The following is a 115,343-nucleotide window of genomic DNA, read 5'->3' on the forward strand; positions in this document are numbered from 1 at the left end:
CGTCACCCGCTGCGGCTCCCGGCCCGAGCCTCGCGGCCGCGCGGAGCAGCCCTGACGACGCACGGCACCCCTTCTGATCACCGCACGGAACACGGCACTGGCCCGCGCGTCGCCGAGGCGCGTTGAGGCGCGCAGAGGCGCGCCGAGCCTCCCGGCTACGACTCCTCTGACGCCTCGATCAGTTCGGGGTGCCGCTGCAGGTAGCCGTCGATGAACCAGCACGAGGCCACGATGCGTCGCTCGCCGACGGCTTCGCCGGTCACCGCACGCTGCGCGAGCAGGCCCGAGAGCCCGGTGCCGCGCAAGGCCGGCTCGACGACGGTGTGATCGAAGTCGATGACGTCCTCGCCCCGCAGCGAGTAGTGCGCTTCGCCGACAATGCGCGAACCGTCGGCGCCGCTCGCAGTGATCACGTAGCGGCTGCGGTCGGGCTCGTGGGAGATGGTGAATCCGTCCGCAGCGGCCCCAGCTTCATTCAGATATCTCGCCATGCAGCCACCCTATCCCGCGACCGTGCTGAAGGGGAGGTCGGTCACCGGCCGCGAGCAGCGGTATTGTCGGAGAATGCGCCGAGCCCGCCGAACCCTCGCTCTGCTGGGAACGACCGCGCTCATGGTCAGCGCTGCGGGATGTGCGGAACCGGAGCCCGAGCCGGAGGCCCTCTCGCTCACTCGCGCCGCGGAGGTGTATCTCGAAGCGGTGTGCCCCGTGAACGAGGCGTGGGATATCGCCGACGTCGAGCTCGACCGACTGAGACTCGCTGCCCAGCGCGGCGGCGAGACCAGCACGTCTGCATTCGCCGACGCCATGACGAACGTGGCGGATCGGAGTGGAGCTGCAGCGTCCTCGCTCACGTCGAGTGAGCGCACCTGGCCCGACGCCGCGAGAGACCCCGTGGCCGACGTCGCCGAAACACTCGTCACAGATCGTGAACAAGCGGAACAGGTCGCGAAACTCCCGGTAGAGCAGATCGTGGAGTACCAGTGGGAGGGTGCGGACGGCATCGGGACCGCTGCGGCCGAGGCTCGCGCGGCCCTCGATCTGCCGGCTGACGCGGACGCGGCGTGCGAGGCGTGGAAGACGAGCGGTGAGCGCGAAACCACCGACGAGGCAGAGGGAGCAGAGCAGTGATCGGAGCTGCAGAATCGGCATGTGCGAGGGAGTCGCAGCATCACGCGGGAGCGCCGCGGGGCGATGGAACTCCGAGTCTCGCTGTGGAACGCGCGATCCGGGCTGCCGCGCGCGCGGGCAATCGGCTCATCACCGGGTCCACGGCATCCGTCGATGTCACCGACGCTGACGCCCGCGCGCTGTTGACGACGGCGCTGCGACGCATGGGTGCGCGACTCCGGCACCGCGATGACGGCGTGGACTTCGCCTTCGTGGACCGAGCGGGCGAAGCGGCGGATCGCACGGGCGGAACCGGGCTGGAGCCGGCACGCGGGCTCGCGGGTCTCACGGTGGGGCTCGACGGGAGCATGCACTCGCACAGGGGCATCAGCGCGGACTCGCGGATCGCCTGGGCCGCGGCAGGGATGCCTGCGACCGCGCGACTTGCCGAACAGCTCGGCGCCGGTGCGACGCGTCGAGGGGTGCGCATCGGAGTGAGCCTGGTGCTCGAGCCGAAGACGGCCGCCTTCGCCCGCCTGCTAGCGGACGCCGGATGCTCTGTCGCGGTGTTCAGCGCGGTCTCCGAGACCGACCCCGAGATCGCCGAGGAACTCGCGCGCGATGAACGCATCGCGGTGTTCGCTCCTCGGAAGGCGGATCACGGGCGACCCGCCTCGATCGTGGACGCGGAGCACGCTGCCGCGATCCTCGACTGGGGGCCCGAATACCTCATCGACGACGGCGCGCATCTCATCAGGCTCGCGCACAGCGAGCGCCCGGCTGCGCTCTCCCGACTGCACGGGGCGGCGGAGGAGACGACGAGCGGCGTGCGACCCGTGCGCGAGATGGAAGCGCTCGGAGATCTGCGGATCCCCGTGATCGCCGTGAACGACGCGCGAACGAAGACCGACTTCGACAATCTCATCGGTACGGGGCAGTCGTGCGTCTTCGCGATCGCGGATGTGCTCGACGACGCGAACGAGGTGCTTCCGTATTCGGGCATTGCCGGCGCGCGGTGGGCGGTCGTGGGCTACGGGCCCGTCGGCCAGGGGGTCGCCAGGTTCGCCGCAGCGCTCGGGGCCGAGGTAGTCGTCGTGGAGCAGGACCCGGTACGAGCCCTGACCGCCCTGCACGACGGTCACGAAGCGGCTCCGCGGGAGACAGCGCTCGCGCGGGCCGACGTCGTGGTCAGCGCCACCGGCGTGTGGCACACGGTGGATGCGCACGCGATGTCGATGCTGCGCGACGGCGCCGTCATCGCGGTCGCGGGTGGAATCGACGACGAGATCGCGATCGACGAGATGCGTGCAACGGGGTGGGCCGAGCGCGAGATCGCACCGAGCGTTTCGGAGTGGCGTGCTCCGGCGCCGCACGACGATCGCGCGGTGCTCGTGCTCGCCCAGGGCGGCGGCGTCAACTACACCGCTGGCGAGGGCAACCCCATCGAGGTGATGGATCTCTCGTTCGCCACGCAGGTCGCCGCGCTCGTACGACTTATGAAGCCGGGCGCTGCAGCGGGTGTGCATCGGCTCTCCGAATCCGACGAGCGTCGCGTCGCGGCTGCGGCACTCGAGGCGCGCGGCGGCGGAGTCGACCCCGAGCCCCGGATGAAACGGGCCGGGGGAGCCGCTCAGCCCTGGGCGGTGCACCGCTACCGGTCGCACGCGCAGCGGGACGGCACGGCGATCGACCGGACTCCGACGCTCTAGACTCTTGCGAGTGAACCCCGCAGCTCCCGTCGTCGTCTACAGCGCCGCGCTCGTCTTCCCCGTCACCAGCCCGCGAATCGTCGACGGCGCCGTCGCGGTGCAGGGAGAGCACATCCTGCACGTCGGCGATCGGCGCTGGGTGCTCGAAGTGCTCGCGCAACGCGGCAAGAAGTTCCGCGAGGAGCACTGGGACGGCGTGCTGGCGCCCGGTCTCGTGAACGCGCATACGCACCTGCAGTACACCGGCATGCGCGAGGTCGCAGCGCGGAACTACTCGGGCTTCGACCATTGGGGCGACGCCTTCGACGAGGTCTACGCCCGAGACTCGCACGACTGGCGCTCGGCGGCCGCGGAGGGGGCGCAGCTGTCGCTCGCAGCGGGCGTGACCGCAGCAGCCGACGTCGTCACCGACCGCGAGGCGCTCGGCGCGCTTCACGACGCCGGAATGCACGGCATCGCCTACTGGGAGGTGTACGGAGCGAGCAACACCGACTGGACGCCGGAGGCCAAGGCCGCCGTGCGAGAGCAGATCCGCCAGATTCCGACGCCCCCCGGAGCCGGCGTCTCACCGCACGCCCCGTACTCGCTCGAGGTGCAGCCGCTCCTCGAACTTCCCGACATCGTGCGCGAGGAGGGACTGCGCCTGCACATCCACCTGGCCGAGGCCCATATGGAGCGGGAGTTCGACGGCATCGACGGCTACGTCGGAGCGGGCCCGGGGGGCCACGGCGCGTGGCCGGAGCTCGGCGCCGACAGCTTCCGGGCGCTCCGCTCGCACGGCATCGGGGTCTCCTCGACCCAGTTCGTCGACCACCTCGGCGTGCTCGGCCCCGACTGCCACATCGCGCACGGCGTGTACGTCAGCGCGGAGGATCGGGCGCTGCTGCGGGCGCGCGGCACGAGCGTCGCGCTCTGCCCGCGCTCGAACGAGGTCATCGGGCTCGACATGCCTCCGGTCGCAGCGTATCTGCGCGAGGGCAACGCGATCGCCGTCGGCACCGACTCGCTCTCGTCGTCGCCTTCGCTCGACCTGCTCGCGGATGTGGCCAAGCTGTACCGCGTGGCCCGCGAGCAGGGGTACCGAGCCGACGATCTGCATCAGCGCCTGCTCGGCGCCGCGACTCTCGGAGGCGCCACGGCGCTGGGGTTGAACGTGGGGAAGCGTCGGATCGGACAGCTCGGAGTCGGTGCCATGGCCGATCTCGCGTTCTTCGATCTCCCCGTGCACGATCCGGACGCGTCGCTCGCGGAACTCGTGGAGGCCGGTGCCGGCCGTGCGCGTCGCACGATCGTGGGCGGTATCGAGAAGTTCCGCTGCTGACGCGGGCCCGGGCGCGCGTGGCGAATCGCGCCCCGCAATGTCTCATATAATGAACGTCGTTCGACGGTGCACGACCCTGCGCCCTCACCTGAAAGCCAAGGAGTCTCCATGTCCCGTCAGTCCCGTTTCGCTGCTGCCGTCGCCATCGGCGCCGCCACCGTTCTCGCGCTCTCGGCGTGCACGAGCGGAGGAGGCGACGCCGGCGAGGAGGCCGGAGCCGCTCCCGTCACCGAGGGCAAGCTCACCATCGCAACGGGCGAGCCCGCCTACGCCCCCTGGGTCATCGATGACGCGCCGGAGAGCGGCGAGGGCTTCGAGGCCGCCGTTGCGTACGCGGTCGCCGAGGAACTCGGGTTCGCGAAGGGCGACGTGGAGTGGGTGCGCACGAGCTTCGATGCGGCGATCGCGCCCGGACCGAAGGACTTCGACCTCAACATCCAGCAGTTCTCGGTGAGCGAGGAACGAGAGCGCGCCGTCGACTTCTCGACCCCGTACTACGAGACCACGCAGGCCGTCGTGGCGGCAGGCGGCACCGAGGCGGCCGAGGCCACGAGCATCGCCGACCTCAAGGATGCGGCGCTCGGAGTCGCATCGGGCACGACCTCGCTCACCGTCGCCGAAGACGTGATCGCGCCGAACACCGACCTGCAGGTCTTCAACAGCGTCGATGACGCGGTCGCTGCGCTGCAGAACGGCACCATCGACGCGCTCGTCACCGACCTGCCCGGAGCCTTCTACGTGCGCGATGCCCAGCTCGACGACGGCGTCATCGTCGGCCAGCTCGATTCCGCCGAGGGCGGGGACGAGTTCGCGTTCGTGCTGCCGAAGGACTCGTCGCTCACCGCCGACGTCTCCGAGGCCGTCGACACCCTGCGCGAGAACGGCACCCTCGACGATCTCGCCGCCGAGTGGATCGCCGATCAGGGCGCCCCGGTACTGAAGTAGTCGCGGCGTGAGCGAAGCCCGGCAGTCCGCAAGGCTCCAGCATTCGGGGCAGGAGTTCGCGCCCAGCCCCATCGAGCTCGAACGGCGCGGATATCGGCGCGCTCGAAAGCGCCAGTCGATCCTCGTCAGCATCGCGAGCACACTGGTGTTCGCGGCGGCTCTCGTGCTGGTGCTGGTCAACAGCCCCGGCTGGGATGCGGTGCGCGAGACGTTCTTCGACCCCGCCATCGCGATCGAGGCGTTCCCGCGCGTGATCACGGGCCTCTGGCTGAACATCCAGGTGCTCTTCGTCGCCGCGATCGGCGTCGCGATTCTCGGCACGCTGCTCGCGATCGCGCGCACGCTGAAGGGGCCGGTCTTCACGCCCCTGCGGCTGATCGCTGCGGGCTACACCGATCTCTTCCGCGGCATCCCCGTGCTGCTCGTGCTCTACCTCGTCGGCTTCGGCATTCCGGGGCTCGAACTCACCGGCCGCCTCCCCGCGCAGTTCTGGGGAACGGTCGCGCTGATCCTCTGCTACTCCGCGTACGTCTCCGAGGTGCTGCGGGCGGGCATCGATGCCGTGCACCCGTCTCAGCGGCTCGCGGCCCGATCGCTCGGGCTCAGCCACGCGAAGACCTTGAGGCTCGTCGTGATGCCGCAGGCGGTGCGCAAGGTGACCCCCGCGCTCATGAACGATTTCGTGTCGATGCAGAAGGACGTCGGACTGATCTCGGTGCTCGGCGCCGTCGACGCGATCCGGGCTGCCCAGATCGAAGTCGCGTCGAGCTACAACTTCACACCGTACGTGCTCGCCGGTCTCCTCTTCGTGCTGCTGTCGCTGCCCTTCATCAGACTGACCGACTGGCTGACGGCTCGCGCGCAGCGCCGCGAGCAGATCGGAGGCGTCGTATGAGCGCGCAGGATCCGGGCACCCGCGGCGTGCTCGACGTGCAGGGCGTGCACAAGCGCTTCGGCGACCAGCACGTGCTGCGCGGCATCGATCTCACCGTGCAGCAGCACGAGGCGGTCGTGCTCATCGGGGCGTCCGGATCCGGCAAATCGACGCTGCTGAAGACCATCAATCTGCTGGAGCAGGTCGACGACGGGCGCATCATGCTCGCGGGCGACGACATCACGGACCCGCGCATGAACGTCGATGCGGTGCGGGCGAGGATCGGCGTCGTGTTCCAGCACTACAACCTGTTCCCGCACATGACGGTGCTCGCGAACGTCGTGCTCGCCATGCGCAAGGTGTTCGGCACCTCGCGGGCCGAGGCCGAGCGGCGCGGTCTCGAGCTGCTCGCGCGCATCGGGCTCGGCGACAAGGCCGGGGAGTACCCCGACCGTCTCTCGGGCGGTCAGCAGCAGCGCGTCGCCATCGTCCGTGCCATCGCCACGAATCCCGAGCTGCTTCTGCTCGACGAGATCACCAGTGCTCTCGACCCGCAGCTCGTGGGCGAAGTGCTCGACCTCGTCAGCGAGCTGAAGACCTCCGGTTCGACCATCGTCATGGCGACGCACGAGATGTCGTTCGCGCGTCGGGTCGCCGACCGCGTCGTGTATCTCAAGGACGGCGTGATCATCGAATCCGGCACCCCCGAGCAGATCTTCGAGAATCCGCAGCGGCCCGAGACGCGGGAGTTCCTCGCGCGCGTCGGCGATCCGTTCAGCGCGTGAACAATCTCAGAACGGGGGAATGGAAGCGGCGCGCACCCGGTTAGACTGATACGTCTGCCTACGAGGAGCTGCGCGCGCTCCTGGCCCGGGGCAGCTCCGTCCTCTCGAGGAGTCTTCACTCTTGACATCCGACACCGCTTCCATTCGGCTGCCGAAACCCGCAGACGACCAGATCGACCCCGCAGGCATGCGGGTGATCTGGTTGCTGCTCGTCGCCGCGTTCGTCGCCATTCTCAATGAGACGACGATGGCGATCGCCATCCCCGAACTCAACCGGACGTTGGACATCCCGCCGGAGCTCGGCCAGTGGCTGACCAGCGCGTTCATGCTCACCATGGCCGTCGTGATTCCCACCACCGGGTTCCTGCTGCAGCGCTTCACGACCCGTCAGGTGTTCCTCGCGGCCATCGGCACCTTCGTGCTCGGCACCGCGATCTGCCTCGTGGCGCCCGGCTTCCCGGCGCTCCTCGCCGGGCGCGTCGTGCAGGCGGCGGGCACGGGCATCATGATGCCCCTGCTCATGACGACCGTCATGAACGTCGTCCCCGCGCGCTCGCGCGGGCGCATGATGGGGCGCGTCGGTCTCGTCATCAGTCTCGCCCCCGCGCTCGGCCCGACCCTTTCGGGCGTCGTGCTCGACACGCTCGGGTGGCGCTGGCTCTTCGGAATCATCCTGCCGATCGCGGTCATCGCGCTGCTGCTCGGCGCGAAGTGGATGACGAACCTCGGTGAGACGACGCACGCGCCGATCGACGTGCTCTCCATCGTGCTGTCGGCGTTCGCCTTCGGCGGCGTCGTCTTCGGGCTCAGCCAGCTCGGCGGCCACGGTGCGTCCACGTCCGTCGCCGTGCCGCCGGCGCTCATCATCGCGGTCGGCGTTCTCTTCCTGGCCGTCTTCGTCTGGCGCCAGCTCGCGCTGCAGAAGAAGAACGACGCGCTGCTCGATCTCCGCGTCTTCGCCTCCCGCAACTACGTTCTCGCCGTCATCATCATGGCGATCATCTCCCTCGCGATGTTCGGCACGTTCTCGCTGCTGCCCCTGTACCTGCAGAACGTCGCCGGGCTCGACCCGACCGCGGCCGGCCTGGTGCTGCTCCCCGGCTCCGTGCTGATGGGCGTGCTCGGGCCCGTCATGGGCCGCCTCTACGATGCTCGCGGGCCGCGCACGCTGCTCATTCCGGGCACGATGCTCATCGCCGCGGCGATGTTCGTCTACTCGACGGTCGGAACGCACACGCCGATGTGGTTCCTCATGCTCGTGCAGATCGCGATGTCGCTCGGCCTCGCGGGATCCTTCACGCCGTTGTTCTCGGCGTCGCTCGGGTCCCTCGATCGTTCGCTCTACTCCCACGGCTCCGCCGTGCTGAACACGCTGCAGCAGGTCGGCGGAGCAGCGGGCACCGCGGTGCTGATCTCGATCTACTCGAGCGCACTGCACGCGGGCGAGGCCGAGGGGTTGTCGGTCGCCGATGCGGGGGCACCGGGAGCGAACATGGCGTTCTTCACGGCTGCGTGCATCGCGCTCGTGCCGGTCGCGCTGTCGTTCTTCGTGACGAAGCCCGTCGAGGGCGACGCGCCGGTGCACGCCGGTCACTGATCCCGCGGGCTCACCCGAGCGCGCCGATCGACCGCCGCACGGCCTCGGCGAGTTGTCGTACCGCCGCGGAGGGGCCTCCGGGCCCCGCCGGGGCGGCGAGCAGTAGTTCGCGTGCGAACAGCGGGTCGTCGATCGGCCGCAGGGCCACGCCGTCGGGCGGGTTGAAGCTCACGAGGCTCGGCACCAGTGCCACGGCCATGCCTGCCGCGATGAGTCCCAGCACGACCGAGTAGTCATCGGTGCGGATCGCCACATTCACCTGCATGCCCTCCGACTCGAAGACCTCGCGCACCAGATCGTCGAGCGTGTCGCCGGGCGTCGAACCCATGACCCAGCTGTCTCCGGCGAGAGCGAGCAGACTGCGGCGATCGAACGACGGCTGCGCGGCCGCCGGGTGCGAGGCCGGCAGCGCGAGCAGCATGGGGTCGGTGAACAGGTGCGTCGTGTGCACTTCCGACCGGAACGGCAGGCGATAGCCGCCCGCCGCGTAGACGAGCGCTGCGTCGAGCGTGTGCTGATTGATTCGGGTGATGAGCGGAGCGAGCTCCTCGAGCGTGGCATCGAGCTCGATGCCGAGTTCGGCGACGCGCGATGCGATGCCCGGCAGGAGCCGCGACGCGGCGGTCGGGAAGGTGCCGAAGCGCAAGCGGATCTTGCCCAGCTGAGCCAGATCTCGCACGTCCGTCAACGCCCGATCGGCCAGACTCAGCATCTCACCGCCGCGTTCGAGCATGAGGCTGCCGGCCGTCGTGAGCTTGCTGCCGCGCGTGCTGCGCGTCGTGAGATCGGTTCCGACGAGCCGGTCGAGGTTGCGGAGGTGGTAGTCGACGGTCGGCTGACTCCACCCGAGCCGCTTGGCTGCGCGAGCGACGGATCCTTCCGAGGCGACCGCACTGAGCGCCTGCAACTGTCGGAAATCGAGCACTGAGCACCTCGGATCTTCTGGATCGACCAGGGGAGTCACCCCGCTGTGATCCATACAGTATATGACTCCCGAAAGCCGAATGCGGGTTTCTGGGAGCACCCATGAGCGGCCAATCTGGAGGAATGCTGGATCAGGAAACGCGGATCGACCCCCGCCACTCGCCTCTGGGCAACGAAGCCGCGAGCGCCATCGTGTCGGGAGGCGCGGCCGCGGAAGTCGACTCGAATCGCACCGTGGCGAGTATCGCAGAGGCGCAGCGGAGCGCACCGTACGCCGAGGCGCTGCAGCGCTTCGCCGATTCGCGGCCCATGTCGCTCATGGTGCCCGGCCACGGCACCGGCGCGGAGCACGGCGGCGAGCACCTCTTCGATCTGCTCGGCGCACGAGCCGCGGCCGTCGACATCCCGCTCATGCTCGAGGGCATCGACCTCGGCGATCAGTCGCCGCTCGCGAGGGCGCAGCAGCTCGCCGCCGAGGCCTGGGGCGCACGCCGCACCTGGTTCTTGACGAATGGGGCGTCGCAGGCGAACCGCACCGCCGCCATCGCAGTGCGCAGCCTCGGCGAACACGTGCTCGTGCAGCGCAGCATGCACTCGAGCTTCACCGATGGGGTGCTGCTCGCAGGGCTCACCCCCGCGTTCGTAAAGCCCGAGATCGATGCTCGTCACGGCATCGCGCACGGACTGACGCCGGCCGCGCTCGACGCTGCGCTCACTCGAGAATCGAAGGCGGGGCGCCCCGCGGCGAGCGTATATGTCGTGTCTCCGAGCTACTTCGGGTCGACGGCGGATGTCGCAGCACTCGCGGGGGTCGCCCACTCCCACGACGCGGCGCTCATCGTCGACGGTGCATGGGGCGCTCACTTCGGATTCCACCCGGGGCTGCCGGGGTCGCCGGCGCGCCTCGGCGCCGATCTCGTCGTCTCGAGCACGCACAAACTCGCCGGTTCGCTCACCCAGTCCGCGATGCTCCATCTCGGACAGGGGCCGTTCGCCGAGCGCCTCGAGCCGCTCGTGGAGCGGGCGTATTCGATGACGGCCTCGACGTCGATGAGCAGTCTCCTCATGGGGTCCCTCGATGAGACGAGGCGCGCGCTCGTGCTCGGCGAGGAGCGCATCGGCGATGCGCTCGCGGCTGCGGGCGCCCTGCGAGACCGCCTGCGCGCCGACACCCGCTTCGCCGTGATCAGCGACGGTTTCGATGCGTTCCCCGACATCGTCGACACCGATCGCCTCCGAGTCCCGATCGACGTCTCCGCGCTGGGGCGGAGCGGACACTGGGTCCGGGCTCGGTTGAGCGCTCAACACGGCATCTACTTCGAGATGTCGACGGCGACGAGCATCGTCGCCGTCATCGGCGCGCTGACCGTTCCCGATGTGGAGCGGGTGATGATCGCGCTCGACGAGGTGGCGAGCGCGGCGCTCGCGGATCCGGATCCGATCGCTGCATCCGCTTCATTCCCCGAGCTCCCCGCGCCGGGGGCGCTCCGCGTTCTACCGCGGGACGCCTACTTCGGAGACAGCGAGGTCGTTGCAGCGGACGAGGCCGTGGGCCGGGTCTCCGCGGACACACTCGCCGCCTACCCTCCCGGTATCCCGAATCTGCTGCCGGGGGAGGAGATCACCGCTGAAACTGTCGCATTCCTGCGAGCGGTCGCGGCATCGCCGACGGGATACGTGCGGGGAGCCGTCGATGCCGAGGTCTCAGGCATCCGCGTCGTCACTGAGCCGGCGAGCATCGACTGAGGCCACGCGGCCCGGATGCCCGAAGCGTCGCCGATCGGGACTTGCGAGCCGCGTTACTTCTTCTCGAAGAGGTCGCCGACGAGCTTCGAGCTGACGAGCACGATGAGCAGCAGGACGATGCCGACTGCTGCGATGCCCGCATAGTTCAACGGATCGCCGGCGCTCGACAGCGCCTGATCCGAGCTGTCGCCGCCGGCGCTCGCGAACGCGGGAGCGGCGAAGAAGACCGAGGCGAGCGCGACGGTCACGGCGGTGGCGATGCGGGTGCGGATCTTCACGAGAACTCCTCAGTCGTGCGGGCGCAGGGCTGCGCGGGTGTTACGACCAGTCTAGCCTGGCGTCCGGCGCATTCTCGCGCGCCCGTCGCGTCGCACGGGGCGAGCCGAGGTTGACGCCGTAGCGTAGGAGCATGATGCAACAGCGCGAGCAGACTGCGATCGACCGTATCGCGGAGGCGTGGGTGGACACCCTCGTCGAGCACGATCCGACGATCGGCACGTACATCGGCCGCACGAGCGACGGCCTGCCAGATCTCTCTCCGGCGGGGCACGACGCCCTGGCGGCGGATCAGCGACGCACGCTCGCCGAGCTCGTCGCCGTCGCGCCCATCGACGACGTCGACGCCGTGACACGTGCCGACCTCGAGGCCGAACTGCGCCTTTCGCTGACCCGGCACGATGCGGGCGAGCACCTGCGCGACCTCAACGTGATCGCGTCTCCGTCGCAGAGCATTCGCGACATCTTCGACCTCATGCCGACCGAATCGGAAGGGGACTGGTCGCACGTGGCGAACCGGTTGCGCGCGGTGCCCGCCGCGCTCGCCGGCTACCGGGAGACGCTCGCGGACGGCGTGCGCGAGGGGCTCGTCCCGGCGATCCGCCAGGTCGAAGAGGTTGCGGCTCAGGCGCGGCGCACCGCGGGCACACCGGAGGATCTCGGGTTCTTCGGTCGGCTCGCTGGCTCCTCGGGCATCCCCGCCGAATCCGCGATCGAGCTCGCCGCCGCGGCCGCCGGCGCGTCGAGCGCCTACGCGGAGCTCGCGGAGTTCCTGCTGAGGGACATCGCGCCGCACGCGCCCGAGACCGACGCGTTCGGCCGTGACCGGTACGCACTCGCATCCGAGGCGTTCCTCGGTGCGAGGATCGACCTCGACGAGACCTATGAATGGGGTCTCGACGAGCTGGCGCGCATGGTCGCCGAGCAGGAGCGCACGGCGGCTGAGATCGTCGGCGGGTCGCCGCGCCCGGGCATCGTCGCCGAGGCGATCGCGAAGCTCGATCAGGATGCGTCGCGCAAGCTGCACGGCACCGATGCGCTGCAGCGCTGGATGCAGAAGACGAGCGATCGCGCTGTCGCGGAGCTCGCGGGTGCGCAGTTCGAGATCCCGGAGGAGATCCGCGCCCTCGAGTGCCGCATCGCCCCCACGCAGGAGGGCGGCATCTACTACACGGGACCGAGCGACGACTTCTCGCGCCCCGGCCGCATGTGGTGGTCGGTGCCGGAGGGGGTCACGGAATTCGATACCTGGCGCGAGTTGACGACGGTGTATCACGAGGGTGTGCCCGGCCACCACCTGCAGATCGGGCAGGCGGTCGTCAACCGCGGCTCGCTCAACGAATGGCGTCGCCAGCTCGCGGGAACGTCGGGGCACGCCGAGGGCTGGGCGCTGTACGCCGAACGGCTCATGGAGCAGCTGGGGTACCTGGAAGACCCGGCGGATCGCCTGGGCATGCTCGACGGTCAGCGCATGCGGGCCGCTCGCGTCGTGCTCGACATCGGCGTGCACCTGGGGAAGCGGCGGCCCGACGGCGGCGTGTGGGACGGCGCCTACGCGTTCCAGTTCCTCGACGAAAATGTGAACATGAACGACGGCTTCGTGCGGTTCGAAGTGCTGCGGTACCTCGGCTGGGCCGGGCAGGCGCCAGCGTACAAGGTCGGACAGCGCATCTGGGAGGGGCTCCGGGATCAGGCCGCTGCGCGCGCATCCGCTGCGGGAGACGCCTTCGACATCCGCACCTTCCATCGCGATGCCCTCGCACTCGGCGGCGTGCGGCTCGACACGCTCGAGCGCGCGCTGCGCGGCGAGCTCGGAGCGTGAGCGACGAGCTCTGCCCCTGCGGGCGGGGGATCGGCTTCGCCGCCTGCTGCGGGCCGTTGCACGCGGGGGCAGCGGCGCCGTCCGCAGAACGACTCATGCGCACGCGCTACAGCGCGTTCGCGGTCGGCGACGCCGCCTATCTGCTCGCGACCTGGGATCCCACGACGCGACCGGAGTCGCTCGAACTCGACGACGCGACGGAATGGCGGCGTCTGTTCATCGAGGGTTCGGTCGCGGGCGGTCCCTTCGACGACGCCGGTTCCGTGACGTTCACGGCGATCGCCCGCGGCCCGGGCGGCCGGGTCGAGCTGCGGGAGCGCAGCCGGTTCCGCAGATCGGGCCCGGAACGCCGCTGGGTGTACGTCGACGGCGAAACGCCGGACTAGAGTGCGCGCGCGAATCGACGCCGTTACTCGATGTAGACGTCGAGATGCGTGCCGAACGTGCCGCGATCGTAGATCTTCCCCCGGTACCCGAAGGGCGTCTCGAAGACTGCGCCCTTCGGGGCGTCTCCCGCCAGCACGATGAAACCGTCGGCGTCGCTGACGTACCCGTCCTCGTTGACGTGCCGCCCGGGGATCGCGAGCCCTGCGCCGGGGAGCACCTTCTGGCTGTAGTAGGTGAAACGGTACCCGCCCCAGTGGACAACGCCGCTGAAGAGGAACTGCTCCAGCGTGTAGAGGGCCGTTCGAGGAGCCTTCCCGGACTGCTTCGGCCGGTCCTGATCGAGCCCGCTCTCCACGATGGGCACCTCGACGCCCGCGGCGAGTGCGGTGGATGGTCCGCCCGCCGCCGCCAGCGTCTGATGCGGTGCGCCGCCCGACGCGCTCGCCGAGCCCGATGAGCCGGCTTCGGCGAAGGCCGCCGTCATCGAGAGCGGGGCCAGGGCGGTCGTGCCGAGCAGCAGCGCAGCGGTTGCGGTCGCGCCGGCCGCACGAGCGAGCGGACGCCGGTCGTCAGTCCCGGGCGCCATGCACCCAGGCCTCGACATCGCTCGCGGTGCGCGGGATATCCGCCGACAGGTTGACGCACCCGGTCTCGGTGACCACGATGTCGTCCTCGATGCGCACCCCGATGCCGCGATACTCCTCGGGTACGGTGAGATCATCGGGCTGGAAGTAGAGGCCGGGTTCGATGGTGAACACCATGCCCGGCTCTACGATCCCGTCCATGTACATGTCGCGGCGCGCCTGGGCGCAATCGTGCACGTCCATGCCGAGATGATGACTGGTGCCGTGCACCATGTACCGGCGGTAGTACGCGGTGCCGTCGTCCTCGGGGAGGAAGCCCCATTCCCGGGTGCGGCGCTCGATGACCTCCATCGCCGCGGCGTGCACGTCGCGGAAGCGGATCCCCGGTCGCACGATCGCGTGCGCGGCGTCCGCTGCCTCGAGCACGGCGTCGTACACCCGGCGCTGCACCTCGGTGAAGGTGCCCGAAACAGGTACGGTGCGTGTGATGTCGGCCGTGTACAGACTGTCGAGCTCGATCCCGGCGTCGAGCAGCAGGAGGTCTCCCTCGCGCACGGCGCCGTCGTTCTGGATCCAGTGCAGCGTGCACGCGTGGGGGCCGGAAGCGGCGATCGTCTCGTATCCGACCGTGTTGCCCTCGAGGCGCGCCCGCTGATTGAAGACGCCCTCGACGATCCGTTCGCCGCGAGGATGCGCGCTCGCCCGGGGAAGCGCGGCGAGCACATCGTCGAATCCCTGTGCTGTCGCGTCGACTGCGGACCGCATCTCCGCCAACTCGTACGCGTCCTTGACCAGCCGCAGCTCCGAGGCGACGCGCGCCACCTCCGGGTCGTCGAGCGTGCGGTCGTCCTCCGTCGCGACGAATGCGCCGAGCGGGGCGGTGGCCACGCCGAGCGCCGCCGCCACCTGCTCCAAGGACGGCCTCGGGCCGATCCAGAACTCGCCGATCTCGGGGTTCGCGAAGAACTCGTCGCTGTCGCGGCCCGCGCGTTCGCGGAAGTAGACCGTGGCGTCGTGCCCGCCGTCGCGCGGCTCGAACACGAGCACCGCTCCCGGCTCGCTCGCCGAGCCCCACCCCGTGAGGTGCGCGAAGGCGCTGTGCGCGCGGTACTGGTAGAACGTGTCGTTGGAGCGCTGCTTCATGGCGCCCGCAGCGACGACGACCCGCTCGCCGGGGAAGTTCGATGAGAAGGCGCGCCGACGCGCCTCCGCGTACGGGGCGACCGCCCACGGCTCGGGCAGCATCTCCGGGCGGTCGGCCCACTGCGTCGAGAGATACTCCACGAACGCATCCGTCTGCGGGGTCGTGCTCCGGTTGCTGTTGTCGATCTCCACCTCGTGAGTGGACTGGCTGCTGTCGGTCATGCGTCCATCCTCTCATCCTGGACTCCGGCCCAGCTCTAAGATGGCAGGATGACGGAATCCGCGGAGACGCCGGCCGGCTTCGACCTGCACACGCACTCGGTCTTCTCCGACGGCACGACGCGACCGGGCGACATCGCCCGTGAAGCGGCCGCACTCGGGCTCGCGGGTTTCGCGCTCACCGACCACGACACGATCGACGGCTGGGACGAGGCGCGCACTGCCGCGAGGAAGGTGGGCATCGACTTCCTGCCCGGCATCGAGATCACGACGAAGCACCGGGGCAAGTCGAGGCATCTGCTCGGATACGGCATCGCCCCGCTCGCCGGCGAGCTGTTCGAAGCCCTCGCCTCCGTGCGCCGGTCGCGGCTGACCCGAGCACGCGAGATGGTGCGTCTCGTCTCCGCCGACTACGCGATCACCTGGGAATCGGTGCTGGGCGATGAGGATGCGCGCACGGTGGGTCGCCCGCACATCGCCGATGCGCTGGTGGCAGCCGGGTATTTTCCGGATCGCAGCACGGTGTTCGCAGAACTCCTGCATCCGCGGTCGCCGTACTACCTCGGCACCGAGGCCATCGAGACCGTCGACGCGATTCGGATGGTGCGGTCCGCGGGCGGCGCTGCGGTGCTCGCCCATCCCGCCGCGTTCCGGCAGCGCACCCCCGTATCGCCGGGTGAACTCGCGGAGCTCGCGCGGGCAGGCCTGTTCGGAGTCGAACTGCGCCACCCCGAGCACCGCGAGGACTGGCTGCCGCCCATCATCGCCGCCGCGTCGAGACTCGGCCTCGTGGCGACGGGGTCGAGCGACTATCACGGCGCGGGGAAGCCGAACCTGCTCGGGCAGCAGGTGACCGACCGGGCTACCGTCGCACGCCTGCGAGACGGGCTCGCCGAACCGCGCTGACGCGTCGTGCAGACGCTGTGGGTGTGGCGCTGCCTACTCTGCGGTCGCCCCGGCCGCGCTGTCCGCACCACCGGATGCTCCCGAGCCTCCGCGACGCCGACGCCGACGGCGCTTCGGGGGAGCCGTCTCCCCCGAAGCGGCCAGCGCATCGGCGGGAGTCAGCGGGGCACCGGGCTCGCCACCGCCCTCGGCGTCGTGACCGTGCTGCTCGTGACCGTGCGATTCGTGGCGGCCCTGACCCAGGGGATTCGCGCTGCGCGTGCGGCGTCGGGTGCGCTTCCGAGCGCGTTCGCCGTCGCCGGTCTCGCCCGATCCGGGGCCGCCCGCGCTGTTCGACGAACCGGATCGGCCGGCACGCGCGTCCGATCGGTCGCGGGGGGCGCGCTCCTTCACCGGGGTGGCCTTCAGCCGCCCCTTCGTCCCCTCAGCGATCTTCAGGTCGGCGAAGAGGTGCGGCGATGAGGAGTACGTCTCGACGGGCTCGGGGATGCCGAAGTCGAGCGCCTTGTTGATCAGCGCCCACTTGTGCAGGTCGTCCCAGTCGACGAACGTCACGGCGATGCCGGTGCGCCCTGCGCGCCCGGTGCGCCCGACACGGTGCAGGTAGGTCTTCTCGTCGTCGGGCACGGTGTGATTGATGACGTGGGTGACGTCGTCGACGTCGATGCCGCGCGCCGCCACGTCGGTCGCGATCAGGATGTCCTTCTTGCCCGTCTTGAAAGTCACCATGGCGCGCTCGCGCTGCTCCTGGTTCAGATCGCCGTGCACGGACACGGCGGCGAAGCCGCGATCCACGAGCTCCTCCTGCAGCTTCGCAGCGGCGCGCTTGGTGCGCATGAAGATGACGGTCTTCCCGCGGCCCTCGGCCTGCAGGATCCGCCCGATCACCTCGTCCTTGTCGAGGGAGTGCGCGCGGTACACGATGTGCTCGATGTTCGCCTGTGCGGCGCCCTCGTCGGGGTCGGTCGCGCGGATGTGGATCGGATTCGACATGAATCGTCGCGCGAGTGTCACGATCGTGCCCGGCATCGTCGCGGAGAAGAGCATGGTGTGGCGCACCGGGGGTGTCAGCGAGAACAGCTTCTCGATGTCTGCGAGGAAGCCGAGATCGAGCATCTTGTCGGCCTCGTCGAGCACCATCTCGCGGACCTTGCTGAGGTCGAGCAGGCGCTGATTCGCGAGGTCGAGCAGGCGACCCGGGGTGCCGACGACGACCTGCGCGCCGGACTTGAGCTGCTCGATCTGCCCCTCGTACGCCTTACCGCCGTAGATCGGCACGACCGTCGCAGCTCGGTTCTTCGCCGCGAGCTCGAGATCTTCGTAGACCTGCACGGCGAGCTCGCGGGTCGGCACGACTACGAGGGCCTGCACGCCATCCACAGGCTGCGCACCGACGCGCTGCAGCAGCGGCAGGCCGAAGCCGAAGGTCTTTCCCGTGCCGGTCTTCGCCTGGCCGATGATGTCCTGCCCCGACAACGCGAGCGGAATCGTCTGCTCCTGAATCGGGAAGGCGTCGACGATGCCCCGGTCCTTCAGGGAGTCGACCATGTCCTGATCGACGCCGAGCTCGAGGAATGTGGTCATAGTGCGTCCTTTTCGATGAGTGCGGGTGCTGCGCGCGCGTGTCGAAAGGCGCAGCGGCCGGCGCTCCGATGGCTCCGGCGGTGAAGTACGTTCGTCGCCAGTCTATTCCAAGGCGGCGGCGGCACGGCGGTAAGCTGTCAGGGTGTTCGAGTGGATCAAAGGCCTGCGCCGGAAGAACGCGCCCGCGCGCAAGATGCGCTCGCGCGGAGACGCCGGTGAGGCGGAGCGGGTCGAGCTCGCCGAATTCGCTCCCGGGATCATGCCGTTCCTCGGACTCACCGCATACCTGCAGCTCGAACTCTACGAAGCGGCCACCCGGGCCGTCTCGGGAGCTCCGTCGCTCGAGGCGAAGGACGTGCTGGCTCGCGTCGCCGGCCAGACACTCGCCAAGCACCAGCAGCTCACCGGGCAGATCCGGTCGCGCGGCCACGAGCCGCACGTCGTCATGGAGCCGTTCTCGCCCGTGATCGACTCGTACGTCGAACGCATCGACACGGGTGACTGGCACCAACACGTGTTGTCGCTCTATCTCGTCGGCGGCCTCTTCGACGACTTCTTCGCCAGTCTCGCGAGCGGCCTGAAAGACGGCTACCGCGGCGAGGCGATCGCGATCCTGCGCAACGACACGGGTCGCCCGGAGCTCAAGACGCTGCTGCAAGACGCGCTCGAGGCCGACGAACTGCTCTCGAGCTGGCTCGCCGTGTGGGGCAGGCGCCTCGTCGGCGACACCCTGCTCGTCTCCCGGGCCGTGCTCTCTCTCAGCGAGCACCGCGAGTTCGATGCGAGCGAGGTCGAGCCGGTGTTCACGGAGCTCATCGCCGACCACATCCGGCGGATGGACGGGCTGGGGCTGACGGCCTGAGGCCTCCGATGTCTACTCTCCCGCACTGCGCGTACTTCGAAGCTGGGCGCTGCCGGTCGTGCGCCCTGCTCGAGACGCCGTACCCGACCCAGCTCAGCGACAAGGAGCGGCGGTGCCGCGAACTGCTGCCGCAGGTGCCCGAGGCGCTCTGGCTGCCGAGCGTGCGGGGCGGTACCGCGGACTTCCGGAACAAGGCGAAACTCGTGGTCGGCGGTCGCGCCCGTGCCGTGACGCTCGGCATACTCGGACGGGACGGTACCGGGATCGACCTGCGCGACTGCGTGATTCAGGAGCCGGGCATCCGCGACGCGATCCCGCACCTGGTGGCGTTCATCGAGTCGACGGGCCTGGAGCCCTACGACGTTCCGCGGCGACGCGGGGAGCTCAAGTTCGTGCACGCCACGCTCGCGCCCTCCGGCGAGCTGATGCTGCGCTTCGTGACGCGCTCGGAGCAGGGGCTGCACGTGCTGCGGAAGGCGCTGCCCGCACTGCTCGAGCGCGTGCCGAGAGCGGTCGTCGTGTCGGTGAACCTGCTGCCCGAGCACAAGGCGGTGCTCGAGGGCGAGCGCGAGGAGCTGCTGCTCGGCGACTCGCTCGAGATGGGACTCGGAGAGGTCTCGCTGCATCTGCGGCCCCAGAGCTTCTTCCAGACGAACACCGCCGTGGCGCGTGCGCTGTACGCGCAGGCCGCCGAGTGGGTCGCCGCCGAGCGCCCCGACTCCATCTGGGACCTGTACTGCGGCGTGGGCGGGTTCGCTCTGCACTGCGCCGCCGCCGTGCGCGCCGCCCCGCCCCGCGTGCTCGGCGTCGAGATCAGCGAAGCGGCAGTCGAGTCGGCGCGCCGCAGTGCAGCCGAAGCCGGGATAGCAGCCGAGTTCGTCGCCGCCGATGCGACGAGGTACGCGGTCGGTGCGCCCACGGCGGACGCCCCGCACACGGTCATCGTGAACCCGCCCCGCCGGGGCATCGGCGCCGAGCTCTCGGAGTGGATCGAGCGAGCACCCGCCCGGCGCGTGATCTACTCGAGCTGCAACCCCGAGAGCCTCGCGATCGATCTCGCCGCGATGCCGTCGTGGGGCGTGCGGAGTGCGCGCGTGTTCGACATGTTCCCCCATACGCGTCACCTCGAGGTCATGGTGCTGCTCGAACGCCGCGTCTGATCGAACGCCGCGTCTGATCGGACGCCGCGTCTGACCGGACGCCGCAACGCAGGCGCGCGCGGATCGCGCGCCGGGGTGGGAGGATGTCCTCATGAACATCGTGCTCGGAGTGACCGGCGGCATCGCCGCGTACAAAGTCGTGCAGCTCGCCCGCACCCTGGTCGAGGACGGTCACGACGTGCACGTCGTGCCGACCGCGGAGGCTCTGCGATTCGTCGGCAAGCCGACCTGGGAGGCGATCAGTCGCAACCCCGTCACGACCTCCGTGCACGAGGACGTGCCCGAGGTGCGGCACGTCGGGCTCGGGCAGCGCGCCGACCTCGTGGTCGTGGCTCCCGCGACGGCGCACACGCTCGCGCGCATGAGCGCGGGCCTCGCCGACGATCTGCTCGGCACGACACTGCTCGCGACCCGCGCGCCGGTGCTCGTCGCTCCCGCGATGCATACGGAGATGTGGCAGCACCCGGCGACGCAGGACAACGTCGCGATCCTCCGGTCGCGCGGCGTGCAGTTCGTCGGCCCGGAATCCGGCAGGCTGACTGGAGCCGACACCGGCCCCGGACGCATGAGCGAGCCGGAGACCATCGCGGAGCGGGTGCGCGCGCTGCTCGCGGCCGGCGATGAGCGCGAGGCGAGCGCGGACCTCGAGACGGACGCCGCAGCCGCAGCCGACGATGTGCCGCTGGAGACTGCCGCCGCGGAGGCACTCGACTCGGTGCAGGCCGACGCGGCGGGGTCCGGCCGCTCCGCCGACCTCGCAGGCCTGCGAATCATGGTGACGGCCGGCGGCACGCGCGAGCCGATCGATCCGGTACGTTTTCTCGGCAACCGGTCGAGCGGGCGTCAGGGAGTCGCCATCGCGGCGGCGGCGGCGGATCGCGGTGCCAAGATCGTGCTCTTCGCCGCGAACGTCGATTCCGCTGTGCTCTCGGAGGTGCAGGATCGCCCGGCCGTGCGCGTGGTGCCGGTGGGTACCGCGGCCGAGCTCGAGCGCGCCGCGCGCGCTGCAGCGGCGGGTGCGGAGGTCGTGATCATGGCGGCGGCCGTCGCCGACTATCGCGTGGCCGACGTGGCCGAGCGGAAGATCCGCAAGGAGGACGGGGCCGGCCGGGCGCCGGTACTGGAACTCGTCGAGAACCCCGACATCCTCGTCGGTCTCGTGCAGCAGCGTCGACCCGGTCAGGTGATCGTCGGTTTCGCCGCGGAGACGGTCGAGAACGAGGACGAGCTCGTGCAGCGAGGCCGGAGGAAGCTGGCTCGCAAGGGTGCTGATCTGCTCGCGGTGAACGCGGTGAGCTGGTCGGAGGGGTTCGAAGCGGGGGAGAACACGCTGCACATCCTCGCCGCCGACGAACGTCCGGTCACCGTCGCGAGCGGTTCGAAGCGGGCAGTGGCCGACGCGCTCCTCGACGTGGTCCGGGACTCGCTCGGATCGTAGGGAACGACACGGCCCCGCGATCCTGCTCGGATGCGGGGCCGTGCGCGAGGGCGGCGATCAGCTGATGAAGCCGACCTTGCGGCCGCCTTCTCCGCCGAGCTCGATGTACAGGAGCGCCTCGGTGTTGACGAGGTACTGATGCCCCTTCACATCCGACAGGGTGACGAGTGCGGCATCGTTCGAGATGGCCTCTTCGACGACGCGTCGCACGTCTGCGGCGCTCGAGTCGGTGTCGAACGCGAGCTCGCGGGGCGAATGCTTGATACCGATGCGGATTTCCACGGGGCCTCCTGAAGTCAGTGGCACGGGGCCACGGGTCGAGTCTGTGTCGAGTCTACGGCTGCGGCTCGTCCCGACGCCCGATGGAGACGCGACGTTCGCCAGAAGCGCACGACGGCCGGCGAGGGCGATTGCGGAACCAGCAGTGTCGGCGGTCGTCAGTAGGCTGACGACATGATCCCATTCGACCCGTCTCAACTGCGGGCGCTCGCCCTCGACGTCGACGCGCACGCCCGGGTGCTGGGGGCGCCGGGGAGCGGGAAGACCACCGTGCTCGTCGAGACGTATCGGCGCGCCGTCGGCATCGGCGGGTGGGATGAACAGGATGTGATCGCGCTCGCCCCGAATCGTCTCGCCGCCGCCGACCTCCGCGCGCGCGTCGAGCGGGCGGTCGGGCGGGCGATCGGCGGGACGCCGGTGCGCACCGCGGCGTCGCTCGGCTTCGCGGTGCTCTCGCGGGAGCACGCGCTGATCGGCGCGGACGCTCCGCGCCTCCTCACGGGTACTGTTCAAGACGAGCTCCTCGCCGAGGTGATCTCCGAGGGAAGCGCGACGGCGCTCGCCCGCTCGATCGGCATCGTGCCGGAGGTGCTCGCGACACCCGCCTTCCGCGCCGAGCTCCGTGATCTCTGGCGCGTGCTCGACGACTTCGGTCGCTCACCCCGCGAACTCGCGCAGGAGGTCGAAGCCGCTCGCGCCGCCCGGGCCGCGCGGGCGCAGTCGGAAGGGCCGGGCGCGGAGCTCGTGGAGCGATGGACCGCGGCGCTCGCGCTCGTCGAGGCGGCCGCGGCGCGAGCCTCGACCGAACGGCCGGGGGAGCTGAGTCCGAGCGCGATCCTGCGCGCTGCAAGCGATGCCGTTCGCGAGCACGGTGTGCGCTCCGACGCGCGAGCGGGCGACGGGTTCCCGGTGCCGAGGCTCATTCTCATCGATGATGCTCAGGAGCTGGGCGAGGGGGCTCTGGCGCTGCTGGCCGCGTGCGCTGCGGCCGGGAGCCGGATCCGGGTATTCGGCGACCCCGATATCGCCACCGGGGCCTTCCAGGGTGAGCGCACGGGCATGCTCTCCGGCGTCGTGCGCGAGCTGGCCCGACGCGAACCCGCAACGGCTGCGGCGCTCGCCGAGGTCGCGGGCGAGGGGATCGTCACGCTGGAGGAGGTGCATCGCCACGGCGTCGAGGTCCGCGAGCTCGTGCGCGGTCTGACGCGACGCATCGGCGCTTCGGGGGCGGGCCGGCAGCGCGAGGCGGGGGCCTCGGCGGAGCCGGGGGCGCGGGCTCACGGCGGAGCGCCCGTGCAGTTCGCGCGCGTCGGGTCTTCGGCGGAGCAGCTGGGTGTCATCGCCCACCGCTTCCGCGCCCGGAAACTCGGTCTCGGCGACCGGCGACCGGTCGCGTGGGATCAGATGGCCGTGATCTGCCGCAGCAGGGGAGAAGCCGTGCGCGTCGCTCGAGCCCTCGCCGTGCATCAGGTGCCCACGAACCTCGCCGCCGGGGGAATCGTGCTGCGCGAGCACCGGATCGTGCGGGAACTGGTCCGCATGCTCCAGCACGCGCTGGGAATCCTGCGCCTCACGGCGCAGGACCTCTTGGACCTCGTCGGCGGAGCGACCGGCGGGCTCGACCCCGTGGCGGTCCGACGTCTCCGCGGTGCGCTCGTGCTGCACGAGCGGAGAGCGGCTGCCGCCTCGGAGCGAGACCCGGCGACCGTCGATGACCTCGTACTCGAGGCCGTCGCGTTCCCCGGCGCGACACCGATGATCGACAGTGCCGGAGGGAGAGCGCTTCGCCGGATCGGAATGGTGCTGCAGGCCGCAGAGCGCGTGCACGAGGCCGGAGGCACCCCGCGCGAAACGCTCTGGGCGATCTGGGATGGCACGCGACTCGCTTCGAAGTGGCAGGAGGACGCGCTCTCGGCGAGAGGCGCGCGCGCCGACGAGGCGAGTCGCTCGCTCGACGCCGTGATGGCGCTGTTCTTCGCGCTGCAGCGCCACGAGGAGCAGGACAGCGCTCAGGCGATCGACGAGCTGCTCTGCGATCTGCTCGAGAGCGCGGTACCCGAGGATTCGCTCGCCCGCCGCAGCCAGCGCTCCACGGTCACGGTGACGACGCCCCAGGGCGCCATCGGGCGGGAATTCGACGTTGTGGCGGTGATCGGGGTGCAGGACGGCGCCTGGCCGAATCTGCGTTCGCGCGGGTCGCTCGTCGGTGCGGCGGCCCTCGAGCGCTGGTTGCGCGGAGGAGCGGCGGAGCCGCCGTCCCGACGCGACACCATGCACGACGAGTTGCGGCTCTTCGCGCACAGCTGCGCACGCGCCCGGCATGAACTGCTGGTGGTGGCGGTGGCCGATGAGAACCAGCATCCGAGCGCGTTCTTCGGCCTCGGCCGCGACTACGCTGTTCAGTCGCTCCCGAGCACACGGCTCACGCTGCGCGGGCAGGTCGCCGCAATGCGGCGTCGGGCGGTGCGCGACCCCGCAGACGCAGACGCGATCGGCGCACTCGTGGCGCTCGCGCAGGCGCAGGTGCCCGGAGCCCATCCCGACGAGTGGTACGGCGTCATGCCCCCGAGCACCACGGCGCCCCTCACCGACCTCGACGGCGACGCGGATGCGCGGGTCAGCGTGAGCCCGTCGCAACTCGAACGGGCCGAGAACTGCCCGCTCGACTGGGTCGTCTCGAGCCTCGGAGGCGGTTCGGGCAGTGTGCAGGCGAGCCTCGGAACGCTGCTCCACCACGCTTTCGAAACCGCGACCAGCGCAGACCCCGAGCAGCTCTTCGAGATCGTCAGCGAGGAATGGGGCAAGCTGCCGTTCGCCGCGGAGTGGGAGGCCGAGCGAACGCGGCGACTCGCTCAGGCGATGACGGCGGGGCTCGCGGAGTACCTTCGAGAATTCGAGGGCTCGGATCGCACACTGATCGGCCGGGAAGCGGTGTTCTCGGCGACCATCGACCGCGCCGAGCTGCGGGGGGTCGCAGATCGCCTGGAACAGCGAACGAACCGCGAAGGAGAACGCGAGGTGACCGTACTGGATCTGAAGACGGGGCGCACTCCTCCGAGTCGAACCGCAGCCGAGGAGCACGCGCAATTGCAGGCGTATCAGATCGGCGTGACGCTCGGCGCGTTCGAGGGCCTCGCACCCGCGCCCTCCGAGGAGCTGCCGTCCGAGGTGCTGCCCTCCGCACCACGCGACGAACGGGAAGGGTCGAGGCCGGTCAGCGGCGGAGCGCGACTGCTCTACGTGCATCCCGACGCGGTGAAGGACGCCGCCTTCATCGAGCGGGTGCAGCAGCCGCTCTCGGATGAGATGCGCGAGGCGTTCATAGCCCGGGTGTCGAACATCGCCGGGGTGATGGCGGCCGGAGCCTTCACAGCGCGTGTCGAGCACCACTGCTCCGACCCGCATCAGCCGGGAGCGTGCCGGTTGCACGTCATTCCCGCGGTGAGCCGAGCATGAGCTCGGTGCACGCGGAGTTGGAGCCGAATCGGGTCTTATTCTCGGCGGCGCGCATCGCCGAGATCCTCGCGGTACCGCCCGCGACGCCGCTCACGCCGACGGCGGAGCAGCGAGCGGTGATCGAGCACCCGCTCGGGGGAACGGCGCTCGTCGTCGCGGGCGCCGGGAGCGGGAAGACCGAGACGATGGCGAACCGCGTGGTGTGGCTCGTCGCGAACGGATGGGCCGCGCCGGACGAGGTGCTCGGTCTCACCTTCACGCGCAAGGCCGCCGGCGAGCTGCGCGAACGCATCTCCGGGAGACTCTCCGCGTTCGCCGAACGACTCGGCGATGCCGCTGAGCGCGGCGCGCTCAGCGCGGAGGAGCTGGAGCGCGCGGAGCTCCTGCGAGAGATGCTCTCGGACGGCCTCGAGATTCCCGACGTGAGCACGTACAACGCGTTCGCGGCCGGCGTGCTTCAGGAGTTCGGCATCGCCGCCGGCGTGGCGCCGGGGGCAGCGGTCATCGACACGGCGACAGCATGGCGCATCGCCCGCGAGGTGCTCCTCACGAGCGATGACGCGGGGCTCGTCGAGAGCGCACTGCGCGTACCCGAACTCATCCGGTACGTGCTCGGGCTCGACCACGCGGTCTCCGACCATCTCACCTCCCTCGATCGCGTCGACCGCATCGTCGAGGAGTTCTCCCGGGTGCAGCAGCTGCCCTACAACGAGAAGGAGCTCGGTCGAACTCCGAGCGGCAAGCAGTACGCGCCGGTGCGCGACGCGGTGGCGAGTCTCGCGGAGACGCCGCTCATCACCCGGCTCGCACGAGCGTACGCGCAGGAGAAGCAGCGCCGCGGGGTGATCGAGTTCCCCGACCAGCTCGCCCTGGCGACAGCGGCGCTCGACGCCTCGCCCAGTGCGCGTCGGGTGCTGCGCCAACGCCACCGCGTCGTGCTGCTCGACGAAGTGCAGGACACGTCGGTGGGGCAGACCCGTTTTCTCTCGCGCATCTTCGCCGGTGGCTCGGTGATGGCGGTGGGGGATCCGCATCAGTCGATCTACGGGTGGCGGGGCGCCTCGGCTGAAGGGTTGCAATCGTTCCACGCCGACTTCGCAGCAGTTCGGCAGGCAGGCGCTGGTGAGACACGGGCGCTCGATGCGTCCGGCCGCAGTGCGCGCCGGTCGGACGCATCGGCGGCGACGCTGACGCTGTCGACGAGCTGGCGCAACCCGAGCACCGTTCTGCACGCGGCCAACACGATTGCGGCTCCGCTCACGGCGGAGTCGGCGATCGATGTTCCGCGGCTGTCGCCGCGTCCCGGTGCGCCTGCCGGGAGTGTGGACTGGTGCTATCCCGAGACGGTGCACGAGGAGCGCCTCGCCGTCGCCGAGTGGATGCGCTCCGCCCGCGAGCAGTACCTCGAGGAGCACGACGAGCTCCCCACCGCCGCTGTGATCTTCCGCACCAGGGGCCCCATGGCCGCGTTCGCGGCGGCGCTCGCCGACGCCGGAGTGCCCGTCCGCATCATCGGCCTCGGCGGGCTGCTGACCACGCCGGAGGTGACCGATGTCGTCAGTGCGCTGCGGTGCCTGTGGTACGCCGACGCGGGAGGCGATCTCATCCGCCTGCTCGCCGGCCCGCGCTTCCGCATCGGCGTCGCGGATATCTCGGGACTGCGCGATGCCGCTCGCTGGTTCGGCCAGCGCGATATCGCCCAGCGCCCGCTCTCGCCAGAGGATCGGGCGCCCGACCAGGTGCTCCCGGACCCCGACCGGCAGACCACGTTGATCGACGCGCTCGATCAGATCGCGGGAATGCGCGATCTCGACCACCGCGCTCTGGCGACGATCTCGGCGGTCGGCCGAGAACGCCTGCGTGAGGCCGGACGCATGCTGGCGGGTTTGCGGCGGGGAGTGGGCGGCAGCATCCCCGAGCTCATCGGTGCGACCGTGCAGGCCCTGCGAATCGATATCGAACTCGACGCCAACGAGGCACGTGATCTCGCCGGAAGCTCGGCGGCGCACGCGAACCTCGACGCGTTCACGGACATGGTCGAGGACTACCTGGCCGTCGACACCGACGGTTCGCTGCCCTCGCTGCTCGAATGGATCGAGCGCGCCATGGAGGCGGACGAAGCGGCGGAGCATGTGGCCGAGCCCGCCCCCGGAACGGTGCAGTTGATCACGGCGCACGGCTCGAAGGGGCTCGAATGGGACCTGGTCGCCGTGCCGCGACTCGTGGCCGGAGAATTCCCCGGTCACGCGCGCGCCGGAGCCGGATGGCTGCGTACGGGCCAGCTTCCCGACGAGCTCCGTGGAGACGCAGCCTCCCGTCCGGCCCTGAACTGGCGCATCGCGGAGACGCAGCAGGAACTCCGCGACCGCATCGCCGAGTACCGCGCCGCACTGCAGACACGGCACCAGGAGGAGGAACGGCGCCTGGCCTACGTCGCGATCACGCGGTCGGCCGGACGCCTGCTGCTCAGCGGTTCGTTCTGGGGAGGCCAGACGCGGGCTCGGGTGCCCTCCGTGTTCTTGACCGAGCTCCAGGAAGCCGGAGTGATCGCCGGGCTGCCCGACACGAGCGCGCACGATGCCGACCCGTCGGAGCGGGAGGAACTCACACTCGAATGGCCGCTCGACCCGCTGGGCACTCGATCCGCGGCGGTGCTGCGCGCCGCGGACGAGGTGCGTCGCGCGATCGTCGAGCAGGGATCGGACGAGCAGGGATCGGACGAGCCGCCGACCGAAGCGCCAGGCGCCGAGTCGCTCGACGAGGCCGTGCGCCTGCTGCTCGCAGAGCGCAGTGCCGTTCTGCATGCGGGCGACGAGTCGGGCGAGGACGCAGATCTGCCCGACCGGCTCACCGCTTCGACGTTCCACGAGTTCATCGAGGATCCGGTCGCCGCTGAACGCGCACGCCTGCGGCCCGTGCCGCAACGGCCATTCCGCAGAACGCGGGTGGGCAATCGGTTCCACGAGTGGGTGGAGCGGCGTGCGACGACGGCCCGCGGCACGGAGCTGCCGCTCGCCGGACTCGAGGACGCTCTCCGGGAGAGTGTTTCAGACTCGGCGGAGTCGTCGCGCGAGGATGACGCCTCGGCGGATGCGAGGGAGCTCGCGCCACTGATCGAGCGCTTCGAGCGCTCGAGGTGGGCCGATCTGCAGCCGATCGCCGTCGAGCAGGAGGTGACGCTGCCGTTCGCCGGGCGCACTCTCGTCTGCAAACTCGACGCGGTGTATCGCGTCGGTGATGAGCGGTTCGAGATCGTCGACTGGAAATCCGGTCGCGCGCCCCGGAACGACGCGGAACGGGAATCGAGATTCTTCCAGCTCGACCTCTACCGTCTCGCCTATGCGCAGTGGGCGGGCGTCGAGCCGGATCGCATCGACGTCTCCCTGTTCTACGTCGCCGAGGGCGTGGAACTCTCCGGAGGAACTCCACGCGGTCTCGACGAGCTCGAGGCGATATGGCGGTCGGCCGCAGCGATGCTCAAGGTCGGGGACGGCCCGGCAGGTCCTCGTCGGAGAGCGGTTCCGTGAGCTGCTCGGTGAGATGCTCGGCATCGGCGTCCTCCCCGTCGCTGCCGTTCGCGGCGGCATCCTCCCCGTCCTCGTGCAACGGCTCGATGAAGTCGGTGTCGACACCGAACATGCGATCCTCGTCGAGGGCTTCGAAGGCGGCCGTGTCTGACAGGGCATCGTCGATCTGAGGTGTGCGCTCGAGCAGTGCGATCACCTCCTCGGAGCTGAGCGGGGCGGCGGCCACCGCCTCCGTGAACGCGGATCCGAGCGCGCCGCCGGTTCCCACCATGCGATCGAGCATCGCGACCGCATCATCGATGACGGCCTGGTCGTGCGTCTCGGTGCCGTGGAGCAGCCATCGCGCGACCTCGAGCTCGTGGTAGAGCGCGGCCCGCGCGCGCAGGTGCGAGAGAGACTCGCTGTTCCGAGCCCGAGCGTATCTCGCGATCACGCCGTCGAGCACCTCCGTACCCGCCGCGAGGAGCCAGGCCAGATCGGATGCCGGATCGCCGATGCCGCACTCGGACCATCCGAGCACGGCGGTGATCGAGCCGTCCTCGACCCTGATCGATTCGGCGTCGAGCGAACCGTGCACCATGGTGGGCGCGAAGTCCCAGAGGTCGGGGGTCTCGAGCACATGGGTCCAGCGGCGTCGCACGGTCTCGGGGAGCAGCCGCGTCGCGTCGGCCCGGTCGACGAGCCGCGTCGCCAGCACTCGCAGATCCTGCGCGGAGCGCACGGGAAGGCCGCCGTGCTGGGCGACGGTCAGCGGAAGGTCGTGAATCGCCGCGATCGCCTCGGCGAGGGGTTGGAGCAGGATCGCATCGTCCGTGAGATCGGTCGCCGCGAACCGAGCTCCATCCAGGAACGTGGTGACCACGGCGCGGGTGTCTCCGGCGCGCGTCATCCCGAGGGCGGTCGGAGCGGTGAAGGGGAGTCGGCTTCTCGGGCCCTCCGTGAGCGCGGCGAGACCGAGAAGTTCAGCCGATTGCTGCACCTCGGCCTGCTGCGTGCGTGGCACGCGGACGAGCAGGTCGTCGTCCTCCGTGACGATGACCGCTGACAGGAACCCGTCATCGCTCTCGTGTTCGCGGACTCCGAACACGACCAGCCCCGGCACCGCTGAGGTCGAGAGCGCGGCTAAGGTGAGAGGAATGCTGGCCATGTACTCAGCGTATGCACGCGCGTCGACTCGGTCGATCCGCCACGCGCACCGAGTCGCAGCCCGCCGGCAACTCCAAGCAGCGCCGCGTCCGGGCGCACGCCTCGGTCGCGATTGAACAGGGGAGCGCATGACCTCGAACTCGGCCCGACCACCACTCGCGCGCGGCGCCCTCGACCGCGATGCGGCGACCCGTGCGGACCAGGAGCTGCTGGCCGCAGCGTGGAGCGATCCCGCGACGCGCCTGCTCCGATTGCGGGGCGTCGAGATCCCGGTGATCGCAGATGACGACGGCGTGCGGCTCTCATGGCGACCGGCCCCCGGCGACCCCGATGCGGGAGACGTCTTCCTCGGTCGAATCGACGGCGCTCCCGTTTTCGCGCGGCTTGAGCCGGAGTCGGCGGGCGAGACCCGCGCGCCCCTCGAAACCTGGACGCATCCGTTTCAGGTGGGAGCCCGCCTCACCGAGGCTGAGCGGGAGGCGGTCGGCGTCGCCTCGGCGTTGCTGAGATGGCACGAGGCCGCCGGCTTCTCGTCGCGGGATGGCGAACGCACCGAGCCCATTCTGGGAGGCTGGGCTCGGATCGATGCGCACGGAGCGGAGCACTTCCCGCGCACCGACCCGGCCGTGATCGTGTTGATCGAGCACGAGGACCGCGTGCTCCTCGGCTCCAATGCGCTCTGGGAACCGGGTCGCTTCTCCCTGCTCGCCGGCTTCGTCGAGGCGGGAGAATCGCTCGAGCAGGCGGTGCAGCGAGAAGTGTTCGAGGAGTCCGGGGTGAAGCTGGGGGAGATCACGTACGTGACGTCGCAGCCCTGGCCCTTTCCCCGATCGCTGATGCTCGGCTTCCGGGCGCGCCTTGCGACCGGCGTCGACCCCGAGGCGCTCGTTCCCGACCCGACGGAGATCTCGGAGCTCCGGTGGTTCACGCGAGAGGAACTCCGCGACCCCGATGACGGACTGACTCTTCCCATGCCGCTGTCGATCGCGCGGTGGATGATCGACTGTTGGGTAGCGGAGGGCGGCTCCCGCACGGACGACACGCGCGGGGCGTCGTGAGCGAGCGCGTCGACACGATTCTCGATGCGCTCGACCCGGAACAGCGGGAGATCGCGGAGAGCCTGCGCGGGCCGGTCGCGGTGCTCGCAGGTGCCGGAACGGGGAAGACCCGCGCCATCACGCATCGAATCGCGTACGGTGTGCGGACCGGGGTGTACGACCCGGGTCGCGTACTCGCGGTGACCTTCACGCGGAAGGCCGCGGGTGAGCTGCAGGGGCGCTTGCGGGCGCTCGGCGCTGACGGCGTTCGCGCGCAGACGTTTCACGGGTCGGCGCTTGCGCAGCTGAACCATTTCTGGCCGCACGTGGTGGGCGGCCCGGCGCCCAAGATGCTCCCCGGCAAGGTCGCGGCGCTCTCGCAGGCCGTCGAGTCGCTCGGGCTGCGCCTCGGAGGCGAGGCGCTGCGCGATGCGGCAGCGGAGATCGAATGGCGCAAGACGCGCATGCTGAGCATCGACGCCTACGCGGCTCAGGTGGCGACGCGTCCCGTTCCGCAGGGCCTCACCCCGGAGCGTTTGATCGACCTGCACCGTGCCTACACCGCGCTGCTCGAGGAACGACGCCAGATCGATTTCGAGGACGTGCTCGTGCTGATGACGGGCATGCTGGAGACCGAGCCCAGCGTTGCGCTCCAGGTGCGCGAGCGCTACCGGTTCTTCACCGTCGACGAGTACCAGGACGTCTCGCCGTTGCAGCATGCGCTGCTGCGCATGTGGCTGGGGGATCGCGATGATCTCTGCGTGGTCGGAGATGCGAGCCAGACGATCTACTCGTTCGCCGGCGCGTCGAGTTCGTACTTGCTGCGATTCGGTGCCGAGTATCCGCGCGCACGCGAGATTCGGTTGGAGCGCAATTACCGTTCCAAGGAGCCGGTGGTGCGCATCTCCAACCGGCTCATGCGGGATCGGCCCGGCGCCCTGACGCTTCGAGCGGCGCGCGAGGACTCGAGTGCGGCGTCGGAGTCGGCGCCGACGTTCGAGTGGTTCGCGTCCGACCACGATGAGGCGACTGCCGTCGCGGACTCGGTCGCGGCCGCCGTCCGCGCCGGCACTCCGGCATCGGAGATCGCGATCCTGTACCGCACGAATGCGCAATCGGCGCGGTTCGAGGAGGCGCTTCGGCAGCGCGGTGTCAGCGCCCGCGTGCATGGCGCTCAGCGGTTCTTCGAACGCGCCGACGTGCGGCAGGCGGTGATGCTCATTCGCGGTGAGGCGAAGGTCGCCGATACCCGTCCGCTCTTCCAGATCGTCAGCGACGTGCTGCGAGCCGGAGGATGGTCGGCGAAGGCGCCGGAGGGCGCCGCTCAGCGCGAGAAATGGGAGGCGCTCGGCGCGCTGCTCGGCCTCGTCGACGAGATGCCGCCGGGAACGGGGATCCGGGAGTTCAGCGAGGAGCTCCTGGCGCGCCAGCGCATGCAGCACGAACCCACGCTCGAGGCGGTGACGCTGAGCGCGATTCACGCGGCGAAGGGTCTCGAGTGGTCGATGGTGCACGTCGTGGGCCTGAGCGAGGGCCTGCTGCCGATCATGCACGCCACCGACGAGGCGGCCATCGACGAAGAGCGTCGTCTGTGCTACGTGGCGTTCACCCGGGCGAAGGACACCCTCAGGTTGTCGGGGGTGTCCGGTGGCGGTCGCTCCGCGCGCCAACCCTCGCGGTTCATCAGTGAAGCGGGAATGGTCGCCGCCGGGCGCTGATCATTCCGGGTCGGCGGGTCCGCTTCCGCAGCAGCACTCCTCGTGCGGCTCGACGAGTTCGACGCGCGGAGCTTCAACGGCGAGAGCAGGGGAATCGGGGAGCACGATGCGGGTGCGGTGCGCGTCGGGGTCGCCGGCGCGCCACGCGCTGATGAATCTGGCGGCGTGGGCCGCAGCGAGTACCGCGGTCTCCGGCCGTTCGCTCGCAACCGTCGCGCCTGCGAGCTGAGCCGCGAGCGCCGCGGTCGCGCCGTCCTGCTGGATGCGTACGAGCGACACGCAGGTGTGGCAGGGCCGCCCGTGCCGCGCAACGATCGGTCCTACGTGCACCGCGCCGTCGGTGAACCTGATGAGCAGGTGCGGCAGCCCGTCGATCAACCAGCGCTGCGCGCGTTCCAGTGGCTCCCAGTACCGTTCGACGTACACGACGAGGTCGATCTCAGCCGGGCCGTCGGTCGCTCCCTCGCCGATGAACCGGCAGTGCCCGGTCGTGCGGAGTGCGTGCATCAATGCCGGGACCGGCCGACCGCCGTCGCAGATCGTCGCGGTGAGCATCGATGTCTCCCCAGGGGGCCCTGCGGTGGTCGCCGCGAGCAGCGCCGGCCGGAGCTGTGCGAACGTCTCGCGCGCTTCGGTGAGCGTCGCACCCACTCGGCGTGCTTCATGGAGGAGACGTTCGGCGTCCACTCCCCGCCGGAGCGCGCCGACGAACCGCTGCATCCCCGCGGTCGGGTCGACGACTCGGGCGATGGGGCGCTCGAACCCGACCCGCAGTGTGTCGGGATCCTCCCAGCAGATCGGGAACGCAGGGTCGAGTCGGGTCAGTACTGGGTCCATAGCAGCAGTGTGGGCGCACTGCGGCTCTGATCCGCGCATTTCACAGGAGTTCGCTCGAGCGCGGCTTGCCCGTGCGGTTCGAGTGGGTGTGAGCGGAGCTATCGCTGGAGGCGACGCCGATCACGCGCCGGCGCGCACGTCAGTCGCGTCCGTCGCCGCGATCCTCATCGTGCGGCGGCAACTCTCCGTCGAGCAACTGGGCGAGCGCCACATCGAACTCGTCGCTCTCGGCGTCCGCCGCGACACCCGCCAGCCCCAAGCGCTCGAGCAGGCGGGCGGGGTGATCCAGTTCCTCCGAGGACGGCAGCAGATCCGGATGGCCCCAGAGTCCATCGCGAGTCGTCGTGTCGCTCCGCTCTCCGACGAGTCGCCACAGAGCGGCCGCTTCACGGAGACGGCGCGGTCGGAGTTCGAGGCCCGCGAGTGCTGCGAACGCGTGCTCCGCGGGGCCCCCGGTCGCGCGTCGTCGCCGCACCATCTCGGCGACCGCGTCGGCGCCGGGAATGCGCTTGGCCGCGTCCGCGGTCACGACATCCACCCACCCCTCGATCAGTGCGAGCATCGTCTCGAGTCGCCCGTGAGCGGCCTCCTGCGCCTCCGTCTTCGGAGGGATCAGTGCTCCGTTCGAGATGATCTCCTGGATCTGCTCCGGGTGCTGCGGATCGATGTCCCTGGCGAGCTCCTCAATGCGCCCGGTATCGATGCTGATGCCCCGCGCGTAGTCTCCGATCGCGGTCAGGAGGTGCAGGCGGAGCCACTTGGAGTGCCGGAAGAGTCGCGCGTGCGCGAGCTCCCTGATGGCGAGATAGAGGGTCACGGTCTCGGGATCCTGGTCGAGGCCCTCGGCGAAGGCCGCGACGCCCGCCGGGAGCAGCGCCCCGCCCTCGCGGCCCGCGCCCGACAGCAGCGGGATTCCGATATCGCCGGCCGAGACCACCTCGCCGGAGAGGCGCCCGACGATGGTCCCGAGCTGCACCGCGAAGAGCGCGCCCCCGACGCTCCGCAGCATCGGGGTGGCTCCCTGGAGCGCCGAACCGAGCTCCTCGGGCATCTGGCTCTCCAGTGCGTTCATGAGTGCGCGCGTGATGGATTCCGCGACGGGCTCCGCGAGTCCGACCCAGGTGTCGATCGACTGCTGCACCCATTCGATCCGCGAGAGCGTTCGCGGTGCGTCTGGAGTCGGGCCGAGCTCGGTGGCCTCGTCGAGCCACAGTGCAGCCACGGGGAAGGCCCTGAGTGCAGCGGCCGGATCACCCGAGCCGGAGTCTCCGCTCGCGACCTCGATCGCGGTCTTCCGAGCGACCGACCAGTCGATCTCGGCGGAAGGATTCTGCATGGCCCCCTGGAGGGTGCCGAACAGGGCGTGGAGCGCCTGCGGGTCGACGTTGATGCCGGCAGCCTTCGCGAACTGCTCGGGATCGAATCCGTTGGCCGGGGCGCCGCCATTGCCCGACAGCATGTCGCGCAGGATGCGCTGCAGCTCTTCGAAATCGCCGCCGGAATCGGGGCGCTCAGCGCCGTCGTGGTCGTTCGCGCTCATTGCCGCTCCTTCGTCATCGCTTCATCGACAACGCTACGGCACGGTGCTCAGATGCGCCTGCTAGATTGACCGACGCTCGGCGATTCCCATTGCGCCGACTGCGAACAGACGCGGGGCGCACGAGGAGTGAATTGGGTCAGCACATCGGCGGTACCGGACCATTCGGCGAACTGCCCGAGGAAGGGCGCCCGGCGAACCGGCGCAGGCTCTGGATCGCCGGCGCCATCGCGGTCCCCGTGCTGCTCGCCGGCGCGATCCCGTCGCCCTACGTCGTCGAACGCCCGGGGCCCGTCGTCGACGCGCTCGGCGAGGTGACGGTCGACGATCAGGCCGAGCCGGTGGTCTCCTTCCCGGAAGCGAAGACGTACCCGACGAGCGGCACGCTGAATCTGCTCACGGTGCAGATCCTGGGAAGCCCCGACCAGCGCAGGAGCTGGCTCTCGCTCCTTCCCGCCATCTTCGACCCCTCGCAGCGCATCGCTCCGCTGACCGACTTCTTCCGCGAGGGGGAGACGTCGGACGACCGCGACGCCCAGAACACCGCGCTCATGGCCAGCTCTCAGACGACTGCGGCCGCAGCCGCGTTCCGCCAGATCGGCGCCGATGTCGGCGTCGTGCTCACAGTGGCCGAGGTCGCGGACGGAAGCGCGGCCGATGGAGTTCTGCAGCCGGGCGATCGATTGGTCACCCTCGACGGCGACGCGATCGAGAGCTTCGCGATGCTCCGGGAGGGCACGATCGCCGCCGGCGAGAGCGGTCAGCTGCGGCTCGGGATCGAACGCGACGGCGAAGCGCGCGACGTGGAGCTCTCCCCGACGATCCCCGAAGGGGGCGACGAGCCCCTGATCGGCGCGACCGTCGCCACCGACTTCGAGCTTCCGAGCGAGGTCGATTTCTCACTCGAGGACATCGGCGGTCCGAGCGCGGGCATGGTCTTCTCGCTCGCGATGTACGACCGGCTCACCCCGGGGGAGCTGCTCGACGGAATCACGGTCAGCGGCACGGGGACGATGACGGATACGGGCGAGGTGGGGCCCATCGGCGGGCTCGAGCAGAAGATGTGGGCCGCATCGCGCGCGGAGAGCGATCTCTTCCTGATGCCTCTCGGCAACTGCGCGGATGTGCCCGACCGGGTTCCCGACGGATTGCGCGTCGCTCCGGTGGCATCGCTCGCCGAGGCGATCGATGCGGTCTCGGCAGCCGCCTCGGGGAGCTCCCCGGCAGGGCTGGAGCGCTGCGGCGCCGAGGTGGCGGCGCGAACCGGAACGCCGTAACCGGATACGACCCCCGGGTTTTACCAGCGCGGCCCGGTAGGGTGAAGTGACCCACCCCGCCCAGCACCCCCGCGTGCCCACTGGACAGGAAAGTGAACGAAGACGTGACCGACCCGAACCCCCCGGCTCAGGCCACCCGTCAGCGCCGGCTCTCGCCGCTTGCAATCACCATCGTGCTGGTGGTGATCCTGATCCTCGGCTTCCTCGCCGTCGCAGCCGTGCTGACCGAGGTGCTGTGGTACCGCCAGACCGGTTATCTGCCGGTGCTCACCACGCAGTGGCTCGCCGCGGGTGCGATGTTCCTGATCGGATTCGTGGGCATCGCCGTGCCCGTGTTCTTCGCGATCGACATCGCGTACCGCAAGCGCCCCGTCTACGCCCGCCTCACGGCGCAGCTCGATCGCTATCAGGAGCTCTTCGAGCCGCTGCGCCGACTGGTCAAATGGGGGCTTCCCACTGTCGTCGGGCTCTTCGGCGGTTTCAGCACCGCCGCGCAGTGGCAGAACGTGCTGCTCTGGATCAACGGGGAGCGCACAGGGGAGACCGACGCTCAGTTCGGCCTCGACATCTCGTTCTTCCTGTTCGACCTGCCCATGCTGCAGGGCATCGTGGCGTACGCGTCGGCCGCGACGCTCCTGGCGCTCATCGCCGGCGTCGCCACCAGCTACCTCTACGGCGGCATCGCCTTCTCGGGGCGCGACGTGCGCGTGTCGAAGTCGACGCGCATCCAAGCCGCCGTGCTGGCCACGCTGTATCTCGTGCTGCAGGCTGCGAGCCTCTGGCTCGATCAGTACCGCACGCTGACCGGCACCTCCGGCATCCGCACGGGTGCCATGTTCTCCGACGTCAACGCGGTGATTCCGGGCAAGCAGATTCTCGCCGGAATCGCGATCATCGTCGCCGTCCTCTTCATCGTGACGGCCTTCACCGGCAAGTGGCGCCTACCGGTGATCGGCACAGCGCTCCTCATCGCGTCGAGCCTCGTTCTGGGCGTTGGATATCCCTGGGCGATTCAGCAGTTCCAGGTCGGTCCCGATGAGAAGAGCCTGGAGGCCGAGTACATCGAGCGGAACATCGCCGCGACGCGCGCCGCATACGGCATCGAGGACGTCGAGAAGGAGCAGTACGACGCGGCCACCGATGCCGAGCCGGGCGCTCTGCGCAACGACGCGACGACCACGGCGAACATCCGCATCATCGATCCCGAGATCGTGTCGCCGACGTTCGCGCAGCTCGAGCAGATCCGTCAGTACTACCAGTTCCCGGGCTCGTTGAACGTCGACCGGTACGAGATCGACGGACAGGTCGAGGACACCGTGTCGGCGGTGCGCGACATCAACATCGAGGAGCAGACCGGCTGGTACAACCGCACGCTCGTGTACACGCACGGCTACGGCCTCGTGGCCGCATTCGGCAACCAGCGCTCGCCCGGCGGGGAGCCCGTCTTCCTGGAGAACGGCATCCCGACGAGCGGCAAGCTCGGCACCTTCGAACCGCGGATCTACTTCGGCATGGATTCGCCCGAGTACTCCATCGTCGGCGGCGAGCGCTCCAAGGCGATCGAACTCGACTTCCCCGCGGATGCCGAGAGCACCGCGGAGGCCTCCGCTGAGAACGCGGACGACGCTCAGCCCGCTGAGCCCGAGACTGAAGCACCCGCCGATGGCGAGGAGTCGGAGACCGAGCAGGCCGTCGAGGGCGAGGAGACCGCCGAAGACGGCGGTCGTCAGAACATGACGACGTTCTCGGGCGACGGGGGGCCGGTGCTCGACAACATCTTCACGAAGCTCATCTACGCCCTGAAGTTCCAGGACATGGAGGTGCTGCTCTCGGGTGCCGTCGTGGACGGCTCGCAGATTCTGTACGACCGAAACCCGGTGGACCGCGTGCAGAAGGTCGCGCCGTACCTCACCATCGACAAGGCGCCGTACGCGTCGGTCGTGGATGGGCGCGTCGTGTGGATCGTCGACGGGTACACCACCTCCGACGACTACCCGTACTCCGAGGCTTCGGACATGAACGCACTCACCGTGGATGCCGACGCCTCCGAGCGCGACCCGCTCGGCAAGCCGATCAATTACATTCGCAACTCCGTCAAGGCGACGGTCGACGCGTACGACGGCACGGTCTCCCTGTACGCCTGGGATACCGAGGATCCGCTGCTCAAGTCCTGGAGCAAGATCTTCCCGGACACCCTGAAGGATGTCTCGGAGATGAGCGGCGATCTGCTCAGTCACGTCCGGTACCCGAGCGATCTCTTCAAGGTGCAGCGCGCGATGCTCGGCGAGTACCACGTGACGAACTCCGACGCCTTCTACTCGGCCGAGGACAAGTGGCGCACGCCGGACGACCCGGTGTCGACTGCTACAGCGGGCGCGGCGAAACTCGCTCAGCCGCCGTACTACCTCACACTCGCAGCCGGAGCCGATGCGGACCCCAACTACTCGATCTACTCGACGTACATCCCGGACCAGTCCGGTGAGGGATCGCGAGACATTCTGACCGGCTATCTCGCGGCGAACTCGAACGCGGGTTCGGAGGACGGGACGATCTCCGAGGACTACGGGAAGCTCAAACTGCTGACTCTGCCGAAGGGCGACCCCATCCCCGGGCCGGGCCAGGTGCAGAACGGCTTCACCACGGATTCGAACGTCTCGAACCTGTTGAACATCCTGCGCCAGGGTGAGAGCCAGGTGATCAGCGGCAACCTGCTGACGCTGCCGGTCGGCGGCGGTCTGCTCTACGTGCAGCCCGTGTACGTGCAGGCGAAATCGGGCACGAGCTTCCCGATCCTGCAGAAGGTGCTCGTCGCGTTCGGCGACCAGATCGCGTTCGAGGACACGCTCGACGAAGCCCTGGACGCTCTCTTCGGAGGGAACTCGGGTGCCGACGCAGGCGATACCGGCACGACACCGACCACGGAGGATCCCGAGACGGGCGACACCGAGAACGGTGACACGGAAGCGGGCGACGCGGGCTCCGGCTCCGGCGCGACCGGGACCTTGAGAGAGACCCTCACGGAGATGCAGGACGCGCTCGAGGCGCGGGACGCGGCGATGCAGGATGGCGACTGGGCGGCCTACGGCGAGGCCGACGAGCGCCTGAAGCAGGCGATCGAGGCGGCGCTCGCCGCCGAGTAGCCCGCGAGTACGAGCAGAGAGCGGTCCGGAGCGACACGAGTCGTTCCGGACCGCTCTGCGTATGCGGCCTCATTCGGCGCAATGATCGCCGCTCACACGGCGTGCGAAGAGCCTGCTCCGCGCGAGTACCACGAGGCTGAGGAATGCACAAAGGCCCGTGATCTGGAAGAGATTCCTGATCACGGGCCTGTTCTCGTTGCGGGGGCGGGATTTGAACCCACGACCTCCGGGTTATGAGCCCGGCGAGCTACCGAACTGCTCCACCCCGCGGCACAAGACTTCACTCTAGCACGACTCGAGGAGGCGAGCAAGGTCGGCCGCTGGCGGGCCTGTGGAGAGCGTCCGCACGGACGATGCGATCCACGGGACGATCGCTGCACGCCGCGCCCCGCCGCAGGGCCGGCTGCACGCACGCGCGGTCTCGAAAGGAGTTGGCATGACCATGATCAATCGGCCGAGAGGGCGGCGGTGGCGCAGAGGCGCTTCCGGGGGACGAGGGAGGCGCTCGAAACTCTCCGCCGTGCTCAGCGGGCTCGTCGTCGGAGCGCTCGCTCTGAGCGCCTCGATCCTCTTCTCCCCGTCACCGGCGCAGGCACTGGCTCGCGGAGAGCAGGTGTCGTTCCCCGGCGGCCTGATCATCTCGAACTTCGTGCTGCCCAACGGGAAGCGGGCGTACTGCATCGAGGTGGGGCGTCATGAACCGTCGGGGTACGTCGCCTCACTCGGCCGGCTCTCGTACCTGCCCGGGATGACCGGGATGTTTCCCTCGTGGGGCGACGAGCACGGGATGCGGCAGATGAACTACCTGATGGACCGGCACGGGCAGACGGGTGACGCGTGGACGGCTGCTGCCGTGCAGCTGACCATTTGGCGGATGCGCGAGAACTTCCAACCGGGAAATACAGCGCTCGACCAGAAGATCGGTGTGCTGATGAGCTCGGACCGCGGGAAGGCGCTCATCGTGGAATCGGATCGCTTGTACGCCGACGCCAAAGCCAACGCGAAGCCGCCGGTCGCCCCGAAGGGCGTCACCGATTCCCTGGAGGTCACGCCCGATGCAGCGGGAACTCCTGGTCGGTACCGAGTGGCGTATCCGAAGGGCACGACGTCGCTGAGCGTCGACGGGGGCGTGTTCGTGCGCAACGACTCCGCATCGATCACCGTACCGAGCACTGAGGCGTCTGCACGGTATGTGCAGGCGAACCCGGGGGTTCGTCGCATTACGGTTTCGGGAACCTGGGAATCCTTCGGCACGCGAGGTTGGAACGCAGTACTCGACGTTCACAACACTGCGACCTCGACGGGGGAGAGCGGGCAGCGAATCGCCGTGACGACCGGAAGCTCCACGATCGGCGACCTGGGAGGTCGCTTCTCCGGTGTGCGCCAAGACGTTCCGCCGCCACCGGGGCCGCCGACCGCCTCCTCGCAAGCGCAACCCGACGCGACGGTCGGCGGGACGATGTCAGACCGGCTCATCGTCTCGGAGACCCCGGATACGACACTCGAGATGTGGCCGAACGCGGTAGCCGACTTCACCGCCTATCTCGAGCCGACCGCAGGTGCTCAGAAGTTCGACGAGCACTGGAATCCGGTGCTCGGCGATCCGTACGAAGCGCAGGTCGAGGATCCGAGGACGGGCGCCCTGATGTGGGAGGAGTGGTGGACGAACGCCGCAGGCGAACCGCTCCTCGACGGCGACGGCAACCGGATCCCGGTCGCCGATGAGCACGGAGCACCGACCTCGGGCATCGCTGCGGACGGCACCCCGTACCCGGTGCCCGAGCTCGCAGCGGACGGCACCCCCAAGCTCGACGATGCGGGGCGGCCCAAGACGCTGCGGGTGCGTGAGCCGGTGATGGAGGAGCGGCGCGATCCGCAGACCTGGACCGAGGCGGAATTGCAGGCGCTCTCCGACGACGAGCGCTGCCTCGCACAACCGGTGTTTCATGCCGAGGCGATTCCGGTACCAGGGCCGGGCGAGTACTCCTCACCCGAGACGCAGGTCACATCCGGCGGCACGATTCATTGGGTCGAGCGCGTGGTGTCGCAGGGCAAGACCGTTCACGAGGGAACATGCGGGCTTGCGAACGAAACGACGAGGATCGACCAGCCCGCCGTCGTGACTCAGGCTCTGCCGGAGGCGGTGCTCGGCGACGAACTCTACGATGTGGCCACAATCTCGGGGAAGCTCGCCGAGGGGGCGAAGTACTCCGTGCGGTTCGAGGCGTATCGGGCTCCTGAACCCGACATCGGAAGCGGCGATGAGCCCGGGAACGGGGGCGCAGTCGATCCGGCCTGCACGGCCGAGAACATCATCTTCCGATCCGAAGCGGTACCCGTCGAGGGGCTCGGCGAGGTTCGGTCGCCGGGGTTCACCGCACGCCCGGAGCACGGAACCACCATCTGGTGGGTGGAGACTCTGGTGCTCGACACCCCGGAGGGGCCCCGCACGCTGCACCGCGGCGAGTGTGGTCTTGCCAACGAGACGACGACTGTGGGGCGTCCCGCAGTCGAGACCCTCGCGATGGAGACCGCTCCCGTCGGCGCCGAGATCTCCGATACGGCGATCGTCTCGGGTGCTCTTGCGGAGAACGACGGGGCGCGGTGGGAGCTGACCTTCGCCGGGTACCGTGCGGAGAACGCGACGTCGGGCGCCCGCGCGGGGCAGCCCGTGTGCTCGAAGTCGAACCGCGTGTTCGAGACCGAGGCCATAGCAGTCACCGGCCCCGGTGAAATCGCATCGCCGAGTATCGTCGCGCAACCGGACTGGGCGGGTGCGCTCTGGTGGGTCGAGACGCTCTGGCTCATTCAGGGAGACACGAGGGTTGCGATGCACACCGGCGAGTGCGGCATCGCCACTGAGACCACGGCCATCACGGTGCCGGAGGTGGCTACGGACGCGGTGGCATTCGCCGCCGTCGGAGACCGCATCAGTGACGCGGCGACGATCACCGGCCCTCTCGCTCAGCGAGAGGGACTCGAACACCGCATCGTGTTCCGCGGGTACCGCGGCGACGCTTCGGCCACCGGGACCGACGCCGCTCGGTGCTCCGAGGACAATCTGCTGTTCACCTCGGACCCCGTAACGGTGCACGAAGCGGGTACGGTGCGATCGCCGGAGGTCACTGCACTTCCGGAGTACGGCGACACGATCTGGTGGGTGGAAACGCTGTCCCAGTGGGAGAACGACGTCGAACGGGAACTGCACCGCGGTGCCTGCGGGATCCCCGGCGAAACGACCACGGTGCAGGGCCCGACCGTTCGCACCGAATCCGCAGGCTCCGTCGAGGTGGGGCAGGCGATGTTCGACACGGCCTTCGTCACTGGGCCGATGAGCGAACGGGACGATGTCGAGTTCCGGGTGCGCTTCGCCGCGTACGGACGAGACTCGAACGGGGAGCTCGAGTGCACACCGGAGACGGAACTGCCGGAGCTCAGCGACCCGGAGGGGGTGGCCGTGAACGGCCCCGGGAAGTACCAATCGAAGCGGGTCGTCACGCGCCCCGAACACGTGGGCCTCGGAGGATTCGTCGAAACGCTCGTCATGATAGAGGCCGGTTCGGAGTACGTGGTCGCACAGGGAGCCTGCGGCGCTCCTGGTGAGAACTTCGAGATCCGTCCGGTCGGCGCTCCCGCGCTTGCCACCACGGGGAAGGGTGCGCCGGTCGCATGGCTCGCCGGAGGAGGTGTGCTCCTGCTCCTGGGCTCGGGCGCGGTGATCTGGGGGCTGCGCAGACGACGCGTCGCACCCACCGTTTTCCGCGAATGCCGGGACATGGTCTCGTGAGGCTGAGCCACGCACGGCACTGACCGCGGCGTGCGGCTCCTTCGGCGACATCGCTCGCCGGAGGAGCTGCACGCCCGCTCGTTGAAATAGGGGCGGGCGTGCGGCGAACGCGCGTCGGCCCGCCATGTGCAGATGCTCTGCAGGTGCTCCAAGCGAAATTCATAGGAAGGATCGTCAAGCTGGACGTACACGAAGGGAGCCCCCATGAGCACCACACCCGAGTACGACCAGGATGGTCGTCTCATCACACCCTCCTCCGCGGATTCGGCGGGCACGGGAGAGGAAGCGTCGTCGGTTTACGGGCAGTCGACCGCAGCTCCGTCCCAGGCAGCGCAGCCGGCTCAGCCAGTGCCGCCGCAGCACCCAGCTCCGCAGCACCCCGCTCCGCAGCACCCCACTTCGGAGCACACTTCGCAATTCGCCCGTCCGACGGAGTTCACGCCGTCAGCCTCTGAGCATCCCACGGCGCAGCTGCCCGCTCGCGAGCATTCGGCGGCTCCCGGGGTCGCTCCCTCGTCGGCAGGCGAGGTGCATGCGGGCTCCCACGCTTCGGGGGGCTTCGGAGGAATCGGAACCGGCGGCCCGCACGGCGCCAAGGGGTCGGGGAAGTCAGGAGAAGCGAAGCAGCGCTCGGGAATGCTCCTCGCAGGATTGGCCGTGGGCGCCCTGCTCGGAGGCGTCGTCGGCGGCGGCGTCGCCGCGGTGGTGTCGGCGAATGCGCCCCAGACGAGTTCGACGGCGGCTTCCGGCAGCAGTGCGATCACGCTGAACAACGCGGAGAACGCGACTGCCATCTCCGGCGTGGCTGCGGTCGCGACGCCCAGCGTCGTCACGCTCGAGGTCGCCGGCGGCAGTTCGAGCGGGTCGGGTTCCGGAGTGATCTATTCCGAGGACGGGTACATCATCACGAACGCGCATGTCGTGACGCTCGACGGTGCGGCCATGAGCGATGCGTCGATCCGCGTGAAGCTGAGCGACGGGCGCATCTTCGACGGCAGCCTCGTCGGTGTCGATCCGTACGCCGACCTCGCAGTGGTGAAGGTCGATGCAACCGACCTCCCGGCGATCGAGGTGGCGGATTCCGACAAGATCGACGTCGGCGACCTCACCGTGGCGATCGGAGCTCCCTTGAACCTCGCGAACACGGTGACGAGCGGCGTCGTGAGCGCGCTCAACCGCGGTATCTCGGTCGGAAGCCCCCTGATCGAAGACCAGCCGACTCCGGATGACGGGAGCGGCGACGACGGCTCGGGCGGCGGAGGTCTGCCCTGGGACTTCCGCTTCGGCCTGCCCGATGAGGAAGGGCAGCAGCAGCAGCAATCCGCCTCCGCAGGGAGCGTCACGCTGCCGGTCATCCAGACGGATGCCTCCATCAACCCGGGGAACTCGGGTGGTGCACTCCTGAACGGCAACGGCGAACTGATCGGCATCAATGTGGCGATCGCGTCGACATCGACGACCGGCGGCACCGCGGGGAGCGTGGGGCTGGGGTTCGCGATTCCCGCCAACCTCGCTTCTCGCGTGGCGGACGCGATCATCGCCGGGGAGCAGCCCTCGCACGGCCTGCTCGGCGCATCTGTCGCGGACTCCTCGCAGGACACCGACGCCGATGCGAACTACGCCGGCGGTCTGCTGGTGGAGGTCGTTCCCGACGGAGCAGCGGCGAAAGCGGGTCTGCAGGCCGGCGATGTGATCACCGCGGTCGACGGGGTGTCGGCAGTGGACGGAACCTCCGTTTCAGCGTTGATCCGCGAGCACGCGGGCGACAGCACCGTGCGCATCGACTACATGAGGAACGGCGAGGCCGGGGAGACCGAGGCGACCCTCGGCACGCTGGAATGGTAGGGCTCGACTGCTGAATTCGAGTGCATCCGAAGTGCCGCGGGGGTCCGCTCTGGAGCCCCGCGGCACTTCCATATCTCAGGGCGGATCACCCGCAGCGGATGCCCTACAGTGGTACCGATGAGTACCGCCGGATTCGACTTCGCGAGCGGCAACCTCTCGAAGCTTCTCGCCATACCGAAGTACGCGCTGTCGTTCGTGCTGTCGTGGTTCGTGCCGCGCGTCGGCGCCCGATGGGTCTTCGGCAGCGCGGCAGGAGTGGGTGAGGGTGCGCTCGCCGTCGCCCGCGCACTGAGCGCCGAGCAGTCGGACGCGCACATCACCTGGCTGGTCGCCGACGAGGACGAAGCAGAGCGTGCCCGAAGCGAGGGCTTCGCCGCGGTGCCGCGACGTGGCCGAGCCGGGTTCTGGGCAACCCTGCGGGCGGGGCACATCATCGTCACGCACGGCCTCGGAGACGCGAACCGATTCGGCGTCGCGGGCGGGTTCATCGTTCAGCTGTGGCACGGAGCGCCGATCAAGCGTCTGCATTTCGATTCGCCGGTGACCACTGCCGTCGCGGGATCGCCCTTGATCCGCTCACTGCTCAGGCGGATGTACCGCGCCGGCGCTCGTCAAGTGGATCTCTACGTCGCGGGATCACCGGTCGCCGCAGAGCGATTGCGCACGGCGTTCCGCGTGGCTCCCGGGAAGGTGCGGGTGCTGGGCGATCCACGCGACGACGCGCTCGCCCGCTCCGCGGCGGCCGTGAATGCTGGAGACGCGGCTCGATCGCGGGTGCGTGCACTGCTCGAACGGGACGGCGCGACCATCGCGGAATCCGAGTCGCTCGTGCTCTACGCCCCGACCTGGAGAGACGGCGAGCCCGATCCTGCTCTCCCGACCGACGCGGAGCTCGCCGCACTTCGCGAGACCTGCGCACGCCTCGGATCGCATCTCGTGATTCGTCCGCACCCGCTCGGCAGAGGTGCCTATGACGCGCTGCTCGGTGAGCGCGTGCACCTGCTCGACTCCGAGACGCTGCGCGATATCACGCCGATGCTCGGCGCCTTCGACACGGTCGTCACCGACTACTCGTCCATCGCGCTGGACTTCTCGCTGCTCGGTCGACCCATCATCTGGTTCGCTCCCGACCTCGAACGCTACGGAAGCACGCGCGGGCTGTACGAACCGCTGGAGGTCACCGCTGCCGGGCGTATCGCCCGCGACTGGGCGGGAGTCATCGCGACGTGGGAGTCGCTCTCGAGACCGGCGGCTCGCTCCGCGCTGGTCGGGGAGGCGCGCGCCCTCGGCGAGCGCTTCCACACGTACCGCGATGGCCGATCCGCCGAACGCGTTCTCGGGGAGATTCGGCGCCTGCGCACTCCGGCCGCCGAACTCATCGATCCGGAGGGGATCTTCTTCGAGAGCTTCTACGGACGCCAGGTCAGCTGCAATCCGCTCGCGCTCGACCGCGAGATCGCCCGCCGTTTTCCCGGGCGCACCCGCTACTGGAGCGTGGACAGCGAGCGCCGCGCGGTGCCGAGCGGCGCGGTTCCGCTGCTCGTCGGAGGACGCGAGTGGTTCGCTGCGCGCCGGCACGTGCGGCTCCTGATCGTCAACGATTGGCTCCGTTATCGGTTCCGTCGACGACGGGGTCAGATCGTGCTGCAGACCTGGCACGGCACGATGCTCAAGCATCTGGCGCTCGGACGACCCGACGTGAATCTGCGCACCCGGCTCGCGGTGCGCAGGGAAAGCCGGCGGTGGAGCCTGATGCTGTCGCAGAATCCGCATGCGACCGAGCAGTTCCGCTCGAGCTACGCGTTCAGCGGCGAGATTCTCGAGACCGGGTATCCGCGCGACGATGTTCTCGCCCGGGCGCTGGCCGGGGATTCCGTGAACCCGGTGGCCGCCCGACTTGCGCGTGCCGAGCTCGGGGTGCCTGCGGAGGCGCGCGTGCTCGTGTACGCGCCGACGTGGCGCGATCGCGGAGTGACCCTCGTCGACGATCTCGACGTGAGGCGACTCGCCGAGGACCTCGGGGACGACTGGGTCGTCGTCGCGCGCGGCCACACGCGCACGCACGCCTTCGGAAGCTACGCGAGCGGAAGCGGGCGCGTCATCGACGCGTCACACGTTCCCGATGTCGCCACCGTTCTCCTGGCCGCCGATGTGCTCGTCACGGACTACTCGTCGATCATGTTCGACGCCGCCGTATCGCGAACGCCCATGCTCTTCTTCGTCCCCGACCTCGCCGCCTACCGGGATCGCGAGCGCGGGTTCACGTTCGATTTCGAGCGCGACGCGCCGGGCCCGCTGCTCGATGCGCGTGAGGACGTGGTCTCCCATGCCCGAGCCTTCGCGGACGAGGGCCGGGAGGCCGCGTGGATGCGCCGATTCTCGGATCCCGCCGAGGCCTGGCGTGAGCGGTTCGCTCCGCACGACGACGGAGGCGCCGCGGTGCGCGTGGTCGACGCCCTCATCGAGCGGGGCGCGCTGGAGGGCGACCCGTTCGCCTCTCGGGTGTCCTTCTAGACGCGCGAGCGATCCACTACGCGTCCCCGTCCGAAAAGTCGTCCGCCGCCGAAGACGATGCCGCGGAGGAACCCCGCGCCCCAGGTCACGTGCATCGTGGTGAGCGTCGCTGCGGTGAGGATCCGATCGTGAACGCCGCGCTGGTCGGGTATGCGGGCCGTGGCGACGACGATTCCGGTGAGGTACGCGATTCCCGGCACGAGAAGCACCGGCCAGGCCGACGCCCACGGGAGCACTCCTGCGGCCAGCAGCACGAGCCCGCCAGTGCTCGCAGCGAGCCCCAGCACGAGCGCTCCTGGAGCGAAGAACCGCCACGGGTTCGCCCGCCCGTACTTGCGCACGAGCACAGCTCGCCAGGTGCCGGTGGCGAAGAACTGGCGCGCGAGGTCGCTGAGGCTCGCGCGCGGCCAGTACGTGACCCTCAGTTCGGGGGAGAACCAGACGCGACCGCCCGACCTGCGGATCCTGAGATTCAACTCCCAGTCCTCGCCCCGCAGGATCTCGCGATCGTACCCGCCGACGGCTTCCACAGCCTCGCGCCTGAAGATGCCGAGATACGCGGATTCCGCCTCTCCGGGCACTCCGTCGCCGTGATAAGCGCCGCCGCCGAGGCCGTAGGGACTGTTGTAGCCGCGAGCGATGGCACGCTGAACGTCGCCGATTCCAGCCGCGCGCATGATGCCGCCGACATTCGCGACGCGCTCCCGGGCGAGGATCTCGACTCCGCGCCGCGTGTACTCGGGCGTCAACTCCGAGTGCGCGTCGACACGGATGATCACCGGGTAGCGGCTCGCATCGACAGCGCGATTGAGGCCAGCGGGAATGTCGCGCTCCGGGTTCTCCACCAGACGCACGCGAGGGTCTTCAGCCGCGAGCGACGCCGCGATCGCATCGCTTCGATCCGTAGAGGGACCCAATGCGAGCACGATCTCCTTCTCCCCGGCGTAATCCTGAGAGAGGATCGTGCGCACGGCGCGTTCCAGGAAGTCCTCCTCGTTGAGCACGGGCATGATGTAGCTCACGGCCGGAAGGTCGGGCAGAACGGGGAGATGCACGCGTCGATCCTCGCACATTCCTCGTCTGCTCCCGATGGCTCGGGCGGTGGAGCGCCGCATCGGGTTAGGCTTGCAGGATGCAGTTGGCGAAAGATGTCAGTCGCGCCCTCCGGCTCGGCAAGCGCGTGCTCAAGCGGCGTCAGGCGTACTCCGAATTGCGCAAGCTGCTCGACCAGCGTGGGCCGCTGCCGGAAGGGTCTTTCCGTATCGGCGTGTACTTCGCCGACAGCGACGTGAACATCTATCAGATGCGGCAGTGGTACGCGCCGCTGCAGCAGCTCTCGGAACGGTGGCCCGTGCTCGTGCTCTCGCGCAACGCGGCGGGCGCACGGCAGCTGATGCGCGAGAGCGGCCTCGCCGTCGAATTCGTGCGACGGGTGACCGAGATCGAGCAGGTGCTCGAGTCGCAGCGCCTCGACGTGATCCTGTACGTCAATCAGAACACGCGCAACTTCCAGATGATGCGGTACGGGCAGCGCTGGCACGTCTTCGTCAATCACGGCGAGAGCGACAAGATGTACATGACGAGCAATCAGCATCAGGCCTACGACTTCGCCTTCGTCGCCGGCGATGCCGCACGCGAGCGGCTCTCACGAGCGCTGTGGAACTTCGACGTCGACGCCCGCACCATGGCGATCGGGCGACCGCAGACCGATCACCTCGCCGGAGACCCGCCATTCACGCCCGACGAGCGCACGGTCGTGCTCTACGCCCCGACCTGGGAGGGCGATCGGCCAGCGGCGAGCTACGGCTCCGTGGCCAGCCATGGGGAGACGCTCGTCCGGTCGCTGATCGCCACGGGGCGCCATCGCGTGGTGTACCGGCCCCACCCGCGGAGCGGAGTCGTCGACAGCGAATTCGGAGCGGCGAACGAGCGGATCATCGCGATGATCGAGGCCGCCAATCGTGCCGACCCGACGGCCCAGCACGTCTACGACACGAGCGCTCGTCTGGGATGGCAGCTGAGCCTGCCCGACGTCGCGATCTGCGACATCTCGGCGATGGTCTACGATCGGCTCGCGACGGGACGACCGTTGATGGTGACTCGGCCGGTGTCGCCCGAGGCCGCGGTCGACGAGCAGGGGTATCTGGGGGTCTGCGAATGGCTCGATGCGGCGGAGACGCCCGGCATCGCAGCGGTGCTCGATCGGGTGATCGGCGACGAGGCGGCGCGCGAGCGGCTCAGCACGTGGTCGGCGCACTACTTCGGCGATACGAGCCCTGGTGCGCCGACACGCCGATTCCACGCGGCGATCAGCGATCTACTCGATCGCGCCGACGCGGAGCGGGCTCGACGAGAGGGGCCCTACACCGGGTGATCCGAGTTGTACCGCTCGAGCACTGCCTCGATGTCGCTGTCCAGGACGAGCCGCCCGCCATCGAGGTACAGCCCACGGGTGCAGAAGCGCCTGAGATCGCGTTCGTTGTGGGAGACGAGGAAGAGGGTCTTCCCCTCCGCCAGGATCTGCTCGATGCGCGCGTAGCACTTCGCGCGGAACGCCTTGTCTCCGACGGCGAGGACCTCGTCGACGAGCAGCACGGGCTCATCGAGCTGCGAGATCACCGAGAACGCGACGCGCACCTTCATCCCGCTCGACAGATGCTTGAAGGGGGTGTCGACGACGTCTTCGGCTCCCGCGAATTCGATGATCGAGTCGAAGCGCGCGGCGATGGTGCGTTTGCTCAGTCCGTGGAGCCCGGCCGTGAGCCAGACGTTGTCTCGTACGGTCAGATCGCCGACGAATCCTCCGGTGATCTCGATGAGCGGCGCCACCCCGGCGCGCACCTCGACGCGTCCCTCATCGGGGAAGAGGACGCGGGCGACCAGCTTGAGCAGCGTCGACTTTCCCTGTCCGTTGCGCCCGACCACGCCGATGGCCTCGCCGGCGCGAACGTCGAAGGATACGTTGCGCAGCGCCCAGAAATCGCCGGGACGCTCCCGCCGTGCGCGGCCGGAGAGCAGGTCCTTGAAGCTGCGTCGCGATCCTCGATTGCGGCGGAAGCGGACGCCGAGGTGCGAGACGGAGATGATGCGCTCGGCGAGCGGTGCGGCCTCGGGGGAGCCCTGATCGGATGTGGTCACGTTACAGCTCCTTCAGCACGCCGCCGATGGTGCGGCGGAAGACGAGGATTCCGATTCCCAGGAAGAGGAGGGTCATCGCGGTCGACGCGGCGATGAGCGGCCAATCGATCTGATCGGGGAAGAATCCGGCACGGAACAGCGCGAAGATGCCGGAGAGGGGATTGAACCACGCGAGAGGCCTCGCGAACTCCGGCAGATCCTGCGCGCCGTAAATGATCGGCGACGCGTAGAACAGAACGCGCAGGATCAGCTTGGTCGCCCGTTCCAGGTCGCGGAAGAAGACGACCAGCGGGGCGACGATGAGCCCGACGCCGAGGGTGAGGGCTGCGAGCAGCAGCACCGCCACCGGCATCAGCAGTACGCCCCAGCCGACGGGGGCACCGCTCAAGATCGCGAAGGCGACGAGCACCGGCAGGCTCAGGAGGAACTCGATGCCCTTCGAGCACACGATCCGGCCCACCCAGATCCAATGGGGCAGGGCGACCGATCTGACGAGTTTCACATCGCGCAGGAACGCGCGCGTCGAATCGGAGATCGCGCCGTTGACCCAGACCCACGGCAGCAGCGCGGTGAGCAGGAAGACGATGTACGGCTGCTCGCCGACGGTGCGCTGGAACACCTGGGTGAAGACGAACCAGTAGATGAGGCTCATCAGCAGGGGATCGAGGATGGACCAGAGGTAGCCGAGCAGTGAAGTCGCATAGCGGACCTTGAGGTCGCGCCGCGTCAGCAGCCACAGCGACGACCACGCGCTGGCGCGCCGGGTCCGGGAGCGGGGTGAAAAGGTCACGTTGCTATTCTGCCGTCTTCCCGAGGACGGCGAGGCCACAGAAGTGCACCCTCAACCTTTGCTAAATTAGAACCCGTGCCGCCCGTGACCCCGTCTGCCCTGCCCGAGCCCGAACCCCGCAATGGGTCGATGCCGAGTGAAGAGACGGTGATCGGCGAGATGTCGACCGGGATGAGCGGCGGATCGCGCCTGCGCCCGAGTCGTGCGGCCGGTGGGCCGCCTGCACCGCCGCGTCCCGCGGAACCCGCCGGGCCCGTGGAGGCCGACGGGCCTGTGGAGGCTGCATCGGCGCCGACCGCAGCCTCGGAGGTTCCGGACGAGGCGCCGGCGGAGGACGCGACGCCTCGGAGCGCACCCCGCCCGCCGCGCACCGGCCGCATCGAGGTGCCCGTGCCCTCGGTCGTACGCGCCCGCGAACGCGGTCGCATCGCCGAGCAGAACCCGGTGGTACTGCGAACCGAGATGCTGACGAAGACGTACGGGTCACTGGTCGCCGCGGGCGATGTCTCGATCGACGTGCACGCGGGATCCTTCACCGGCTTCGTCGGGCCGAACGGGGCCGGGAAGACGACGACCCTCTCGATGATCAGCGGCCTTCTGCGGCCCACGTCGGGTCGGGTCACGGTGAGCGGTGTGGACGTCTGGGCGGACGGCCCTGCTGCGAAGCGGCTCATCGGGACACTGCCCGACCGCTTGCGCCTGTTCGACCGCCTCACCGGTGCTCAACTGCTGTACTACAGCGGCGTGTTGCACGGCGTTCCCGAAGCCGCGGTCGCGACGCGCTCCGCCGAGCTGGCGGAGGCGTTCGGTCTCGAGTCCGCCCTCGGACGTCTGGTATCCGACTACTCGGCGGGCATGCAGAAGAAGATCGCTCTCGCCTGCTCCATGATTCACGCGCCCGAGGTGCTGGTGCTCGACGAGCCGTTCGAGGCCATCGATCCGGTGTCCGCGGCCAACGTGACCGAGATCCTCGAGCGCTACGTGTCGGGCGGCGGCAGTGTGGTGATGTCGAGTCACAGCCTCGATCTGATCCAGCGCGTCTGCGACCATGTCTCGATCATCGTCGACGGCAGTGTCATCGCCCAAGGCACCGTGGATGCGGTGCGCGACGGGATGAGTCTCGAGGAGCGCTTCGTGCAGCTCACCGGGGCGAGCGAGGCGAGAAGGGGACTCGAGTGGCTTTCCGGCTCTTCCGACTCCGAGTAGCTCTGCTCGGCGGCGGCTTCCGCGGCTCATTCGGACGGGCGTTCCGCGCAACGCTGCTCGCCCTCGTTCTCGTGGCGGGCGCCGTGCTCCTCGCGGTCGCCCCTCGAGTGCTCGTCGACGACCCGCAGGAGCGCTCAGTCGTCGACCTCATCATCGGGACGGCGATCCTGCTTGGGGTGTTCCTGGTTCCGTTCTTCGAGAACCGGCGCATGCTCGAGCCCCGGCAACTGGTGCAGTACCCGGCCGGTTCCGGTGCGATCGCGAGCGGGCTGCTCGTGTCGACCGTGGTCACTTGGCCGTTCTTCCTGCTGATCATCTGGCTCGCCACGCTCGCCGCCTCGCGTTCGGAGTGGCGCGAACCGGCGTGGGCGGTTCCGGTCGCGTTCGTGCTGGCGGCCCTCCTCGCGGTGGCGAGCGTGCGCGTCGTGTCGCTGCTGTCGCGTCTGCTCGCCGGGCAGCGCTTCGCCGGGGCGCTGCGCACCACGGGCGTCGTGCTCATCGTCGCGGCGCTGCCGCTCGCGGTCTTCGCGGGTGCGACGGTGCTCGCGCCCGGCGGGTTCGAGACTGCCGAACGCGTTGCGGAGAGACTCGGCTGGACGCCGTTCGGCGCCCCGTTCGCCGCAGTGCAGGCGGCTGCGGCGGGAGATCTGGAGGCGACCGGCGTTCACCTCGCCATCGTCGCCGGAGCGGTCGTGCTCCTCCTGGCGATCTGGTTCCCGCTCGTCGCAGCGTCGAATCGGCGCATCGAACGTCCGCTCTCTCCCGGAATCGCGCGGAGCGGGCTCGGATGGTTCGAGCGTTTCTCCGCGCGTCCCGCGCAGGTGATCGCAGCTCGACAGCTCACATATTGGGCGCGGGATCCCCGCTACCGAGTGGCGCTCTTCGCGATCCCGCTGGCGCCCGTGCTCATGCTGCTCGCGTTCTGGGTCGCCGGGGCGCCCCTCACCGCGCTCGCCCTCGTTCCGCTCCCCGTGATGCTGCTCCTGCTCGGATGGTCGCAGCACAACGACATCGCGATGGATTCGACGGCGATCTGGGAGCATGTCGCGAGCGGGACACGCGGCCGCTCCGATCGCGCCGGGCGTCTGGCCCCGGTGCTCATGATCGGTGTGCCGCTCGCGGTGATCGGTTCGAGTGTCACCGTGACGATCGTCGGAGACTGGCGCATCCTTCCCGCCGTGGTCGGCATGAACCTCGGCGTACTGCTCGTCGCCTGCGCCGTGTCGTGCATCTTCTCCGTGCTGACGCCGTATCCGGCGACGCGTCCCGGCGACAGTCCGTTCGTGCAGCCGCAGGGCGCGGGAAACGGGTCGGGTCTCGCGCAGACCCTCGCGATGATCCTCGCACTGGCACTCGCCGTGCCGCCCGTCTGGTTCGCGGTCGGCGCGATCCTGGACGTGGAGTTCACGGCGAATATGTGGGCGCTCGGGTTCGGAATCGGTTACGGCCTCGTGGTGCTGGTGCTCGGGGTGCTGATCGGCGGATGGCTCTTCGACCGCAGTGGCCCGGAGCTCATCGCCGTCACTCAAGTCTTCGATTGAGCCCGCGGCGCGAGGAGTAGACTGAGCGCATGGGCATCTTCACGCGCAACGATTCCGACACCGCTGGCAGCACGGATGTGCTCGACCGCGAGCTCGAGAAACTGCTCGAGGATTCGCAGATCGAGGACGGCGATCATGAGCGGTTCTCGCATTACGTGCCGAAGGACAAGATCATGGAGTCGGCGATGACGGGGAAGCCGGTTCGCGCGCTCTGCGGCAAGAAGTGGACCCCGTCGCGCGATCCTGAGAAGTTCCCCGTCTGCCCCGACTGCAAGAAGGTCTACGAGCGGATGCGCAAGTAGCGGCAGCGGCTCAGCGGTACTCGGTCGGGATCGCGGGATCCCCGCGAGTCAGGCTCATGGCGACCAGGGGAAGCTCCGCAACGCTGGACCGGTGGCGTTCACGCGCCGCGGCGATCCCATCTGCCCCGGTGAATCCGGTCTGAATCTCCCCGTCGACGATGAGCGGTGCGAGCACCGTGCGTCCATCCGAGTCGTCGCCTTCAGCCGCGCCGCCCGGGCCATCGCCGAGAAGAATGAGCTCGCGTGAGGCGACGCCCCCCGCCGTGAACGAGCGTCGCACGCTCTTGCGGCCGCCGACCGACGCCTTCTCCGCCGACTTCTTCGCAACGGAGACCCACTCGCCCGATGCGTCCTCGTGGGCCACGAGCTTGTAGACCATGCCCATCGTCGGGGTCCCGGAGCCGACGACCACCGAGGTTCCGACGCCGAAGCTGTCGACGGGCGACGCGGCGAGCGCCGCGACGGTGTGCTCATCGAGATCGTTCGTGACGGTGATGCGGGTGCGCGTCGCGCCGAGTTCGTCCAGCAGGTGGCGCACCCTGCGCACCACGACGGGAAGATCTCCGGAATCGATGCGCACGGCCCCGAGATCCGTCCCGGCCACCTCGATGGCGGTGCGGACGCCCTGGTCGATGTCGTAGGTGTCCACGAGCAGCGTCGTGCCCGTGCCGAGCGCCGCGACCTGGGCGGCGAACGCGTCGCGTTCGGTCTCGTGCAGCAGGGTGAAGCTGTGCGCCGCGGTGCCCATGGTGGGAATCCCGTAGCTGCGACCGGCCTCGAGGTTCGAGGTTGCGGTGAACCCCGCGATGTACGCGGCGCGCGCTGCGGCGACGGCGCTGTACTCGCCCGTGCGTCGGGATCCCATCTCGGCGAGCGGCTTGCCCGCGGCGGCGTGCACCATGCGCGACGCCGCGGTCGCGACTGCGGAATCCGAGTTCAGGATGCTCAGTGCGAGCGTCTCGAGGAGCACGCCCTCGGCGAAGCTCGACTCGACGGTGAGCAGCGGGGAGCCCGGGAAGAAGACCTCGCCCTCCGGGTAGCCCCAGATGCTGCCGCTGAACGCGAAATCAGCGAGCCAGTCGAGCGTTCGGGGGCTCACGACCTGCTGCTCGCTCAGGTATGAGAGCTCTGCGTCGGTGAAGCGGAAGCGCTCGATCGCCTCCAGGAGGCGTCCGGTGCCGACGACGACGCCGTAGCGGCGGGCGCCGGAGAGCCGCCGCGCGAACAGCTCGAATACGCTGCGACGGTGAGCGGTGCCGGCTTGCAGCGCCGCATCTACCATCGTCAATTCGTAGTGATCGGTGAGCAGCGCCGTCGAGGTATGCACCCCGTCAGCTTAGCCGTTCGGGCCGGAGCGGTGCAGTACGGCGCGGATCACCTGAAGTCGCGCGAATTCACGCCGATCGGTGCGGCGAGCGGCTCGAATGTCTGCGCGATCACGTTGACGACGCCTTCGGGCGAGCGCTCGAGCACGCCGCGGATGATGAGCGCGGGAGAGGCGCGGGCGACGAGCCGGTTGCGCGCCCAGACCTTCGCCCATGTGACGATGTTGACGGTACCCGCCTCGTCCTCAAGCGTGAGGAATGTGATCCCGCTCGCGGTACCCGGGCGCTGTCGATGCGTCACGAGCCCCGCCACCTCCACCACGGATCCCGGTTGCGTGTGCCGGGTACGATCCGACCGGATGATTCCGCGGGCGTCGAGCCCGTCGCGGAGGAGGGCGAGCGGATGCGTCCCGGTCGCGACACCGGTCGTCCAGAGATCGAGAGCCGTCTGCTCGGCGGTGTTGAGCACGGGCAGCAGCGGCGGCTGCACGTGCACCGCGATGCCGGGCAGGAAGCGCTCGCGGTTGTCGGAGGCGGGGGCGGCCGCCCACAGCGCCTCCCGGCGGTCGAGGCCGAGGCTCTCGCATGCTCCGGCAGCCGCCAGGGCCTCCAAGCGGGTGCGATCGAGATCGGCTCTCCGGGCGAGGTCGGCGAGGTCGCGGAAGGGCGCGTCGGCGCGTGCGCGGGCGATGCGCTCCGCGGTATCGCGTTCGATCCCGCGCACCTCGGTGAGGCCGAGCCGTACCGCGAACGCGCCATCCCTGCGATGCAGCGCACTCGTGTCGGGTGCGTCGCGCACGAAGGGGCCGGGGTGGGGATGGTGCGAGGCCAGGCAATCGTCCGAGCCGGTCGGCGGTCGGCGATCCCGCCCGGCATCATCGCCGGGCTCGTTCGGCGCGAGCGGTGCCAGTGGCTCGAGGGTCGAGAGCGCTTCGGAGCGCTGCACGTCGGGCGGGCGCACCTCGACGCCGTGCCGACGTGCGTCTTCCGTGAGCGAGCGCGCGTTGTAGAACCCCATGGGTTGCGCGCGCAGCAGACCCGCGAGAAAAGCTCCGGGGTAGTGCAGCTTGCACCAGGAACTGACGTAGACGATCAGGGCGAAGCTGATCGAGTGGCTCTCGGCGAACCCGAACCCTGCGAACGCCTCGATCTGCTCGTACATGCGGGTCGCCTCGTCGCCCGTGATGCCGTTCGCCGCCATGCCCTCGAAGAGCTTGGCCTTGAGGCTGTCGATGCGCTCCTGACCGCGTTTCGACCCCATGGAACGACGCAGCAGATCCGCGTCCTCGCCGCTGCATCCGCCCACGGACATCGCCATCTGCATGAGCTGTTCCTGGAAGAGCGGCACCCCGAGTGTGCGCTCGAGCACCGGCACGAGCTTCGGGTGGGGGTAGACCACGTCCTCCTGACCGTTCTTGCGCCGCAGATACGGGTGCACCGCACCGCCCTGGATCGGCCCGGGGCGGATCAGGGCGATCTCGATGACCAGGTCGTAGAACCGACGCGGCAGCAGACGGGGGAGCGTGTTCAGCTGCGCGCGGCTCTCGACCTGGAAGACGCCGATGGCGTCGGCGCGGCAGAGCATGTCGTACACCCCGCCCTCCTCCTTCGGCACCGTGTCGAAGGTCCACTGCTCGCCGGTCGACTGGGCGATGATGTCGAACGTGTGCCGCAGCGCGCTGAGGATGCCGAGCCCGAGCATGTCGAACTTCACGAGCCCCATGGTCTCGCAGCCTTCCTTGTCCCACTGCAGCACGGTGCGGTGCTCCATGCGCGCGTGCTCGATGGGGCACACCTCGCCGACGGGGCGCTCGGTGAGCACCATGCCTCCGGAGTGGATGCCGAGGTGTCGCGGCGCCTTCTGGAAGGCCTGGGCGAGACGCTGCACGGAGATCGGGATCGGGCTCTCCGGGTCCTCCTCGATGGTGCGGTGGCGCTCGAGCCCGCGCGTCCACGCGCGTTGCTGCCCGGCGCTGTACCCGAGCGCTTTCGCAGCGTCGCGGATCGCCGCCTTCGGCTGGTAGGTGATGACGTTGGCGACTTGCGCGGCGTTGCGCCGTCCGTAGCGCTCGTAGACGTACTGGATGATCTCCTCGCGCCGTTCGGAGTCGAAATCCACGTCGATGTCGGGTTCTTCGTCGCGCAGGCTGGAGAGGAAGCGTTCGAACGGGAGATCGTAGAAGATCGAATCCACCGAGGTGATGCCGAGCACGAAGCAGACGGCGGAGTTCGCCGCCGATCCGCGCCCCTGGCAGAGGATCTCCCGGCTGCGCGCCTCGCGCACGAGATCGTGCACGATGAGGAAGTAGCCGGGGAAGTCCTTCTGCTCGATGACCTCGAGCTCCCGTTCGATGCGTGATCGGTGGCTCTCCGGCAGTGCGATGCCGTACCGCCGTTCGGCGCCCTCCCAGACGAGGGATCGCAACCAGCTCATCTGCGTGTGGCCGTCGGGCACGTCGAGCTTCGGGAGACGCGGTCGGGCCGCGCGCAATGGGAACGCGAGTTCCGCGGCGAGCGGTACCGTGCGGGCGATGGCGTCGGGGTGCCTGGCGAAGCGCCGCAGCATCGCGGCACCGCTGCGCAGGTGGGCGGAGCCGGAGGCGGGCAGGTGCGGATCCAGCTCTGCGAGGCTGCGCCGAGCACGTACCGCCGCCATGGATTCGGCGAGCGGCGCATCGGCTGCGGTCGCGTAGTGCACATTTCCGGTGACCACGGTGGGAAGGCCTCGTGCAGCGGCGAGCTCGGCGAGCCGGTCGTTGCGCGGGTCGTCGCCCGGATGCCCGTGATGGGTGAGCTCGACGTGCACGTTGTCGCGGCCGAAGAGCGCGGTGAGTCGATCGAGCTCGATGAGCGCTTGCGCATCCCCGGCGGCGCGAGTCGAAGCGCTGTCGAGGGCGCGGCGCAGGGAGCCCTTGCGGCAGCCCGTCAGGATCGCCCACTCGTTCCCGCCCGCAGCTGCGAGGGCCTCGAGATCGTAGACCGGGCGCCCCTTCTCGCCACCGCCGAGTTGCGCCTCGGTGATGGCGGCCGCCAGCCGGTGATAGCCGCTCGCGCCCCGGGCGAGCACGAGCAGGTGGGTGCCCATGGGGTCGGCGGCGCCGAGCTGCGGCGCATCGAGACCGAGCGACAGCTCGGCGCCGTAGACCGTGAGCGGAGCGGCGTCGGGGGAGCGTCGCGCGTGAGCGTCTGCGGCGTCGGCGAACGCGGCCGCGCCGTAGAAGCCGTCGTGGTCGGTGAGGGCGATGCCTGAGAGCCGCAGACGGGCCGCCTCGTCGATGAGCTGTTCGGGAGATGAGGATCCGTCGAGAAAGCTGAAGTGCGAGTGGGTGTGGAGTTCTGCGTAGGGTACGACCGTCTCGGGATTCGGTGGTGCGGGGACTGCCTGCTCATCGGGAGCGCGCCGCGTGCGGGCATCGGCGCCCGCGGCGCTCGCAGTACCCGTGGGACCCGCAGCGCCCGCGGCGCCCGCGGCACCCACCGCATCAGGAGCGCGGCCGGAGAGTCGACGTTCGAACTCATCCCACGAGAGCGAGGAATTGCTCCAGCGCATGCGGCCTCCAACAGAGATGGATCAGTGATCGGAATATGACGCGGAATCAGTCGTATCGACCTTCCGCCGCCCAGGCGCCGGTGCGGAACACCAGCAACCAGGCGTCCCCATCGGCGAGCTGCACCTGCAGGCGGAAGCGTGCGGGAGCGCCCTCCCACCACCGCTCCCGCACCACCCAGGGCGGTGACCACGCCGTAACGGGAGACTCGAATGCGGCCTCGGCGACTCGCAGGTGCGCGGGTTCCGCGGTCAGCAGATCGTCGGCGTCGATCCTCACAGGAGCTCCCGACGCATCCAGAAGCGCAGCCGGAATCGCTTCGGGAAATACTCGGCTGGGCGCCGGGCCGGTGAGCGCTCCCGGCCAGGGACCGGAGGCGGACGCACGAGCGGCCCCGCGTTCGACGCGCGTCGTGCTCCAGGGGACGAAGCGCTGTCGATCCGCGAGGAGGCGCCCGCCGGCGAGCGCGATCGTTCCCACCCCCGTGTGCCCGAGACGACTCTGGGCGCGACTGAGGTGGTGATGCACGCGCTCGTCGGGCTCCGTGCTCCACAGACCCGGCTCGTGAGATGCGGCTCTGTCGGTGTGCACCGGAGTGATGCGCACTTTCGTGACCCCTGCGCCACCGCGCTCGGTCTCCTTCGTCGCCGAAGCGGCCTGCCACCGGATACGACCGATGGTGTCGGCAGCCGTGAAGTGTCTCGGGTGCGCCCATTCGCGCTCGTGCCGGGCTCCGACATCGTCGGTGAGCTCGACGCGCAATGCGGTGCACACCAGGCGGTCCTCGGTGAGGCCCCCGATGAACCGCTCCGCCAGCGTGCTGCACGCGAATGCGAGTTGATCGGCAGCATCGATCGGGGTGTCGAACGACAGTTCCACTGAGAGCTCGCGAGCGGGGGGTCGGGGGCGCACCTCGCTCCCCGAGCCCACGCCGGACGCGGATGCTCGACGATGCGCGGCCAGCCCGTGCGGGCCGAACCGCTGACGAACCGCATCCTCCGGGAGTGCGGCCAGCGCGCCGAGGGTGCGGATGCCGAGCCCCTGCAGGGTCTCGGCGAGCCCGGCATCCACTGCGCGGGAGACCGGGAGCGGGGAGAGGAACGCCGGGGATCCACCGGGGTCGACGATGCGCAGGCCATCGGCCGGAGCGGATACACCGGGGTCGGTCGAGGCGGAGCGCGCCACCTGCTCGGCCGTGAACCGGCCGTCCGCGATCCCGACTCGCGTATCCGGGAGCCCCAGCTGCGCCGCGAGGTGCAGCACCGCTGCTCCGGCGGGTGCCTCTCCGCCGTAATAGCGCGCCGGGCCGCGTGCCCGCATGGCGCAGAGCCCGGCGCGCACCACCTCGATGCCGGGCACGAGCTGCTCGAGGGCCGTGGCGATGGGGGCGAATCGTCGCTCATCGGTCTCGGGGTCGTGCGGGTACACCGCGAGTTCGGGGCAGCGCGTCTGGGCTTCGCGTTCGCGGAGGCCGGTGCGAACGCCCTCCCTGCGTGCGGCGGCCGAGCAGGCGACGACGAGATGGTTGGCGGTGAGCGCGAGCGGCGCGTCGGGGGAGAGGCCGTCGGCCCCGTCATCGCGCAGGAGGGCGTGCACGGGCCAGTCGGGAACCCAGACGACGAGAGTGCGCTCCGCGTTCATCGTGCGCCCAGACGTCTGACCGGTGCGGTGCGGGGAGCGACGACGGCTCCGTGCTCGAATCGCACGGTATGCCTCCTCGCGCCCAGGCGATCCTGCGACTGCACCACCAACTCCCGATTCGAGAGCATGCCGTGGCCGCGCCCCAGACCATCCCATCGAGACGCCGTGACGTGCAGCGTGGATTCGGGGCGCGGCCACTCGCCGACCGCCACCAGTGCAGCGTCGTGCTCGCGCAGACGTGCGGAGATGCGCTCCGCCTCGCCGGGGCTCGGAGGGGACGGTGCGGTGACCAGCAGGACCGTGAGAATCTCGGCGAGCGCCCCGGTGAGGCCCAGTGCATCATCACCCGGATGCGGGATCACGACGCAGCGTTCGAGTGCGATGCCGAGCGCTGCGGCGGCTTCCGCGCCGAACGACGAGTCGCCGATCACGCCGCACCACGCTCCCGACGTCGATGCCTCTGCGAGCATCGCGAGCGCCAATTGCCGGGAGCCCTGTACGGCATAGCTCGCGCCCATTCTCAGAGCTCCTCCGGGGAGCAGCGGGCGCAATCCCTCCGACGTGGGAAGCACGCGGGCGTCGAGGCGCACCGGCTGCATCTCGGAGATGCGCTGCTGCAGCGAGCGAACGGTCGCGAGGGAATTCATGCAGGTATATTCGAACATATGTTCGAATAAGTCAATCTCGCGACCACTGGCGCGTCGCGTGCGAACGGCACTCGAATCCTGTCTCTCCGACGGCGTAGGATGGACGGGATGAACGAGGACGAGCTAGACGATTACGAGCGCGAGGCCGAACTGTCGCTGTTTCGCGAGTACCGCGATATTGCGAGCCAATTCCGCTACGTCGTCGAGACCGAGCGGCGTTTCTACCTCGCGAACGATGTCGACCTCAAGCGGCAGGATGCGGGAAGCGACTTCTACTTCGAGCTCTCCATGACCGATGTGTGGGTGTGGGACGTCTACCGGGCCGATCGCTTCGTGAAGTCGGTGCGGGTGCTCACGTTCAAAGACGTCAACGTCGAGGAGCTGTCCGCCCGCGAATTCTCCCTGCCGCAGGAACTCGCGCTGGACGAGTAGGTTTCGCGACCCGAGCTCCGCTCACATCGCGCCTGTCGCCCGCGCGCCGTCGACTTCTCCACAAGACGGTAGGACACCGCTCGGCACCCTCCGCATCGCGCCCATGCTGGGATGCCAGGAGGTGCATCATGGAGCGCACAGCAGCACGGAGAACCAGCACGGAATGGGGTGCCGACACCGAGGAGGCGCCTCCCCGCAATCGCACGCTCGGCGCGCAGGGTGAAACGATCGCGGGCGAGTACCTCGAAGGGCTCGGATACCGAATCCTCGACCGCAACTGGCGAAATCGCTACGGAGAACTCGACCTCGTCGTCGCTGATCGCAGCGTCGTCGTCGCGGTGGAGGTGAAGACTCGCAGCGGCACGGGGTACGGCAGCCCGCTCGAAGCCATCACGGCGCGCAAAGCGGCGCGGTTGCGCCGGCTGCTCCTGGACTGGGTGCGGGCGCATGCGCGATCCGCCTCCGGTCTTCGTGTCGACGCGATCGGCATCATCCTCCGCTCGGGAGATGCCCCGCACATCGACCATCTGCGGGGCATCTCGTGAGCGGGGTCGTGTGCCGAGCCGCGTCCATCGCCCTCACCGGGCTCGAGGGCACCACCGTGATGGTCGAATCCGCTGTCTCGCAGCAGCTCCCGGGTATCGCGATCATCGGGCTGCCCGACGCGTCGCTGGCAGAGGCGAAGCTTCGCGTGCGCACGGCCACCGCGCAAGCCGGCCTGCCGCTCTCCGACCGGTTCATCACCGTGAATCTCGCGCCGGCCTCGCTTCCCAAGCACGGGTCGGGATTCGACCTCGCGATCGCGCTCGCGGCGCTCGCCGCATCGCGTCACCTGCCCGCGTCGGGTCTCGGCGACGTCGCCCACCTGGGGGAGCTGGCGCTCGACGGGGTGCTGCGTCGGCCGGCCGGGCTGCTCTCCTCGGTGGCTGCGGCTCGGGCTCGCGGTTTCCTCCGGGTCATGGTGCCCGAGGCCTGCGCTGCCGAGGCCGCGCTCGTGCCCGGCATCGAGGTCATCGCAGTACCCGACCTCGCCAGTGCCGTCGCGTGGTACCGGGGAGCGCAGGATCGCGGTCGCATCGTGCGCGCTGAGGCTCCCGCCGCGCTGCAGGCCGAACCCGCCGCTCCCGGTGCCGGGGTCGATATCGCAGACGTCGTGGGGCAGCCGGAGGCGGTCGAAGCCCTGGTGATCGCCGCGGCGGGCAGACATCACGTGTCGCTGCTCGGGCCTCCGGGGGCGGGGAAGACGCTGCTCGCCACGCGTCTGCCGACTCTGCTCCCCGAGCTCGACGACGAGGCGGCGCTCGAGGCCAGCAGCATCGCGTCGCTCGGAGGTTCGCCGTTGCTCCGCCTCGTACGTCGACCTCCGTTCGAGAGCCCGCACCATACGGCGTCGGCCGCATCCATCATCGGGGGCGGTCAAGGCATCGAGGTGCGCCCGGGCGCGATCACGCGAGCATGCCACGGCGTGCTGTTCCTCGACGAAGCACCCGAATTCCCCCGCACCGTCCTCGATGCGCTGCGGCAACCGCTCGAGACCGGCACGATCGAGATTCATCGATCGCGCATTCGCACGGTGCTCCCGGCGCGGGTGCAGCTCGTGCTGGCGGCGAACCCGTGCCCCTGCGGCAACGCCGGCTCGCCCGATACGGCGGTGAGCTGCACGTGCACGCCGCGCGTGCGGGTGGGCTACCGGCACCGCATCTCGGGGCCGCTCGCAGACCGTATCGATCTGCGTCTGACCCTGCATCGCGTATCGAAGGTGCTGATCGACGATCCCGGCGAGCGCCGAACCCCCAGCGCTGAGCTGCGCGAGCGCGTGGTGGGAGCCCGGGCGCTCGCCGCAGAGCGATGGGCGGGGACGCCCTGGTCGGTGAACGCCGAGGTGCCCGGTAGCTGGCTGCGCTGTCCGCGGATGCGACTTCCGCGCTCGGACACAGCGGTGCTGGATCATGCACTGGCACGCGGTGCGTTGACGCTGAGGGGCTACGACCGCGTGCTGCGGGTGGCGTGGACGGTGAGCGATCTGGCCGGCTCCGAGCGGCCACGGCGGGCCGAAGTCGCCCAGGCGCTGATGCTGCGTGGAGGTGATCTCGCGTGAGCGCGCGACGGCTGCGCATCCGCGCCGGCGCGGAGGAGCGCGCGGCGCTCACCCGACTCGTGCCGGAGGGGGAATCGGCGGGAGGAGAACTGTGCGATGCCGTCGCAGCAGGAGGGGCTGGGCCTGATGCGCTGCTCGCCAGAGTCGTATGGTGCCGGCTCATCGAGCCCGGCGACGCGGTAGCCGGGACGCTCATCGAAGCGCTGGGCGCCTCGCCGGCACTGGATGTGCTCGCCGGTGACGAGGCGCCTCAGCGGCTTGCGGAAGCGGCAGCCGCAGTGGGAGTCGAGATCACCCGCCGATCCCTTGCAGCGGCGATCGCACGCTGGCGCCCTCGCCTCGATCGCCCCGCGACCATCGCGGATCTGGATCGCGCGGTCGCCGCAGGGCTCCAGGTCATCGTGCCGGAATCTCCGCTGTGGCCGACGGCCTTGAACGATCTCGGGGTCCACGCTCCGCAAGTGCTCTGGGTGCGCGGCGATGCCACCGCGCTCGCCCGCACGGGGCTCGCCGTCGTCGGCGCGCGTGCGTGCACCGGATACGGAACGAGCGTGACCGCAGAACTCGTCGATGCCGCGGGCTCCGCCGGCTTCTCCATCGTCTCCGGGGCTGCCTACGGCATCGACGCGGTCGCTCACCGAGCCGCACTCGCCGCGGGTGCGCCCACCGTCGCGGTGCTCGCCGGAGGAGCCGATCGCGCATATCCGGCCTCGCACGAGAAGCTGCTCGACCGAATCGCGGCGGAGGGGGCGGTGTGCTCGGAGATGGTTCCCGGCGCCGCGCCCACGCGCTGGCGCTTCTTGCAGCGCAACCGCTCGATCGCGGCGCTCGCCACGGCGACGCTCGTCACCGAAGCGGGCATGCGGTCGGGATCGCTCAATACCGCCGGCCACGCAGCCGAACTCGGCCGGAGCCTCGGCGCAGTGCCCGGGCCGGTCACGAGTGCCGCGTCAGCCGGCTGCCATCGACTCATCCGCGACTACGGCGCGACCCTCGTGACGAATGCCGATGAACTCAGAGAATTCCTCGGGCTCGGCGATGCGGCGGGTCAGCTGCTCGACGGTCTCTGCGAGCGCCAATCGGCAGCGCATCGTCGTGTGCTCGACGCACTGCCGCTGCGGGGGCACCGGAGTGCGGAGGATGTCGCGCTCGCCGCAGGTCTCGTCCTCGAGGAGGTTCGAGCGGTGCTCGCCGAGCTCGAACTGATCGGATTCGCTGTTCGCGTCGAGACTGGCCGGGGTGCTGCGCACTGGCGGCTCGTGCGACGCGAGTGACTGCTGGGGCGGGTGGCGGGGAGCGGCGCCGGCTTCGACCTATCAGCCGGGGAGTCGATCCCCGGAGTCAGGCTGCGAGCAGCGGATTGCGCTGCGCCCATTTGGTGGCTTCGGTCTCCGAGAGCGCGACGAGGCCCCGTGGAGTGTACGAGACCGCCAGCAGCGCTTTGATCCACGCCGGATTGATCTGAGGCGCCTTGCCCCCGTTGAAGCGGAAGGCGATCGGAGCATGCTCGGAGATCCAGATCTCGTGCCGACCGCTGCCACGACTCGCGTCGACGGACCAGCTCAGGAAGAAACCCTCTCTCTTCGAAAGCTTCATACCGATCACTGTCTTCAAGTGAGCGAGGGTGCGATCTTCGAACTCGTATTCACGGCCACCGTGCAGCATGTATCCCATACAGCAAGTGTGACATAATTTAAGCAACTGAGAAAGCAACTATGTGACAATTTCAGTGCACCCGATGAAAGTGACGCGTCGGCAGTGAAGAACGTGACGCGCGAGTGACGGGTGCGTGTCAGCGGTGCGGCCGACTTCCGACGGCCCTACAATCGCTGAGGGGATTCGGAGGTTGCATGCCTGCAGCCGCTGTGGAGAGATCGTGAGAGCGGTCGTACGACCTTTGGAGAGGCCGCGATGGACCGCGATGCCGAGATGTTCCGCTATCTCGTGGAGGCCGTGCAGGACTACTCGATCTATTTGCTCTCCCCGGGCGGGATCGTGACGAGCTGGAACGCGGGCGCGGAGCGGATCAAGGGCTACCGCCGGGAGGAGATCGTCGGAAAACCGTTCGAGACCTTCTTCACCGGCGACGACCGCGCCGATGGACTGCCCGGACGCATCCTCGCCATCGCGAAACGCGACGGTCGCCTCGAGACCGAGGGATGGCGCGTGCGCAAGGACGGCTCCCAGTTCTGGGCGCACGTCACGGTCAACGCGGTGCGCGACGACCGGGACGTCGTGATCGGGTTCGCGAAGATCACTCGCGATGTCACGGTGGCCCGCGAAGCCTCGAACGCGCTCCGGCGCGCCGCTTCCACCGATCCCCTCACGGGAATGTGGAACCGATCCGCGTTCCTCTCCGAACTCGGCCAGTGGTCCGCAGACGGTTCGCCGTTCGCAGTCGCGATCATCGACCTCAACGATTTCAAGCGGATCAACGATACGCTCGGCCACGCGGCGGGCGACGAACTGCTTCGAGCCACGGCCGAGAATCTGCATCGCAGAGAAGAACTCGGGATCGTGACCGCCAGGTTGGGCGGGGATGAATTCGCAGCTGCCGCGCTGACGCCGGACGCGCAGGCCGTCGACGACTTCGTGGACGGGGTCGCGGATGCGATGCGCGAGCCGGTGCACTTCCATGGAAAGTCGAGAGTCGTTCCCGCCAGCATCGGCGTCGCCCGCTTTCCGGGGGATGCCAGCGACATCTCGGAACTGCTCGTCCGCGCGGATGCCGCCATGTACGACGCGAAAGAACGCGGGGCCAGTGATGCGATGCGCTACCGCGAGGGGCTGCTCGAGCATTCGGCGTCCCGCCGCTTCCTCGGCCGGCAGATCATGGGTGCCGTCGCGCGTGACGAGTTCACGCTGCTGTACCAACCCCAATCCTCGTTGAAGGATGAGGCCGTCGTGGGGTGGGAGGCGCTCATCCGGTGGGAGCACCCGATCCTCGGAATGCTGCATCCCGGTGAGTTCATCTCCATCGCGGAAGCCAACGGGACCATCGTCCACCTCGGCGAATGGGTGCTGCGGCGCGCATGCGCGGACGCTGCGAACTGGCAGGACCAGGCCCGAGTCGCCGTGAACGTTTCAGCAGCGCAACTCACCGACGATCAGTTCCTCGCTGCGGTGAGACGGGCACTCGATGACAGTGGACTGTCTCCCAGCCGGCTCGAGTTGGAGATCACCGAATCGACCTTGATCTCGCATCGCAGGGAGGTCATCTCAACATTCGAGGAGCTGCAGAAGCTCGGCGTTCTCATCGCTCTCGATGATTTCGGCACGGGTTTCTCCTCCTTGGATACGCTGCTGTCATTCGGGTTCGATCGGGTGAAGATCGACCGCTCCGTGCTGTACGAGAGTCTGCAGCCGTCGCGCACCCGGGACGTGCTCAGGGCGATTCTGGCGCTCGGGCACGCGCTCACGGCCACGGTGCTCGTCGAGGGCGTCGAGACCGAGCAGCAGCGCGAGATCTTGAAGCTCGAGGGCTTCGATGAAATCCAGGGCTTCCTCACGGGGCGGCCGGGCGCCGGCCCGGATGCGCCCGAACCCGGAACGGGTCAGATCCTGCTCCCCGCGCCGTGACAGCGGTGGAGCGGACACTCCGTCCACGCGTCGCTGCAGTGGCTCGTCAACGACGAGAATGAGATCATGAGATTGTCTGCGGCCGTCGAGCAGTTCCTCGCCGCAGTGCAGCTCGAGTACGGATACTCCGAGCACACCGTGCGCGCGTATCGACGCGACCTCGACTGGTTCGTCGTCTTCGCGGAGGCAGCGGGACATGAGCATCTCGCCGCGTGCGACCTCGAGCTCATGCGCGAGTGGTTGTGGCAGAGACAGCAGCAGGGTCTCGCAGCGACGACGATCGCCCGGAATGTCGCGACGCTGAAGTCGTTCGGAGCGTGGCTCGAACGCTCTCGTCTCGTCCCTGGAAACCCCGCCTCCCGCCTCCGAGCTCCGAAGGCCGGGCGCGAGCTTCCGCGAGTACTCGCCGATGACCGCATGCGTCGCATCCTCACTCGCGTCGAAGCGCGTGCCCACGAGGATCATCCGGAGTCGCTCCGGGATCATGCGGTCCTCGAGCTCCTGTACGCGGCTGCGCTCAGAGTCTCCGAATTGTGCTCGTTGCCGGTGACCGGCCTCGACGCAGGCGCGCGCACCGTCCGGGTGCTGGGCAAGGGCGGCAAGGAGCGCGTCGTGCCGTACGGCGGGCCGGCGGCGCGCGCAATCGAGACGTACACGCGCGCCGCCCGCCCCGCGTTGCTCGCCCGCGCCGGGCAGGGCCGGGGCGATCAGCCCGCACCGGGCGGTCACCACGCTCTGTTCGTGGGGAATCGCGGAGGGCGTCTGAGTCCGAATGCGGTGTATCGGATGGTGGCGCGCGAGTTGAGCGAAGAGCCGGGCGGCGGGCCGCGGGGGCCGCACACCCTGCGCCATACGGCCGCGACGCACCTCCTGAACGGGGGAGCGGACTTGCGAGTGGTGCAGGAGATGCTGGGCCACTCCAGCCTGTCGAGCACGCAGGTGTACACGCACGTCTCGACCGAGAGGCTGGCGCAGAGCTACCGGCAGGCGCATCCGCGAGCCTGAGCGAGCAGCGGCGCTCGGATGCGCCGTTCTGCGGGTGCTCACCACGGGAGCAGCACCGGTCGGCTGACGAAGTAGCGCATCGGATTCTCGTATCCGCCGTCGATGCGGACGCCGAGGTGGAGGCACCGCGAATCGCAGTGCCCGCCATCATCCACAACGCCGATCGGCGAGCCGATTCCCACGGAATCGCCCTGACGCAGTCCACTGGTGACGGGTTCCATCGAGTACACCGTATGCTCGTCGACGCGCACGGAGACCACCGGTCGGTCCACGACGGTTCCCGCGAAGCTGACGGTGCCGCCCGCCGGAGCCCGCACAACCGCTCCGGGGTCCGCAGCGAGATCGATGCCCCGATGGCCGGGCCCGTACTCGTGCGGAGGGGCGCGGAAGGGCTCGAGGAGCACGAGCCCCGTTTCGAGCGGCGGTAACCAGCGCAGCTCCACATCAGACGCCGGGAGTGCCGCCGCTGGAGCGCCCATGGTCAGCGCGGCCGACAGCATCATCGCGGTTCGGCGCATCAGCACCGCGTGCTTCGGTCGTACGTTCATGCTGAGATTCTGCCGATGCGCTGGGGTCATCGACGGACATCGCGGGAGGCTGTGGAGAGGAAGGGAATGTCCGCACGTTCGTCGGGCGGTGAGCGACTGAAACGGCGCCCGAGCTGGTGTACACTGGTGCAGCACCTCGCGAGAGGTGACTTCGCGTGCCCACGCATCGGAGTGAAGCCGACGGTCCGTGTTCGTCTCGAGCGCGGCGGCGGATCCCGAGGGCACCAGGATCGGGTCGCATCCGCGACCGATGACAACCGTAATAGGCGCGCCCGTGAGGGCGTGCAGAACAGGAGGACGGCAATGGCCGTCGTTACCATGCGCCAGCTGCTCGACAGCGGCGTCCACTTCGGACACCAGACCCGCCGCTGGAACCCGAAGATGAAGCGCTTCATCTTCACCGAGCGCTCGGGCATCTACATCATCGATCTGCAGCAGTCGCTCGGATACATCGATGCCGCATACGATTTCGTGAAGCAGACCGTCGCCCGCGGTGGCAACATCCTCTTCGTCGGTACGAAGAAGCAGGCGCAGGAAGCCATCGCCGAGCAGGCGACGCGCGTCAACCAGCCCTACGTGAACCAGCGCTGGCTCGGTGGTCTGCTCACGAACTTCCAGACCGTGACCGGCCGCCTGGAGCGCATGAAGGAGCTCGAGCAGCTCGACTTCGAGGGGACGACCAGCGGCTTCACGAAGAAGGAGCTCCTGCTGAAGAAGCGCGAGCTGGAGAAGCTGCAGAAGTCCCTCGGCGGTATCCGCAACATGGGTAAGACCCCCTCGGCGCTCTGGGTGGTCGACACCAAGAAGGAGCACCTCGCAATCGACGAGGCGAAGAAGCTCGGGATCCCCGTGATCGCGATCCTCGACACCAACTGCGATCCGGACGAGGTCACCTACCCGATCCCGGGCAACGACGACGCCATCCGTTCGGTCGCGCTGCTCACCCGCGTCATCGCGGATGCCGCTGCTGAGGGCCTCATGGAGCGCCACCAGAAGCCCTCCGAGGGTTCCGAGCAGGCTGCAGAGCCGCTCGCCGAGTGGGAGGTCGAGCTGCTCGGCGCCGAGGCATCGTCGGACGCGGCAGCTCCCGCTGCTGAAGAGGCTCCGGCTGCTTCCGAGGCGCCCGCCGCAGAAGAGGCATCGGCTGACGCTGCCGCGAAGACCGCGGCCGCAGAATAATTTCCGTTCACCGAACGACCACTGAAGGAGTCACACATGGCTGCAGTAAGCATGGCCGCTGTGAAGGAGCTGCGCGATCGCCTCGGCGCCGGCATGCTCGACAGCAAGAACGCCCTCATCGAGGCTGACGGAGACGTCGAGAAGGCCATCGAGATCCTGCGTCTCAAGGGCCTCAAGGGCGTCGCGAAGCGCGGCGATCGCGAGGCGAGCGAAGGCCTGGTCGCCGTTCGCCAGTCCGAGGGCGCGGCCACGATGATCGAACTCGTCTGCGAGACCGACTTCGTCGCGAAGAACGAGAAGTTCATCGCTCTTGCGGAGCGCGTCCTCGACGCCGCGGTCGCGGCAGGCGCCTCGTCCGTCGAGGAGGCTCTCGCAGCCCCCGCTGAGGGCAAGACCGTTGCAGACGTCGTGACCGAGGAAGCCGCGATCATCGGCGAGCGCATCGAGGTGCGCAAGCTGTCGCGGGTGGAGGCGCCGGCGACGACGGTGTACCTGCACCAGACCTCGAAGGATCTGCCGCCGCAGATCGGCGTGGTCGTGGGCTACGAGGGCGACGACGCCGAGGCTGCACTCAGCATCGCGCGTCACATCTCGTTCGCCGACCCGCTGTACCTGAGCCGCGAGGACGTGCCCGAGGCGGACGTCGAGAAGGAGCGCGCACTCGTCACGGAGATCTCCAAGAACGAGGGCAAGCCCGAAGCCGCACTGCCGAAGATCGTGGAAGGCCGTCTGACCGCGTTCTTCAAGCAGGTCGCGCTCAACGAGCAGGTTCACGCGCTCGACGCCGATAAGCGCGAGGTGAAGAAGGTCGCTGAAGCCGCAGGCATCACCGTCACCGGCTTCGCCCGCAGCAAGGTCGGCGCCTAGCCACTCACACCGGGACCCGGGCCGCACGGCTCGGGTCCCGTGCTGTGTCCGCACTAATATGGGCTCCGGATGCGACCGGAACCCGACGACGCTCCGGCGTCCACGTTCGAAGCAAGGAGATCCCTCATATGACGAAGACCGCCGATCGCAAGCGTCGAGTACTGCTCAAGCTCTCGGGGGAGGCCTTCGGCGGAGGGACGCTGGGTGTCAATCCTGACGTCGTGAGTCAGATCGCCCGCGAAATCGCAGCGGCGATGGACGACGCGGAAGTCGCCGTCGTCGTCGGAGGCGGGAACTTCTTCCGCGGTGCGGAGCTCTCGCAGCGCGGTATGGATCGCGCGCGCGCCGACTACATGGGCATGCTCGGCACCGTGATGAACGCGCTCGCGCTGCAGGACTTCCTGGAGCAAGCAGGCGTCGAGACGCGCGTGCAGTCGGCGATCACGATGACGCAGGTCGCCGAGACCTACATTCCGCTGCGCGCCATCCGCCACCTCGAGAAGGGTCGCGTGGTCATCTTCGGCGCAGGAGCCGGGCTTCCGTACTTCTCAACGGACACGGTCGCCGCGCAGCGCGCGCTGGAGATTCAGGCGGACGAGGTGCTCGTCGCGAAGAACGGCGTCGACGGCGTCTACACGGCGGATCCCCGGCATGATCCGGATGCGACGCTCATCGAGAAGATCACCTACAACGATGCTCTCGTGCGCGGGCTCAAGGTGGTCGACTCCACCTCGTTCAGCCTCTGCATGGACAACGGGATGCCGATGCGCGTCTTCGGCATGGAGCCGGCCGGCAACGTGACCGCGGCGCTGCGCGGTGCAGAGCTCGGCACACTCGTCCACGCCTGACGCCGGCCTCGCGGGCGGCGCCCGCTAAGCTGGAAATCCGAGCGTTTTCACTAAGGAGTACACCGTGATCGAAGAAGTCTTCGCCGACGTCAAGGACCGCATGAGTCGCGTGGTCGAATCCGCGAAGGAGAGCTTCGCCACGGTTCGCACCGGACGCGCGAACCCGTCGCTGCTGCAGAACGTGCAGGTGGATTACTACGGGACGCCGACACCGCTGTCGCAGCTCGCCTCGGTGCAGAACCAGGACGCGCGCAGCCTGATCGTGACGCCGTACGACAAGGGCGCGATGAAGGATATCGAGCAGGCGATTCGGGATATGCCGAACCTCGGCGCGAATCCCTCCAACGACGGCTCGGTCATCCGGCTGTCGCTTCCCGAGCTCACGACCGAGCGCCGCAAGGAGTTCGTCAAGATCGTCAAGGGCAAGGCGGAAGACGCCCGCGTCGCGGTGCGGAACGTGCGTCGCTCGGGGAAGGACGATTTCGAGGCGCTGAAGGGCGAGGTCGGGGAAGACGAGATCGCACGGGCCGAGAAGGAGCTCGAGAGCGTCACCAAGCAGTTCATCGAGCAGATCGACGAAGCCTCCAAGCGTAAAGAAGCCGAGCTGCTGGAGGTCTGACCGGGATGACCGGCTCGGAGAAGCGCGAAGAGATTCGCAGCGCGCTCGAATCGACTCGCGCTCAGCTCGAGGCGACGAACGCGCGCATCGAGGCTCGGGCCGGTCGGAACCTCGTCTTCGCGATCGCCTCCGGGGTGATTCTCGGGGGAGTGTTCCTCGCGAGTCTGCTGCTGGTCAAGCAGATCTTCGTGGTGCTCGTCGCGATCCTGGTCGCGATCGCGCTCGTCGAGCTCGCCTCCGCCTTCCGCGTGGCGGGCCGGCGCGTGCCGCGCGTCGGTGTGGTCGCGGCAGGGCTCGTCGTGGTCGGCGGTGCCGCGTTCTGGGGGCCGGAGGGCATGCTGCTCGGACTCTTCGCCGGCTCGCTGCTGCTCATCCTGTGGCGACTGGTCGAGGGACTCGTGCCTCGATGGGAGGCGCCGGCGAGAACCCTGGTGCGCGACGTGTTCTCCGGCTGGTTCACGCTCGTGTACGTCGGTTTCCTCGCCTCGTTCGCGATTCTGCTGGTGCTCGCTGAGCACGGCGAATGGTGGGTGTTCGCGCTGGTCGTCGTCGTCGTGTCGGTCGACATCGGCGCGTACGCTGCCGGCGTGACGCTCGGCAGGCACAAGATGACTCCGCGCATCAGCCCCAATAAGACGTGGGAGGGCTTCGCGGGCGCGGCGGTCGTCGCGACCGGAGCCGGTGTGCTCGTCTCCGTACTCGCGCTCGGGCAGCCATGGTGGGTGGGTGCCATCATCGGCATTGTGGTGCTGTTCACGGCCACTGGGGGGGACCTCACCGAGTCCCTCATCAAACGCAACTTAGGGGTGAAAGACATGAGTTCCTGGATTCCTGGTCATGGCGGATTTCTCGACCGTCTCGACTCGCTGCTGCCGTCCGCTGTCGGCGTCTACGGAGTCGCCCTCGCCCTGGGAGTCGTGTAAGTGGCGCGCCGTTCACAGCAGTCGGACACGGCCGACGTGCAGAATGGGCGGGTGCACACCTCGTTTCCGCTCGCGACCGGATCGCAGCTCGGCTATCAGCAGGAGCAGGTCGACCGCTTCCTGGAGGAGGCCCGATCCGCGTACGAGGGCGCGGGCGAGGGGAGCGCGATGACCTCCGAGACGGTGCGACGCCGCGCGTTCGCCGTCAAACGCGGGGGGTATGCGCCGCGCTACGTCGACGCCGCGATGGATCGCCTGGAGGAGGTCTTCTACGAGCGGGAACGCCGAGCGCGTGTGCGAGCCGCGGGCGAAGAGGCCTGGTGGGATGAGACGCGCCAGCTGCTGTCAGAGGTGCGGGGACGGATCACGCGCCCGAGAGGCAAGCGCTTCCGCCGACGGGGGATGTTCGCAACGGGGTACCGGCGATCGCAGGTCGATGCCTTTCTCGATCGTGTGTCGGAGATGTTCGACCGCCGCGAACTCGCTCTGGAACCCGCGGAGGTGCGAGACGTCGTGTTCCATTCGCAGTGGCGCGGGTACGACGAGGAGCAGGTCGATGCGCTGCTCGACGCGGTCGTCGAGCTGATCCTCGCCACGCGCTAAGGTCCGAGCGGACTCGGCGCGGGTGCACATCATGGTTGCAGTTGTCCGTTCGTCGCTCCCGAGATAGAATCGTTACATTGTGGCTATCGTGAAGTTTGCTCCCGTGTCCCGCTGGTCGAAGCTCAGAGCTCCGATCGCGGTGCTCGCGGTATCCGGGTTCCTGGGTGCCGCGGTCGTCGCACCCTTCGCGATGCCGAGCGCTCCGGCCGATGCCGAGACCCTCGCCTTCCAAGAGCGCATCCATCAGAAGTTCACGCCGGCGGCCTCAGACGAAGCGGATCTCGTGTACACGGAGGTGGGGGTCGTCGAGCTCCCCGATCCTGCCGAGGTGCGCAAGAAGCAGGAGGCGAAGCGAGCGGCTGAGGCGGCCAAGGCTGCCGAAGAGGCGGAGGAAGCCGAAGACGCGTCAGGCGAGTCCGGAGAATCGCCCGAACCGGCTGAGTCGCCGGGCGCGCCGCCCAAGTACTCGGGAGGAGGGTCTCCGGCCGAGTGGATGGCTGCCGCGGGCATTCCCGAAGCCGACTGGGGCTACGTGGACTACATCGCATCGCGTGAGAGCTCGTGGAACCCCAACGCGACGAACGCGAGTTCGGGTGCATGCGGTCTGATCCAAGCGCTGCCGTGCAGCAAGGTTCCCGGCAACGGGTACGACCCGGTCGACAACCTGCGCTGGGCGAACGGGTACGCGATGGACCGCTACGGGAGCTGGAAGGCGGCGTACGACTTCTGGACCGCGAACCACTGGTGGTGATCCGGCGTCGTGGCAAAGCGCCGTCGACCGAATAAGTACCAGCGCGCGGCGCTCGTACCGAGATCTGACGTGACGAGGCTCGCACATGGCGGCGCCCGCACCGAGACGCGTTCCGGTGCCGAGTGGTTCGTGCGCGATATCCCGGCGCATCGCGCGGAGAAGCAGTACCTCTGCCCGGCATGCGTCATCGAGATTCCGGTGGGGCAGCCGCACGTCGTCGCCTGGCGTGCCGATGACTTCTTCGGCGACGAGGTCGCAGTGCGAGAGCGCCGTCACTATCACGCGCACTGCTGGCGTGTGCGCTAACGCGGTCAGAACAGCGTCGGTGGCGCGGCCGCCCGGGGTGCGTCGATGACGGGCGATGCGGGCGATGCTCCAGCCAGGCCCGGGCCCGTGTCCGGCTCCCGTCCCGCCTGAAACGCCGTCGCCGCGGCGCGCGCCCGGAGGTCGGCGGCTTCGTTGAGCGGGTGACCCGCGTGCCCCTTCACCCATTCGAACGACACGTTCCTCCCGGCCATGGCCGCGTCGAGACGCTCGAGCAGCTCGCGGTTGAGCACCGGTTTCCCATCGGCCTTGCGCCAACCGCGCCGCTTCCAGCCGGGCATCCACTGCGTCACGGAGTTGATGACGTACTGGCTGTCGCAGAGGATGCGCAGCGGCTCCTCGGCTCGGTCGGCAGTGGCGATGAGGAGATCGAGCACTGCCATCAGCTCGCCCTGGTTGTTCGTGGCACGCGGCCATCCGCCGGCACGCCATTGGGCGTCGTCCATGTACCAGGCCCAGCCGGCCGGACCGGGGTTGCCGAGTGCAGATCCGTCAGCTGCTGCAGTGAGTGCCATGGAATCTATCCTGCCAGAGCGGCACTGGGGATCCGGATAGGCTGGACGGGTCCGGCGGAGGCGAAGCGAAGGGTGATGCGTCATGGTGGAGATCTCGAGCAATACGGTGCTGCGGTCGCGTCGCGAAGACATCGAACTGCACACCGCCGATGGACTCACGCTCTACGGCGAGCTCGCGCTCCCGCTCGACCGGGAGCCGAGAGCGACGCTCGTCACCCTGCACCCGTTGCCCACTGCGGGCGGATTCATGGAGTCGCATATCCTGCGGAAGGCGGCGAACCGGCTTCCCGACCTCGCCGATCTCGCGGTACTCCGATTCAATACGCGCGGCACGTCCTCACCGCGCGGTACGAGCGAGGGCGAGTTCGGAGAGGGCGTTTCGGAGGAGCAGGACGTCGCCGCGGCGATGGCATTCGTCGAGGATCGATCGCTGCCGTGCCCGTGGTTGCTCGGTTGGTCGTTCGGCACGGAACTCGCGCTGAAGTACGGCCTCGCGCACGACATCGAGGGCGCGATTCTCCTCTCGCCGCCGCTGCATCGGGCGAGCGCAGACGACGTCGCGGCATGGCAGGAGGCCACCCCTGACCTCGTCGCGCTGATCCCCGAGTTCGACGACTTCCTGCGTCCCCCCGAAGCCGCGGAGCGATTCGCGAGCGTGCCGCGGATGACGCTGATTCCCGTCGAAGGCGGCCGGCACCTGTGGGTCGGGGAGAAGCAGACCCGGCGCGTGCTCGATGAGGTCGTGGCCGCGGTCGGGACCGCAGTCACTCCGCTTCCGACCGAGGTGGAAGAAGAGCGGCTGCAGCGCTAGTCGTTGCTCGACCGGTTCTCGTCGGCATGATCGCTGTCGTGCGATGACTGCGACTCGTCGGCGGAATCGTCCGCGAACGCCTGATTCTCGTCCATCGGCAGGGCTTCAGCGATCGGCTGCGCGACGAGCCGCCCGGCGACGGTGCTCATCTTCTGCGCATTGGTGATGACTTCGCCGAGACTCTCGAAGTAACGCGCCACAGCGCCGCGCTCGACCTTCAGCTGCGTCATGCGGTCCTCCGCCGCGGCGAGCACCTTCGTCGCTCGATCCTCCGCGGCTGCGAACGTCGTCTGCGCTCGCTGTTCCGCCTCGAGGATGACCTCCGCCGCCTGTCGCTCTGCCGCCGCCCGTACGTTGCGAACATCCTGTGTCGCCTCCGAACTCAGGCGCTCGTACTCCTCGCGTGCGGCGTCGAGTTGGGAGGTGAGCTCCGCGAGCTCGGCTCGGGTGGCCTCGAGTTCGCGTTGCGCGGTCTCGGACGCCGCGCGCTGCCGCTCTGCGAGGTCGCGTTCGAACGCCTCCCGCTGCTGAGCGGTGTCGGTGCTGAATGCCGCACTCTCGCGTTCGATGCGCTCGGTCATCTGCCGCACCGCGTCCTCGGTGCGCTCCCGGAGCTCCGCGAGACGGGCCTCTTCTGCAGCCCGGTGCTCGGCAAGTTCGGCCACGGTATCCGCGCGCAGCAGATCGGTCTCCTCGGTGACCGCGGCGCGCTTCGCCGCGACCTCGCGCGCGATTGCAGCGGCCTGCTCATCCCGTTCGCGTCGCAGGTCCGCTTCGTGCTGCGCCACGGCAGCCGCAATCGCACGATCGTGCTCCTCGCGCTCTCGCGTCAGATCGTCCGCCAGTCGCGCTCGTTCCCGCTCCATCTGCAGTTCGAGGCTCTCGCGTTCGAGACCCAGGGTCTCAGCCGCTTCGTCCCGTTGGATTCGCAGACGCTCCGTCTCAGCAGCGCGCTCATCCGCGAGACGCTGTTCGTGCTCCCTAACCTGCGCAGCCAGTCGCTCTTCGTGGACCGTCGTCTCGTCGGCGATTCTCGCCGCGTGATTCTGCTGTTCGCGCGCCTGCTCGCGTGCGAACGCCGCGCGGGACTCGCTCATCTCCCGCTCGTGGGCGGTCAGCTCTGCTGCGATCCGCGTGCGGTGCTCGTCCCATTCCGAGATCACGCGATCCTGATGGGAGGCCAGCTCGGATCCCAATCGGTCCTCGTGCGATGCGACTTCTGCCGCCAGCCGGGTGTCGTGCGCCTGGCGCTCTGAGGCGAGCTCGGCGGAGAACGCCGTGCGCTGGGCGTCCTGCTCGCTCGCGAGCTCGGCGCGGGCCGAAGCGATGAACATCTCGTGCTCGGCGCGTTCGCTCTGAATACGCGATTCATGGTCCTGACGCTCAGCAGCGAGAGCGGCGTCGTGAGCGTCTCGCTCGCTCGCGATCGCCGTTCGGTGCGCCTCGAGCTCCTGGCCGATACGGCTGTCGTGGGCCTCGCGCTCCGCTGCGATCGACTCGTCATGCGATTCGCGCTCCGATCGGAGGGCGGCCTCGTGCTCGGAGCGTTCCCGTGCAATCGCCGCATCGTGAGCACTGCGCTCCTCCGCGATCGATGTCTCGTGGGCGTCGCGCTCCTGCGCGAGTCGCGACACGTGCGCGGCGAGCTCGTCGGAGAGGCGCACCTCCTGGCGCTGACGCTCGTCGTCGAGCCGGGCCTCGTGCGCGGCGCGTTCGTCGCTGAGCGCTGCGTCATGCGCAGCGCGCTCGGAGCTCATGGACGACTCGTGCTCGGCGCGCTCCGCGCTGATGCTCGCGTCGTGCTCCTGCCGCTCCCGGGAGATGAGCTCGCGGTGCTCCGCGAGCTCATCTGCGATCGCTGCGTCATGCGCGTCCCGCTCGTCCGACAGCGCTGCCCGGTGCGCCGCCGACTCGCGTGCGAGCAGCTGATCGTGATCCTCGCGCTTCGCCGCAAGCTTCGCGTCCAGACTCGCCGCGGCCGCCGCGCGGTCCTCGGCTGCCCTGGCGTCCGCGCGATCCCGCTCGCGTTCGGCCTGCGCGGACTGCGTGGCGAGCTCCTGCGCGAGTGCTTCTCGATCCCGCGCGATGCCGGCCTCGTGCTGGTCGCGCTCCTGCGTGATGCGATCGGTGTGCGTCTGCATCTCGGCGCGCAGGCGCCGGTCGTGGCTGTCGCGCTCCTGGAGCAGAGCGGCGTCGTGCTCGGCGCGTTCCTGCGCGATGCGCCCGCGAAGGGTCTCGACCTCCGTCGTGAGTGCGCGGCGCTGCGCGTCGATATCGGCCTCGAGTGCGCGCTGCTGCTCCGTGTAGCGCTCCTCGAGCTCCGCCTCCTCGCGCTGGCGACGCGCCTCGAACTCGGCGCGAGCGCGTTCGCCCTCTTGGACGAGGCGGGCCCGCTCGAGCTCGGCCTCGCGCTCGTTCTCAGCGCGCTGGCGCTCGAAGGCCTCCGCCTGCATCTCGGTCTGCGCGCGCAGTTCGTTCGCCGCCGCACGCGACTCGGTGGTGATGCGCTCAGCCTGCGCTTCGGCTGCGGCGATCGCGGCCTGTGCGTCCCGATGCGCCGTCTCCCGTTCGGAGAGCGCCTCGCGCTCGGCACTGCTGCGGGTCAGTTCGGCCTCCCGCCGAGCCTCCTCCAGCAGACGTTCGCGCTCGGCGTTCGCGGCGGCACTCTGCGTCGCGACGTCGTTCCGTGCTCCCGTGAGGATGACCTCCGCCTGCTCCGAAGCGGAGGTCAGCAGTTCATCGGCGCGGCGCTGCGCTTGGGTGAGCACGCGATGGCTCTCCTCCTCCGACGAGCGGCGCAGCTTCTCTGCATCGAGGTCGGCCTGAGCCATCAGCCGCTGCGCGTGATCCTCCGCGACCTGGAGGCTCTTCTCAACCCGCAATCCCAGTCCCGAGTATCCCGAGGCGCCGAGCTCGGCCACCTGCTCCTGCAGGTCCGCGATGAGCTGCCGCTGCTCGTTCCCCACCTGCGAAGCCTGCTGGTGAGCCTGCTGCAGGGACTCGAGGTGCGATTGCAGTGTCGCGATGTGGCCGGTGAGCGCACTGACTCGTTCGTCGACCTCTTCACGGTTGTACCCGCGAAATGCAGGGGAGAACTGCTGGGCTGGTTCGGACACGGGCCCTCCGATGGCTGAAAGTCGTCGCGCACCCACGGGGTCGCGACGAGAACACGATTGCCCCCCAACGATAGCGTAACGGACCCGGCATCACGGGGGAGCCGGACCTGCGAAGCGTCTGCTCGCAGCCGGCGGAATTCGGCGTCCTCATGTCACGCCCGGGAAGCTCGGGTACCGTTGGAGGTTGAACCACCGCGTCCGGGCCGAGCGGCGGCCGTCGCTCGGCCCGGACGAACGCGAATGTAGAGGAGATCCCGTGCGACATGCGCTTGCGATCGCAGTGCTCGTGCTGTCTGGAGTGCTTCTGCTCCTGGGGCTCGGGCAGCGCACGTTTCTCGCCGGTCCGGCCGAGATCAGGTTGCCCGTCGACACCCAGTCGGAGGCGGCATTCGCCGTCGTGGATGGAACGGAGTTCGCGAAGGTCCCCGGGCAGGCGAACGTCGTCGTGCAGGGCGCCGACGCGTTCGTCGCCACGGCGATGACGCGCGACGTCGATGCGTGGCTGGCACCCTTCCCGCATGCCGAACTCACGATCGACCAGCGACAGCAGCGACTCCTCACCGCCCTCATCCCGGGCGCTCCCGTCGAGTCGTCCGTCGCCGGGTCGGGTGCCGAAGCGACCGCGCCCGACGAGGCGGCCGAGGGTCTCGACCCGCGGGGCAGCGACCTGTGGCTCGATTCGCGCTACATCGACGGCGTCGGCGGTTCGGCGGGAGCGGAGAACGAAACGGAGACGCTTCGCGTGCCAATCTCGATCGCCGTGGACCAGTCGGTGCTGATCGCGACCAACGGGACGGATCCGGTACCGAGCGAACTGACGCTGGTGTGGGCGCAGGATCGCAGTACGCCGTGGGCCGGGCCGCTGCTGGCGGCGGGGGGTCTTCTCGCGGTCGTCGGCGCGGTGCTCTATCTGCTCGCGATCGATCACGATCGGCGCGGGCTCGGTCCGAGGCGCGGGCGACGCGGTCCGCTGCAGGGCCTGCGCAACACCTTCGCGCGACCGAAACGTCGGAGTCGGGCGGAATCGCCGCGAGTGGATTCCGATACCGAAGCAGCATCCCGAGGAGAACGTATGTCGATGTCGTTGCAGGATCGTGCGGGCTCCGGCGCGGCGTCCGCTCGCACGCGGTCCCCGAAGCGCCGTGCGCTGTCAGCGCGACGCGTGGTGCCGGTTCTCGGCATCGCCGCGGTGCTCGGACTGACCGGATGCTCGGCCGACTACTGGCCGCAGGTCGGCCCGAGGACTGTGGAGGAGACGCCGACCGCGCAGCCGTCCTCGATCGCGCCGGTGCCGGTGACCGAGGGGCAACTGCACCGGATCGTCGAGCAGATCTCGGCCGCTGCGAATCAGGGGGATGACGACCTGGATGCCGCGGCGCTCAGCGAACGGTTCGTGGGCGACGCGCTCGCCCAGCGCACCGCGAACTACACCATCCGCGCTGCGGTGCCGGAGTACGCCGTGGTTCCGCCGCGCATCACGGACGAAGAACTCGACTACGCACTGGTGCAGAGCACCGAGTCCTGGCCGCGCACCGCATTCATCACGGTCGCCTCATCCTCGGGCAAGACCGATGCGGACGCGGCTGCCGACGGCACTGCGGATGGCTCTGAGGATTCCGGCGCGGCGGAGGCCGACGCGGCCGAGGGCGAGGAGACGACGGAGGAGCAGACCTCTCCGTCGCTCGCCTTGATCCTGACGCAGCAGTCTCCGCAGGAGAACTTCGAAGTGTCGCGCGTGATCGCGCTGCGGGGCGGTATTTCGATGCCGCAGGCAGCGCCGGCGGAAGACGGCACGGCGCTGCTCTCGAACGACATCGAGACGCTCGTACTGCCTCCCGCTCAGGTGGGCGACGCGTACGCCTCCCTCCTCGAGAACGGCGCCGAGGCGCCGGAGGCGGACCTGTTCGACCTGCAGAGCGACACCCTGCTCGAGAACTACGGCAAAGCTCGTGCGGCCTCTGCACAGCAGCAGTCGGACGAGAAGGGGCAGACGATGAAGTACAGCGCGTCAGCTCGACAGGGAGAGGCGCCCGCCGTCGCGCTCTCGACGGGGGCGGGCGGAGCGCTGGTCGCGACGACCGTCATCGACGAGCAGATCGTCGACGCCGCCGGCGGGCGCTTCAAGCCGCAGGCGCAGGGAGCGATCACCGCGCTCTCGGGCCTGGAGGGCGAGCAGGAGCGCCTCGTGCAGCAGGTCGCGCATCAGATGCTGTTCTTCGTCCCCAGCAAGTCCGACGGTGCGAAGATCGAGCTGCTCGGCGTGACCAGTGAGCTCGTCGGCGTATCCGACTAGCCTGCTCGAAGCCCGACACCGGGCCGCGTCAGCCGGTGGCCGCGGGGGTCGTTCCCGGAAGCGGCCGAGGATTCACAACATGAGAAAGGACCGACAACGATGACCCAGCAGATTCCGGAGCGCATTCCCGGCGGAGGGGTGGATCTCAGCCACCTGGCGGCTCGCGGCGCGTCCTCCCAGCACACGGGCCCGGCTTCCGCAGCGGGTGCGCCGGGGGCGGGTGCCACCGGCGCGTCAGGCGCGTCCGTCGTCGACGTCCCCTCCCTCGTGGTCGACATCACCGACGCCTCGTTCGAGCAGGCCGCGCAGCTCTCGAACGTCGTTCCGGTCGTTGCACTGCTGTGGTCGCAGCGGAGCGAGCCCTCGACAGCGCTCGGCGCGATACTCGAGAAGGTGACGCGCGAGCTCGGCGGCCGTGCGATGCTGGCGAGGATCGATGCCGACGGCAATCCCGGATTGGCGCAGGCCTTCCAGGCGCAGGCCATTCCCACGGTCGTCGCACTCGTCGGCGGGCGCCCCGTGCCGCTCTTCCAAGGGCCCGTTCCCGAGGACCAGGTGCGCGAGTTCTACGCACAACTGCTGCAGCTCGCCGAGCAGCACGGGGTCGCAGGGCGAGTCAACGCGCCGGAAGCCGGTGAGGACGAGAACGCTGCGCCGGCCGAGCCCGAGATCCCCGCTGCGCACCTCGCGGCGATCGAGGCCGCGGAGCGCGGCGACTACGCGCAGGCCATCTCCGAGTGGGAGGCCGTATTGACGCGATCCCCGGCGGACGCCGACGCCCGTGCGGCGCTCGTGCAGGTCAAGCTGCTGCATCGTCTGCAGGGCCTCACCGCCGACGAGATTCGAAGCGGCGCGGCGAGCGCGCCGTCGGATGTCGAGGCGCAGCTCCGGGTGGCGGACCTCGACGTCTCGGGCGGGCACGTCGAGGATGCGTTCCTGCGTCTGCTCGATCTCTTCGCCGAGCAGGACGCGGACGGCCGCGCTGTCATTCGCGGTCGCCTGCTCGAGCTGTTCGAGGTCGTGGGCGTGAGCGATCCGCGCGTCGCCGCGGCGCGCGGCCGCCTCGCGAACCTCCTGTACTGAGCGGGCGACGCATGAGAGCCGGCGTGCGGGCGTATCTCGATCACGCAGCGACGTCACCGATGCCCGAGCACGTGCTCCACGCCTACACCGAGGCGCTCCGCACGGTCGGCAACCCGGCTTCGACGCACGGGCACGGACAGCACGCCAGCCAACTGCTCGAGGCCTCGCGCGATCGCATCGCGCACCTCGTCGGTTGCGATCACGCGGAGCTCATCTTCACGGCGGGCGGCACGGAGTCGATCAATCTGGCGCTGAAGGGACTGTACTGGTCTCGACGTCGCGCCGGTGCGGGACCAGTGGTGCTGGTCGCAGAAGGCGAGCATCACGCCACGATGGAGGCGGCGGAGTGGTTGCGCGACACGCAGGGTGCGCAGCTCGTCGGAGTCCCGATCGACGCGAGCGGACGCCTCTCCGTCGAGGCGCTCGAGACCGCGATCGCGAGTGCGGGCGCGGATCGGGTCGCCGTGCTGTCGTTCCTCTGGGCGAACAACGAGGTCGGCACGGTGCAGCCCGTCCAGGAACTGTGTCGGATCGCCGCCGCCCATGGCATTCCGGCTCACGTCGACGCGGTGTCCGCCCTCGGCCAGGTGCCGGTCGACTTCGCGGAATCGGGCGCTGCAGCGCTCAGCCTGTCGGCGCACAAAGTGGGTGGCCCGGTGGGGGTCGGTGCGCTGATCCTGGGCCGACGCGTGACCGCCGATCCGCTGATGCACGGCGGAAGTCAGCAGCGCTCCCGATCAGGCACACAGGATGTCGCAGGCGCGGTCGCCTTCGCGGCGGCGCTCGAATCGGTGCTCGATGAGCACGGGCAGCCCCGGCAGTCCGGCATCGCACGCCTCGAACTCCTGCGCGACCGTCTCATCGCCGGCGTGCGCGCGGCCGACCCCGCTTCGGTGCTCCGCGGTGCCCCCGTCGGCCCGCAGCGGCTGCCGGGCAATGCCCACTTCACATTTCCGGGGTGCCAGGGGGACTCGCTCGTCTTCCTGCTCGACGCCGCGGGAGTATCGGTGTCGGTCGGGTCGGCGTGCCAGGCGGGGGTCGCGGAGATCTCGCACGTGCTGCTCGCGATGGGGCTCGAGCCGGAAGTCGCAGCGGGAGCGCTGCGGTTCACGCTCGGTCACAGCACGAGCGAGGCCGAGGTGGACGCGCTGATTCGTGCACTCCCGGAGGCGGTGCGATCGGCTCGAGCGGCCGGTCTCAGCTGACACTCCCGGCGATGGCCCGGCTGAGCGCTGGAGATGCTGCGCTCGCCGAGGCACTCGCCCGATTCGCAGAGTCGACGTGCGCGCGCCGGGCGATTAGAATGCTCTGGTGAAGATTTTGGCAGCGATGAGCGGGGGCGTCGACTCGGCCGTCGCTGCCGCCCGCGCCGTCGAGGCCGGTCACGAAGTCGTCGGCGTGCATCTGGCGCTGAGTCGCATGCCCGGCACGATCCGAACGGGGTCGCGAGGATGCTGCACGATCGAGGACGCGATGGATGCGCGCCGCGCTGCGAATCTTCTCGGCATCCCCTTCTACGTCTGGGATCTCAGCGAACGGTTCAAGGAAGACGTCGTCGATGACTTCATCGCCGAGTACGCCGCGGGCCGTACGCCGAACCCGTGCATGCGCTGCAACGAGAAGATCAAGTTCGCCGCGCTGCTCGACAAGGCCATGGCGCTCGGCTTCGACGCGGTCGCGACCGGGCACTATGCGACACTCGCAGCAGGAGAGCACGGGCCCGAGCTGCACCGTGCGAGTGCATGGGCGAAGGATCAGTCGTACGTGCTCGGCGTGCTGACGGAGCGCCAGCTCGAGCACTGCTACTTCCCGCTGGGCGATACGCCGTCGAAGCAGTTGATCCGAGCGGAAGCGGCCGAGCGGGGCATCCAGGTGGCTCACAAGCCGGACAGCCATGACATCTGCTTCATCCCCGACGGTGACACCCGCGGGTGGCTCTCGGGGCATGTCGACCGGGTACCCGGCGACATCCTGGATGAGTCGGGCGAGGTGGTGGGCAGCCACGACGGTGCGCACGGGTACACGGTGGGCCAGCGGCGCGGATTGCAGCTCGGACGTCCCGCTCCCGACGGGAAGCCCCGGTACGTGCTGTCGATCCGGCCGGTGTCGAATCAGGTCGTGGTCGGCCCGAAGCAGCAGCTCGAGATCTCACGGATCGCCGGCGGTCGCTTCAGCTGGGCGGGTGAACCCGGCTTCGAGCTGTCGGAGCGCTTCAGCTGCGATGTGCAGATTCGCGCCCACGCCGACCCGGTGCCGGCCTTCGCCCGGCTCGCTCCGATCCACGAGGCCGAGCGGACGGAATCGCACCGTGCCGAAGCGACGCACGAGGTGATCGTCGACATCGACCTGGAGCACGCGGAGCCCCTCGTGGGCGTGGCCCCCGGACAGACCGCGGTGCTCTACGTGGGAACCCGGGTTCTGGGACAGTTCACCATCGATCGCGCAGTACCTCTCGAGGCCGCCGCAACCCGCTCCTGAATGTCTCCCCTCGCTCATACACTGGATGCGTGAGCACGAACGCGCAGCAGACCCCGGACGACTTCGACGCGGCACGCGAGGAGGCGGAGCGTCTCTCGGAGCAGATCGAGCGCCTGCGCACCGCCTACTATTCGGAAGCGGCCAGCCTGGTCTCCGATGCCGAGTACGACGAGATGTTCCATCGACTCGAAGCCATCGAGCGCGCGTTCCCCGAACTCGCGAGCCAGGACAGCCCGACGCGCGAGGTCGGCGCTGCCGTGGTCTCCGCGGGATTCCCCGAGCACGAGCACGCCGAACGCATGCTCAGCCTCGACAACGTCTTCTCCGTCGAAGAGTTCCGGGAGTGGGCGGTGAAGGTCGCCGCCGCTGCGGGCCGCCCCGTGCGATGGCTGTCCGAGCTGAAGATCGACGGTCTGGCGATCAACCTCGCGTATCGTGACGGAGTGCTCGAAACCGCGACGACGCGCGGCGACGGGCGCGTGGGGGAGGACATCACCGAGAACGTGGAGCTCATCCCGGCGATACCACGCACACTGACGGGTACCGGCTTTCCGTCGTTCTTCGAGGTTCGAGGAGAGGTGTTTCTGACCGGTGCGCACTTCTCCGAATTGAACGAGCGCCAGCACGAGCTGCAGGAGGCGTTCGCCGCCGAGCAGATGGCGAAGGGGCGCGCCGCCGAGCAGATCCCGGTTCGGTATCCCGAATTCGCGAACGCGCGGAACACGGCAGCGGGGAGTCTGCGCCAGCGCTCGGAGAAGAAGTCCGACGCCGAGCTCGCACTGATGCGCGACCGTCTGGGGAGGCTGTCGCTGTACGTGCACGGAATCGGCGCATGGCCCGATCCGGCGATCGAGAATCAGTCGGAGGTCTACGACCTGCTGTCGGCGTGGGGGCTCCCAGTGTCACCGCATTCGCGTGTTCTCGAGACGGTCGACGAGGTCGTGGCCTTCATCGAGGATCGGGGCGAGCACCGCCACGATGTCGAGCACGAGATCGACGGCATCGTCGTGAAGGTCGATGAGCTGTCCCTGCACGGCGAACTCGGCGAGACCAGCCGTGCCCCGAGGTGGGCGATCGCATACAAGTACCCGCCGGAAGAAGTGCACACGCGCCTGCTCGACATCCGCGTCGGAGTGGGGCGCACCGGGCGCGCAACGCCCTACGCCGTGATGCAGCCCGTGAAGGTCGCCGGGTCCACGGTGCGCCAGGCGACGCTGCACAACCAGCAGGTCGTTCAGGCCAAGGGCGTCCGGATCGGAGACACCGTCGTGCTGCGCAAGGCCGGCGATGTGATCCCCGAGGTGCTGGGGGCGGTGCTCGAGCTGCGCGACGGCACCGAGCGCGAATGGCAGATGCCGGAAACATGCCCCGAGTGCGGCATGCCGCTCCGCCCGATGAAGGAGGGCGACATCGACCTGCGCTGCCCGAACGCGCGTGCGTGCCCCGCACAGGTGCGGGGGCGCGTCGAGCACATCGGCTCGCGAGGAGCGCTCGACATCGAGGTGCTCGGCGAGATCACCGCAGCCGCTCTGACGCAACCGGAGATCCCCGCCGTCCCGCCCCTCGAAACCGAGGCGGGTCTCTTCGACCTCACGCTCGAGGAGATCGTGCCGATCGAAGTGATCGTCCGCGATAGCGAGACCGGCGAGCAGCGCGTCGATGAGGCGACGGGTGCGTTCGTGCGGCGCGCACCCTTCCAGCGCGTCGCGTACGAGTATCCGCCCGCCGCCGAGGGGATGACCCCTGCAGAACGACGCAAGGCCGGGCTGCGGAAAGACCATCGCGTCGTGCTGCCGTCGCGCGACGCCGAGACGTTTCTCGCCGAGCTCGAGAAGGCGAAGACCAAGCCCCTCTGGCGTCTTCTCGTGGCCTTGAACATACGGCACGTCGGGCCGGTGGCGGCCCGCGCCCTCGCGGACTGGTTCGGTTCGCTCGATGCCATCCGCGCGGCGACGCAGGAGGCGCTCGCCGAAGTCGATGGGGTGGGGAGCATCATCGCGGAGTCGTTGCGGGCGTGGTTCGAGGTCGAGTGGCATCGCGAGATCGTGGATCGCTGGGCCGCAGCGGGTGTCCAGTGGTCCACGCCGGGGCACGCCGGCCCGGGTGCCGCCGCGGAGGGAGGGGTGCTCTCAGGGCTCACGGTCGTCGCGACCGGGTCGCTGGAGGGCTTCACGCGGGAAGGTGCGACCGAGGCCATCATCGCCGCCGGGGGAAAGGCCGCGTCCAGCGTTTCGAAGAAGACGGATTTCGTGGCGGCCGGACCCGGGGCCGGTTCGAAGCTGGCGAAGGCGGAGGAGCTCGGCATTCCGGTGCTCGATGCGGCGCAGTTCGCTCTCCTGGTGACACAGGGTCCGTCGGCGCTCACGGGAGATGCAGCTTCGTCCACAGACGACGATTGAACGCGATTTTGCCGTTTTATCCACAGGTTCTCGGAACGCGAGGAGGTATCGAGACTCCGCGGCTACGGTGAGGTGATGTGCCGGGACTGCGCGCCGCGCAGCGCCGTGCCGATCTCGTGAAGGAGTGCTGATGAAAGAGAACGACGCCGTTCCGATGCGAGCCGCCTGGGCGAACCAGGATCCGCTCTTGACCGCGTACTACGACACCGAATGGGGGATGCCGGTGTTCGACGACGACGGGGTCTTCGAGAGGCTCTCGCTCGAGGCCTTCCAGTCCGGACTCTCGTGGCTCACCGTTTTGCGGAAGCGGGATGCGTTCCGGGAGGCATTCGACGACTTCTCGGTCGAACGGGTGTCCCAGTACGGCGAAGCCGACGTCGGTCGTCTGCTGGCGGACGCGCGTCTGATTCGGAACCGCCGGAAGATCGCAGCGACGATCTCGAATGCCCGAGCGACGCTGCGTCTGCGCGAACAGGAGGGACGCGGGCTCGCTGCGCTCGTCTGGTCGTTCCGTCCTGAACGCTCGCCTGCTCCCGAGCGCGATGTCGACGTTCCGGCCACGTCGCCCGAGTCGGCGGCTTTGGCGCGCGAACTGAAACGCCGCGGGTTCGCCTTCGTCGGTCCGACTACCGTGTACGCACTCATGACGGCGATCGGCATCGTCGACGCGCACCTGGTGACGAGTCACCGCCGCGCATGCTCGGGACTGTGGTCGCGAGACGGGGCCTGGACGGGCGCCGAGCTGCCGTCCGACCTCGCCGGGCGCTGCTGAGATCCCGCCCCTGCCCCCGCCGATAGGATGGTGGGGTTCCCAGATGACCCCTCCCGATGGAGCAGCATGCCTGAAACCAGCGCGGCGAGCACCGAGATCACGGCGGACACCGTCGCACATCTCGCGGGCCTCGCACGAATCGCACTCACCCCGGACGAGGTCGAATCGCTCACGAGCGACCTCGATTCGATCCTCACCCACATCGCGAAGGTCAGCGAGGTGACGACGCCCGACGTGCCCGCGACCAGCCATCCCATCCCGCTGAGCAATGTCACGCGCCCCGATGTCGTCTCCGACGTGCTGACGCAGGAGGAAGCGCTCGCGAATGCGCCGGAGGCGACCGATGGCATGTTCCGCGTCTCCTCCATTCTCGGTGAGGAGCAGTGAGGGCCGGTATGAGCGAATTGGTTCAGATGACGGCAGCGGATCTCGCTGCACGGATCGCCTCCGGCGAGGTGTCGTCGGAGGAGGCGACACGCGCGCACCTCGACCGCATCACCGAGGTGGACGATGCGCTCAACGCGTTCCTCGCGACGGATGGCGAGTCGTCGCTCGCGGCCGCCCGTGGGATCGACGCCCGCCGCGCCGCGGGAGAGTCGCTCGGTGAGCTGGCGGGCGTGCCGCTCGCCATCAAGGACGTGCTCGTGACGACCGATATGCCCTCGACGTCCGGTTCGAAGATTCTCGAGGGATACCGCTCGCCCTTCGACGCGACGGCCGTCGCCAGAGCTCGTGCAGCTGGTCTCGTCTCCATCGGCAAGACGAACATGGATGAGTTCGCGATGGGCTCCTCCACCGAGAACTCCGCGTACGGTCCGACGCGCAACCCGTGGAAGCTCGATGGCGTACCGGGCGGTTCAGGCGGCGGATCCGCTGTCGCGGTGAGCGCGTTCGAAGCGCCGCTCGCCCTGGGCTCGGATACCGGCGGGTCGATCCGCCAGCCCGCAGCACTCACCGGGACGGTGGGCGTCAAGCCCACATACGGCGGTGTGAGCCGCTACGGAGCTATCGCACTCGCCTCGTCGCTCGACCAGATCGGTCCCTGCGCCCGTACCGTGCTCGACACGGCGCTGCTGCACGATGTCATCGCCGGGCACGATCGCCACGACTCCACGTCGCTCGACTTCGCGTGGCCGTCGATGGCGCAGGCGGCGCGCGAGGGCGCCGATCCCGCGTCGCTCAAGGGCCTGCGCATCGGCGTCGTGAAGCAGCTCATGATCGACGGGGTGCAGTCCGGGGTGCAGACTCGATTCGAAGAGGCTCTCGCGCTGCTCTCCGCCCAGGGCGCGGAGATCGTCGAGATCGACGCCCCCCACTTCGAGTACGCTGTCGCGGCCTATTACCTCATCCTCCCGGCCGAGGCCTCGAGCAACCTCGCGAAGTACGATTCCGTGCGTTTCGGGTTGCGCGTGACCCCGCAGGGGGGAGGCACCGTCGAAAGTGTGATGAGCGAGACCCGAGCCGTCGGCTTCGGCGCCGAGGTGAAGCGACGCATCATTCTCGGCACCTACGCGCTCTCCGCAGGATACTACGACGCCTACTACGGCAGCGCGCAGCAGGTGCGCACGCTGATCCAGCGGGACTTCGCAGCGGCGTTCGAGCAGGTCGACGTCATCGCGTCGCCGACGGCGCCCACCACGGCCTGGGCCCTCGGTGCCCACGACGGCGATCCGATGCGCGACTACCTCAACGACGCGACGACGATCCCCGCGAACCTCGCCGGGATCCCGGGGATCAGCCTGCCGATCGGCACGGCGAGCGAAGACGGCCTGCCGGTCGGCCTGCAGCTCATGGCCCCGGCGTTCGAGGACGCGCGGCTGTACCGTGCGGGCAGCGCGATCGAGCAGCTCATCGCCGATCGAGACAATGCACCCTTCTGGGCGCAGGCACCGGAGCTCGATGCGGCATTCCTTGCGACGGCCCGGGCCGGAAAGGCGGCGAACTGATGGCCAAGACCAAACTGATTGACTTCGACCGCGCACTCGAGCTCTTCGAGCCCGTGATCGGCCTCGAGGTGCACGTCGAGCTCAACACCCGGACCAAGATGTTCTCGACCGCGCCCAACGTGTTCGGGTCTGAGCCCAACACCAACCTCGCGCCGGTATGTCTCGGGCTGCCCGGGGCACTCCCCGTGCTCAACCACGAGGCCGTGCGCTACTCGATCAGTCTCGGACTGGCGCTCGGGTGCGAGATCGCCGAGGTCTCGGGTTTCGCGCGCAAGAACTACTTCTACCCCGACATGGGCAAGAACTATCAGATCTCGCAGTACGACGATCCGATCGCCCATGACGGCTCCGTCGAGATCGAGCTCGCCTCGGGGCGCATCGTCCACGTGCCCATCGAGCGCGCGCACATGGAGGAGGATGCCGGCAAGCTGAATCACGTGGGCGGATCGACCGGACGTATCCAGGGGGCCGAGTACTCGCTGGTCGACTACAACAGGGCCGGGGTCCCTCTCGTCGAGATCGTGACGCGCCCGATCTTCGGGGGCGAGGCGGACACGCCCGAGATCGCGGCGGCATACGTCTCGACGATCCGCGACCTCGTGGTGTCGCTCGGCATCTCGGACGCGCGGATGGAGCGCGGCAACATCCGCTGCGACGCGAACGTCTCGCTGCGGCCGCGCGGCAACGAGGGCGCCGGGATGTCGGTGCTCGGCACGCGCACGGAGACCAAGAACGTGAACTCCCTGCGATCGATCGAGCGGGCAGTCCGTTTCGAGATCCAGCGCCAGGCGCAAATTCTCGATGCGGGCGGCTCCATCACACAGGAGACGCGCCACTGGCACGAGGACACGGGGGAGACCTCGCCGGGCCGCCGGAAGAGCGATGCCGACGACTACCGCTACTTCCCCGAGCCCGATCTCGCACCGCTCACGCCCGAGCGCGAACTCGTCGAGGAGCTGCGCGCGCAGCTGCCGGAGCATCCCACGCTCCGCCGACGCCGGCTGCGCAGCGAATGGCAGTTCTCGGCACTCGAGTTCCAGGACCTGGTCAATGCGGGACTGCTCTCGACCATCGAGCAGACCGTGGCGGTCGGCGTGCCCCCGCAGACCGCGCGCAAATGGTGGACCGGAGAGATCGCTCGGATCGCCAATGAGCGCTCGATTCCTTCGGCGGACCTCATCACGCCCGAACAGGTGGCGTCAGTGGTGGAGCTCGTCGACGCCGGCACGCTCAACGACAAGCTCGCACGCCAGGTCATCTCAGGCATCATCGATGGTGAGGGAACCGCCTCCGAGATCGTCGAAGCGCGCGGGCTCGCGATCGTCTCCGACGATGGCGCGCTCATCGAGGCCGTCGATGCGGCGCTCGCTCAACAGCCCGACGTGCTCGCGAAAATTCGGGACGGCAAGGTTCAGGCGGCCGGCGCGATCATCGGAGCAGTGATGAAGGCGATGCGCGGTTCCGCCGATGCTGCCCGCGTCCGCGAACTCGTGCTCGAACGCGCGGCCGGCACCGAGTAGGGCCGATGCGAAAACGCCTGTGGGGCGGCAGTTCCAGTGAACTGCCGCCCCACAGGCGTTTCAGGACGCGAGATCAGCGCACGTCCTCATCCACCCAGTCCATCGACTTGGTGACGGCCTTGCGCCATTGGCGCAGCAGACGCTCCTGCTCTGCCGAGTCGAGCTTCGGCTCCCACCGACGATCCTCCTGCCAGTTGGCGGAGAGGTCGTCGAGCCCCGACCAGAAGCCGACCGCGAGTCCGGCCGCGTAGGCCGCTCCGAGCGCCGTCGTCTCGGCCACCACCGGGCGCACCACGGGAACCCCGAGGATGTCGGCCTGGAACTGCATGAGCATGTCGTTCGCGACCATGCCGCCGTCGACCTTCAGCTCCGTCAGGTCGACGCCCGCATCCGCGTTCACCGCATCGAGCACGTCGCGCGTCTGGTACGCGACGGCCTCGAGCGCCGCGCGCGAGAGATGGCCCTTGTTCGCGTACCGGGTGAGCCCCACGATCGCGCCGCGGGCGTCGGGGCGCCAGTAGGGCGCGTACAGCCCCGAGAACGCGGGCACGATGTAGACGCCGCCGTTGTCCGGCACGCTGTCGGCGAGCTGCTCGACCTCGGGGGCGTCGGAGATGATCCCGAGCTGATCTCGCAGCCACTGGATGAGCGAGCCGGTGACGGCGATGGACCCCTCGAGCGCGTAATGCGTCGGACCGTCTCCCAGCTTGTAGCCGACGGTCGTCAGGAGGCCGTTCTTCGAGTGGATGATCTCCTCGCCCGTGTTGAAGATCAGGAAGCAGCCGGTGCCGTACGTGTTCTTCGACTCGCCGGCGGTGAACGCCGCCTGTCCGAACGTCGCGGCCTGCTGATCTCCGAGGATGCCGGCGATCGGCGTCTCGCGCAGCAGGGAGGAGTCCTCGGCGGTGCCGTAGATCTCGGAGGACGACTTGATCTCGGGCAGCATCGAACGCGGCACGCCGAACGCCTCGAGGATGTCGTCGCGCCATTCGAGCGTCTTCAGGTCCATGAAGAGCGTGCGCGACGCGTTCGTGACGTCGGTGACGTGCACGCCGTGCTCCGAGCCGCCCGTGAGGTTCCAGATGACCCAGCTGTCGGTGGTGCCGAAGAGCAGATCGCCCGCGTCGGCGGCCTCGCGCGCGCCTTCGACGTTCTCGAGGATCCACGCGACCTTCGTGCCCGAGAAGTAGGTCGCGAGGGGCAGCCCCACGATGTCCTTGAATCGGTCGGTGCCCCCGTCGGCCGCGAGGCGATCGACGATGTCCTGCGTGCGCGTATCCTGCCACACGATCGCGTTGTAGACCGGCTTGCCGGTCTTGCGGTTCCAGACCACGGCGGTTTCGCGCTGATTGGTGATCCCGATCGCGGAGATGTCGTGGCGCGTCAGGTCTGCGCGTCCGAGCGCGATACCGATCACCTCCTGCACGTTGCGCCAGATCTCGAGGGCGTCGTGCTCGACCCAGCCGGCCTGCGGCATGATCTGCTCGTGCTCTTTCTGGCCGACGGAGATGATGCTGCCGCTCCGGTCGAAGATGATCGCCCGCGTGGATGTGGTCCCCTGGTCGATGGCGATGATGTATTCGGACATGGTGTTCCTTTCGTGTCAGCTTCGTTGCTTGCGATCCGGCCGGTCAGGCCGCCGCTGCGAGTCCCAGCACCAGCGGCGCGAGGAGCGCGGCGATGACGCCGCCCACGAGCGGCCCGGCGACGGGCACCCAGGCGTATCCCCAGTCGCTGCCGCCCTTGCCCTTGATGGGGAGGATCGCGTGCGCGATGCGGGGCCCGAGATCGCGGGCGGGGTTGATCGCGTAGCCGGTCGGGCCGCCGAGTGAAGCACCGATGCTCACGACGACGAGCGCGACGGGAAGCGCGGTGAGGGGCCCGAGGCCTCCGGGGACGCCGACCTGGATGTCGCCGTAGTCTGCGAATGCGAAGACCGCGAAGACGAGCACGAAGGTGCCGATGACCTCGGTGATGAAGTTGCCGAAGGGGGTGCGGATCGCGGGGCCGGTCGAGAAGACGCCGAGCTTCGCGGCGGGATCCGGCTCTGCGTCGAAGTGCGAGCGGTAGGCCAGCCAGCAGAGCACGGCGCCGACGATGGCGCCGAGGAGCTCCGCTGCGGTGGCGATGAGGAACTGCGTGAAGCTGATCTTGCCCGCGATCGCGAGCCCGATGCCGACCGCGGGGTTCAGGATGGCGCCCGAGTACGCGGAGCCGAGCACGCCCACGAACACTGCGAGGCCCCAGCCCCAGTTGACCAGCAGGAAGCCGCCGCCGTTCCCCTTCGTCTTCGCCAGAGCCACGTTGGCGACGACGCCGCAGCCCAGGAGTATGAGGAGACCGGTACCGACGAACTCGGAGAGGAAGTAGAGACCGAGATTGACATCTGGCATGTCGTCGTTGACCTTTCAAAAATGCGAGGTGAATGGCTCGCGGTGGGTGTTGAGCGCGGGTGCGGAGCTCGCGCTCCGCACCCGCTGGTTCGCCCGCTCAGATATCGACGACGACGCCTCCGCGTTCGACGTCGATGCGGTGGGCGGTGCGAAGCAGGTGGACCGTGCGGGCGATCTCCTCGTCGACCCGGGCCTCATCCCAGGCGAGCGCGGGCGCGATCGCCTCGGCGGCGGCGCGCACCCGGTCGAGCGAGAGTCCGCCCAGGAAGGCGATCGCCGTGCGGCGCAGCAGCAGGTCGTCGAGGTGCACGACCTGCTCGGACGCCGCGAGGTGGGCGAGTTCCGCGGCCGTGTAAGCGGGAAGGAGCTCGAGGGGCGAATCGTGCTCGGGAGTTGCCGCGAGCACCTCGTCGGCGCGGGTGCCGTAGCGGTCGAGCAGCGCCTCGACCCGCGAGCGGTCGTTGCCGTCGGCGCGCTCGGCCACCCAGCGGGTGCGGGCCGCTCGGCCCTTCGGGAAGTCCTTGCCGCCGCCGATGTCGAGCGTCTCGGTGCCGACGGAGCGCGAAACGCCGAGCAGCTCCAGCGTGTCGTTCGCGAGATGCGCCGCGAGAGCCCGGAAGGTGGTCCACTTCCCGCCGACGAGGCTGAGCAGCGGCACACCGGCGCGCTCGGAGGCCTCGATGCGGTAGTCGCGGGAGACGAAGCCGGGAGCGGTGTCGTCGTGCCGGGGGAGCGGACGGATTCCCGAGAACGTGTAGACGATCTGCGACCGATCGACCGTGATATCGGGGAAGACGTGGGAGATGAGATCGAAGAAGTAGTCGACCTCTTCGCTCGTGCACGACGTCGGGGTGCTGGGATCCGCATCGATGTCGGTGGTGCCGACCAGCACGCGGTCCTTCAGCGGGTAGATCAGCACGATGCGGCCGTCGGAGTGCTCGAAGAAGATCTCGCGACCGGCGGTCGCGGCGAGCAGCTCGGGGTGATCGAGCACGATATGCGATCCCTTGGTGCCGCCCATGAAACGAGTTCCCTGACCGAGAGCCTCGTTCGTGAGGTCCGTCCAGGGCCCGCTGGTGTTGAGGATCACCTTCGCGGTCACGTCGAACACCTCGCCCGTGACCTCGTCCCGTACCTGCACTGCTCCGTTCTCGAAGCCGACCGCCGGGAGGTAGTTCGCCGCGCGCGCGCGATCGTCGCCCGCGACGAGACCGTCGTGGAGCACGTCGAGCGCGAGTCGCTCGGGATCGTGCATCGAGGCGTCGTAGTAGGTCGCGGTGTACTTCACCCCCTGATTGAGGCGGGGCAGTTCGCCGAGGGACCGGCGCCGCCCGAGGAACTTGTGCCGGGGCACCTGTCCGCCATCGCGCGAGAAGGTGTCGTAGAGCGTCAGGCCGATCTTGATGAGTGCGGCGCCGCGCTCGCGGGCTTTGCCGCGGCCGTGCGTCACCAGCAGCCGGAACGGAGCGGAGAGGATGCCGGAGAACGTCGAGAAGATCGGGATGGTGGTCTGCAGGGGGCGCACGTAATGGGGGGCCGTGCGCAGCAGGCGATTGCGCTCCGTCACCGCCTCCTGCACGAGGCGGAACTCGCCGTTCTCGAGATACCGCACGCCGCCGTGCACCATGTGGCTCGATGCGGAGGACGCCCCGGAGACGAAGTCGCCGCGTTCGACGAGCGCGACGTCGACGCCCTGCAGCGCGAGCTCGCGGAACGTCGCGATGCCGTTGATCCCGCCGCCGATGATGAGGACATCGGCGTGAGGGCGATCCCGCAGGCTGCGAACAGCGGGTCGGGTGGTCGGCGTGCGATCATTCATGGCTTCAACCTTTCGACGTTCGAGGTCAGCATCCACCCGCTGTGCACCGAGTTGCAAGCTCATTGCACGTATGTGCATGATGTGTTCATCGAAGCGAGCGAAGGGGGCAGTGATGACTGCAAGTTCGTCCAGGTCGCGTGAGGCTTTGCGAGCCGCGCAACTGTACTACCTGCAGCATCTCACGATGGAGGCCATCGCGCAGGAGATGCGCGTGTCGCGATCCTCCGTCTCCCGCCTGCTCGCGTACGCGCGCGACTCCGGTCTCGTGGAGATTCAAGTGCATTCGCCGCAGGAGGCCCGATCCCAGCTCGAGTTGCGGATTGCCGAGCGGTACGGGATCACCGCGCACGTCGTCGCATCGCCCGCGCGCGCGACCGAGGCGGATCGGCTCGAGCGCACGGCGCGCACCGCCGCGCATCGCGTCGCCGCCGCGGTGGGCGACCGTGCGACGATCGGGGTCGCGTGGGGAGCGACCATGAGCGCCGTCGCCCGGCACCTGCCTTCGAAGACCGTGCACGAGACCCGTGTCGTGCAGATGAACGGGGCGGCGAACGTGCGCACGACCGGCGTCTCCTACGCCGCCGAACTGCTCGGGGGCTTCGGCAATGCCTTCGCCGCCTCGGTGTACCAGTTCTCGGTGCCCGCGATCTTCGATGATCCCGACACGCGACGTGCACTGTGGCGCGAGCGGTCGGTGAGCCGAGTGCTCGAATTGCAGGCGTCGAGCGATGTCTACGTATTCGGTCTCGGCTCGCGAATCGGAGACCCGCGATCGCGGATCTACTCGGGCGGGTATCTCGACCGCGATGATCTGCAGGAGCTCGTCCGGGCGGGTGTCGTCGGCGATTGCGGAACGGTGTTCTACCGCAGCGACGGAAGCACCGACGGCGTGGCGATGAACGAGCGGTCGAGCGGGCCGTCGCTCGACACGGTGCGTCGAATCCCGCACCGCCTCTGCGTCGTATCGGGCACGGCGAAGCGCGACAGCCTGCGGGGCGCCCTCGCAGCGCGCATCATCACCGAGCTCGTGGTCGACGAGGAGCTCGCGCGGCTCGTCGTCGAGGCTGGCGGCTGAGCGCGCGCCGTGGTGGAATAGTACACATGTTCGAGTCGCCGCGTGAGATCGCCTCGGTGCTGCACGTCGACATGGATTCGTTCTTCGTCTCCGTCGAACTGCTCGAGCGCCCGGAACTGGTGGGTCTACCGGTCGCCGCGGCGCACGATACGGCGCGCTCCGTGGTGTCGAGCGCGAGCTATGAGGCGCGGCGGTTCGGGGTGCGCTCGGCGATGCCCGTCGCTCGCGCGAAGCAGCTCTGCCCGCAGCTCATCCTCGTCGAGCCGGTCTACGCGAAGTATCGCAGCGCGTCCCAGGCGGTGATGTCGATCTTCCAGGAGTTCACGCCGCTCGTCGAGCCCTTGAGCATCGACGAGGCGTTCCTCGACGTCGCGGGTACCGTGCGCCTCTTCGGCCAGCCCGTCGAGATCGCGCGAGCCATTCGAGAACGGGTGCGCGAGCGCACGGGGCTCCCGGCGTCAGTGGGTCTCGCGGGCACGAAGTTCGTCGCGAAGCTCGCGTCGCAGCGCGCGAAGCCCGATGGCATTCTCGAGATTCCTCCGCATCGCACCCTCGAGTTTCTGCACCCGCTCCCGATCGGCGCGATGTGGGGCGTCGGCCAGGCGACGGAGCGGGCGCTGCACGCGCGGGCGATCCGCACCGTCGGGGAACTCGCGCGCGAACCGCTGCCGTCGCTGGAGCGGATCGTCGGCGCCGCGAGCGCGCGGCGCCTCCACGAGCTCGCCAACGGCCGCGATGCGCGTCGGATCGAAACCTCGCGGACTGAGAAGAGCATCGGACACGAGGAGACCTTCGCGCACGACGTCACCGATACGGGAACCCTGCAGCGGGAGCTGCTGCGATTGGCGACCCGCACGGGGGAGCGTCTGCGCGGCGCGGGAGCGGAAGCGCGCACGATCTCGATCAAGGTGCGATGGGAGAATTTCGAGACGATCACTCGGTCGCGCACGCTCTCCGAGGCCACCGATGCGACGCAGCGGATCTATCACACGGCACGGGAGCTCTTCTCCGCGCTCGAGCGCGGCGGTCGGGCCGTGCGGCTCATCGGCGTGCGCGCCGAGCAGCTCATGCCCGCGGGAACCGACATCGCGGCCCTCTGGAGTGAGGACGAGGGCTGGCGCGCCGTCGATCAGGCCGTGGACGACGTGCGCGAACGCTTCGGCGCCTCCGGGGTCACCTCGGCCAGCCTGCTGAAGGGGCGGGGAGCGGTCGTCGATCCGCGCTCGCTGGAGACGCCGACCTGACCCGTCACTCCGTCGGTTCAGTCCTCAGAATGCGGCGGCGCGTCGCCGGCAGCCGCATCGTCACCGTCGGGCTCGCCCGACTCGACGATCGCCAGTACGGATTCGAGGATCGCTGCCAGCCAGTCGAACACGAGAACGGTGCCGCGAGTCTCCTCGTCGTCCAGAAGCCGGGATCGATCCTGCTGGGCATCGAGCCCGATTCGCGCGGCGATGGCAAGGCGGAGCGCGGTGACGGTGCGCACCCATGCGGGGAGCGTCGCGTGCGAGATATCCACCTCGACGAGCGCCCCGTCCTCCGGAGCCCCGCCCCCGAGGCCCAGCGCCGCGGTGACATCCATGGCGTCCTGCAGCTTCCGGTTCAGCAGACCCTGCTCGGTCACGCTGCGGAACGCGCCGGCGGGAGCATCCTGCTCGTAGGCATCGGGGAACAGCCGCGCGAGGGCCGGGTCGTCCGGCGTCGCATCAGAGCCGCCGACCTCGAGGCTCGCGAACAGGGGATCCGGATCGAGGGCTGTGCTGCTGTGGCTCTGCAGCAGCTGAATCAACTGAGCGACCAGCTGATCGAGCATCGCGGCCTCGTCGTGATCGAGCAGGAGGCGAAGCCCCTGGCCGGGCAGCGGCAGAAGCTTCACAGTTCACCCGCCTGACGCACCGTCGCCCAGAGCCCGTATCCGTGCATCGCTTCCACGTGCATCTCCATGGCTTCTTGGGACCCCTCCGCGACGACCGCACTGCCCGCGTGATGCACCTGGAGCATGAGCTCCTCCGCGCGATCGCGAGTGAAACCGAAGTGCTTCTGGAATACGAAGGCGACGTACGACATCAGGTTGACGGGATCGTCCCACACCACCGTCTGCCAGACGGGGGACTCGAGGCTCTTCTGCTCCTCGAGACGCCGCGTCTGCGCCTCCGGCTGCGCCGCCTGCATCAGCCCCACCCGAGTTCGTGGATGCGATCCTCGGTGATCCCGTAGAAGTGGGCGATCTCGTGCACCAGCGTCACACGGATCTCGTGAACGAGTTCGTCCTGATCCGTGCAGTGGCCAAGCAGGTTCTCGCGGAAGAGGATGATGCGATCCGGCTCTTCACCGTACCCGTAGGCTGCGCGCTCCGCGAGCGAGAACCCCTCGTACACCCCGAGAACCTCACTGCCGTCGGCCGGGCGATCTTCGACCAGGAAGATGACGTTGTCCAGCTGCGCGAGCATGTCGTCGTGCAGCGAGTCGAGGCCATCGGCGACCAGCGATTCGAACTCCTCGTGTGAGATGTCGAGCATGTCTTCACCCTACACAGAACCGTCCCGCGCTGTCGGGGAAGATCGCACGAATCGGTGAGCTGCTGCGCGTGTCATAATGAGCTGCTGCGTTCACGCATTGCAGGAGGAGGAATGCGCGGAAGCATGGGGAAGAAGGGGGCCGCAGTGAGGCGCGTCGGAGTGGCGAAGGGCGACACCGTGTTCGCCGCACCGTTCATGGCCTTCGCGGTCGTCGCCATCGCTGCGGGAATCGCGCATCTCGTCGTAGCCCCTCCCTCGTCGTGGACGCTGGTGCTCGCCGTGATCGCGAGTGTGATCATCTGCGGGCCGTTCCACATCCGGATCGGCTACGACCGCGGTTTCCCGCGCGCCGGAGTCTCGATCGTGATGCTCGCCATCGAGCCGCTCGCCGGCGCTCCGTTCATCGGGGTGTGCATCTGGGCCATGGGCGTCGTGATCGCTCAGACCTGGTTGCGGCGCAACTTCTGGCTGGCGCTGTACACCACGGGTCTCGCCACGGTCGGCGCGGTGGCATTCGTCGCCGTTCGGAACGGGCTCGATGCGCTCGGCGTGTGGTTGCTTCCGAGCTTCGTCGTGGCCACGGCGGTCTTCTACGGCGTCGTGCTGCTCGCCGAGTTCGCGCGGCAGTGGGGTCGCGAGGAAGTGGATCGCGGCGTGAGCGCGTCCTCGGTGAAACCCTTGCGCGTGGCCTTCCTCGTCGCGGTGGTGTCGGTCACCGCCACGCTGATCCACTACATCGATGCGACGGTGATCTCCTGGCTCGAGAGCGACCCGAACGTGAGTCTGACCCCGTTCGTCGTTCTGCTCGCAGGGTCGCTCTTCTACGTGCTCGCGCAGCGCTCGCGATCGGATGACATCGAGGCCCGACTGTCTGCGGTCGTCGATGCCGCGATCGAATTGCCGAGGGAGAGCGGCGAGTCGCTCGGCACTGCGCTCGTGAGCCGCGCGAGAGGCGTCGTGCGCGCCAACACCGTCGAGGTGCGGGAGGCAGCCCCCGCAGGCGATGAGATCGGCGCCCCCGTCAGCCTCAGGGCGGGCTCGGAGCAGTACGTCGTGGCTTCTCGCAAGCTGGGCGGGGGAGCCTTCAGCCGTGATGATCAGCGCGCCATCGAGTCCCTCGCTCACCTTACGAGTGAAGCCGCGCGCATGCAGTACGAGGTCGACTCGCTCGAGCAGCGCGCCAACACCGATCCGCTCACCGGACTTCCGAATTACGGAGCCTTTCAGCAGGCGCTGATCGAAGCGAACGAGCACCGCGCCTACCACGAGGGCATCGCGCTGCTGTTCATCGACCTCGACAACTTCAAGAAGCTGAACGACAATTACGGACACCGCGCCGGAGACGCGCTGCTCCGCGTGGTCGCGACCCGTCTGGAGCGCTCCTCCGGAGGGGGCGATTTCGTCTCACGAGTCGGCGGCGACGAGTTCGTCGTCATCTTCACGGGCCTCGTCTCCATCGATCAGGCCAAGGAAGCTGCTGATCGCGTCATCGCGGCGCTGAGCGAGCGCATGGACCTGGAGGGGCACGATCTCAAGCCGCTGGTGAGCGCGGGTCTGGCATTCTCGAGTCATCGTGAGGTCGACGCCCAGTCGCTCGTCGAGGACGCGGATCGCACCATGCTCCAGGCGAAGCGCTCCAGGCGGCAGGGCGCCGTCGCGACTGGAAGCACGGTGAGCATCTCATCGCACCGCTCGACGCGGCTCAACGACATCGTGGCCCGGGCGATCGACGGGAACCGGCTCATGCTGGCGTTCCAGCCCATCGTCGACATCTCGACCGGGAAGATCTGGGCGTTCGAGGCCCTCACCCGATACGTGGATCCCGAGCTCGGGCCGATCTCGGCGCCGTCGCTCATCGCGCGGGCGAAGAGTCTGGGGCTCATGAATGCGCTCACGGAACAGGTGATCACCAAAGCGCTCCACGCCGCGGAGCAATTCCGCGCGCTCGAGCCGAGCGTGAGCTGTATGACGGTGAACCTCGACCTCGGCCAGATCAGCGATGCGGAGCTGGGGCCGTTCCTGCGCGAGGCCGCTCGGTCCCATCCTGAAATCAGCCTGTGCATCGAGCTCAACGAGCGCTCCCTTCGGTCCGTGACCGATGAGTTGCGGAGAGACGCCGAGAACCTGCAGGAGGCGGGGCTGATCATCGCACTCGACGATTACGGATCCGATGATTCCTCGGTCGGTGCGCTGGTGCACTTCCCGATGAACATCCTCAAGATAGATAAGAGCCTGATCGGGAACCTCGAAGACTCCAGACAGCGCGAGCTGATCAAAGCGCTGCAGGGCTTCGGCGACAACCTCGGTCACACCGTTGTGGTCGAAGGGATCGAGAGCGCTGCGGTTGCGGAAACGCTGCGGGAGCTGGGCGTGCGCAGCGTGCAGGGATACCACTTCGGCCGGCCCCAATCGTTCGCGCTCACGCGCGACCGTCTCCGTCGAACCGGTACGCGCGCAGAACTCTCCTGAGCGAGGGCGATCAGTACGTCGGTTCGGCGTCGGATGCCGCGGGCGTGACGTCTACTCCCGAGCTGAGGCGCGAGATCGCCTCCGATGCGACGAAATCCGGATCGGGTTCGATGAAGGCGTCGACGACGCCCATGAAGGCGAGCGCCGAAACCGACCAGGTCTCTTCTTGCGCTGACTCGCGCGATCCGTCGTCCACGCCCGCGGCGTGGCCGCTGAAATGGGCTTCGACCAGAGCTGGCACGGTAGCTCGCACGATGCCCAGGCCCTCGATGACCGATGCGGCCGCGACGACGAAGGGCTGGTAGTCGTTGTGGAACATCGGCTTCAACCGATAGCCGACCGTCGGGAGCACGTTGCGGTAGAAATTCTCCATCGTCTCGACGAAGGAGAGCTCGCTCGCCTGGAGGGCGTCGAGTATACGGGCACGAGCCGCCTCATCGGGCCACGACATGATGGTCGTGGAGAGCGCCGCGTACGTGCGCCACTTGCTCGACGCCGTCACCACCTCGAAGTTGTACTCGGCCGCGGTGCGGATGATGTCGATGAGTACACTGCGGCGCCCGCTCGGAGTGCGCAGGTCCTCAGTGCGCATGCTGAGGTACTGCCAGGTCGTCAGCAGCGTCTCGGTGTCGGCGCGGTCGATCTGCGCCTGGTTGGCGAGCTCGCAGAACAGATCAGCCATGAACGCGTCGGCGGTCGGCCACACCTGCACGAACTGCTTCGCGGAGACGCCCGCGTCGACGCAGATTCGATCGATGACGGGCTGGGAGACCCCCAGGGAGAGCCCGGCGGTCTCGACGTGTTTCACCCCGGCGAGCAGCACTTTCGTGCGAACATCGTCGATCGCAGGGCGCGATCGCACACTGTTCCCGCGGTTCCAGCCGTCTCCCTGCACCTTTCCCCCAATTTCGATGCCGATAGTGCACTTATGCTAGCATCCCGCTCCTGCCGCCGCGCACCACTGCGCGGCGCCCTGAGCCCGCGAGCGCCGGTTCACGACTCGCCGGGAAGCCCAAGCCGTGCACGATCAAGCCGAGTTCGGGCACAATGAGACCTACAGGAGTCGTTCGAGGTCACACCCGGGCATTCATGACGTATCCGCGGTGTATGACGCCGCGCCAACAGGAGGATCCTCGGCGTTGTCCCATATCGACCGTTCCGTGACGAATCGCGACGTTATCCCGGTGATCGGCTCCGCATTGTTCGCCGAGCAGCCGAATGCGCGCATGTGCGTGGGCATCATCGCGGAGAACGACGCTCCCCGTCCCGGACTGGAAGCCGAATATCGGGCGCACTTCGACTTGCGCCGCAAGGTGTACGTCGACCAGACGGGGCAGCTCGATGAGAGCGAGATCCAACCCGACGGCACCGATCGCGACGCCGACGACGCGCGCTCCATCACGTTCGCCGTCTTCGAGAACCATGTCGAGGGCGTGCGCGTCGTCGGGGTGTCGCGTCTCATCGTGCGCGGCGATGAACTTCCACTTCCGGTCGAGGAGTTCTGCCCCGACTCCTTCCTCGACGACGGCCTGACACCGCTGAGCGTAGAAGTCTCGCGAGTGATCGCACGCCACGAGCACGCGGTCATGCAGGAACTGGTGCAGTGGCACTTGTTCGCCGTCATGCTCGCGTACGAGGCGAATCACGGACTCGAACGCACCTTCGCCATCATCGAGCCCTGGCTCGAGCGCCACTTGCGCGGGACGATCGCGATTTCGCGCATCGGCGAACCGCGCTACGTCGAGCACTATCTGGATTACAATCTTCCGATCGAGATCGACATCCCGCTCTCCACGGAGCGCGTCGACGCGCGTCAGAACGGGATCATCGCGCAGTACCGAGCGGACGATGGCGCGATGACGTACGTGGGACGCGCTCCGAAGCGCGCGCTCAGCGAGCAACTGCGATGACGGCGCTCGGCGTCGAGGCTCCGCAGTTCTCCCGCAATTACGGCTTCTGGAGCGAGGACGAGCAGCGCGCGCTGATCGCGGCCCGAGTCGCCATCGCGGGAGTCGGAGGCGACGGCTTTCAGCTCGGGTTGAAACTCGCGCGCATGGGCGTCGCGTCGTTCAGCGTGGCGGATCCGGAAGTCTTCGAGCTGGAGAACGTGAATCGCGTCGAGGGCGCGAGTGCGGCCACGATCGGTCGGCGCAAGGCCGAGGTGTTCCGCGAGCGGGTGCTCGACATCAACCCGGAAGCGGAGGTGCGCACCTTCTTCGAGGGAGTGATGCCCGAGAACGTCGCGGAGTTCATGCAGGGGGCCGCACTCGTGCTCGACGAGTCGGAGCTCACGAAGCCCGAGATCGGGTCGCTCATCGCCCGCCGAGCGCGTCTGCAGGGCATTCCTGATCTTCTCGTCATGAACGTCGGCTTCGCCGCTCAGGTCACATCGTTCGCGCCGTCGTCGCCATGGACGTTCGAGCGCTTCATGGGGTTCGCATCGGATATGCCGCTGGACGAGATCGCGGACGCCGGCGTCGACTTCGCGCGCTGTCTCCCGTACATCCCGTCCTATACCGACCTGCGGTCGCTGCGCGCAGTCGAGGGGGAGGGCGGACACGAGCCCGCCTCGCTTCCGTCCATTTCGATCGGCGTCGATGCCGCGTCGGCGATCGGCAGCGCCCAGGCCTTCCTGCACCTCACAGCGGGCATCGAGAATCGCCGTCGCGCGCCCATCTGGGCCCCGCGAGTCGCCTACACCGATGCCTACCGGCTGCGCACGCGCATCGTGCGCGCCGGGCGCGCGCCGCACGTGATGGGCCTGCTCGTCGCCGCCGCGCGTCAGAAGTTGCACCTCAATCCGCTCGGGAGCTACACGATCGCGGACATCGCCCGCAGGAGGGCGTAGCGCGATCAGGCGGGCGGCGCCGCCGACCCGCTCATGCAGGAAGCCCGCCTCGCGCCATGCACGAAGCCCGCCTCGCGCCGGATCGAATCCGGAAGTGCGTGAGGCGGGCTTCGTATTACTTGGGGTGGCTAACGGGACTTGAACCCGCGACCACCGGCACCACAAGCCGGTGCTCTACCGACTGAGCTATAGCCACCATGCTGACCTGGCTTGCGTGAGCTCGCCGGGCAACCAGATCATCATAACCCACTCGCAGGCGCCAATGCCAAACCGGCCGGGATGACGCGCGCGTCGCAAGCGGGCCTGATGATGCGCGGGCGGCTACGCGGGGGAGTCGCCGTGGATCAACGCCGCGAAACGCTCCGTCGCGCGCTTCGCATGCGCGGAGGCGGTCTCCTTGTCGGGCCCGGGCGCTGCGACCATCACTGCGTCCCGGAAATACGCGAGTTCTTGGATCGACTCGGCGATATCGGCCAGCGCGCGGTGCCCTCCGGCCTTCTCCGGTGCTCCCGAGAACGCGGCCGGGTACCAGCGTCGGCTCAGCTCCTTGATCGTGGAGACGTCGATGCTGCGATAGTGGAGACGTTCCTCGAGGGTCGGCAGATACTTCGCGATGAATCGGCGATCCATGCCGATCGTATTGCCGGCGACGAGCGGACGTCGCCCCGCGGTGACGAATCGCTGGAGGTAGTCGATGACCTGCCGCTCGGCTTCCTCGAGGCTCGTACCCTCGGCGATACGGGGGAGCAGGCCCGACTTCTCATGCATGGAGCGCACGAAGTCGTTCATGTGCGCCAGCGCATCCTCACCGGGGTTGATGACGATCTCGAAACCGGGATCCAACGGGGTGAGTTCGAAATCGGTGACGATCACCGCGATTTCGCACAGTCCGTCGCGATCGACGTCGAGTCCGGTCATTTCGCAGTCGATCCAGACGATCTGGTCAGCCGGCGTATTCGGCACAGTGGCTCCTCGGGTGCAGTGTCGCGGCGCGCGATCGCACCCGCGTTCGGTTCAGTCTACTGGCGTGGGCGGGCCCATCCCGGGTGCGACCGACGAGCAGGACGACGATCCCGAACGCTCTAAACTGGAGATCATGGCTGTACTTCCCATCGTGATCTCCGGCGAGCCCGTGCTGCATCGCCCCGCTGCCCCCGTCACCGAGTTCGACGGGGAGCTGCGCGCCCTCGTCGACGATATGTTCGAGACGACGGTGGCGGCGCCCGGGGTCGGGCTCGCGGCGCCGCAGGTGGGGGTGGGCAAGCGCGTGTTCGTCTGGATGTACGAGGACCAGGAGGATGCGCCGGCGCACGGCGTCGCGGTGAATCCCGAGCTCTGGATCGCTCCTCCCGAACCCGGGCTCCCCGGCGAGGACGAGGTCGAGGGGTGCCTGTCGTTCCCCGGCGAGCGCTTCGCGTTGCGGCGCGCCCCGCGGGCACTCCTGCGCGCGCACGACATCGAGGGGAAGCCGTTCGAGATCTCGGCGAGTGGCTGGTTCGCGCGCATCTTGCAGCACGAGTTCGACCACCTCAACGGGCTGCTGTACGTCGACCGGCTCGTGCACCCGGAGCACCGCGGAGCGCAGAAGGCGCAGCGCAAGAACGGCTGGGGCAGACCGGGCCTCAGCTGGCTGCCGGGCGTCGACGATCTCGAAGGCTGACGCGTATCGAGACGCCGTCGACTACGAACCCGGCGATCCAGGCAGCGTCGGCAGGGCGCCGGGCGGTCGCGTCGACGGCGTGAGCGACCAGGCGAGGGCGGCTGCGCCGATGAGTGCGGCCGTCACCCCGAAGGCCCATCCGAATCCAGCGAGGTCGACGATCGCGCCGGCGATCAGCGGGCCGAGCACGCCTCCGAGGTCGCTGGTCATCGAGTAGGCGGCGACGACGGATCCGCCTCTGCGCTGAGCGAGGATGTCGGCGAGCACGGCCTGCTGGCCCGGGTTCACGAGCGCCGACCCGGCACCGGCGGCGAACATGACGATGAGCGCGACCCAGATCTCGGGGGAGAACGGGAATGCGGCGTAGGCCGCGGCCAGCACGATCGAACCGGTGATGAGCAGCGGTTTACGGCCCAGCGTGTCGTTCCACCTGCCGGACGGGAAGATGAGGATCGCGTTGCCGGCCGCGTAGGCTGCGAGCACCCATGCCGCCATCGTCGCGTCGCCGTGGAAGGTCGCTGCGACGAGGAGCGGGATCACGGAGACGCGCACTCCGAAGGACGACCAGCCGAATGCGAACACCGAGAGCAGCAGAGTGCGGTACTGGGGAACGCGCAGTGCCGAGCGGAGCGTCATCGCGTCGTCTTCGTCGGGTGCGCCGCGGGGAGCGCGAGCGGCGAGCGCGGAGCGTCGCAGTGCGACGGCGACGACGGTGGCTGCGGCCACGAGCGTGAAGAAGTAGAAGACGAAGGGTGCGCGGAGTCCGAAGACCGCGACGGCCCCGCCGAGGACCGGGCCGAGGAGCCCTCCGAGCAGAAAGCCCGCCGCGTTCACGCTGGCGACGCGGCCTCGCGCCGCCGGCGGGCTGACCTTGATGAGCAGCGCCGTCGCGGCGACGGTGAACATCGCCGAACCGATCCCCCCGATGCCGCGCAGCACGACGAATTGGGTGTAATCGGCCGCGAGCGCGGCCGCACCGGTGGAGACGGCGACGATGAGGATCCCGATGATGTAGGTGCGCCTCTCGCCGAGACGGCCCACCACCCAGCCCGCGAGCGGTGCGGAGACGAGACGCATGAGCGCGAACGCGCTGACGATCGCTGAGGCAGCGAAATTCGACACGTCGAACTCGAGTGCGAACTGCGGAATGGCGGGAGCGACCACCCCGTATCCCAGTGCGACCGTGAATCCGCCGGCGACGAGCGCCCAGACTTCGAACGGAAGCTTCGCCTTCGCCTGCTTCTGGGTGCGCACGCGTTCAGCTCCCTTTCGATGTCGCCGCAGCGATCGCGGAATTCCCAGTGCCTCCGGCAGGATTCGAACCTGCGACCGACGGATTAGAAGGCCGTTGCTCTATCCACTGAGCTACGGAGGCAACTCTACGAGCGTACACCGACTTCGGCGCCCCTGCTGGCGCCTCAGTGCTGCTCCCCGACTTTGCGGGAGTACATCTCGCGATCGGCTGCGGCGACGGCGTCGGCGAGCGTCGCGAGACCGGGTGCGGCGGCCGCCGCACCCACCGCGGCCGAGACGCCGGCGCGCTCGAGTTCGGCCGCGAATGTCGCGAAGTGGTCGGTCACGGCGCGTGCCGTGACGCCGTTCGCGAGAATCGCGAACTCGTCGCCGCCGATGCGCGCGACGCGGTGCGCCTGCGTGGCCGCCGCCTCGAGCGCTCGGGCCGCGCGCGTGAGCAGGCGATCTCCGGCCAGGTGCCCCAGGGTGTCGTTGACGCGTTTGAGTCCGTTCAGGTCGATGATCGCCACGGAGACGGGATCGCCGAACGCATCGACGCGCTCCTGCGCGTCGGCGAGCACCCGGTCCCAGCCCCGGCGGTTCAGGAGCCCGGTCAGCGCGTCGGTGTGGGCGAGTGCATCGGCGATCGCGATGCTGCGGCGCTCGCGATCGATGCCGCGCGATAGCTCGAGCTGGGAGGAGAGCAGTTCGCTCAGCAGGCGGATGAGCTCCTCGTCGATCGTCTCGCCCTCCGCGAGCGGCGTCTCGCGTACGCCGCAGAGCACGCCGAAGAGCGCGCCATCGTCGTCGCGGATGGTGTACCCGGCATACGAACCGACGCGCTCCGCCACGGAGAGGTCGGAGTACTGCGGATCCAGGCGCGAGTCGGGCACGATATGCGCTGCTCCGGCCGACATCCTGCTGCAGAAGGATTCGTTCCACGCGATGCGGTCGCCGACCGAGAGCACGTGGTCGTGGTGCACGTGGACGTGGATCTGCTCACCGTTCGTGACTCGGGAGACCGACCAGTCGGTGAGCGGAGTGTGCTCGTTGAGGTACGCCACCACGCGCTCTGCCGACTGCGTGAAACTGGCGGCGCCGTTGAGCTCTTCCATCAGCGACCCGTTTCGGCGATCGAGCAGTGCCAGAGATATCGTTTGGGAGACGTCATGGGTTGCGCTCGGCCTTCGCCGCGGCCTTGGCCGCTCGTTTCGTCTCGCGCACGCGCTGCAAGGACTCCGGCGAGGTGATGTCTGCGACGCTGCGGAATGATCCGGGCTCGCCGTAGGCGCCCGCGGCCTGTTCCCAGCCGGCGCCGTCGAAGCCGAGCTGCTTGCCGAGCAGCGCGAGGAAGATGCGCGCCTTCTGGTCACCGAAACCGGGCAGGGCCTTCAGCCGCTTGAGCACGGTCTTGCCGTCGGGGGAGCCCTCCGTCCAGATCGCGGAGGCGTCCCCACCCCACTCGTCGACGATGGTTCGGCAGAGGGTCTGCACGCGCGTGGCCATGGATCCCGGGAATCGATGCACCGCGGGCGTCTCCGTGAACACGGCGAGGAGGTGATCCGGGTCCGCGTCGGCGATCGCGGAGGCGTCGACCTCGCCGAATCGCTTCTGGATCTTGAGCGGACCGACGAAGGCGACCTCCATGGCGATCTGCTGGTCGAGCAGCATGCCGATGAGCAGGGCGAGCGGGTTGGTCGTCAGCAGCTCATCGGCCGCTGCATCGTCAGTCAGGTGCAGGCTCATGCTGTCAGTGTACTGAGCGCGCGGGCTACTCGAAGCGGTTGACCATGGCGAGCGCCGCCCGCTCGATGTAGTCGCGGAACGCAGCGTCGTGCATGGGCGGGAGCGCCACCGCATCGAGCGCCGCGTGCATGTGCTTCAGCCAGCGATCCCGCGCGTCCGGGGTCACCGCGAACGGCTGATGACGCATGCGCAGGCGGGGATGACCGCGCTGCTCCGAGTACGTCGTCGGCCCGCCCCAGTACTGCTCGAGGAAGGCGCGGAGCCGCCAGGTCGCTCCCTCCAAGTCCTCCTCGGGGTACATGGGAGCGAGCACCGGGTCCTCGCGCACGCCTCGGTAGAACTCCTCCGCGATGCGCTCGAACGTGGGCGTGCCGCCGACCTGCGACCAGAGCGTCTCGGTCACGGCGTCGCCGCTCTCGCTCGCGCGGAGAGTGAGCCGCGGGCCCGGCCGCGCATCATCGTTCATACCGCACCTCCCGGCTGGCGAGGGAGCTCATCGGCGAGGGTGATGTCGTGCTCGGCGAACTTGCGGCGTATCTCGGCTCGAACGCCGCGCTGCACCTCCCACTGCGCCTCGGGCCGCGTTTTCACGAGGAGCCTCAGGGTGGCGCGGTCGCCGAAGATGCTCTCCAGGCCGAGCAGTTCGGGGGATCCGGTCACCTTGCGAGCGTACTTCTCGGCGCGAAGCAACTCGCGCGCCGCCTCGAGGGCGACATCGGAGACCCGAGTCATGTCCTGGCGCGCATCGACGGTGATATCGATGATCGCTTGACCCCACCCCTGCGAGGCGTTGCCCAGCGTCAGAACCTCGCCATTGCGGATGAACCACAGCGTGCCGTCCATCGCACGCACCTGCGTCACGCGAATTCCCACGTCTTCGACCGTGCCCGTGATCGTGCCGATGGTCACGATGTCGCCGACCCCGAGCTGGTCCTCGAACACCATGAAGATGCCGTTCAGCAGATCCTTGACGACGTTCTGCGCGCCGAAGGCGAGCCCGGCGGCCACGATGCCCGCCGATGTGAGCAGCGCGCCGAGGTTGACGCCGAGCTGGCCCAGGATGAGGATCAGCGCGATGACGACGATGGTCCACGTGATGACGGCGCGCCCCACCGTGCCGAGGGTGCGCGTGCGCTGCACCGCTCGCGCGCTCACATACGGAGCTGCGCGCATCTCCGAGGTCGTATCGACGTCCTGGGCCTTCTTGACCCCGCGCACCACATGCGTGACGGTGCGCATGAGCAGCTTCCGCAGGATCCAGTTGAGCAGGAGCGCCGCGATCACGATGACCGCGATGGTGAGCGGCACCTGATACGTGGTCAGGAAGCTCTGAAATGCGTTCCCGACCACTTTCTCCACGTCATCGACGCCGTCCACTCACACCCCCTCATCCGCCGCCTGCACACGCAGAGCACGCTCTACTCCCGCGAGATGCTCGGCGACCATTCGACGCAGCGCCGCCGGGGCCCCGGCGTGCTCGTCGAGCCACGCGCGCGTCGCCTCGGCGAGCGGTGCGCTCGCGAGTTCGGCGGGGTAGAAGCCCTCGACGAGCTCTTCCGCGATCGCGTAGCTGCGGGACTCCCACACCGGCAGCAGCGCGTCGAAGAAGCGTGCGACGTACGGCTCGAGCAGAGCGAGCTCGTGCACGCGCGTGAACCCTGCCGCAGTCGCGCGCACGATGGCGTTCGGTTTGTCGGCCTCGTCGAAGACCGAGGACCACGCGCGGGCCTTGTCGTCGGCGTTCGGCAGCGCTGCGCGCGCGTGCGCCGCCGACTGGTTGCCGTTCGCGGTGCGATCTTCGGCGAGGCGGGCGTCGATCTGAGCCGCCGACGCGCGACCACCCGCGGCGAGCGCGAACAGCAGCTCCCAGCCGAGGTCCGTGTCGATCGTGAGTCCCGGGAGCTTCCGGCTGCCGTCGAACAGTGCCTGCACGATATCGAGCTGCCGATCGGTCGTGGCGAGCTGCGCGAACGACTTCAGGAACTGGAACTGGCGATCCGACCCTGCCTCCGCCTGCTCGGCGAGCGCCCACAGCGCCTCGGCGACGCGTTCGAGCGTGGATGCCCGGCGATCGCGCGCCACGTAGTTCGCCGAGGCGAGCGACAACTGGCCGAGGAGCGTGCGCAGCGTCGTCGATCCGGTCTCCTCGCCCACGTGGGCGAGCACGATGTCGATGAACCGGCTGGCGGCGAACTCGCCATCGCGCGTCGCGTCCCACAGGGTTCCCCAGAGCAGTGCGCGGGCGAGGGAATCCTCAGCGGCGCCGAGGTGCTGCGCCGCGGTGTCGAGCGAGCGCTCGTCGAGCCGGATCTTCGCGTAGGTCAGGTCGTCGTCGTTGAGCAGCAGCAGCGCGGGCTGCTCCGCGCCGACGAGCTCGGGCACCTCGGTGAGCTCGCCGTCGACGTCGAGCTCGATGCGCTGCGTGCGCCGCAGCACGTCGCCGACGAGCGAGTACACACCGACCGCGATGCGATGCGGTCGAATCGTCGGGTAGTCGGCGGTCGCCGTCTGCGCGATGGCGAAGCTCGCGTAGCGTCCCTCGTCGTCGAGCTCGAACCGGGGGCGCAGCGTGTTGACGCCGGCGGTCTCGAGCCAGAGCTTCGACCAGCCTGCGAGGTCGCGGCCGCTGCGGGCTTCGAGCTCGGTGAGCAGATCGGGCAGCTCGGTGTTGGAGTGATGGTGCTTCACGAAGTAGTCGTGCACGCCCTGCATGAACGGCTCGCGACCGACCCAGGCGACGAGCTGCTTGAGCACCGATGCGCCCTTCGCGTACGTGATCCCGTCGAAGTTCACGAGCACGTCCTCGAGGTCGCGGATCGGGGCGACGATCGGATGCGTGGAGGGCAGCTGATCCTGCCGGTACGCCCACGACTTCTCCGATGCGGCGAAGGTGGTCCAGCAGTCGGTCCACTCGGTCGCCTCGGCGACGCCGAGCGTCGACATGTACTCGGCGAACGATTCGTTGAGCCACAGATCGTTCCACCAGCGCATGGTCACGAGATCGCCGAACCACATGTGCGCCAGCTCGTGGAGGATCGTGACCACGCGGCGTTCGCGCATCGCGTCAGTGACCTGGCTGCGGAAGACGTACGCCTCGGTGAACGTCACCGCGCCGACGTTCTCCATCGCGCCCATGTTGTACTCGGGCACGAAGAGCTGGTCGTACTTGTCGAACGGGTAGGCGTAGTCGAACTGCTCCTCGAAGAAGCCGAACCCCTCGCGGGTCTTCTCGAAGACGTAGTCGGCGTCGAGGTGCGGCGCGAGGGACTCGCGGCAGAAGACGCCGAGCGGAATCGTGCGGCCGTCGCGGCTCGTCAGCTCGGAGCGGACGACGTGGTACGGGCCGGCGATGAGCGCGGTGATGTAGCTCGACATCACGGGTGTCGGCTCGAACGACCACGTCGCGATCGCCTGTTCCGGCCAGTCGTCGCCCTGAGAGCGCGCTTTCGTGCCGGCGTCGACGGGGTCGGGAGTGGGCTGATTGCTCACGACCTGCCAGCGCGCCGGAGCGGTGATGGTGAACGCGAAGGTCGCCTTCAGATCGGGCTGCTCGAACACCGGGAACATGCGGCGCGAATCGGGCACCTCGAACTGGGAGTAGAGGTACACCTCGCCGTCAGCCGGATCGACGAAGCGGTGCAGGCCCTCGCCCGTGTTGGTGTACCGCTGGGTCGAGGCGATGCGCAGCACGTTCTGCTCGGCGAGACGCGGCAGGCGGATGCGCGAGTCCGCGAAGACGTCGGACGGGTCGAGCGATTCGCCGTTCAGCTCGATGCTCTCTACTGAATCGGCGATGAGATCGATGAACGTCGCCGCCCCCGGCGTTCCGCCGAAGTGCACGGTGGTGACCGCCGAGAACTGCTCGGCTCCGGTCGTGAGGTCGAGCGCCACCTCGTAGCGCTGCGTCGTGACGGCGGCGGCGCGCTCCTGGGCTTCGACGCGCGTGAGATTCGTTCCTGGCACTGATGCTCCTGACGATGATGAATAGGTATGGGGACAAGCCTAGGCCCGACCTTCGACATCGGTGATGAAACCGCTGAACGCTCCGTGTGAAGAGGCGGGGCGGGGCTGTCCGTCGCCCGCGCAGCGGCTCTACAGTGGAGAGCATGGAACGCGCTCTCGGCACCTCTGATCTCCTGGTCTCCGCAGTCGGCCTCGGGTGCAACAACTTCGGTCGCCCCGGGTCCTTCACCGAGGATCAGCACGGCACCGACGCCGTCATCGGAGCGGCGATCGACGCGGGCATCACGTTCTTCGACACCGCCGACCTCTACGGCTACGGCTTCGGACGCAGCGAGGACATGATGGGTCGCGCGCTCGGAGCGCGGCGCGAGGAGATCGTGCTCGCCACGAAATTCGGCCACCCCGATGCCGATGCACCGTACGCGGGGCGCCGCGGTTCGCGCGAGTTCATCCGGGCCTCAGTGGAGGGGTCGCTCACGCGATTGCGCACGGACCGCATCGACCTCTATCAGATGCACGTGCCGGATCCGGAGATTCCGATCAGCGACACCCTCGCCGCGCTCGACGAGCTCGTGCAGGAGGGCAAGGTGCGCTGCATCGGCCACTCGAACTTCTCGGCGGAGCAGATGCGCGAGGCGGCGCGCGCAGCGGACGAGGCCGGCACGACCGCGTTCGTGTCGGCGCAGAACGAGCTCAGTCTGGTGCAGCGGGAGGCGGATCGTGCGGAGGTGCCGGCGGCCCGCGATCTCGGGCTCGGATTCCTTCCGTTCTTCCCCCTCGCCAACGGCCTGCTCACGGGCAAGTTCGCTCGCGATCGCTTCCCCGAGGACACCCGCATCATGCGGCAGCGCCCGCACGTCGCCGAGAACGCGGACTGGGACGCGCTCGATGCGTATCGGGCGCACTGCGCGGATTGGGGCGTCACCATGCTGGAGGCGACATTCGGATGGCTGCTCGATCACGAACCGGTCTCCAGCGTGATCGCGGGAGCGTCGACCCCTGATCAGGCGCGACAGAATGCGCTTGCGGGGAAGCGGTGGCGACCCGATGACTCCCAGCGCGAGCGGATCGAAGCGCTCTTCCCGGTGCCGGGCGCCTGAAGAGTAGGCTGAGCCGCATGAGCATCGATTCCAGCGCCTCCGCACAGCCGTCCGTCGAGTTCTGGTTCGATCCGATCTGCCCGTGGTGCTGGATGACCAGTCGCTGGGTGGCGACCGTCGCGGAAGCGCGGGGGTTCGAGGTCGTGTGGCACCCCGTCAGCCTCAAGATCATCAACGAG

Annotated in this window: 94 protein-coding genes and 3 tRNA genes (1 of these 97 running past the window's edge); 59 read left to right on the plus strand and 38 right to left on the minus strand. The window is 68.9% G+C overall.

From position 1 onward, the window contains the following. Window positions 1-155: 155 nt before the first annotated feature. The gene (locus tag PQI23_RS09905; protein ID WP_339974072.1) at window positions 156-491 is read right to left on the minus strand and encodes a GNAT family N-acetyltransferase; all 336 of its coding nucleotides are present in this window, start codon (window positions 489-491) and stop codon (window positions 156-158) included. Here PQI23_RS09905 and PQI23_RS09910 point away from each other — a divergent pair. The 7 genes from PQI23_RS09910 (at window position 490) to PQI23_RS09940 (ending at window position 8,341) form a co-directional block, all read left to right on the plus strand. Continuing rightward, the gene (locus PQI23_RS09910) at window positions 490-1,131 is read left to right on the plus strand and encodes a hypothetical protein (protein WP_339974074.1); all 642 of its coding nucleotides are present in this window, start codon (window positions 490-492) and stop codon (window positions 1,129-1,131) included. The two genes, PQI23_RS09905 and PQI23_RS09910, sit on opposite strands and share 2 nt — an antisense overlap. An 83-nt stretch (window positions 1,132-1,214) precedes the next feature. After that, window positions 1,215-2,819 carry an adenosylhomocysteinase gene (locus PQI23_RS09915; protein ID WP_339974076.1) on the plus strand — a complete coding sequence of 535 codons (1,605 nt, stop codon included), beginning with the start codon at window positions 1,215-1,217 and terminating at the stop codon, window positions 2,817-2,819. A 10-nt stretch (window positions 2,820-2,829) separates the two neighbouring features. After that, complete coding sequence (locus PQI23_RS09920; protein ID WP_339974078.1) at window positions 2,830-4,140, plus strand: amidohydrolase family protein; 1,311 nt, start codon at window positions 2,830-2,832, stop codon at window positions 4,138-4,140. 108 nt (window positions 4,141-4,248) lie between these two features. Then, window positions 4,249-5,085, plus strand: coding sequence for an ABC transporter substrate-binding protein (locus tag PQI23_RS09925; protein WP_339974080.1), 837 nt, complete (start codon window positions 4,249-4,251; stop codon window positions 5,083-5,085). A gap of 7 nt (window positions 5,086-5,092) precedes the next feature. Then, on the plus strand, window positions 5,093-5,980 hold the full coding sequence (locus PQI23_RS09930; protein ID WP_339974082.1) for an amino acid ABC transporter permease: 888 nt from the start codon (window positions 5,093-5,095) through the stop codon (window positions 5,978-5,980). Beyond that, window positions 5,977-6,744, plus strand: coding sequence for an amino acid ABC transporter ATP-binding protein (locus PQI23_RS09935; RefSeq protein WP_339974084.1), 768 nt, complete (start codon window positions 5,977-5,979; stop codon window positions 6,742-6,744). Before PQI23_RS09930 ends, PQI23_RS09935 begins: the two co-directional genes overlap by 4 nt. Before the next feature lie 121 nt (window positions 6,745-6,865). After that, window positions 6,866-8,341 (plus strand): MDR family MFS transporter, encoded by a 1,476-nt coding sequence (locus tag PQI23_RS09940; protein ID WP_339974086.1) that lies wholly within the window; start codon window positions 6,866-6,868, stop codon window positions 8,339-8,341. 10 nt (window positions 8,342-8,351) lie between these two features. Here PQI23_RS09940 and PQI23_RS09945 read toward each other — a convergent pair whose 3' ends face one another. Further along, window positions 8,352-9,266, minus strand: a complete 915-nt coding sequence (locus tag PQI23_RS09945; RefSeq protein ID WP_339974088.1) for a LysR family transcriptional regulator — start codon at window positions 9,264-9,266, stop codon at window positions 8,352-8,354. Window positions 9,267-9,367: 101 nt separating this feature from the next. Between PQI23_RS09945 and PQI23_RS09950 the strand changes: the two genes are divergently transcribed. Further along, window positions 9,368-11,011, plus strand: coding sequence for an aminotransferase class I/II-fold pyridoxal phosphate-dependent enzyme (locus PQI23_RS09950; protein ID WP_339974090.1), 1,644 nt, complete (start codon window positions 9,368-9,370; stop codon window positions 11,009-11,011). 53 nt (window positions 11,012-11,064) lie between these two features. On the opposite strand, the gene PQI23_RS09955 is transcribed toward PQI23_RS09950, so the two are convergent. Further along, the gene (locus PQI23_RS09955; RefSeq protein ID WP_339974091.1) at window positions 11,065-11,289 is read right to left on the minus strand and encodes a hypothetical protein; all 225 of its coding nucleotides are present in this window, start codon (window positions 11,287-11,289) and stop codon (window positions 11,065-11,067) included. A 134-nt stretch (window positions 11,290-11,423) separates the two neighbouring features. On the opposite strand from PQI23_RS09955, the gene PQI23_RS09960 reads away from it, so the two are divergent. Together PQI23_RS09960 and PQI23_RS09965 are read left to right on the plus strand one after the other, a co-directional pair. Continuing rightward, window positions 11,424-13,109 (plus strand): DUF885 domain-containing protein, encoded by a 1,686-nt coding sequence (locus PQI23_RS09960; RefSeq protein ID WP_339974285.1) that lies wholly within the window; start codon window positions 11,424-11,426, stop codon window positions 13,107-13,109. Then, window positions 13,106-13,495, plus strand: coding sequence for a YchJ family protein (locus tag PQI23_RS09965; RefSeq protein ID WP_339974093.1), 390 nt, complete (start codon window positions 13,106-13,108; stop codon window positions 13,493-13,495). Before PQI23_RS09960 ends, PQI23_RS09965 begins: the two co-directional genes overlap by 4 nt. Before the next feature lie 23 nt (window positions 13,496-13,518). Here the strand turns inward: PQI23_RS09965 and PQI23_RS09970 are convergent, their stop codons facing one another. Next, window positions 13,519-14,082, minus strand: a complete 564-nt coding sequence (locus PQI23_RS09970; protein ID WP_339974095.1) for a hypothetical protein — start codon at window positions 14,080-14,082, stop codon at window positions 13,519-13,521. Beyond that, a complete protein-coding gene (locus PQI23_RS09975) occupies window positions 14,066-15,445 on the minus strand; it encodes an aminopeptidase P family protein (RefSeq protein WP_339974097.1) in 1,380 nt (459 codons plus the stop codon). Before PQI23_RS09975 ends, PQI23_RS09970 begins: the two co-directional genes overlap by 17 nt. Window positions 15,446-15,493: 48 nt before the next feature. On the opposite strand from PQI23_RS09975, the gene PQI23_RS09980 reads away from it, so the two are divergent. Next, window positions 15,494-16,348, plus strand: coding sequence for a PHP domain-containing protein (locus tag PQI23_RS09980; protein ID WP_339974099.1), 855 nt, complete (start codon window positions 15,494-15,496; stop codon window positions 16,346-16,348). A 33-nt stretch (window positions 16,349-16,381) separates the two neighbouring features. Here the strand turns inward: PQI23_RS09980 and PQI23_RS09985 are convergent, their stop codons facing one another. Next, window positions 16,382-17,932, minus strand: a complete 1,551-nt coding sequence (locus tag PQI23_RS09985) for a DEAD/DEAH box helicase (RefSeq protein ID WP_339974101.1) — start codon at window positions 17,930-17,932, stop codon at window positions 16,382-16,384. Between the two features lie 142 nt (window positions 17,933-18,074). Here PQI23_RS09985 and PQI23_RS09990 point away from each other — a divergent pair, with 142 nt between their 5' ends. The 3 genes from PQI23_RS09990 (at window position 18,075) to PQI23_RS10000 (ending at window position 21,392) form a co-directional block, all read left to right on the plus strand. Further along, on the plus strand, window positions 18,075-18,794 hold the full coding sequence (locus tag PQI23_RS09990) for a ferritin-like fold-containing protein (protein WP_339974102.1): 720 nt from the start codon (window positions 18,075-18,077) through the stop codon (window positions 18,792-18,794). Window positions 18,795-18,802: 8 nt separating this feature from the next. Then, window positions 18,803-19,954: a methyltransferase domain-containing protein gene (locus tag PQI23_RS09995; protein WP_339974104.1), complete on the plus strand. Its 1,152-nt coding sequence runs from the start codon at window positions 18,803-18,805 to the stop codon at window positions 19,952-19,954. Between the two features lie 91 nt (window positions 19,955-20,045). Then, window positions 20,046-21,392 (plus strand): bifunctional phosphopantothenoylcysteine decarboxylase/phosphopantothenate synthase, encoded by a 1,347-nt coding sequence (locus PQI23_RS10000; protein WP_339974106.1) that lies wholly within the window; start codon window positions 20,046-20,048, stop codon window positions 21,390-21,392. A gap of 57 nt (window positions 21,393-21,449) precedes the next feature. On the opposite strand, the gene PQI23_RS10005 is transcribed toward PQI23_RS10000, so the two are convergent. Further along, the gene (locus tag PQI23_RS10005; protein ID WP_339974108.1) at window positions 21,450-21,674 is read right to left on the minus strand and encodes a DUF3107 domain-containing protein; all 225 of its coding nucleotides are present in this window, start codon (window positions 21,672-21,674) and stop codon (window positions 21,450-21,452) included. 171 nt (window positions 21,675-21,845) lie between these two features. Here PQI23_RS10005 and PQI23_RS10010 point away from each other — a divergent pair, with 171 nt between their 5' ends. Both PQI23_RS10010 and PQI23_RS10015 read left to right on the plus strand, forming a co-directional pair. Beyond that, window positions 21,846-25,127 carry a PD-(D/E)XK nuclease family protein gene (locus tag PQI23_RS10010; RefSeq protein ID WP_339974110.1) on the plus strand — a complete coding sequence of 1,094 codons (3,282 nt, stop codon included), beginning with the start codon at window positions 21,846-21,848 and terminating at the stop codon, window positions 25,125-25,127. Then, window positions 25,124-28,654, plus strand: coding sequence for an ATP-dependent helicase (locus PQI23_RS10015; protein ID WP_339974112.1), 3,531 nt, complete (start codon window positions 25,124-25,126; stop codon window positions 28,652-28,654). Before PQI23_RS10010 ends, PQI23_RS10015 begins: the two co-directional genes overlap by 4 nt. On the opposite strand, the gene PQI23_RS10020 is transcribed toward PQI23_RS10015, so the two are convergent. Continuing rightward, on the minus strand, window positions 28,605-29,801 hold the full coding sequence (locus PQI23_RS10020; RefSeq protein ID WP_339974113.1) for a phosphotransferase: 1,197 nt from the start codon (window positions 29,799-29,801) through the stop codon (window positions 28,605-28,607). The genes PQI23_RS10015 and PQI23_RS10020 overlap by 50 nt on opposite strands. Window positions 29,802-29,928: 127 nt before the next feature. Between PQI23_RS10020 and nudC the strand changes: the two genes are divergently transcribed. Continuing rightward, the gene (gene nudC / locus PQI23_RS10025; protein WP_339974115.1) at window positions 29,929-30,858 is read left to right on the plus strand and encodes an NAD(+) diphosphatase; all 930 of its coding nucleotides are present in this window, start codon (window positions 29,929-29,931) and stop codon (window positions 30,856-30,858) included. Beyond that, window positions 30,855-32,555, plus strand: coding sequence for an ATP-dependent helicase (locus PQI23_RS10030; RefSeq protein WP_339974117.1), 1,701 nt, complete (start codon window positions 30,855-30,857; stop codon window positions 32,553-32,555). The genes nudC and PQI23_RS10030 overlap by 4 nt, the downstream gene beginning before the upstream one ends. Here the strand turns inward: PQI23_RS10030 and PQI23_RS10035 are convergent, their stop codons facing one another. Then, the gene (locus tag PQI23_RS10035; RefSeq protein ID WP_339974119.1) at window positions 32,556-33,392 is read right to left on the minus strand and encodes a hypothetical protein; all 837 of its coding nucleotides are present in this window, start codon (window positions 33,390-33,392) and stop codon (window positions 32,556-32,558) included. A gap of 139 nt (window positions 33,393-33,531) precedes the next feature. Beyond that, window positions 33,532-34,932: a zinc-dependent metalloprotease gene (locus tag PQI23_RS10040; protein WP_339974121.1), complete on the minus strand. Its 1,401-nt coding sequence runs from the start codon at window positions 34,930-34,932 to the stop codon at window positions 33,532-33,534. A 131-nt stretch (window positions 34,933-35,063) separates the two neighbouring features. On the opposite strand from PQI23_RS10040, the gene PQI23_RS10045 reads away from it, so the two are divergent. Together PQI23_RS10045 and PQI23_RS10050 are read left to right on the plus strand one after the other, a co-directional pair. Then, window positions 35,064-36,206 carry a YlbL family protein gene (locus PQI23_RS10045; RefSeq protein WP_339974123.1) on the plus strand — a complete coding sequence of 381 codons (1,143 nt, stop codon included), beginning with the start codon at window positions 35,064-35,066 and terminating at the stop codon, window positions 36,204-36,206. A gap of 104 nt (window positions 36,207-36,310) precedes the next feature. Then, window positions 36,311-39,346 carry a UPF0182 family protein gene (locus PQI23_RS10050; protein ID WP_339974125.1) on the plus strand — a complete coding sequence of 1,012 codons (3,036 nt, stop codon included), beginning with the start codon at window positions 36,311-36,313 and terminating at the stop codon, window positions 39,344-39,346. 196 nt (window positions 39,347-39,542) lie between these two features. Here PQI23_RS10050 and PQI23_RS10055 read toward each other — a convergent pair. Further along, a tRNA-Met gene (locus PQI23_RS10055) sits at window positions 39,543-39,616 on the minus strand. 166 nt (window positions 39,617-39,782) lie between these two features. Between PQI23_RS10055 and PQI23_RS10060 the strand changes: the two genes are divergently transcribed. The 3 genes from PQI23_RS10060 (at window position 39,783) to PQI23_RS10070 (ending at window position 47,492) form a co-directional block, all read left to right on the plus strand. After that, on the plus strand, window positions 39,783-43,133 hold the full coding sequence (locus PQI23_RS10060; protein ID WP_339974127.1) for a hypothetical protein: 3,351 nt from the start codon (window positions 39,783-39,785) through the stop codon (window positions 43,131-43,133). A gap of 204 nt (window positions 43,134-43,337) precedes the next feature. Next, complete coding sequence (locus PQI23_RS10065; protein ID WP_339974129.1) at window positions 43,338-44,978, plus strand: S1C family serine protease; 1,641 nt, start codon at window positions 43,338-43,340, stop codon at window positions 44,976-44,978. A 117-nt stretch (window positions 44,979-45,095) separates the two neighbouring features. Further along, window positions 45,096-47,492, plus strand: coding sequence for a CDP-glycerol glycerophosphotransferase family protein (locus PQI23_RS10070; RefSeq protein ID WP_339974131.1), 2,397 nt, complete (start codon window positions 45,096-45,098; stop codon window positions 47,490-47,492). Here PQI23_RS10070 and PQI23_RS10075 read toward each other — a convergent pair. Continuing rightward, a complete protein-coding gene (locus PQI23_RS10075; RefSeq protein ID WP_339974133.1) occupies window positions 47,489-48,547 on the minus strand; it encodes a glycosyltransferase family 2 protein in 1,059 nt (352 codons plus the stop codon). The genes PQI23_RS10070 and PQI23_RS10075 overlap by 4 nt on opposite strands. 77 nt (window positions 48,548-48,624) lie before the next feature. Here PQI23_RS10075 and PQI23_RS10080 point away from each other — a divergent pair, with 77 nt between their 5' ends. Then, window positions 48,625-49,866, plus strand: a complete 1,242-nt coding sequence (locus PQI23_RS10080) for a CDP-glycerol glycerophosphotransferase family protein (protein WP_339974135.1) — start codon at window positions 48,625-48,627, stop codon at window positions 49,864-49,866. On the opposite strand, the gene PQI23_RS10085 is transcribed toward PQI23_RS10080, so the two are convergent. Continuing rightward, window positions 49,854-50,630, minus strand: coding sequence for an ABC transporter ATP-binding protein (locus PQI23_RS10085; RefSeq protein ID WP_339974137.1), 777 nt, complete (start codon window positions 50,628-50,630; stop codon window positions 49,854-49,856). The genes PQI23_RS10080 and PQI23_RS10085 overlap by 13 nt on opposite strands. A gap of 1 nt (window position 50,631) precedes the next feature. Continuing rightward, window positions 50,632-51,420, minus strand: coding sequence for an ABC transporter permease (locus PQI23_RS10090; protein WP_339974139.1), 789 nt, complete (start codon window positions 51,418-51,420; stop codon window positions 50,632-50,634). 129 nt (window positions 51,421-51,549) lie between these two features. Here PQI23_RS10090 and PQI23_RS10095 point away from each other — a divergent pair, with 129 nt between their 5' ends. Genes PQI23_RS10095 through PQI23_RS10105 form a run of 3 tightly spaced genes read left to right on the plus strand, consistent with a single transcriptional unit; the run spans window position 51,550 to window position 54,469 of the window. Beyond that, on the plus strand, window positions 51,550-52,626 hold the full coding sequence (locus PQI23_RS10095) for an ABC transporter ATP-binding protein (RefSeq protein ID WP_339974286.1): 1,077 nt from the start codon (window positions 51,550-51,552) through the stop codon (window positions 52,624-52,626). Continuing rightward, window positions 52,596-54,167, plus strand: coding sequence for a hypothetical protein (locus PQI23_RS10100; RefSeq protein ID WP_339974141.1), 1,572 nt, complete (start codon window positions 52,596-52,598; stop codon window positions 54,165-54,167). Before PQI23_RS10095 ends, PQI23_RS10100 begins: the two co-directional genes overlap by 31 nt. 29 nt (window positions 54,168-54,196) lie before the next feature. Beyond that, entirely contained in the window at window positions 54,197-54,469 is a 273-nt protein-coding gene (locus PQI23_RS10105; protein WP_339974142.1) for a DUF3039 domain-containing protein, read from the plus strand. A 10-nt stretch (window positions 54,470-54,479) separates the two neighbouring features. On the opposite strand, the gene PQI23_RS10110 is transcribed toward PQI23_RS10105, so the two are convergent. From PQI23_RS10110 to PQI23_RS10125, 4 genes are read right to left on the minus strand one after another with little or no spacing between them, the layout of a single operon-like run. Beyond that, window positions 54,480-55,796 carry a nicotinate phosphoribosyltransferase gene (locus tag PQI23_RS10110; RefSeq protein ID WP_339974144.1) on the minus strand — a complete coding sequence of 439 codons (1,317 nt, stop codon included), beginning with the start codon at window positions 55,794-55,796 and terminating at the stop codon, window positions 54,480-54,482. 47 nt (window positions 55,797-55,843) lie between these two features. Beyond that, window positions 55,844-59,344 carry an error-prone DNA polymerase gene (locus PQI23_RS10115; RefSeq protein WP_339974146.1) on the minus strand — a complete coding sequence of 1,167 codons (3,501 nt, stop codon included), beginning with the start codon at window positions 59,342-59,344 and terminating at the stop codon, window positions 55,844-55,846. A gap of 46 nt (window positions 59,345-59,390) precedes the next feature. After that, entirely contained in the window at window positions 59,391-60,983 is a 1,593-nt protein-coding gene (locus tag PQI23_RS10120; RefSeq protein ID WP_339974148.1) for a DNA polymerase Y family protein, read from the minus strand. Next, a complete protein-coding gene (locus PQI23_RS10125; RefSeq protein WP_339974149.1) occupies window positions 60,980-61,630 on the minus strand; it encodes a hypothetical protein in 651 nt (216 codons plus the stop codon). Before PQI23_RS10125 ends, PQI23_RS10120 begins: the two co-directional genes overlap by 4 nt. A 108-nt stretch (window positions 61,631-61,738) precedes the next feature. Between PQI23_RS10125 and PQI23_RS10130 the strand changes: the two genes are divergently transcribed. The 4 genes from PQI23_RS10130 to dprA all read left to right on the plus strand — a co-directional run bounded on the left by PQI23_RS10130 (window position 61,739) and on the right by dprA (window position 65,434). Further along, window positions 61,739-62,062, plus strand: coding sequence for a DUF2469 domain-containing protein (locus PQI23_RS10130; RefSeq protein WP_090148195.1), 324 nt, complete (start codon window positions 61,739-61,741; stop codon window positions 62,060-62,062). Window positions 62,063-62,190: 128 nt separating this feature from the next. Continuing rightward, window positions 62,191-62,607 (plus strand): YraN family protein, encoded by a 417-nt coding sequence (locus PQI23_RS10135; protein WP_339974155.1) that lies wholly within the window; start codon window positions 62,191-62,193, stop codon window positions 62,605-62,607. Continuing rightward, entirely contained in the window at window positions 62,604-64,160 is a 1,557-nt protein-coding gene (locus PQI23_RS10140) for a YifB family Mg chelatase-like AAA ATPase (protein WP_339974157.1), read from the plus strand. The genes PQI23_RS10135 and PQI23_RS10140 overlap by 4 nt, the downstream gene beginning before the upstream one ends. Beyond that, window positions 64,157-65,434 (plus strand): DNA-processing protein DprA, encoded by a 1,278-nt coding sequence (gene dprA, locus PQI23_RS10145; protein WP_339974159.1) that lies wholly within the window; start codon window positions 64,157-64,159, stop codon window positions 65,432-65,434. The genes PQI23_RS10140 and dprA overlap by 4 nt, the downstream gene beginning before the upstream one ends. Window positions 65,435-65,501: 67 nt before the next feature. On the opposite strand, the gene PQI23_RS10150 is transcribed toward dprA, so the two are convergent. After that, complete coding sequence (locus PQI23_RS10150) at window positions 65,502-65,834, minus strand: DUF7882 family protein (RefSeq protein WP_445238421.1); 333 nt, start codon at window positions 65,832-65,834, stop codon at window positions 65,502-65,504. A 237-nt stretch (window positions 65,835-66,071) separates the two neighbouring features. Between PQI23_RS10150 and PQI23_RS10155 the strand changes: the two genes are divergently transcribed. Then, the gene (locus PQI23_RS10155) at window positions 66,072-67,739 is read left to right on the plus strand and encodes a putative bifunctional diguanylate cyclase/phosphodiesterase (protein ID WP_339974163.1); all 1,668 of its coding nucleotides are present in this window, start codon (window positions 66,072-66,074) and stop codon (window positions 67,737-67,739) included. A 66-nt stretch (window positions 67,740-67,805) separates the two neighbouring features. After that, the gene (locus PQI23_RS10160) at window positions 67,806-68,744 is read left to right on the plus strand and encodes a tyrosine recombinase XerC (protein WP_339974164.1); all 939 of its coding nucleotides are present in this window, start codon (window positions 67,806-67,808) and stop codon (window positions 68,742-68,744) included. Window positions 68,745-68,782: 38 nt separating this feature from the next. Here the strand turns inward: PQI23_RS10160 and PQI23_RS10165 are convergent, their stop codons facing one another. Then, the gene (locus PQI23_RS10165; protein ID WP_339974166.1) at window positions 68,783-69,292 is read right to left on the minus strand and encodes a murein hydrolase activator EnvC family protein; all 510 of its coding nucleotides are present in this window, start codon (window positions 69,290-69,292) and stop codon (window positions 68,783-68,785) included. A gap of 303 nt (window positions 69,293-69,595) precedes the next feature. Here PQI23_RS10165 and rpsB point away from each other — a divergent pair, with 303 nt between their 5' ends. From rpsB to PQI23_RS10205, 8 genes are all read left to right on the plus strand, one after another. Beyond that, on the plus strand, window positions 69,596-70,471 hold the full coding sequence (gene rpsB / locus PQI23_RS10170) for a 30S ribosomal protein S2 (protein ID WP_339974168.1): 876 nt from the start codon (window positions 69,596-69,598) through the stop codon (window positions 70,469-70,471). A gap of 36 nt (window positions 70,472-70,507) precedes the next feature. Further along, window positions 70,508-71,338, plus strand: a complete 831-nt coding sequence (tsf, locus tag PQI23_RS10175) for a translation elongation factor Ts (protein WP_339974170.1) — start codon at window positions 70,508-70,510, stop codon at window positions 71,336-71,338. 128 nt (window positions 71,339-71,466) lie between these two features. Continuing rightward, a complete protein-coding gene (pyrH, locus tag PQI23_RS10180; RefSeq protein WP_339974172.1) occupies window positions 71,467-72,186 on the plus strand; it encodes a UMP kinase in 720 nt (239 codons plus the stop codon). 64 nt (window positions 72,187-72,250) lie between these two features. Next, complete coding sequence (frr, locus tag PQI23_RS10185) at window positions 72,251-72,805, plus strand: ribosome recycling factor (protein ID WP_339974174.1); 555 nt, start codon at window positions 72,251-72,253, stop codon at window positions 72,803-72,805. A gap of 5 nt (window positions 72,806-72,810) precedes the next feature. Beyond that, on the plus strand, window positions 72,811-73,728 hold the full coding sequence (locus tag PQI23_RS10190) for a phosphatidate cytidylyltransferase (protein WP_339974176.1): 918 nt from the start codon (window positions 72,811-72,813) through the stop codon (window positions 73,726-73,728). Continuing rightward, the gene (locus PQI23_RS10195; protein WP_339974178.1) at window positions 73,729-74,331 is read left to right on the plus strand and encodes a DivIVA domain-containing protein; all 603 of its coding nucleotides are present in this window, start codon (window positions 73,729-73,731) and stop codon (window positions 74,329-74,331) included. 79 nt (window positions 74,332-74,410) lie between these two features. After that, on the plus strand, window positions 74,411-75,082 hold the full coding sequence (locus PQI23_RS10200; RefSeq protein ID WP_339974180.1) for a transglycosylase SLT domain-containing protein: 672 nt from the start codon (window positions 74,411-74,413) through the stop codon (window positions 75,080-75,082). 69 nt (window positions 75,083-75,151) lie between these two features. Then, complete coding sequence (locus PQI23_RS10205; RefSeq protein WP_339974182.1) at window positions 75,152-75,388, plus strand: ATP/GTP-binding protein; 237 nt, start codon at window positions 75,152-75,154, stop codon at window positions 75,386-75,388. Window positions 75,389-75,393: 5 nt separating this feature from the next. Here PQI23_RS10205 and PQI23_RS10210 read toward each other — a convergent pair whose 3' ends face one another. Then, a complete protein-coding gene (locus tag PQI23_RS10210) occupies window positions 75,394-75,921 on the minus strand; it encodes a ribonuclease H family protein (RefSeq protein ID WP_339974183.1) in 528 nt (175 codons plus the stop codon). A gap of 82 nt (window positions 75,922-76,003) precedes the next feature. Between PQI23_RS10210 and PQI23_RS10215 the strand changes: the two genes are divergently transcribed. Then, window positions 76,004-76,732 carry an alpha/beta hydrolase gene (locus PQI23_RS10215; protein WP_339974185.1) on the plus strand — a complete coding sequence of 243 codons (729 nt, stop codon included), beginning with the start codon at window positions 76,004-76,006 and terminating at the stop codon, window positions 76,730-76,732. Here PQI23_RS10215 and PQI23_RS10220 read toward each other — a convergent pair. Then, window positions 76,729-79,848 (minus strand): hypothetical protein, encoded by a 3,120-nt coding sequence (locus PQI23_RS10220; protein ID WP_339974187.1) that lies wholly within the window; start codon window positions 79,846-79,848, stop codon window positions 76,729-76,731. The two genes, PQI23_RS10215 and PQI23_RS10220, sit on opposite strands and share 4 nt — an antisense overlap. A gap of 256 nt (window positions 79,849-80,104) precedes the next feature. On the opposite strand from PQI23_RS10220, the gene PQI23_RS10225 reads away from it, so the two are divergent. The 9 genes from PQI23_RS10225 (at window position 80,105) to gatB (ending at window position 92,339) form a co-directional block, all read left to right on the plus strand. Next, entirely contained in the window at window positions 80,105-82,141 is a 2,037-nt protein-coding gene (locus tag PQI23_RS10225) for a glycosyltransferase (protein WP_339974189.1), read from the plus strand. 99 nt (window positions 82,142-82,240) lie between these two features. Beyond that, window positions 82,241-83,224 (plus strand): tetratricopeptide repeat protein, encoded by a 984-nt coding sequence (locus tag PQI23_RS10230; RefSeq protein ID WP_339974191.1) that lies wholly within the window; start codon window positions 82,241-82,243, stop codon window positions 83,222-83,224. Window positions 83,225-83,235: 11 nt separating this feature from the next. Then, window positions 83,236-84,429, plus strand: a complete 1,194-nt coding sequence (locus PQI23_RS10235; protein ID WP_339974193.1) for a cysteine desulfurase family protein — start codon at window positions 83,236-83,238, stop codon at window positions 84,427-84,429. Between the two features lie 124 nt (window positions 84,430-84,553). Next, complete coding sequence (mnmA, locus tag PQI23_RS10240) at window positions 84,554-85,702, plus strand: tRNA 2-thiouridine(34) synthase MnmA (RefSeq protein WP_445238424.1); 1,149 nt, start codon at window positions 84,554-84,556, stop codon at window positions 85,700-85,702. A gap of 29 nt (window positions 85,703-85,731) precedes the next feature. Then, a complete protein-coding gene (gene ligA, locus PQI23_RS10245) occupies window positions 85,732-88,101 on the plus strand; it encodes an NAD-dependent DNA ligase LigA (RefSeq protein WP_339974197.1) in 2,370 nt (789 codons plus the stop codon). 130 nt (window positions 88,102-88,231) lie between these two features. After that, on the plus strand, window positions 88,232-88,873 hold the full coding sequence (locus PQI23_RS10250; RefSeq protein ID WP_339974199.1) for a DNA-3-methyladenine glycosylase I: 642 nt from the start codon (window positions 88,232-88,234) through the stop codon (window positions 88,871-88,873). Window positions 88,874-88,939: 66 nt separating this feature from the next. Continuing rightward, window positions 88,940-89,260: an Asp-tRNA(Asn)/Glu-tRNA(Gln) amidotransferase subunit GatC gene (gene gatC, locus PQI23_RS10255; RefSeq protein WP_339974201.1), complete on the plus strand. Its 321-nt coding sequence runs from the start codon at window positions 88,940-88,942 to the stop codon at window positions 89,258-89,260. A gap of 8 nt (window positions 89,261-89,268) precedes the next feature. Further along, the gene (gatA, locus tag PQI23_RS10260) at window positions 89,269-90,819 is read left to right on the plus strand and encodes an Asp-tRNA(Asn)/Glu-tRNA(Gln) amidotransferase subunit GatA (RefSeq protein ID WP_339974203.1); all 1,551 of its coding nucleotides are present in this window, start codon (window positions 89,269-89,271) and stop codon (window positions 90,817-90,819) included. Then, a complete protein-coding gene (gene gatB / locus PQI23_RS10265; protein ID WP_339974205.1) occupies window positions 90,819-92,339 on the plus strand; it encodes an Asp-tRNA(Asn)/Glu-tRNA(Gln) amidotransferase subunit GatB in 1,521 nt (506 codons plus the stop codon). The genes gatA and gatB overlap by 1 nt, the downstream gene beginning before the upstream one ends. 73 nt (window positions 92,340-92,412) lie before the next feature. Here gatB and glpK read toward each other — a convergent pair whose 3' ends face one another. The 3 genes from glpK to PQI23_RS10280 form a co-directional block, all read right to left on the minus strand. Continuing rightward, the gene (glpK, locus tag PQI23_RS10270; protein WP_339974207.1) at window positions 92,413-93,927 is read right to left on the minus strand and encodes a glycerol kinase GlpK; all 1,515 of its coding nucleotides are present in this window, start codon (window positions 93,925-93,927) and stop codon (window positions 92,413-92,415) included. A 43-nt stretch (window positions 93,928-93,970) separates the two neighbouring features. Then, window positions 93,971-94,732, minus strand: a complete 762-nt coding sequence (locus PQI23_RS10275; RefSeq protein WP_339974209.1) for an MIP/aquaporin family protein — start codon at window positions 94,730-94,732, stop codon at window positions 93,971-93,973. 97 nt (window positions 94,733-94,829) lie between these two features. Further along, entirely contained in the window at window positions 94,830-96,551 is a 1,722-nt protein-coding gene (locus PQI23_RS10280; protein ID WP_339974211.1) for a glycerol-3-phosphate dehydrogenase/oxidase, read from the minus strand. A gap of 79 nt (window positions 96,552-96,630) precedes the next feature. Here PQI23_RS10280 and PQI23_RS10285 point away from each other — a divergent pair, with 79 nt between their 5' ends. Together PQI23_RS10285 and dinB are read left to right on the plus strand one after the other, a co-directional pair. Then, window positions 96,631-97,626, plus strand: coding sequence for a sugar-binding transcriptional regulator (locus tag PQI23_RS10285; RefSeq protein ID WP_445238422.1), 996 nt, complete (start codon window positions 96,631-96,633; stop codon window positions 97,624-97,626). A gap of 26 nt (window positions 97,627-97,652) precedes the next feature. After that, on the plus strand, window positions 97,653-98,870 hold the full coding sequence (dinB, locus tag PQI23_RS10290; protein WP_339974215.1) for a DNA polymerase IV: 1,218 nt from the start codon (window positions 97,653-97,655) through the stop codon (window positions 98,868-98,870). Window positions 98,871-98,887: 17 nt separating this feature from the next. Here dinB and PQI23_RS10295 read toward each other — a convergent pair whose 3' ends face one another. Genes PQI23_RS10295 through PQI23_RS10305 form a run of 3 tightly spaced genes read right to left on the minus strand, consistent with a single transcriptional unit; the run spans window position 98,888 to window position 100,145 of the window. Next, on the minus strand, window positions 98,888-99,502 hold the full coding sequence (locus tag PQI23_RS10295) for a DUF2017 family protein (RefSeq protein ID WP_339974217.1): 615 nt from the start codon (window positions 99,500-99,502) through the stop codon (window positions 98,888-98,890). Beyond that, the gene (gene clpS / locus PQI23_RS10300; RefSeq protein WP_445238423.1) at window positions 99,499-99,807 is read right to left on the minus strand and encodes an ATP-dependent Clp protease adapter ClpS; all 309 of its coding nucleotides are present in this window, start codon (window positions 99,805-99,807) and stop codon (window positions 99,499-99,501) included. Before clpS ends, PQI23_RS10295 begins: the two co-directional genes overlap by 4 nt. Beyond that, the gene (locus PQI23_RS10305) at window positions 99,798-100,145 is read right to left on the minus strand and encodes a metallopeptidase family protein (protein ID WP_339974220.1); all 348 of its coding nucleotides are present in this window, start codon (window positions 100,143-100,145) and stop codon (window positions 99,798-99,800) included. Before PQI23_RS10305 ends, clpS begins: the two co-directional genes overlap by 10 nt. A 123-nt stretch (window positions 100,146-100,268) precedes the next feature. On the opposite strand from PQI23_RS10305, the gene PQI23_RS10310 reads away from it, so the two are divergent. Beyond that, window positions 100,269-102,614, plus strand: a complete 2,346-nt coding sequence (locus PQI23_RS10310) for a putative bifunctional diguanylate cyclase/phosphodiesterase (RefSeq protein WP_339974222.1) — start codon at window positions 100,269-100,271, stop codon at window positions 102,612-102,614. A gap of 10 nt (window positions 102,615-102,624) precedes the next feature. On the opposite strand, the gene PQI23_RS10315 is transcribed toward PQI23_RS10310, so the two are convergent. Further along, window positions 102,625-103,476 carry a hypothetical protein gene (locus PQI23_RS10315; RefSeq protein ID WP_339974224.1) on the minus strand — a complete coding sequence of 284 codons (852 nt, stop codon included), beginning with the start codon at window positions 103,474-103,476 and terminating at the stop codon, window positions 102,625-102,627. 277 nt (window positions 103,477-103,753) lie between these two features. Here PQI23_RS10315 and PQI23_RS10320 point away from each other — a divergent pair, with 277 nt between their 5' ends. Together PQI23_RS10320 and PQI23_RS10325 are read left to right on the plus strand one after the other, a co-directional pair. Next, complete coding sequence (locus PQI23_RS10320; protein ID WP_339974226.1) at window positions 103,754-104,524, plus strand: hypothetical protein; 771 nt, start codon at window positions 103,754-103,756, stop codon at window positions 104,522-104,524. Further along, the gene (locus PQI23_RS10325) at window positions 104,521-105,462 is read left to right on the plus strand and encodes a ThiF family adenylyltransferase (RefSeq protein ID WP_339974228.1); all 942 of its coding nucleotides are present in this window, start codon (window positions 104,521-104,523) and stop codon (window positions 105,460-105,462) included. The genes PQI23_RS10320 and PQI23_RS10325 overlap by 4 nt, the downstream gene beginning before the upstream one ends. A 120-nt stretch (window positions 105,463-105,582) precedes the next feature. Here the strand turns inward: PQI23_RS10325 and PQI23_RS10330 are convergent. Together PQI23_RS10330 and orn are read right to left on the minus strand one after the other, a co-directional pair. Continuing rightward, a tRNA-His gene (locus tag PQI23_RS10330) sits at window positions 105,583-105,658 on the minus strand. A gap of 125 nt (window positions 105,659-105,783) precedes the next feature. After that, entirely contained in the window at window positions 105,784-106,425 is a 642-nt protein-coding gene (gene orn / locus PQI23_RS10335; protein WP_339974230.1) for an oligoribonuclease, read from the minus strand. Window positions 106,426-106,558: 133 nt separating this feature from the next. On the opposite strand from orn, the gene def reads away from it, so the two are divergent. Beyond that, a complete protein-coding gene (gene def, locus PQI23_RS10340) occupies window positions 106,559-107,122 on the plus strand; it encodes a peptide deformylase (RefSeq protein WP_339974232.1) in 564 nt (187 codons plus the stop codon). A 21-nt stretch (window positions 107,123-107,143) separates the two neighbouring features. On the opposite strand, the gene PQI23_RS10345 is transcribed toward def, so the two are convergent. From PQI23_RS10345 to pepN, 7 genes are all read right to left on the minus strand, one after another. Further along, window positions 107,144-108,376, minus strand: coding sequence for an MFS transporter (locus tag PQI23_RS10345; RefSeq protein WP_339974234.1), 1,233 nt, complete (start codon window positions 108,374-108,376; stop codon window positions 107,144-107,146). A gap of 48 nt (window positions 108,377-108,424) precedes the next feature. After that, window positions 108,425-108,497, minus strand: a tRNA-Arg gene (locus PQI23_RS10350). Between the two features lie 43 nt (window positions 108,498-108,540). Next, window positions 108,541-109,470, minus strand: a complete 930-nt coding sequence (locus tag PQI23_RS10355) for a GGDEF domain-containing protein (protein ID WP_339974236.1) — start codon at window positions 109,468-109,470, stop codon at window positions 108,541-108,543. Between the two features lie 52 nt (window positions 109,471-109,522). Continuing rightward, complete coding sequence (locus tag PQI23_RS10360) at window positions 109,523-110,101, minus strand: HhH-GPD-type base excision DNA repair protein (protein ID WP_339974238.1); 579 nt, start codon at window positions 110,099-110,101, stop codon at window positions 109,523-109,525. Window positions 110,102-110,126: 25 nt separating this feature from the next. Further along, complete coding sequence (locus tag PQI23_RS10365) at window positions 110,127-110,567, minus strand: globin (RefSeq protein WP_339974240.1); 441 nt, start codon at window positions 110,565-110,567, stop codon at window positions 110,127-110,129. Next, window positions 110,564-111,478, minus strand: coding sequence for a mechanosensitive ion channel family protein (locus tag PQI23_RS10370; protein ID WP_339974242.1), 915 nt, complete (start codon window positions 111,476-111,478; stop codon window positions 110,564-110,566). Before PQI23_RS10370 ends, PQI23_RS10365 begins: the two co-directional genes overlap by 4 nt. Continuing rightward, window positions 111,479-114,064: an aminopeptidase N gene (gene pepN, locus PQI23_RS10375; RefSeq protein WP_339974244.1), complete on the minus strand. Its 2,586-nt coding sequence runs from the start codon at window positions 114,062-114,064 to the stop codon at window positions 111,479-111,481. It lies immediately after the preceding gene. A 143-nt stretch (window positions 114,065-114,207) separates the two neighbouring features. Between pepN and PQI23_RS10380 the strand changes: the two genes are divergently transcribed. Beyond that, window positions 114,208-115,164 carry an aldo/keto reductase gene (locus PQI23_RS10380; RefSeq protein ID WP_339974246.1) on the plus strand — a complete coding sequence of 319 codons (957 nt, stop codon included), beginning with the start codon at window positions 114,208-114,210 and terminating at the stop codon, window positions 115,162-115,164. A gap of 17 nt (window positions 115,165-115,181) precedes the next feature. After that, on the plus strand, window positions 115,182-115,343 hold the beginning of the coding sequence (locus tag PQI23_RS10385; RefSeq protein WP_339974248.1) for a DsbA family protein. The gene runs 459 nt beyond the window's last position; 162 of the gene's 621 nt are visible here — the first part of the coding sequence; its start codon is at window positions 115,182-115,184; its stop codon lies off the right edge, out of view.

It is taken from the genome of Leucobacter sp. USCH14 (assembly GCF_037619215.1).
GTDB lineage: Bacteria > Actinomycetota > Actinomycetes > Actinomycetales > Microbacteriaceae > Leucobacter.

What these genes read in the sequence shown, in the direction of transcription:
- PQI23_RS09910 (WP_339974074.1), top strand. Translation starts at nt 490, where the DNA reads ATGCAGCCACCCTATCCCGCGACCGTGCTGAAGGGGAGGTCGGTCACC.
- PQI23_RS09905 (WP_339974072.1), bottom strand. Translation starts at nt 491, where the DNA reads ATGGCGAGATATCTGAATGAAGCTGGGGCCGCTGCGGACGGATTCACC.
- PQI23_RS09925 (WP_339974080.1), top strand. Translation starts at nt 4,249, where the DNA reads ATGTCCCGTCAGTCCCGTTTCGCTGCTGCCGTCGCCATCGGCGCCGCC.
- PQI23_RS09935 (WP_339974084.1), top strand. Translation starts at nt 5,977, where the DNA reads ATGAGCGCGCAGGATCCGGGCACCCGCGGCGTGCTCGACGTGCAGGGC.
- PQI23_RS09950 (WP_339974090.1), top strand. Translation starts at nt 9,368, where the DNA reads ATGAGCGGCCAATCTGGAGGAATGCTGGATCAGGAAACGCGGATCGAC.
- PQI23_RS09960 (WP_339974285.1), top strand. Translation starts at nt 11,424, where the DNA reads ATGCAACAGCGCGAGCAGACTGCGATCGACCGTATCGCGGAGGCGTGG.
- PQI23_RS09970 (WP_339974095.1), bottom strand. Translation starts at nt 14,082, where the DNA reads ATGGCGCCCGGGACTGACGACCGGCGTCCGCTCGCTCGTGCGGCCGGC.
- PQI23_RS09975 (WP_339974097.1), bottom strand. Translation starts at nt 15,445, where the DNA reads ATGACCGACAGCAGCCAGTCCACTCACGAGGTGGAGATCGACAACAGC.
- PQI23_RS09980 (WP_339974099.1), top strand. Translation starts at nt 15,494, where the DNA reads ATGACGGAATCCGCGGAGACGCCGGCCGGCTTCGACCTGCACACGCAC.
- PQI23_RS09985 (WP_339974101.1), bottom strand. Translation starts at nt 17,932, where the DNA reads ATGACCACATTCCTCGAGCTCGGCGTCGATCAGGACATGGTCGACTCC.
- PQI23_RS09995 (WP_339974104.1), top strand. Translation starts at nt 18,803, where the DNA reads ATGTCTACTCTCCCGCACTGCGCGTACTTCGAAGCTGGGCGCTGCCGG.
- PQI23_RS10000 (WP_339974106.1), top strand. Translation starts at nt 20,046, where the DNA reads ATGAACATCGTGCTCGGAGTGACCGGCGGCATCGCCGCGTACAAAGTC.
- PQI23_RS10010 (WP_339974110.1), top strand. Translation starts at nt 21,846, where the DNA reads ATGATCCCATTCGACCCGTCTCAACTGCGGGCGCTCGCCCTCGACGTC.
- PQI23_RS10015 (WP_339974112.1), top strand. Translation starts at nt 25,124, where the DNA reads ATGAGCTCGGTGCACGCGGAGTTGGAGCCGAATCGGGTCTTATTCTCG.
- PQI23_RS10020 (WP_339974113.1), bottom strand. Translation starts at nt 29,801, where the DNA reads ATGGCCAGCATTCCTCTCACCTTAGCCGCGCTCTCGACCTCAGCGGTG.
- nudC (WP_339974115.1), top strand. Translation starts at nt 29,929, where the DNA reads ATGACCTCGAACTCGGCCCGACCACCACTCGCGCGCGGCGCCCTCGAC.
- PQI23_RS10035 (WP_339974119.1), bottom strand. Translation starts at nt 33,392, where the DNA reads ATGGACCCAGTACTGACCCGACTCGACCCTGCGTTCCCGATCTGCTGG.
- PQI23_RS10040 (WP_339974121.1), bottom strand. Translation starts at nt 34,932, where the DNA reads ATGAGCGCGAACGACCACGACGGCGCTGAGCGCCCCGATTCCGGCGGC.
- PQI23_RS10060 (WP_339974127.1), top strand. Translation starts at nt 39,783, where the DNA reads ATGACCATGATCAATCGGCCGAGAGGGCGGCGGTGGCGCAGAGGCGCT.
- PQI23_RS10065 (WP_339974129.1), top strand. Translation starts at nt 43,338, where the DNA reads ATGAGCACCACACCCGAGTACGACCAGGATGGTCGTCTCATCACACCC.
- PQI23_RS10070 (WP_339974131.1), top strand. Translation starts at nt 45,096, where the DNA reads ATGAGTACCGCCGGATTCGACTTCGCGAGCGGCAACCTCTCGAAGCTT.
- PQI23_RS10080 (WP_339974135.1), top strand. Translation starts at nt 48,625, where the DNA reads ATGCAGTTGGCGAAAGATGTCAGTCGCGCCCTCCGGCTCGGCAAGCGC.
- PQI23_RS10095 (WP_339974286.1), top strand. Translation starts at nt 51,550, where the DNA reads ATGCCGAGTGAAGAGACGGTGATCGGCGAGATGTCGACCGGGATGAGC.
- PQI23_RS10105 (WP_339974142.1), top strand. Translation starts at nt 54,197, where the DNA reads ATGGGCATCTTCACGCGCAACGATTCCGACACCGCTGGCAGCACGGAT.
- PQI23_RS10115 (WP_339974146.1), bottom strand. Translation starts at nt 59,344, where the DNA reads ATGCGCTGGAGCAATTCCTCGCTCTCGTGGGATGAGTTCGAACGTCGA.
- PQI23_RS10120 (WP_339974148.1), bottom strand. Translation starts at nt 60,983, where the DNA reads ATGAACGCGGAGCGCACTCTCGTCGTCTGGGTTCCCGACTGGCCCGTG.
- PQI23_RS10125 (WP_339974149.1), bottom strand. Translation starts at nt 61,630, where the DNA reads ATGAATTCCCTCGCGACCGTTCGCTCGCTGCAGCAGCGCATCTCCGAG.
- PQI23_RS10130 (WP_090148195.1), top strand. Translation starts at nt 61,739, where the DNA reads ATGAACGAGGACGAGCTAGACGATTACGAGCGCGAGGCCGAACTGTCG.
- PQI23_RS10135 (WP_339974155.1), top strand. Translation starts at nt 62,191, where the DNA reads ATGGAGCGCACAGCAGCACGGAGAACCAGCACGGAATGGGGTGCCGAC.
- PQI23_RS10150 (WP_445238421.1), bottom strand. Translation starts at nt 65,834, where the DNA reads ATGGGATACATGCTGCACGGTGGCCGTGAATACGAGTTCGAAGATCGC.
- PQI23_RS10155 (WP_339974163.1), top strand. Translation starts at nt 66,072, where the DNA reads ATGGACCGCGATGCCGAGATGTTCCGCTATCTCGTGGAGGCCGTGCAG.
- PQI23_RS10160 (WP_339974164.1), top strand. Translation starts at nt 67,806, where the DNA reads ATGAGATTGTCTGCGGCCGTCGAGCAGTTCCTCGCCGCAGTGCAGCTC.
- PQI23_RS10165 (WP_339974166.1), bottom strand. Translation starts at nt 69,292, where the DNA reads ATGAACGTACGACCGAAGCACGCGGTGCTGATGCGCCGAACCGCGATG.
- rpsB (WP_339974168.1), top strand. Translation starts at nt 69,596, where the DNA reads ATGGCCGTCGTTACCATGCGCCAGCTGCTCGACAGCGGCGTCCACTTC.
- tsf (WP_339974170.1), top strand. Translation starts at nt 70,508, where the DNA reads ATGGCTGCAGTAAGCATGGCCGCTGTGAAGGAGCTGCGCGATCGCCTC.
- pyrH (WP_339974172.1), top strand. Translation starts at nt 71,467, where the DNA reads ATGACGAAGACCGCCGATCGCAAGCGTCGAGTACTGCTCAAGCTCTCG.
- PQI23_RS10190 (WP_339974176.1), top strand. Translation starts at nt 72,811, where the DNA reads ATGACCGGCTCGGAGAAGCGCGAAGAGATTCGCAGCGCGCTCGAATCG.
- PQI23_RS10210 (WP_339974183.1), bottom strand. Translation starts at nt 75,921, where the DNA reads ATGGCACTCACTGCAGCAGCTGACGGATCTGCACTCGGCAACCCCGGT.
- PQI23_RS10215 (WP_339974185.1), top strand. Translation starts at nt 76,004, where the DNA reads ATGGTGGAGATCTCGAGCAATACGGTGCTGCGGTCGCGTCGCGAAGAC.
- PQI23_RS10230 (WP_339974191.1), top strand. Translation starts at nt 82,241, where the DNA reads ATGACCCAGCAGATTCCGGAGCGCATTCCCGGCGGAGGGGTGGATCTC.
- PQI23_RS10235 (WP_339974193.1), top strand. Translation starts at nt 83,236, where the DNA reads ATGAGAGCCGGCGTGCGGGCGTATCTCGATCACGCAGCGACGTCACCG.
- mnmA (WP_445238424.1), top strand. Translation starts at nt 84,554, where the DNA reads ATGAGCGGGGGCGTCGACTCGGCCGTCGCTGCCGCCCGCGCCGTCGAG.
- PQI23_RS10250 (WP_339974199.1), top strand. Translation starts at nt 88,232, where the DNA reads ATGAAAGAGAACGACGCCGTTCCGATGCGAGCCGCCTGGGCGAACCAG.
- gatC (WP_339974201.1), top strand. Translation starts at nt 88,940, where the DNA reads ATGCCTGAAACCAGCGCGGCGAGCACCGAGATCACGGCGGACACCGTC.
- gatA (WP_339974203.1), top strand. Translation starts at nt 89,269, where the DNA reads ATGAGCGAATTGGTTCAGATGACGGCAGCGGATCTCGCTGCACGGATC.
- gatB (WP_339974205.1), top strand. Translation starts at nt 90,819, where the DNA reads ATGGCCAAGACCAAACTGATTGACTTCGACCGCGCACTCGAGCTCTTC.
- glpK (WP_339974207.1), bottom strand. Translation starts at nt 93,927, where the DNA reads ATGTCCGAATACATCATCGCCATCGACCAGGGGACCACATCCACGCGG.
- PQI23_RS10275 (WP_339974209.1), bottom strand. Translation starts at nt 94,732, where the DNA reads ATGCCAGATGTCAATCTCGGTCTCTACTTCCTCTCCGAGTTCGTCGGT.
- PQI23_RS10280 (WP_339974211.1), bottom strand. Translation starts at nt 96,551, where the DNA reads ATGAATGATCGCACGCCGACCACCCGACCCGCTGTTCGCAGCCTGCGG.
- PQI23_RS10285 (WP_445238422.1), top strand. Translation starts at nt 96,631, where the DNA reads ATGTGTTCATCGAAGCGAGCGAAGGGGGCAGTGATGACTGCAAGTTCG.
- dinB (WP_339974215.1), top strand. Translation starts at nt 97,653, where the DNA reads ATGTTCGAGTCGCCGCGTGAGATCGCCTCGGTGCTGCACGTCGACATG.
- PQI23_RS10305 (WP_339974220.1), bottom strand. Translation starts at nt 100,145, where the DNA reads ATGCTCGACATCTCACACGAGGAGTTCGAATCGCTGGTCGCCGATGGC.
- PQI23_RS10310 (WP_339974222.1), top strand. Translation starts at nt 100,269, where the DNA reads ATGGGGAAGAAGGGGGCCGCAGTGAGGCGCGTCGGAGTGGCGAAGGGC.
- PQI23_RS10325 (WP_339974228.1), top strand. Translation starts at nt 104,521, where the DNA reads ATGACGGCGCTCGGCGTCGAGGCTCCGCAGTTCTCCCGCAATTACGGC.
- def (WP_339974232.1), top strand. Translation starts at nt 106,559, where the DNA reads ATGGCTGTACTTCCCATCGTGATCTCCGGCGAGCCCGTGCTGCATCGC.
- PQI23_RS10355 (WP_339974236.1), bottom strand. Translation starts at nt 109,470, where the DNA reads ATGGAAGAGCTCAACGGCGCCGCCAGTTTCACGCAGTCGGCAGAGCGC.
- PQI23_RS10360 (WP_339974238.1), bottom strand. Translation starts at nt 110,101, where the DNA reads ATGAGCCTGCACCTGACTGACGATGCAGCGGCCGATGAGCTGCTGACG.
- PQI23_RS10365 (WP_339974240.1), bottom strand. Translation starts at nt 110,567, where the DNA reads ATGAACGATGATGCGCGGCCGGGCCCGCGGCTCACTCTCCGCGCGAGC.
- PQI23_RS10380 (WP_339974246.1), top strand. Translation starts at nt 114,208, where the DNA reads ATGGAACGCGCTCTCGGCACCTCTGATCTCCTGGTCTCCGCAGTCGGC.